This window comes from Methylobacterium sp. 88A, from assembly GCF_000376345.1.
In the GTDB taxonomy this organism is placed as follows: domain Bacteria; phylum Pseudomonadota; class Alphaproteobacteria; order Rhizobiales; family Beijerinckiaceae; genus Methylobacterium; species Methylobacterium bullatum.
The window spans coordinates 2,746,602-2,857,571 of the sequence record NZ_AQVT01000001.1 but is presented as its reverse complement, the minus strand read 5'-3'; the positions used below and the strand labels follow the sequence as shown (position 1 = coordinate 2,857,571).

General features: G+C 66.7%; 114 protein-coding genes and 3 tRNA genes (1 of these 117 cut by a window edge). 67 read left to right on the top strand and 50 right to left on the bottom strand.

Translation table 11 applies throughout. The features are described 5' to 3' along the window. Positions 1–38 precede the first annotated feature (38 nt). The 11 genes from A3OM_RS0113800 (at position 39) to A3OM_RS0113750 (ending at position 8,387) form a co-directional block, all read left to right on the top strand. Entirely contained in the window at positions 39–263 is a 225-nt protein-coding gene (locus A3OM_RS0113800; RefSeq protein WP_018044347.1) for a hypothetical protein, read from the top strand. Beyond that, entirely contained in the window at positions 260–646 is a 387-nt protein-coding gene (locus tag A3OM_RS0113795) for a type II toxin-antitoxin system death-on-curing family toxin (protein ID WP_018044346.1), read from the top strand. The genes A3OM_RS0113800 and A3OM_RS0113795 overlap by 4 nt, the downstream gene beginning before the upstream one ends. A gap of 93 nt (positions 647–739) precedes the next feature. After that, positions 740–2,104: an AarF/ABC1/UbiB kinase family protein gene (locus A3OM_RS0113790; RefSeq protein WP_026176014.1), complete on the top strand. Its 1,365-nt coding sequence runs from the start codon at positions 740–742 to the stop codon at positions 2,102–2,104. A 170-nt stretch (positions 2,105–2,274) separates the two neighbouring features. Then, positions 2,275–2,568: an aa3-type cytochrome c oxidase subunit IV gene (locus tag A3OM_RS0113785; RefSeq protein ID WP_018044344.1), complete on the top strand. Its 294-nt coding sequence runs from the start codon at positions 2,275–2,277 to the stop codon at positions 2,566–2,568. Positions 2,569–2,662: 94 nt separating this feature from the next. Next, positions 2,663–3,805 (top strand): Re/Si-specific NAD(P)(+) transhydrogenase subunit alpha, encoded by a 1,143-nt coding sequence (locus tag A3OM_RS0113780; RefSeq protein WP_018044343.1) that lies wholly within the window; start codon positions 2,663–2,665, stop codon positions 3,803–3,805. 17 nt (positions 3,806–3,822) lie between these two features. Further along, a complete protein-coding gene (locus A3OM_RS0113775; RefSeq protein WP_018044342.1) occupies positions 3,823–4,263 on the top strand; it encodes a proton-translocating transhydrogenase family protein in 441 nt (146 codons plus the stop codon). 4 nt (positions 4,264–4,267) lie between these two features. Then, positions 4,268–5,668, top strand: coding sequence for an NAD(P)(+) transhydrogenase (Re/Si-specific) subunit beta (locus A3OM_RS0113770; RefSeq protein ID WP_018044341.1), 1,401 nt, complete (start codon positions 4,268–4,270; stop codon positions 5,666–5,668). 229 nt (positions 5,669–5,897) lie between these two features. Next, entirely contained in the window at positions 5,898–7,637 is a 1,740-nt protein-coding gene (gene recJ, locus A3OM_RS0113765) for a single-stranded-DNA-specific exonuclease RecJ (RefSeq protein WP_018044340.1), read from the top strand. Between the two features lie 88 nt (positions 7,638–7,725). Then, positions 7,726–7,809 (top strand) — tRNA-Tyr (locus tag A3OM_RS0113760). 82 nt (positions 7,810–7,891) lie between these two features. Continuing rightward, positions 7,892–7,965, top strand: a tRNA-Gly gene (locus tag A3OM_RS0113755). A gap of 182 nt (positions 7,966–8,147) precedes the next feature. Beyond that, complete coding sequence (locus A3OM_RS0113750) at positions 8,148–8,387, top strand: hypothetical protein (protein ID WP_018044339.1); 240 nt, start codon at positions 8,148–8,150, stop codon at positions 8,385–8,387. A gap of 99 nt (positions 8,388–8,486) precedes the next feature. On the opposite strand, the gene A3OM_RS0113745 is transcribed toward A3OM_RS0113750, so the two are convergent. The 5 genes from A3OM_RS0113745 to A3OM_RS0113720 form a co-directional block, all read right to left on the bottom strand. Next, entirely contained in the window at positions 8,487–8,681 is a 195-nt protein-coding gene (locus tag A3OM_RS0113745; protein ID WP_018044338.1) for a hypothetical protein, read from the bottom strand. Further along, complete coding sequence (locus A3OM_RS0113740; RefSeq protein WP_018044337.1) at positions 8,678–8,968, bottom strand: hypothetical protein; 291 nt, start codon at positions 8,966–8,968, stop codon at positions 8,678–8,680. The genes A3OM_RS0113745 and A3OM_RS0113740 overlap by 4 nt, the downstream gene beginning before the upstream one ends. After that, positions 8,965–9,483, bottom strand: a complete 519-nt coding sequence (locus A3OM_RS0113735; RefSeq protein ID WP_238206015.1) for a hypothetical protein — start codon at positions 9,481–9,483, stop codon at positions 8,965–8,967. The genes A3OM_RS0113740 and A3OM_RS0113735 overlap by 4 nt, the downstream gene beginning before the upstream one ends. Continuing rightward, positions 9,480–9,734, bottom strand: a complete 255-nt coding sequence (locus tag A3OM_RS0113730) for a hypothetical protein (RefSeq protein WP_018044335.1) — start codon at positions 9,732–9,734, stop codon at positions 9,480–9,482. The genes A3OM_RS0113735 and A3OM_RS0113730 overlap by 4 nt, the downstream gene beginning before the upstream one ends. A gap of 187 nt (positions 9,735–9,921) precedes the next feature. Beyond that, on the bottom strand, positions 9,922–10,389 hold the full coding sequence (locus A3OM_RS0113720; RefSeq protein WP_018044333.1) for a hypothetical protein: 468 nt from the start codon (positions 10,387–10,389) through the stop codon (positions 9,922–9,924). Between the two features lie 269 nt (positions 10,390–10,658). Here A3OM_RS0113720 and A3OM_RS0113715 point away from each other — a divergent pair, with 269 nt between their 5' ends. From A3OM_RS0113715 to A3OM_RS25885, 7 genes are all read left to right on the top strand, one after another. Then, positions 10,659–11,198: a hypothetical protein gene (locus A3OM_RS0113715; RefSeq protein WP_018044332.1), complete on the top strand. Its 540-nt coding sequence runs from the start codon at positions 10,659–10,661 to the stop codon at positions 11,196–11,198. Next, on the top strand, positions 11,195–11,719 hold the full coding sequence (locus A3OM_RS0113710; RefSeq protein WP_018044331.1) for a hypothetical protein: 525 nt from the start codon (positions 11,195–11,197) through the stop codon (positions 11,717–11,719). The genes A3OM_RS0113715 and A3OM_RS0113710 overlap by 4 nt, the downstream gene beginning before the upstream one ends. Before the next feature lie 98 nt (positions 11,720–11,817). Beyond that, positions 11,818–12,216: a hypothetical protein gene (locus A3OM_RS0113705; protein WP_018044330.1), complete on the top strand. Its 399-nt coding sequence runs from the start codon at positions 11,818–11,820 to the stop codon at positions 12,214–12,216. Between the two features lie 250 nt (positions 12,217–12,466). After that, positions 12,467–12,946 carry a hypothetical protein gene (locus tag A3OM_RS0113695; protein WP_238206017.1) on the top strand — a complete coding sequence of 160 codons (480 nt, stop codon included), beginning with the start codon at positions 12,467–12,469 and terminating at the stop codon, positions 12,944–12,946. A gap of 66 nt (positions 12,947–13,012) precedes the next feature. Continuing rightward, positions 13,013–14,575 carry an AAA family ATPase gene (locus A3OM_RS0113690; RefSeq protein WP_018044327.1) on the top strand — a complete coding sequence of 521 codons (1,563 nt, stop codon included), beginning with the start codon at positions 13,013–13,015 and terminating at the stop codon, positions 14,573–14,575. An 11-nt stretch (positions 14,576–14,586) separates the two neighbouring features. Beyond that, a complete protein-coding gene (locus tag A3OM_RS0113685) occupies positions 14,587–14,823 on the top strand; it encodes a hypothetical protein (RefSeq protein ID WP_238206018.1) in 237 nt (78 codons plus the stop codon). After that, positions 14,820–15,179, top strand: coding sequence for a hypothetical protein (locus A3OM_RS25885; RefSeq protein WP_051439878.1), 360 nt, complete (start codon positions 14,820–14,822; stop codon positions 15,177–15,179). The genes A3OM_RS0113685 and A3OM_RS25885 overlap by 4 nt, the downstream gene beginning before the upstream one ends. Before the next feature lie 567 nt (positions 15,180–15,746). Here A3OM_RS25885 and A3OM_RS0113670 read toward each other — a convergent pair. The 8 genes from A3OM_RS0113670 to arsH (A3OM_RS0113630) all read right to left on the bottom strand — a co-directional run bounded on the left by A3OM_RS0113670 (position 15,747) and on the right by arsH (A3OM_RS0113630) (position 25,047). Beyond that, on the bottom strand, positions 15,747–16,565 hold the full coding sequence (locus tag A3OM_RS0113670; protein ID WP_018044324.1) for a metallophosphoesterase: 819 nt from the start codon (positions 16,563–16,565) through the stop codon (positions 15,747–15,749). After that, positions 16,562–17,104 carry a metallophosphoesterase gene (locus A3OM_RS0113665; RefSeq protein WP_018044323.1) on the bottom strand — a complete coding sequence of 181 codons (543 nt, stop codon included), beginning with the start codon at positions 17,102–17,104 and terminating at the stop codon, positions 16,562–16,564. Before A3OM_RS0113665 ends, A3OM_RS0113670 begins: the two co-directional genes overlap by 4 nt. Positions 17,105–17,258: 154 nt before the next feature. Then, positions 17,259–18,548, bottom strand: coding sequence for a Y-family DNA polymerase (locus A3OM_RS0113660; RefSeq protein ID WP_018044322.1), 1,290 nt, complete (start codon positions 18,546–18,548; stop codon positions 17,259–17,261). Further along, positions 18,545–18,973 (bottom strand): S24 family peptidase, encoded by a 429-nt coding sequence (locus A3OM_RS0113655; protein WP_018044321.1) that lies wholly within the window; start codon positions 18,971–18,973, stop codon positions 18,545–18,547. The genes A3OM_RS0113660 and A3OM_RS0113655 overlap by 4 nt, the downstream gene beginning before the upstream one ends. Positions 18,974–19,166: 193 nt before the next feature. Beyond that, positions 19,167–21,170 carry an AAA family ATPase gene (locus A3OM_RS0113650; protein WP_018044320.1) on the bottom strand — a complete coding sequence of 668 codons (2,004 nt, stop codon included), beginning with the start codon at positions 21,168–21,170 and terminating at the stop codon, positions 19,167–19,169. Between the two features lie 57 nt (positions 21,171–21,227). Beyond that, positions 21,228–22,832, bottom strand: coding sequence for a DUF2235 domain-containing protein (locus tag A3OM_RS0113645; RefSeq protein ID WP_026176012.1), 1,605 nt, complete (start codon positions 22,830–22,832; stop codon positions 21,228–21,230). A gap of 41 nt (positions 22,833–22,873) precedes the next feature. Then, a complete protein-coding gene (locus A3OM_RS0113640) occupies positions 22,874–23,452 on the bottom strand; it encodes a toll/interleukin-1 receptor domain-containing protein (protein ID WP_018044318.1) in 579 nt (192 codons plus the stop codon). Between the two features lie 848 nt (positions 23,453–24,300). Continuing rightward, positions 24,301–25,047 (bottom strand): arsenical resistance protein ArsH, encoded by a 747-nt coding sequence (gene arsH, locus A3OM_RS0113630; protein ID WP_018044316.1) that lies wholly within the window; start codon positions 25,045–25,047, stop codon positions 24,301–24,303. 50 nt (positions 25,048–25,097) lie between these two features. On the opposite strand from arsH (A3OM_RS0113630), the gene A3OM_RS0113625 reads away from it, so the two are divergent. From A3OM_RS0113625 to A3OM_RS0113585, 9 genes are all read left to right on the top strand, one after another. Further along, positions 25,098–25,457 (top strand): metalloregulator ArsR/SmtB family transcription factor, encoded by a 360-nt coding sequence (locus tag A3OM_RS0113625; protein ID WP_026176011.1) that lies wholly within the window; start codon positions 25,098–25,100, stop codon positions 25,455–25,457. Continuing rightward, a complete protein-coding gene (locus tag A3OM_RS0113620) occupies positions 25,450–25,977 on the top strand; it encodes an arsenate reductase ArsC (protein ID WP_018044314.1) in 528 nt (175 codons plus the stop codon). Before A3OM_RS0113625 ends, A3OM_RS0113620 begins: the two co-directional genes overlap by 8 nt. Continuing rightward, on the top strand, positions 25,977–26,402 hold the full coding sequence (arsC, locus tag A3OM_RS0113615) for an arsenate reductase (glutaredoxin) (protein ID WP_018044313.1): 426 nt from the start codon (positions 25,977–25,979) through the stop codon (positions 26,400–26,402). The genes A3OM_RS0113620 and arsC (A3OM_RS0113615) overlap by 1 nt, the downstream gene beginning before the upstream one ends. 36 nt (positions 26,403–26,438) lie before the next feature. After that, positions 26,439–27,734 (top strand): arsenic transporter, encoded by a 1,296-nt coding sequence (locus A3OM_RS0113610; RefSeq protein ID WP_018044312.1) that lies wholly within the window; start codon positions 26,439–26,441, stop codon positions 27,732–27,734. Positions 27,735–27,741: 7 nt separating this feature from the next. After that, on the top strand, positions 27,742–28,905 hold the full coding sequence (locus tag A3OM_RS0113605; protein WP_018044311.1) for an MFS transporter: 1,164 nt from the start codon (positions 27,742–27,744) through the stop codon (positions 28,903–28,905). 44 nt (positions 28,906–28,949) lie between these two features. Further along, positions 28,950–29,345, top strand: a complete 396-nt coding sequence (locus A3OM_RS0113600) for a hypothetical protein (RefSeq protein ID WP_018044310.1) — start codon at positions 28,950–28,952, stop codon at positions 29,343–29,345. Between the two features lie 82 nt (positions 29,346–29,427). Further along, positions 29,428–29,823 (top strand): FixH family protein, encoded by a 396-nt coding sequence (locus A3OM_RS0113595; protein ID WP_018044309.1) that lies wholly within the window; start codon positions 29,428–29,430, stop codon positions 29,821–29,823. Then, entirely contained in the window at positions 29,820–31,322 is a 1,503-nt protein-coding gene (locus A3OM_RS0113590) for an efflux RND transporter periplasmic adaptor subunit (protein WP_018044308.1), read from the top strand. The genes A3OM_RS0113595 and A3OM_RS0113590 overlap by 4 nt, the downstream gene beginning before the upstream one ends. Further along, a complete protein-coding gene (locus tag A3OM_RS0113585; RefSeq protein WP_018044307.1) occupies positions 31,319–34,486 on the top strand; it encodes a CusA/CzcA family heavy metal efflux RND transporter in 3,168 nt (1,055 codons plus the stop codon). The genes A3OM_RS0113590 and A3OM_RS0113585 overlap by 4 nt, the downstream gene beginning before the upstream one ends. Positions 34,487–34,657: 171 nt before the next feature. Here the strand turns inward: A3OM_RS0113585 and A3OM_RS0113580 are convergent, their stop codons facing one another. Beyond that, on the bottom strand, positions 34,658–35,068 hold the full coding sequence (locus A3OM_RS0113580; protein WP_051074325.1) for a response regulator: 411 nt from the start codon (positions 35,066–35,068) through the stop codon (positions 34,658–34,660). Positions 35,069–35,407: 339 nt separating this feature from the next. On the opposite strand from A3OM_RS0113580, the gene A3OM_RS0113575 reads away from it, so the two are divergent. Both A3OM_RS0113575 and A3OM_RS0113570 read left to right on the top strand, forming a co-directional pair. Beyond that, complete coding sequence (locus A3OM_RS0113575) at positions 35,408–36,046, top strand: 2,3-bisphosphoglycerate-dependent phosphoglycerate mutase (protein WP_018044305.1); 639 nt, start codon at positions 35,408–35,410, stop codon at positions 36,044–36,046. A gap of 183 nt (positions 36,047–36,229) precedes the next feature. Next, positions 36,230–37,291, top strand: coding sequence for a putative sulfate exporter family transporter (locus A3OM_RS0113570; protein WP_018044304.1), 1,062 nt, complete (start codon positions 36,230–36,232; stop codon positions 37,289–37,291). A 26-nt stretch (positions 37,292–37,317) separates the two neighbouring features. Here A3OM_RS0113570 and A3OM_RS0113565 read toward each other — a convergent pair whose 3' ends face one another. Further along, positions 37,318–38,469, bottom strand: coding sequence for a TDT family transporter (locus A3OM_RS0113565; protein ID WP_018044303.1), 1,152 nt, complete (start codon positions 38,467–38,469; stop codon positions 37,318–37,320). Between the two features lie 214 nt (positions 38,470–38,683). On the opposite strand from A3OM_RS0113565, the gene A3OM_RS0113560 reads away from it, so the two are divergent. The 6 genes from A3OM_RS0113560 to A3OM_RS0113535 all read left to right on the top strand — a co-directional run bounded on the left by A3OM_RS0113560 (position 38,684) and on the right by A3OM_RS0113535 (position 43,316). Further along, the gene (locus A3OM_RS0113560; RefSeq protein ID WP_018044302.1) at positions 38,684–38,917 is read left to right on the top strand and encodes a hypothetical protein; all 234 of its coding nucleotides are present in this window, start codon (positions 38,684–38,686) and stop codon (positions 38,915–38,917) included. A gap of 78 nt (positions 38,918–38,995) precedes the next feature. Continuing rightward, a complete protein-coding gene (locus A3OM_RS26595; protein ID WP_018044301.1) occupies positions 38,996–39,130 on the top strand; it encodes a hypothetical protein in 135 nt (44 codons plus the stop codon). 278 nt (positions 39,131–39,408) lie between these two features. Further along, complete coding sequence (locus tag A3OM_RS0113550; RefSeq protein WP_018044300.1) at positions 39,409–40,632, top strand: molybdopterin-dependent oxidoreductase; 1,224 nt, start codon at positions 39,409–39,411, stop codon at positions 40,630–40,632. Positions 40,633–40,643: 11 nt separating this feature from the next. Then, positions 40,644–40,982 carry a cytochrome c gene (locus tag A3OM_RS0113545; protein WP_018044299.1) on the top strand — a complete coding sequence of 113 codons (339 nt, stop codon included), beginning with the start codon at positions 40,644–40,646 and terminating at the stop codon, positions 40,980–40,982. A gap of 185 nt (positions 40,983–41,167) precedes the next feature. Beyond that, on the top strand, positions 41,168–42,151 hold the full coding sequence (locus A3OM_RS0113540; protein WP_018044298.1) for a beta-propeller fold lactonase family protein: 984 nt from the start codon (positions 41,168–41,170) through the stop codon (positions 42,149–42,151). A 79-nt stretch (positions 42,152–42,230) separates the two neighbouring features. Further along, on the top strand, positions 42,231–43,316 hold the full coding sequence (locus A3OM_RS0113535; RefSeq protein WP_018044297.1) for a sulfite oxidase: 1,086 nt from the start codon (positions 42,231–42,233) through the stop codon (positions 43,314–43,316). Between the two features lie 3 nt (positions 43,317–43,319). Here the strand turns inward: A3OM_RS0113535 and A3OM_RS0113530 are convergent, their stop codons facing one another. The 5 genes from A3OM_RS0113530 to A3OM_RS0113510 are packed head-to-tail and all read right to left on the bottom strand — an operon-like array spanning position 43,320 to position 46,287. Continuing rightward, positions 43,320–43,691 (bottom strand): DUF202 domain-containing protein, encoded by a 372-nt coding sequence (locus tag A3OM_RS0113530; protein WP_018044296.1) that lies wholly within the window; start codon positions 43,689–43,691, stop codon positions 43,320–43,322. Continuing rightward, positions 43,688–44,578 (bottom strand): LysR family transcriptional regulator, encoded by an 891-nt coding sequence (locus tag A3OM_RS0113525; protein WP_018044295.1) that lies wholly within the window; start codon positions 44,576–44,578, stop codon positions 43,688–43,690. Before A3OM_RS0113525 ends, A3OM_RS0113530 begins: the two co-directional genes overlap by 4 nt. Next, positions 44,575–45,384: an anti-sigma factor gene (locus tag A3OM_RS0113520; protein ID WP_018044294.1), complete on the bottom strand. Its 810-nt coding sequence runs from the start codon at positions 45,382–45,384 to the stop codon at positions 44,575–44,577. The genes A3OM_RS0113525 and A3OM_RS0113520 overlap by 4 nt, the downstream gene beginning before the upstream one ends. After that, the gene (locus A3OM_RS0113515; protein WP_018044293.1) at positions 45,381–45,890 is read right to left on the bottom strand and encodes an RNA polymerase sigma factor; all 510 of its coding nucleotides are present in this window, start codon (positions 45,888–45,890) and stop codon (positions 45,381–45,383) included. Before A3OM_RS0113515 ends, A3OM_RS0113520 begins: the two co-directional genes overlap by 4 nt. Before the next feature lie 13 nt (positions 45,891–45,903). Beyond that, the gene (locus A3OM_RS0113510; protein WP_018044292.1) at positions 45,904–46,287 is read right to left on the bottom strand and encodes a hypothetical protein; all 384 of its coding nucleotides are present in this window, start codon (positions 46,285–46,287) and stop codon (positions 45,904–45,906) included. Between the two features lie 538 nt (positions 46,288–46,825). Here A3OM_RS0113510 and A3OM_RS0113505 point away from each other — a divergent pair. After that, positions 46,826–47,572, top strand: a complete 747-nt coding sequence (locus A3OM_RS0113505) for a phosphatase PAP2 family protein (RefSeq protein WP_018044291.1) — start codon at positions 46,826–46,828, stop codon at positions 47,570–47,572. A gap of 147 nt (positions 47,573–47,719) precedes the next feature. Here A3OM_RS0113505 and lspA read toward each other — a convergent pair whose 3' ends face one another. Together lspA and A3OM_RS0113495 are read right to left on the bottom strand one after the other, a co-directional pair. Then, positions 47,720–48,247, bottom strand: a complete 528-nt coding sequence (gene lspA / locus A3OM_RS0113500) for a signal peptidase II (protein ID WP_018044290.1) — start codon at positions 48,245–48,247, stop codon at positions 47,720–47,722. 4 nt (positions 48,248–48,251) lie between these two features. Continuing rightward, positions 48,252–50,417, bottom strand: a complete 2,166-nt coding sequence (locus tag A3OM_RS0113495) for a heavy metal translocating P-type ATPase (protein WP_018044289.1) — start codon at positions 50,415–50,417, stop codon at positions 48,252–48,254. A 117-nt stretch (positions 50,418–50,534) separates the two neighbouring features. Between A3OM_RS0113495 and A3OM_RS0113490 the strand changes: the two genes are divergently transcribed. Further along, a complete protein-coding gene (locus A3OM_RS0113490) occupies positions 50,535–50,936 on the top strand; it encodes a helix-turn-helix domain-containing protein (RefSeq protein WP_026176009.1) in 402 nt (133 codons plus the stop codon). Positions 50,937–51,157: 221 nt separating this feature from the next. On the opposite strand, the gene A3OM_RS0113485 is transcribed toward A3OM_RS0113490, so the two are convergent. From A3OM_RS0113485 to A3OM_RS26140, 10 genes are all read right to left on the bottom strand, one after another. Next, on the bottom strand, positions 51,158–54,400 hold the full coding sequence (locus A3OM_RS0113485; RefSeq protein WP_018044287.1) for a CusA/CzcA family heavy metal efflux RND transporter: 3,243 nt from the start codon (positions 54,398–54,400) through the stop codon (positions 51,158–51,160). Between the two features lie 11 nt (positions 54,401–54,411). Next, complete coding sequence (locus A3OM_RS0113480) at positions 54,412–55,815, bottom strand: efflux RND transporter periplasmic adaptor subunit (protein ID WP_018044286.1); 1,404 nt, start codon at positions 55,813–55,815, stop codon at positions 54,412–54,414. A gap of 144 nt (positions 55,816–55,959) precedes the next feature. Further along, positions 55,960–56,322, bottom strand: a complete 363-nt coding sequence (locus A3OM_RS0113475; RefSeq protein ID WP_238254234.1) for a hypothetical protein — start codon at positions 56,320–56,322, stop codon at positions 55,960–55,962. A 65-nt stretch (positions 56,323–56,387) separates the two neighbouring features. Continuing rightward, entirely contained in the window at positions 56,388–56,639 is a 252-nt protein-coding gene (locus A3OM_RS26145; RefSeq protein WP_192216543.1) for a hypothetical protein, read from the bottom strand. 138 nt (positions 56,640–56,777) lie between these two features. After that, positions 56,778–57,035, bottom strand: coding sequence for a hypothetical protein (locus A3OM_RS0113465; protein WP_018044283.1), 258 nt, complete (start codon positions 57,033–57,035; stop codon positions 56,778–56,780). 429 nt (positions 57,036–57,464) lie between these two features. Beyond that, positions 57,465–57,722 (bottom strand): hypothetical protein, encoded by a 258-nt coding sequence (locus tag A3OM_RS0113460; RefSeq protein ID WP_018044282.1) that lies wholly within the window; start codon positions 57,720–57,722, stop codon positions 57,465–57,467. A gap of 99 nt (positions 57,723–57,821) precedes the next feature. Beyond that, positions 57,822–59,150 carry an ATP-binding protein gene (locus tag A3OM_RS0113455; protein ID WP_026176008.1) on the bottom strand — a complete coding sequence of 443 codons (1,329 nt, stop codon included), beginning with the start codon at positions 59,148–59,150 and terminating at the stop codon, positions 57,822–57,824. Next, the gene (locus A3OM_RS0113450; protein WP_018044280.1) at positions 59,147–59,896 is read right to left on the bottom strand and encodes a response regulator transcription factor; all 750 of its coding nucleotides are present in this window, start codon (positions 59,894–59,896) and stop codon (positions 59,147–59,149) included. Before A3OM_RS0113450 ends, A3OM_RS0113455 begins: the two co-directional genes overlap by 4 nt. Before the next feature lie 67 nt (positions 59,897–59,963). Beyond that, entirely contained in the window at positions 59,964–60,932 is a 969-nt protein-coding gene (locus A3OM_RS0113445) for a cation diffusion facilitator family transporter (RefSeq protein WP_018044279.1), read from the bottom strand. A 46-nt stretch (positions 60,933–60,978) separates the two neighbouring features. Beyond that, positions 60,979–61,152 (bottom strand): hypothetical protein, encoded by a 174-nt coding sequence (locus A3OM_RS26140; RefSeq protein ID WP_018044278.1) that lies wholly within the window; start codon positions 61,150–61,152, stop codon positions 60,979–60,981. Positions 61,153–62,294: 1,142 nt separating this feature from the next. Between A3OM_RS26140 and A3OM_RS0113435 the strand changes: the two genes are divergently transcribed. The 3 genes from A3OM_RS0113435 to A3OM_RS0113420 all read left to right on the top strand — a co-directional run bounded on the left by A3OM_RS0113435 (position 62,295) and on the right by A3OM_RS0113420 (position 66,330). Continuing rightward, on the top strand, positions 62,295–62,516 hold the full coding sequence (locus A3OM_RS0113435) for a hypothetical protein (RefSeq protein WP_018044277.1): 222 nt from the start codon (positions 62,295–62,297) through the stop codon (positions 62,514–62,516). A 591-nt stretch (positions 62,517–63,107) separates the two neighbouring features. Then, entirely contained in the window at positions 63,108–64,766 is a 1,659-nt protein-coding gene (locus A3OM_RS0113430) for a hypothetical protein (protein ID WP_245257791.1), read from the top strand. Positions 64,767–66,117: 1,351 nt separating this feature from the next. Then, positions 66,118–66,330 (top strand): hypothetical protein, encoded by a 213-nt coding sequence (locus A3OM_RS0113420; protein WP_018042956.1) that lies wholly within the window; start codon positions 66,118–66,120, stop codon positions 66,328–66,330. 567 nt (positions 66,331–66,897) lie between these two features. Here A3OM_RS0113420 and A3OM_RS0113400 read toward each other — a convergent pair. Continuing rightward, the gene (locus tag A3OM_RS0113400; protein WP_018042960.1) at positions 66,898–67,179 is read right to left on the bottom strand and encodes a hypothetical protein; all 282 of its coding nucleotides are present in this window, start codon (positions 67,177–67,179) and stop codon (positions 66,898–66,900) included. Between the two features lie 247 nt (positions 67,180–67,426). Here A3OM_RS0113400 and A3OM_RS0113395 point away from each other — a divergent pair, with 247 nt between their 5' ends. Then, the gene (locus A3OM_RS0113395) at positions 67,427–67,681 is read left to right on the top strand and encodes a hypothetical protein (RefSeq protein WP_245257766.1); all 255 of its coding nucleotides are present in this window, start codon (positions 67,427–67,429) and stop codon (positions 67,679–67,681) included. 134 nt (positions 67,682–67,815) lie between these two features. On the opposite strand, the gene A3OM_RS0113390 is transcribed toward A3OM_RS0113395, so the two are convergent. Together A3OM_RS0113390 and A3OM_RS0113385 are read right to left on the bottom strand one after the other, a co-directional pair. Further along, a complete protein-coding gene (locus A3OM_RS0113390; protein ID WP_018042962.1) occupies positions 67,816–68,412 on the bottom strand; it encodes a hypothetical protein in 597 nt (198 codons plus the stop codon). Positions 68,413–68,476: 64 nt separating this feature from the next. Beyond that, on the bottom strand, positions 68,477–69,316 hold the full coding sequence (locus A3OM_RS0113385; RefSeq protein ID WP_018042963.1) for a hypothetical protein: 840 nt from the start codon (positions 69,314–69,316) through the stop codon (positions 68,477–68,479). Positions 69,317–70,112: 796 nt separating this feature from the next. On the opposite strand from A3OM_RS0113385, the gene A3OM_RS26135 reads away from it, so the two are divergent. The 4 genes from A3OM_RS26135 to A3OM_RS0113365 all read left to right on the top strand — a co-directional run bounded on the left by A3OM_RS26135 (position 70,113) and on the right by A3OM_RS0113365 (position 72,414). Beyond that, positions 70,113–70,268, top strand: coding sequence for a hypothetical protein (locus tag A3OM_RS26135; RefSeq protein WP_192216327.1), 156 nt, complete (start codon positions 70,113–70,115; stop codon positions 70,266–70,268). After that, the gene (locus A3OM_RS0113375) at positions 70,268–70,681 is read left to right on the top strand and encodes a hypothetical protein (RefSeq protein WP_018044274.1); all 414 of its coding nucleotides are present in this window, start codon (positions 70,268–70,270) and stop codon (positions 70,679–70,681) included. Before A3OM_RS26135 ends, A3OM_RS0113375 begins: the two co-directional genes overlap by 1 nt. A 76-nt stretch (positions 70,682–70,757) precedes the next feature. Continuing rightward, a complete protein-coding gene (locus A3OM_RS0113370; protein WP_018044273.1) occupies positions 70,758–71,387 on the top strand; it encodes a hypothetical protein in 630 nt (209 codons plus the stop codon). A gap of 562 nt (positions 71,388–71,949) precedes the next feature. Further along, entirely contained in the window at positions 71,950–72,414 is a 465-nt protein-coding gene (locus A3OM_RS0113365) for a hypothetical protein (RefSeq protein WP_018044272.1), read from the top strand. A 3-nt stretch (positions 72,415–72,417) separates the two neighbouring features. Here A3OM_RS0113365 and A3OM_RS0113360 read toward each other — a convergent pair whose 3' ends face one another. After that, entirely contained in the window at positions 72,418–72,960 is a 543-nt protein-coding gene (locus A3OM_RS0113360) for a metallophosphoesterase family protein (protein WP_018044271.1), read from the bottom strand. 234 nt (positions 72,961–73,194) lie between these two features. On the opposite strand from A3OM_RS0113360, the gene A3OM_RS0113355 reads away from it, so the two are divergent. Further along, entirely contained in the window at positions 73,195–73,416 is a 222-nt protein-coding gene (locus A3OM_RS0113355) for a hypothetical protein (RefSeq protein ID WP_238206022.1), read from the top strand. Here the strand turns inward: A3OM_RS0113355 and A3OM_RS0113350 are convergent. From A3OM_RS0113350 to A3OM_RS0113335, 4 genes are all read right to left on the bottom strand, one after another. Continuing rightward, positions 73,398–74,966 (bottom strand): integrase arm-type DNA-binding domain-containing protein, encoded by a 1,569-nt coding sequence (locus tag A3OM_RS0113350; RefSeq protein ID WP_018044269.1) that lies wholly within the window; start codon positions 74,964–74,966, stop codon positions 73,398–73,400. The two genes, A3OM_RS0113355 and A3OM_RS0113350, sit on opposite strands and share 19 nt — an antisense overlap. Positions 74,967–75,534: 568 nt before the next feature. Further along, positions 75,535–76,830 (bottom strand): arsenic transporter, encoded by a 1,296-nt coding sequence (locus tag A3OM_RS0113345; RefSeq protein ID WP_018044268.1) that lies wholly within the window; start codon positions 76,828–76,830, stop codon positions 75,535–75,537. Positions 76,831–76,868: 38 nt separating this feature from the next. Next, positions 76,869–77,300: an arsenate reductase (glutaredoxin) gene (gene arsC / locus A3OM_RS0113340; RefSeq protein WP_018044267.1), complete on the bottom strand. Its 432-nt coding sequence runs from the start codon at positions 77,298–77,300 to the stop codon at positions 76,869–76,871. Next, positions 77,288–77,647: a metalloregulator ArsR/SmtB family transcription factor gene (locus tag A3OM_RS0113335; RefSeq protein WP_018044266.1), complete on the bottom strand. Its 360-nt coding sequence runs from the start codon at positions 77,645–77,647 to the stop codon at positions 77,288–77,290. The genes arsC (A3OM_RS0113340) and A3OM_RS0113335 overlap by 13 nt, the downstream gene beginning before the upstream one ends. A gap of 47 nt (positions 77,648–77,694) precedes the next feature. Here A3OM_RS0113335 and arsH (A3OM_RS0113330) point away from each other — a divergent pair, with 47 nt between their 5' ends. Next, positions 77,695–78,441, top strand: coding sequence for an arsenical resistance protein ArsH (gene arsH / locus A3OM_RS0113330; RefSeq protein WP_018044265.1), 747 nt, complete (start codon positions 77,695–77,697; stop codon positions 78,439–78,441). A 55-nt stretch (positions 78,442–78,496) separates the two neighbouring features. Continuing rightward, entirely contained in the window at positions 78,497–78,745 is a 249-nt protein-coding gene (locus tag A3OM_RS23990; RefSeq protein WP_348625459.1) for a transposase, read from the top strand. On the opposite strand, the gene A3OM_RS0113320 is transcribed toward A3OM_RS23990, so the two are convergent. Beyond that, complete coding sequence (locus tag A3OM_RS0113320; RefSeq protein ID WP_147832069.1) at positions 78,742–79,083, bottom strand: hypothetical protein; 342 nt, start codon at positions 79,081–79,083, stop codon at positions 78,742–78,744. The genes A3OM_RS23990 and A3OM_RS0113320 overlap by 4 nt on opposite strands. Positions 79,084–79,384: 301 nt before the next feature. On the opposite strand from A3OM_RS0113320, the gene A3OM_RS23985 reads away from it, so the two are divergent. After that, positions 79,385–80,362, top strand: a complete 978-nt coding sequence (locus A3OM_RS23985; RefSeq protein ID WP_157196487.1) for an Ig-like domain-containing protein — start codon at positions 79,385–79,387, stop codon at positions 80,360–80,362. Here the strand turns inward: A3OM_RS23985 and A3OM_RS25280 are convergent. Continuing rightward, a protein-coding gene (locus A3OM_RS25280) for an IS5 family transposase (protein WP_085984269.1) occupies positions 80,314–81,071 on the bottom strand; the annotation gives its coding sequence in 2 pieces (ribosomal slippage) (positions 80,314–80,735 and positions 80,735–81,071; 759 coding nt in all). The two genes, A3OM_RS23985 and A3OM_RS25280, sit on opposite strands and share 49 nt — an antisense overlap. 101 nt (positions 81,072–81,172) lie before the next feature. On the opposite strand from A3OM_RS25280, the gene A3OM_RS0113300 reads away from it, so the two are divergent. Then, the gene (locus A3OM_RS0113300) at positions 81,173–88,816 is read left to right on the top strand and encodes an Ig-like domain-containing protein (RefSeq protein ID WP_018044259.1); all 7,644 of its coding nucleotides are present in this window, start codon (positions 81,173–81,175) and stop codon (positions 88,814–88,816) included. A gap of 259 nt (positions 88,817–89,075) precedes the next feature. Here A3OM_RS0113300 and A3OM_RS23980 read toward each other — a convergent pair whose 3' ends face one another. Beyond that, the gene (locus A3OM_RS23980) at positions 89,076–90,485 is read right to left on the bottom strand and encodes a TAXI family TRAP transporter solute-binding subunit (protein ID WP_018044258.1); all 1,410 of its coding nucleotides are present in this window, start codon (positions 90,483–90,485) and stop codon (positions 89,076–89,078) included. Between the two features lie 63 nt (positions 90,486–90,548). On the opposite strand from A3OM_RS23980, the gene A3OM_RS26590 reads away from it, so the two are divergent. After that, positions 90,549–90,674: a hypothetical protein gene (locus A3OM_RS26590; RefSeq protein ID WP_018044257.1), complete on the top strand. Its 126-nt coding sequence runs from the start codon at positions 90,549–90,551 to the stop codon at positions 90,672–90,674. A gap of 87 nt (positions 90,675–90,761) precedes the next feature. On the opposite strand, the gene A3OM_RS0113285 is transcribed toward A3OM_RS26590, so the two are convergent. The 5 genes from A3OM_RS0113285 to A3OM_RS0113265 all read right to left on the bottom strand — a co-directional run bounded on the left by A3OM_RS0113285 (position 90,762) and on the right by A3OM_RS0113265 (position 94,796). Continuing rightward, positions 90,762–91,145, bottom strand: a complete 384-nt coding sequence (locus A3OM_RS0113285; RefSeq protein WP_018044256.1) for a CsbD family protein — start codon at positions 91,143–91,145, stop codon at positions 90,762–90,764. Between the two features lie 58 nt (positions 91,146–91,203). After that, positions 91,204–91,407, bottom strand: a complete 204-nt coding sequence (locus A3OM_RS0113280; protein WP_018043750.1) for a CsbD family protein — start codon at positions 91,405–91,407, stop codon at positions 91,204–91,206. Between the two features lie 77 nt (positions 91,408–91,484). Continuing rightward, positions 91,485–92,402: a hypothetical protein gene (locus A3OM_RS0113275; RefSeq protein ID WP_018044255.1), complete on the bottom strand. Its 918-nt coding sequence runs from the start codon at positions 92,400–92,402 to the stop codon at positions 91,485–91,487. Positions 92,403–92,491: 89 nt separating this feature from the next. Then, the gene (locus tag A3OM_RS0113270) at positions 92,492–93,001 is read right to left on the bottom strand and encodes a CsbD family protein (RefSeq protein ID WP_026176005.1); all 510 of its coding nucleotides are present in this window, start codon (positions 92,999–93,001) and stop codon (positions 92,492–92,494) included. 337 nt (positions 93,002–93,338) lie between these two features. Continuing rightward, positions 93,339–94,796, bottom strand: a complete 1,458-nt coding sequence (locus tag A3OM_RS0113265; RefSeq protein WP_018044253.1) for a helix-turn-helix transcriptional regulator — start codon at positions 94,794–94,796, stop codon at positions 93,339–93,341. 636 nt (positions 94,797–95,432) lie between these two features. Here A3OM_RS0113265 and A3OM_RS0113260 point away from each other — a divergent pair. The 11 genes from A3OM_RS0113260 (at position 95,433) to rplA (ending at position 103,210) form a co-directional block, all read left to right on the top strand. Then, positions 95,433–96,023 carry a sigma-70 family RNA polymerase sigma factor gene (locus A3OM_RS0113260; RefSeq protein ID WP_081612743.1) on the top strand — a complete coding sequence of 197 codons (591 nt, stop codon included), beginning with the start codon at positions 95,433–95,435 and terminating at the stop codon, positions 96,021–96,023. Then, positions 96,016–96,708, top strand: coding sequence for an NrsF family protein (locus A3OM_RS0113255; RefSeq protein WP_018044251.1), 693 nt, complete (start codon positions 96,016–96,018; stop codon positions 96,706–96,708). The genes A3OM_RS0113260 and A3OM_RS0113255 overlap by 8 nt, the downstream gene beginning before the upstream one ends. Positions 96,709–96,805: 97 nt before the next feature. Further along, positions 96,806–97,804, top strand: coding sequence for a glycosyltransferase family 2 protein (locus A3OM_RS0113250; protein WP_018044250.1), 999 nt, complete (start codon positions 96,806–96,808; stop codon positions 97,802–97,804). Then, positions 97,801–98,484, top strand: a complete 684-nt coding sequence (locus tag A3OM_RS0113245; protein ID WP_018044249.1) for a class I SAM-dependent methyltransferase — start codon at positions 97,801–97,803, stop codon at positions 98,482–98,484. The genes A3OM_RS0113250 and A3OM_RS0113245 overlap by 4 nt, the downstream gene beginning before the upstream one ends. Positions 98,485–98,674: 190 nt before the next feature. Beyond that, positions 98,675–99,865: an elongation factor Tu gene (gene tuf, locus A3OM_RS0113240; protein WP_018044231.1), complete on the top strand. Its 1,191-nt coding sequence runs from the start codon at positions 98,675–98,677 to the stop codon at positions 99,863–99,865. Between the two features lie 122 nt (positions 99,866–99,987). Beyond that, entirely contained in the window at positions 99,988–100,530 is a 543-nt protein-coding gene (locus A3OM_RS0113235) for an RNA 2'-phosphotransferase (RefSeq protein WP_018044248.1), read from the top strand. 82 nt (positions 100,531–100,612) lie between these two features. Next, a tRNA-Trp gene (locus tag A3OM_RS0113230) sits at positions 100,613–100,689 on the top strand. Between the two features lie 227 nt (positions 100,690–100,916). Next, positions 100,917–101,219, top strand: coding sequence for a preprotein translocase subunit SecE (gene secE / locus A3OM_RS0113225; RefSeq protein WP_018044247.1), 303 nt, complete (start codon positions 100,917–100,919; stop codon positions 101,217–101,219). Positions 101,220–101,286: 67 nt separating this feature from the next. Then, a complete protein-coding gene (gene nusG / locus A3OM_RS0113220; RefSeq protein ID WP_018044246.1) occupies positions 101,287–101,820 on the top strand; it encodes a transcription termination/antitermination protein NusG in 534 nt (177 codons plus the stop codon). A gap of 229 nt (positions 101,821–102,049) precedes the next feature. Continuing rightward, a complete protein-coding gene (rplK, locus tag A3OM_RS0113215) occupies positions 102,050–102,499 on the top strand; it encodes a 50S ribosomal protein L11 (protein WP_018044245.1) in 450 nt (149 codons plus the stop codon). Positions 102,500–102,511: 12 nt separating this feature from the next. Then, positions 102,512–103,210 (top strand): 50S ribosomal protein L1, encoded by a 699-nt coding sequence (rplA, locus tag A3OM_RS0113210; protein ID WP_018044244.1) that lies wholly within the window; start codon positions 102,512–102,514, stop codon positions 103,208–103,210. A gap of 80 nt (positions 103,211–103,290) precedes the next feature. Here rplA and A3OM_RS25880 read toward each other — a convergent pair whose 3' ends face one another. Together A3OM_RS25880 and A3OM_RS0113200 are read right to left on the bottom strand one after the other, a co-directional pair. Further along, positions 103,291–103,434, bottom strand: coding sequence for a hypothetical protein (locus A3OM_RS25880; protein ID WP_018044243.1), 144 nt, complete (start codon positions 103,432–103,434; stop codon positions 103,291–103,293). A 270-nt stretch (positions 103,435–103,704) separates the two neighbouring features. Further along, the gene (locus tag A3OM_RS0113200; protein ID WP_245257790.1) at positions 103,705–103,956 is read right to left on the bottom strand and encodes a rhodanese-like domain-containing protein; all 252 of its coding nucleotides are present in this window, start codon (positions 103,954–103,956) and stop codon (positions 103,705–103,707) included. Between the two features lie 465 nt (positions 103,957–104,421). On the opposite strand from A3OM_RS0113200, the gene A3OM_RS0113195 reads away from it, so the two are divergent. From A3OM_RS0113195 to rpoB, 5 genes are all read left to right on the top strand, one after another. Next, positions 104,422–105,750, top strand: coding sequence for a PLP-dependent aminotransferase family protein (locus tag A3OM_RS0113195; RefSeq protein ID WP_018044241.1), 1,329 nt, complete (start codon positions 104,422–104,424; stop codon positions 105,748–105,750). Positions 105,751–105,914: 164 nt separating this feature from the next. Further along, complete coding sequence (locus A3OM_RS0113190; protein WP_018044240.1) at positions 105,915–107,543, top strand: B12-binding domain-containing radical SAM protein; 1,629 nt, start codon at positions 105,915–105,917, stop codon at positions 107,541–107,543. Positions 107,544–108,102: 559 nt separating this feature from the next. Continuing rightward, positions 108,103–108,633: a 50S ribosomal protein L10 gene (gene rplJ / locus A3OM_RS0113185; protein ID WP_018044239.1), complete on the top strand. Its 531-nt coding sequence runs from the start codon at positions 108,103–108,105 to the stop codon at positions 108,631–108,633. A 57-nt stretch (positions 108,634–108,690) separates the two neighbouring features. Beyond that, entirely contained in the window at positions 108,691–109,062 is a 372-nt protein-coding gene (gene rplL, locus A3OM_RS0113180) for a 50S ribosomal protein L7/L12 (protein WP_018044238.1), read from the top strand. A gap of 248 nt (positions 109,063–109,310) precedes the next feature. Next, positions 109,311–110,970: the start of a DNA-directed RNA polymerase subunit beta gene (gene rpoB, locus A3OM_RS0113175; protein WP_018044237.1), read on the top strand. The gene runs 2,465 nt beyond the window's last position; only the first 1,660 of its 4,125 coding nucleotides appear in the window; its start codon is at positions 109,311–109,313; its stop codon lies off the right edge, out of view.

The window sequence follows — 110,970 nt, the reverse complement described above, 5'->3', positions numbered from 1 at the left end:
TTCGTTGTACATAACGTACAACGAAAGGCGCTACCGTCATGAAGCTCGAAGTCAAGAAGATCGGCAATTCCACCGGGCTTATCCTGCCGCGGGAACTCATCACCAAACTGAATCTGGAACAGGGTCAGTGGCTTCACGTCACCGAAATGCCCGACGGCGGAGTGCGCCTGACCCCCTACGATCCTGATTTCGACAAGGCGATGGCGCTCGTCGACGACATCATGGACGAATACAAGGATACTTTGCGGGCGCTCGCGCAATGACCGAGCCCCGTTGGCTGACGGCCGAAGAGATCAAGGTCGCCCATGAACGCCAACTCGTCCGGTTTGGGGGCCCACCTGGACTTCGAGACGAGAATGCCCTCGAGTCGGCTCTGGGAAGGCCTGTGAACCGCTGGCGATATGAGGACGGCGACCTCGCTTCACTGGCGGCGGCGTATGCCTTCGGTCTTGCGCGGAATCATGCATTCATCGACGGCAACAAGCGGATCGCCTTCGTGGCGATGACGCTGTTCCTACGTCTCAACAACATTGCTTTTCGACCGGATCAGGCCGAGGCGACCCGGATGATCCTCGGCCTCGCCGCGAGCGAGATCGACGAGGATGGCCTCACGCGCTGGATCCGCGACAACTGGCCGGCGGCGTGACCCCTTCCGCGACCCAAGGGCTCATGGCCCTGGCACCCTCGGGGGAGGAGCCTATCTCGTAGTGACACCCCTTCGTCGCGCAGAATGGACCCGATGGCCGATCACGACAACGAAGCCAACCGCTTCTCGGCGCGCGCCAGCCGCTATGCCCGTGTCGGCGCCAATGTCGGGGGTGTCGCCGCGCGGATGGCCGGCGCCAAGCTGTTCGGAAAGGGAGAGCCCCCCACCAACGCGGCAGCTCTGGCCCAGGCGCTCGGGGGGCTGAAGGGCCCGATCATGAAGGTGGCGCAGCTCCTCGCCACCGTGCCGGATCTGCTGCCGCCGGAATACGCCACCGAGCTTCAGAAACTCCAGGCCGACGCACCGCCGATGGGTGCGGCCTTCGTCAAGCGCCGGATGATGGCCGAGCTCGGCCCCGACTGGCAGAAGCGGTTCGCCTCCTTCGACCTCAAGCCCGCCGCCGCCGCCTCCCTCGGCCAGGTTCACCGGGCCACCGGCCTCGACGGGACGCCCTTCGCCTGCAAGCTCCAATATCCCGACATGCAATCGGCCGTGGAGGCCGACCTGAAGCAGCTCGAAATCGCTTTCGCCCTGCACCGTCGCCTCAGTTCCTGGCTCGACACCCGCGAGATCGCCAAGGAGATCGGCGCCCGCGTGCGCGAGGAGCTGGACTACGAGCGCGAGGCCAAGCACGCCGCCCTCTACGGGGCCGTTCTGCAGGACATCGCCGAGGTGAGGGTGCCCGCCATCCACACCGACCTCTCCACCAAGCGCCTCCTCACCCTTGGCTGGCTCGAAGGCGACAGGATCCTCAGCTTTTCCGATCAGCCCCTCGAGATCCGCAATCGTCTGGCGCGGGCGATGTTCAAGGCCTGGTGGCACCCGTTCAGTCGAGCGGCCGTGATCCACGGCGATCCGCACCTCGGCAACTACACGGTCTTCTCCGAGGACGGCGAGGCGCGCGGGATCAACCTGCTCGATTACGGCTGCGTCCGCATCTTCCACCCCCGCTTCGTCGGCGGCGTGGTCGATCTCTATCGCGGCCTGTTGGAGAACGACCACGCCCGGATCGTCCACGCCTACGAGGTGTGGGGATTCAAGAACCTCAACAAGGAGCTGATCGAGATTCTCAACATCTGGGCCCGGTTCATCTACGGCCCGATCTTGGAGGATCGCACGAGAACGGTGGCGGATGGCGTCAAGCCCGGCGAATATGGCCGGCGTCAGGCCTTCGAGGTGCATCAGGCCCTCAAGCAGCGCGGACCTGTGACCGTGCCGCAGGAATTCGTCTTCATGGACCGCGCCGCCGTGGGACTCGGCGCGGTGTTCCTGCATCTGCGCTCGGAGCTGAACTACCACCGCCTGTTCGAGGCCGAAATCGAGCGCTTCTCCCTCGAGACCCTGACCGAACGGCAGGGCGCGGCTCTGGCAGCGGCGGGACTTCCATCTCCCGAATAATCGCCAAGATTAACTGCCCGCGCATGACAAGCGGGGATCGACTGTCATTCTCCGGGATAAAACCGGCTTTCCATATTTTCGCGAGTCGGTATCTCGATTGCGGGTGACAGAGGCATGCGCTAAATCCGCTTGGAACCAATCAAGATGATACCCAAGGGGACGACGACAAGATGGCCGATGCGAAGACCGTGACCGGCGTACGTTACAGCCCGGCGATGGACGAAAAGACCCATGAACAGACCTACCGTGGGTTTGTCCGGTTCGTGGAAATCGGCACCTTCGTGGTGATCTGCTGGGTGCTCGCGTTGGCCGTGGGTGGCATTCGCGAGGCTTGGCTCACGGCGATCTTCGGCGTCCTGCTGTCGGGCGTGGCGGGCACGGTGGGCGCGCTGTCGCCTGTCGTCGGTTGGAAAGCTCCCGCTGCGGTCGCCGTTCTTCTGCTTCTGTACCTCTTCTTCGCGTGACGTAGCCACGGACCGCTGGCATACCAGAGGTCCGGGCTCTATATTCCTGCTAAGCTACGGCGATCGAGAACGATCGCCGAGGGGGATCTCCTGAATGCGCATCGCTGTATTGACAGAGTCGGACCCCGCCGAGCCGCGGGTCGCGGCGGTGCCCGAGACGATCAAGAAATTCAAAGGCCTCGGGGCCGACGTGACGATCCAGTCCGGGGCGGGCCTGAAGGCCGGTGTTCCCGATGCGGATTACGAGGCGGCGGGCGCCACCATCGCCGCCACGGCGGCGGAGGCCGCAACGGATGCCGACCTCGTCCTCAAGGTTCGCCGTCCCAACGAGGACGAACTGAAGCTCTTGAAGACCGGCGCGACCGTCGTCGCCATCATGGATCCCTACGGTAACGAGACCGCGCTGAAGGCCATGGCCGATGCGGGGATCAGCGCCTTCTCCATGGAGCTGATGCCTCGCATCACCCGCGCTCAGGTCATGGACGTGCTCTCCTCGCAGGCCAACCTCGCCGGCTATCGCGCCGTGATCGACGGCGCTGCCGAGTATGGCCGCGCCATGCCGATGATGATGACGGCCGCCGGCACCGTGCCCGCCGCCCGCGTCTTCGTGATGGGCGTCGGCGTCGCCGGCCTCCAGGCCATCGCCACCGCCCGCCGCATGGGCGCGGTTGTGACCGCCACCGACGTGCGGCCCGCCACCAAGGAACAGGTCGAATCCCTCGGCGCCAAGTTCGTGGCGGTAGAGGACGACGAGTTCAAGCAGGCCGAGACGTCCGGCGGCTATGCCAAGGAAATGTCGGCGGAATACCAGAAGAAACAGGCCGATCTGGTGGCGACGCATATCGCCAAGCAGGACATCGTCATCACCACGGCGCTCATCCCCGGCCGCCCCGCTCCGAAGCTCGTCTCGGAGACGATGGTCGCCTCGATGAAGCCCGGCTCGGTGCTCATCGACCTCGCCGTCGAGCGCGGCGGCAACGTCGCCGGTGCCAAGGCCGGCGAGATCGTCACCACCGAGAACGGGGTCAAGATCGTCGGCCACGTCAATGTCGCCGGCCGCCTCGCGGCAACCGCGTCGAGCCTCTACGCCCGCAACCTGTTCGCCTTCGTCGAGACCCTGATCGACAAGGAGTCCAAGGCCCTCGCCGTCAAGTGGGACGACGAGCTGGTGAAGGCGACGAACCTCACGCGGGACGGACAGGTGGTCCACCCGTCCTTCCAGTCCACAGCAGCCTGATCGCGACGGAGAGACAGATGGCAACCCTTCCTCCCGAACAGGCCGCCGAACAGGCGCGCGCCGCCGCCGCTACCGCCCGTACCGCCGCCGAACAGGCCCAGAGCCTCGCCGACAGCCTCGGTCAGGGCATCAGCCACGGGATCGCCGCCGCCACCCACGGCGCGGTCGACCCCACCGTGTTCCAGCTCGCGATCTTCGTGCTTGCGATCTTCGTCGGTTACTACGTGGTGTGGTCGGTGACCCCGGCGCTCCACACCCCCCTGATGTCCGTCACCAACGCGATCTCCTCCGTCATCATCGTCGGCGCCCTCCTCGCCGCCGGCGTCCCGCTGATCGAGAAGGGCACCGGCTGGGCGCGCTTCTTCGGCTTCGTCGGCATCGTGCTCGCCAGCGTCAACATCTTCGGCGGCTTCCTCGTTACCCAGCGCATGCTCGGCATGTACAAGAAGAAGGCCTGAGACGATGTCCCAGAACGTCTCCGCCCTCCTCTATATCGTCTCCGGCGTCCTGTTCATCATGGCGCTGCGGGGGCTCTCGCACCCGACCACGTCGCGGCAGGGCAACCTGTACGGCATGATCGGCATGGGACTCGCCGTCCTCACCACCCTGGTCGGCCATCCTCCGGCCGGGTTCGGCGCCTGGATCATCGTCCTCCTCGGCCTCGGCATCGGCGGTGGCGCGGGTGCGGTCATCGCCAAGCGGGTGCCGATGACGGCCATGCCGCAGCTCGTGGCCGCCTTCCACTCCCTTGTCGGCCTCGCTGCCGTGGCGGGTGCGGCGGGTACGCTCTACGCCCCGCAGGCGGTGGGCATCCTCGAGAACGGCCATATCCATAAGGAATCGCTGTTCGAGATGGCGCTCGGCGTCGCCATCGGCGCCATCACCTTCACCGGCTCGGTCATTGCCTTCGCCAAGCTCGACGGACGCATGTCCGGCAAGCCGATCATGCTGCCGCAGCGGCACGCGATCAACATCGCTCTCGGCATCGCCCTCATTGGTCTGATCGCCGTGTTCATCGGCACCGAGAGCAAGGCCATCTTCTGGCTGATCGTGGTGCTGTCCTTCGTGCTCGGCGGGCTGCTGATCATCCCGATCGGCGGCGCGGACATGCCCGTCGTCGTGTCGATGCTCAACTCCTATTCGGGTTGGGCGGCGGCCGGCATCGGCTTCACCCTGGGCAATCTCGCGCTCATCATGACCGGCGCCCTCGTCGGCTCCTCGGGCGCGATCCTGTCATACATCATGTGCAAGGCGATGAACCGCTCGTTCATCTCCGTGATCCTCGGTGGCTTCGGCGGCGACGCAGCCGCGGCCGGTGCGGGTGGCGCTGTCGAGACGCGCCCCGTGAAGCAGGGATCGGCCGACGACGCGGCCTACATCCTGAAGAATGCCGAGCGCGTCATCATCGTCCCCGGCTACGGCATGGCGGTGGCGCAGGCCCAGCACTCGCTCCGCGAGATGGTGGACATGCTCAAGAAGGAAGGCGTCGACGTGAAATACGCCATCCATCCCGTCGCCGGCCGCATGCCGGGGCACATGAACGTGCTGCTCGCCGAGGCCAACGTACCCTACGACGAGGTGCACGAGCTCGAAGACATCAACGGCGACTTCCCGCAGGCGGACGTGGCCTTCGTGATCGGCGCCAACGACGTCACCAACCCGGCCGCCAAGATCGACAAGACCTCGCCGATCTACGGCATGCCGATCCTCGACGTGGAGAAGGCCAAGACGGTCCTCTTCATCAAGCGCGGCATGGGCTCCGGCTATGCCGGTGTCGAGAACGAGGTGTTCTTCCGCGACAACACGATGATGCTGTTCGGCGACGCCAAGAAGGTCGTGGACTCGATCGTCAAGAACCTCTGAGCGGCGCGGGGCGGCACACCGCCCCGTCAGTCTCGATTGCAAAGGGTCGGCGCCATGCGCCGGCCCTTTTCTCGTCTTGGTAGGAGCTGGTTCCGGTATCGCCTCACGCGTCACCTCGAAGCGAGCAGCGCAGTAGCGCCGGATAGCCCCAGGCGAGTAGACTGACGGCGTGTCAGCCGCGTCAGCCCTTGCCCCATCCCGTGCCTTCCTCGGCGTCACCCGTTCCGTCATGGGGCGGCCCTGGCGTGACCGCTGCGGCGACCCCGCCTGCCAGGCCTATGCCGCGACGATGGTGCAGGCCCATGGCCTGCCCGACCTTCTCGCCCGCGTCCTGGCCTCGCGCGGCATCCGGCCCGACGAGGCGGCGGCCTATCTCGAACCGCGCCTGCGCGACCTGATACCGGATCCGTCCCGCCTCGTGGACATGGAGGCGGCGGCCGAACGGCTCGCCCATGCCGTCGAGGCCGGCGAGCGCGTCGCCGTGTTCGGCGATTACGATGTCGACGGCGCCGCGAGCGCGGCGTTGATGGCCGGCTACCTGCGCGCGCTCGGCCTGACGGTGGACATCCACATCCCGGACCGGATCACGGAAGGCTACGGCCCCAACGTGGCGGCGGTCACGGCACTGGCGGAGGGCGGCGCGACGCTTCTCGTCTGCGTCGATTGCGGCACGAGCGGCCATGAGCCCCTGGCGGCTGCGGCCGAACGCGGGCTCGCCGTGATCGTCCTCGACCATCACGGCGCGCCGGAAATCCTGCCTCCGGTTGCGGCCCTGGTGAACCCGAACCGGCTCGACGACATTTCGGGCTTCGGTCATCTCTGCGCGGCGGGTGTCGTCTTCCTCACCCTCGTGGCCCTCAACCGCCGCCTGAGGCGGGGAGGGCGGGAGGATCTGCCGGATCTCGCCGACGCCCTCGATCTGGTGGCCCTGGCGACGGTCGCCGACGTGGTGCCGTTGACCGGCCTCAACCGCGCCTTCGTCGTGCAGGGATTGAAGGTGATGCGGGGCCGGGGCCGGATCGGTCTCGCCGCCCTGTTCGATGCGGCATCCCTGAGCGAGCCGCCGGAATCCTGGCATCTCGGCTATCTGCTCGGTCCGCGCATCAATGCCGGCGGGCGCATCGGTCATGCGGGACTCGGCGCGGCCCTTCTCACCAGCGGGGATCCTGCGGAGGCGACCCGCATCGCCACCGAACTCGATCTTCTCAACCGGGAGCGGCAGGGCATCGAGGCACAGGCGGTGCTGGAAGCCGAGGCCGAGATGGATCGCGCGCTGACACTGGCCCCCGACACGCCGATCCTGGTGACGGCCTCCGCCTCCTGGCATCCGGGAGTGGTCGGCCTCGTGGCGGCGCGGCTGAAAGAGCGCTTCGGTCGGCCGGCTTTCGCCTTCGCCCTGCGCCCGGACGGGACCGCCACGGGGTCAGGCCGATCGGTCGCGGGGGTGGATCTCGGCCATGCGGTGCGTGAGGCCGTGGATGCCGGCCTCCTCGTCAAGGGCGGCGGGCATGCCATGGCGGCCGGCGCCACGCTCCCGAGCCACGATCCCACACCTCTGCGCGACTTCCTGGCGGCCGCCCTCGCCGCGGCGGTGTCGGAGGCAAGGGCGGTGGAGGCACTGCTCGTCGACGGCACCGTGAACGCGGGCGGCGCCACGGCGGAGGTGGTTCGCCTCGTCCGGCGCGCCGGGCCGTTCGGCGCGGGAGCACCGGAACCGGTCTTCGCCCTGCCGTATCACCGGCTGGTCGATGCGGGAATCGTCGGCAACGGCCACGTCCGCGCGCGCTTCAGGAGCCGGGACGGCCAAGCCATCGGCGCCATCGCCTTCCGCTCCGCCCAGGGACCGTTGGGGCAGGCGCTGCTGGGCGGGATCGGGCAGGAATTCCACGTGGCCGGAACCCTCGCCATCGATACCTGGCGCGGCGGCGAGCGGGTGCAGTTGCGCGTCGGCGATCTCGCCACACCCTGAACTTTGCGTCGGTGCCCGCGCGGGACGTGTTGACACCCGCGCAAGCCCTCACCATAAGGACCCGCGCGCTGCCGAAAGGCGGTGGTTTGGGGGAATGTCCCGAGCGGCAAAGGGGGCGGACTGTAAATCCGCTGCGTAAGCTTCGTAGGTTCGAGTCCTACTTCCCCCACCAATCCATACCGACACGCTGGCACCACGGCCGATGAAGGGATCACCTTCTCAAAACCGCGTCGCCATGCTATCGGGCGCCACATGCGGGTGTAGCTCAATGGTAGAGCAGCAGCCTTCCAAGCTGAATACCCGGGTTCGATTCCCGGTACCCGCTCCACTCCCCCCTTCCCGAAAAGACTAGCAACCTCAGCCCGATAGGGCAGGGGCGCGGTATCCAGTGGCTGTTTGCCTGGGCGGTGGATACCGCATGGATACCGCAGACGAATCGGTATCGGGCGCAAGTTTCCTTGTCGAACTCGGACCCGCTCGCACGAATGATGGTGATCGAAAGAGATCGCCATGCCCCGCTGCACCCACACCCCGGCCCGCCTCTACGACCGCCACCCTGATCCGGTTCACGACCTCATCGCCGTTGGCAGCCTTTCCCGGTTCGTGCGCTGCACGGATTGTGGTGCCAGGGGCATCGTCCGGCGCGGCCGCGTGGGATGGACGCCCCGTAGCGCCGGTGATCCGGTCCGCCCGGAGGTCGAGCGGTGGAACGCCCTGGTGGCCGAGGCTCGTGCAGCGCTCCTGCCTTGATCGAAGAACCCGGGCCCTTTCGCTTTGGGCCGCCCCGAACGTGTAAAACGATTCCACAAACGCGATTTGGGAATCGTTTTACACGTTCGGGGCGGGCCATCAGTTCAGGGTCCCGATCTCGCCGTCGTACCCATCGAGCACCCGGACCTCGCCCCCGGCCGGGTGGAGCGAGACGGCATCGCATCGCGGGCAGTGCAGGCCGCCCGCCGCCATCCGGACCTCCCCCCACCGGAACTTCGCGGAGCACGTGAGGCAGCACCAGGTCTGCTGCATGACTTCGTCAGACTCGGTCATCCCAGCCTCCGCGAATAGCTGCCATCGGGATGGAAGGTGACCTCCTCGGTGTAGGTGGTCACCTCCACGTCATGGCTGCCAGAGATGGAAACTTTCGCGACTGGCTCGCCAAGGTTCACGCCCCAGTCGTCATCGAGGTCCATCTCCTCGCCCAGGGTGAGGTGAACCCTGATGCCGCCGGCGAGCGTGAAGGTGCCTCCCTCGCGGATGGCGCGCTGCCAGTCCTCCTCGGTCGCGAAGTGCTTGCGGGTGAGGGTGATGGTCGGGTTCATCATGCGCTCGATCATGCCCTGTCTCCTTCCGGCGGCCGCCCGTGCCGAGTGGTGCCGTCCGGCCAGTCCCAGCGATGTTCGCAATCAGGTTCGAACTCGATACCGACGATGGTGGCCTTGAGGCGGTAGAGTTTGTCCCGGAGTTCGTTGACGCCGTTCCGTTCCAGACCGATGCACCCGGCCAGGTGGCCGGTGATGGCGTAGATCTGGCGCGCCGCCTCCTTCAGACGGTCGGCCTCGGACATGGTCGTCGGGTCCGGCTCGGGCGAGTGGACCTCCTCAAGCTTCGCCAGCCGGACTATCAGGGCGCTCATGGCGAACCCGACCGATCCCTCCTTGCCCGTGACCTTCCAGTGCCCGGCGGTCTCCCGACCGGCATCTTCCCCAACGCCCTCGGTATAGATCGTGATGACGTCGCCGACGGCGTGGCGGTCGAAAGGTGCCCTGATCAGGACGACGGTCCCCTGTCCGGGCATGCGGCGCCAGTCGGTTGCCTTGACCCGGTAGCTCTGCATGCCCCGACCGTTCACTGCGGCCTCCTCAGGCAATCGGGGCGCCCGTCCGGTCCCACGAGCGGCTGCATGCCAGTCTCGGCTTGGGTGTACCGGCACCCGGTCGCCGGGTCCGTCCAGACCCGGACGCCGCCTTGGTTGGACCACGCGGGATCCGCTGCCTGCGAGAGGGCCTGCAGGATCGTGAGCAGGACGGCCGCGGCGATGGCGATGCCGATGAACAGGAACCAGAGGTCGAACCCGTCGCGAGGCGAGGAGGTCCTGATCATGAGGACCTCCTCGAAACACGGCGCCGGTCATTCCTGACCTCGCGGAGGACGGCGTGCCTGATCCAGTCCGCGAACATGACCTGCACCTTGGCCTGCCGCTGGGGGGCCCCGCCGGGGTGCTCCTCTGCGATGATCCGCTCGACCCCACGAGCAGCCCCGAGGGCGATCTCGTCGATTGTGGACCGCCTCATGACTGGGCCCCCCGAAATGGAGCGGGGTTCGGGGTGCAGCCCGAGTGGTCCTCGCCGGTCAGGAAATCGAGGACCCGATACAGGTCATGGCGGATCCCGGGGACGCCGTAGAGATGATGCCCTGCGGTCGCGAGATCGAACTCCTTGATGACGGTCTTCACACGCGAGACGGCCTCGTGGAGATCTCGCCGGCGGATGAACCCGGCATACTGCAGGACCTGCAGGGCGGGCGCCGGGTCGAAGTCGGCGTCGCTGTAAGCGTTGACGGTCTGCTCGACGACGTCGGCATCGCTCATTGCCCGGAGGGCGTCACGGCGCTCCTGTGCCGCGACCGCTCGCTGCGCAATCTCCTCGGCCATCTCCAGCCGGTACTTGGCGACCCACGTTTCATGGGCCGCCACTTGCTCGGGTGTCATGCCGGCATACAGCCGGGCAAACTCTCGGATCTCGATCTCTGTGGGCATGCTGGTCCGGGTCCCTGTCTCGCGTTCGCGAGATCGCTTCAGAGACGATCGAAGCAGCTCCCGCAGATTCGCCTAGAGGGAAACCGGACGGGCCGTCCGGATGGCCCATCGAGAACGCCATCGCGGTTTACGACGCGCGACACGGCCTCATCGGGCGTAAAGAATTCTCTCGTGGAGGCCTTGCGACTACCGCAAATTGCGGTACATTTAGATCACCGGCGCAAGCCGAGGCCTCCCGGGGCGATCCGGGCCGATGATGGAGCCACCCGATGACCACCACCAAAATCGACCGTTCCGCCCTCCTGAGGAATGCTTGGCGGATCGCCCGCGAAGCCGCGGCCTCCGCCGGCACCGCCGTCCGTGCCGCGCTCGGCGCCGCGTTCCGGCAGGCTTGGGCCGAGGCCCGCATGGTCGCCCAGCCCGTCCAGCAGCAGCAGGCCCAGGCCGTCGCGCCGGCCGACCTCACCACCACCGAGGGCCTCGCCAAGGCCCTCGTCGGCAAGACCGCCTCCCTTGCGCTTGCGGGTGGTGAGGCCCTCTACACCATCGTCTCCGTCGAGCGCTGGACCTCGCCCGACGGCGCGCAGGTCCGCGACTACATCAAGATGGAGACGAGCGGCATGTGGTCTGACGACCGCAAGGGTCCAATCAAACTCTTCATCCTGCGCAAGGGAACCGGACACGGCACGTACACCGAGACGGATGCCGGCGAGGCCTTCTGGGCGTACGGCGGGTTCTGCAACAGCGGCAACAAGCGCTGCAACGCCAACGACATGGTCAAAGACATCCTGGAGAGTATCCGCTCATGACCTGGATGGTCCGACTACGCGCACACGATGGCGGCGAGCTTCTGGAGAGGGCGAGCTACGGCTCGCCCGACGCAGCCATTGACGCCTATCGCCTCCTGCTCGGGCGCGAGGACCTCATCGGGCAACCGGTCGCCGCGGTGTTCAAGCCTCCCCGGGATGCGACCGGCGACGGGAACGCCGCGACGTGGTTCTCGCGGTTCGACAAGCCTCTCGGGGCGGGCCGCATCGGTCCCGACGACCCCCGGCTTGACCCTTGGGCTAACGCATACGATGCGAAAAGCGCAGTGTACTCCCCCGCGCCGGCGTCCAAGCCCAAGGCCGCACCGGACTGGGAAAAGGACGCCCGCCCCCTGTCGGAGTGTCTAAAGGCATGGGCCAAGACACGCGGCGGGCGCGACGCCGCGGCCGACGCCCTGCAGGTCTCACGGTCTACCTTCGACGGCTGGTGCGACGGCCGTGGCGCGGCCCAGGACAGGATGATCCGCAGACTCATGACGCTCACCGACACTACTAGCCGTTGACGACGCGCTACCCTTGAAGAGTAATGATTGTCAGTATAGATAGGACAATACCAGAAGCGGCTTGCCCACAAGCTGCCCGGTACAGCAGGGAACCCCACATGTTGATTATCGACCGAATGGTGGCGATGGTGCGCGCCGGCCCCGGCCCCTCGCCGGAGGAACGGGCTGCGGCCGCTGCCCAGTACCAGGCTGAGGAGAAAGCCAGGCAGGTCCGCCAGGCCGAGGAGCGCCAGGCATTCCTCACGGCCGCCCCCCGGTATGTCCTCCCCGACGGCTCCGCGTGGCGCTCGGCACAGATGCTCGGACGCCTGAGCAACGGCGGTGAGCGCGACCGCGGCCGCCTGTACCATATCGTCTCCGAGGACGGCTGCGGCCCGATGGGCGGGGCCGGGAGCGCGCTGTGCGGTGCCACGCCGGGCCGGCGTTCCGTCGGATGGGGCGACGTCGAAGGCGTCCCTGCGACCTGCCCGCGTTGCCTGAAGCGGGTGGCGTCATGAGGGGCACCACCATCATCATCAGGGGGTACACATGGGGGCAGCGCCTTGGCATGTGGCCCGTCGCGAATGACCATCCCGGCCGGTTCTGCGTTGACGTGATCTACCTGGCCGGCCCCACCCAGGACCTTCTCCCGTGCGCATAACGCTCTACCCCGTCCCGGCTGGGACCCCCGCCGTTGGGCACGCCGTCGGGTACGTCTCGGGCTCGCCGCTCTCCAACCTCGCGGGGGCCGCCCCCCCGGCGGGGCCTTTGCTGTCCTACGATGGCCGGCAGGCCCTGATCGATGGCCAGCCGGTGGATCATGCGGAGATCTCGGAGGCCCTCCACGCCGAGATCGAGCGAGTGGCCAAAAGGGTCTTCGGACCTGATTTCGTGGGGCCCCTGAGCCTGGCCTCGGGCCTAAACGTGCGCTCCCTGGCACGCGGCCGCCTCATCTCCCATGGTCTCCCGGCGCCCCTCCTGGACATGCTCGGCCGGGCGGCCGCAACCGCACACCCGAGGGCCACCGGGTATATGCTCCAAGCAGTTGCGTACCTTTGGGACGAGCACGTCATCTCCCATGGAATGGGCGAGACCGGCCCAGGGCCGCTCTCCGCCCAGGGTCGCGAGGCCCTCGGGCAGCGCTGTGAGGAGATCCTCGACCGTGCGCTCGGGATGGTCGCCACGATGCAGGGGGAGACGGCCGCGGCCCGGGCCCGGACGGCCGCGCTCAAGGCAACGCTCCGTTAACGATTCGTGTGTATGGCTGGCACCCTGAAGCCCTGTCTCTGACAGGGCGTCTGGAGAAACCCGGCCATGACGAAGCCCCCCCCTCGGGGTGCGCGCCCCCGTGCGCCTGCCAGCGATCCGTTCGCACCCAATCATCCCCCGTCCGTAGACTGGCTCGATCAGGGCCTGGATTTCCTCGACTGCGACCCGCTCGCGGATACGATCCACTGGTCGACCGGCATCCTGCTCGACCTGCCGGACCTGCCCCCCCCCGTGCGTGCCGCGCTTGAGAAGCTGTCGTCGTGCCGCGTGTCGCTCTCGTCGCTCTCGCATGCTGAGAGCGTGTGCGACGATGCCTCGGAGGACCTCAAGCTGGGGCAGAACGACCGCGACACGTATGCCGATTGGTCGACGAGGTGCGTCTATTACCAAGCTTTTTTGGGCGACCACGTCTGTGCCCTGCGGTGTGCCGTCAGGGTCTGGCAGATCGCCATGGCGGGCGGGCATACCGACCTACGACTGGGAAATCTCCTCCGAACGCATGCCGAGATGATGAGCATCGCCGCGTACTGCGATGGAGAGCAGTGGGCACCCAGGCGCGAGCCCCGGTCGGCCCGCCGCCAGGGGGACGGTTTGACCGCCTTACAGATCATTGCCCGGTCGGTCGTGAAGGTAGAGTGGCCCAACAACGTCAAGCGCGGCCCCGTCCGGGACGACACCGGCTTCGATCCCCGCGATCAAGACGAGGACGATCTGCCGGAGGCAGCGGGCGCCGGGCTCCTCGTCGTGCGCAGCGTCGAGCACCTGCCGGGGTCCGCGAAGGACGGCGCACGTAGCAGCGGCGGGACCACGCCCCGCGCGGAGTGGGCGCCTATCGCGGGGGTGACTCTCCCGCGCCGGCCGGTGCCCGATCTCGCGGCCGCGCGTCGGGATCTCGTCGATCAGTACCCGCACGCGGCATCGCTCATCGAGCGCATCCTGAACCAACTCGTCGGTAGGTCATTCGCCCGGCTTCCACCCATCCTGCTCGTCGGGCCCCCGGGCTCCGGCAAGACGCGACTGGCCACCAGCCTGGCCACCGCGCTGGGCCTCCCAAGCACGGTCTACTCGTGCTCGGGTGTGGCGGACGCCTCGTTCATCGGGACCTCCCGGCAGTGGTCATCCGGCAGGGCCTCGGTGCCGCTTCAGACGATCCGGCAAGAGAGCCTCGCGACGGTGGCGGTGGTCCTCGACGAGATCGAGAAGGCCGGCACCAGCATGACGAACGGCAATCTCCTCGACGGGCTCCTGCCCATGCTGGATCATGCCGAGGACTACAGGGACCCCTACCTGGAGTGCGCGACCGATCTCTCGGGCATCACGTTCCTGGCGACGGCTAACGGGACTAGGGGCATGCCCCGGCCCCTGCTGGACCGCTTCCGAGTTTTCCAGATGCCCGAGCCCACGCTTGCCGACCTACCTGCCCTCGCACGGGGGATCGTGGGGGACGCCCGGCGCGAGAGGGGGACGGATGCGTCGTGGCTCCCGGACCTCGACGGCGACGAGCTCGGGCTCATCGCGGAGCACTGGAGTGGGGGTAGCGTCCGACGTCTCCAGCGTCTCGTCGACACCGTCCTCGCCGGTCGCGAGACCCTCGCGGCCCGGCATTGAAGAGGGTGACGATGACCACGCACGCCCCCGTCTGGGACTACCTCCGCTCGTCCATCCGAGCCCATCGCCTCGCCGGCACGGTCGATCACCGCGTCGGGGTCGTGCTTGATGAGTACGTCGGACATATGGCCCGCTGTGTCGCGACACGCCAGGTCACCTTGTCTGAGGGCCTCGCCGCCGCCAACGCGGCCGTCGTGGCATGCGGCCGCCTCATCCCGATCCCTGAGGATCGCCTTGAAGCGCGATGACAGACGTCTACCGGAATCTGACCCGCGGCTGCTGGTCCGTCCGTGAACGCGGCCGCGTCGTCGCCCACGCCCAAACCGTAACCCTGGCCGACGCCGTGATGGTCGTCCGGCCAGGGTCGCGGGCCCGGGTTATCCCCACCGGCAATCGCGAGGTTCACGCGTGGATCAAGGGCACCCTCGTCCCGCATGCAGGCGTCCCCGCGAGGGCCGTCAGATTCTATTACCGGCCGTTCCTTGCCGGTCATTTCACTGACGAATGCGGTCGGCCCGTCGTGGCAGCCGCCTCAATTTTCTTCGACGAGGACGGCAGGGCATGGCACAGCGAAACCGGTACCCAGGCAGCCGCTTCGACCTGACTGAGCTCGGCGACCGTCCCCTGTTTCACGACTGGATCATACAGCCCGACAACCGGTCCGCGGATGGCACCGTGCTCACCGGGACGGTCTACGGGCATGACAAGTTCCCCGACGGGACGGGCCTAACGACGTCGACCGTCCAGGCTTTCGATGCGGCGGCGGGATGGGCGTACTGCTACTCGACTGGGCTGGTCCGCCTCGGCCGGTGCCAGGACCCGGAGGGATGCGCGAACGTGGACCTTATGTAGCCCAAGCGTTAACGGCCCGGCCGGGGCGGTGGTGGCAAAACGCCTGTCGGGAGGCGGGCGGGCGGGCGGCAAAACGCCTGGGCGGACGGCAAATTACCTATTCCGAGGGTCGCTGGCGGCAAAATGCCTGGGCGCCCCCGGGTCGACAGGCCGTTTGGGTCACCTTGATACAGCCCCCCCCGCGCCTCCCGGTTAACGCAAGGCCCGTATCCCGTTCGGGAATTTTTTAGGTCCGGAATGCCGTGACCTGACCGTTATTTTGGACCGAGCCGACTGAGAGGCTACTGTGGCCTGTCCTGGGATCCGTCGAGGGGGCTGGTCAAGGAATGTAATGGGCGACCTCAACAACGAGCCCATGTCTGAACCTGGTTCGCTCATCTGAATGCCCCCTTGCGTTGCAGACCACCCGCGTCCGGCCCACCCGGTAATCGGAGGCATAATGGACATGACCGTGGACCCAGACGTCCGGTCCTTGGTCCAGGATGACGTCAGTCAGGTCGGAAGCATCGCACCACCGTAGGTCCGCGTCGCTCCGTGGAAGGCTCGCCGGGTGCGGGGCGTGATGGGTCACCACCACCGTGGGACCGGGGTGGCTGACGGCCAGGGTGTTCTCGATAAAGCCACGGGTGACCCGGTGCATCGCAAGCACCTCCTCGGGCTTGATGCGATTGCGCGACCTCGGACCCGTGCGGATCCGGCGGTAATCGACCATCCCACCACGCCCCTGGGCGGTCCGGATACCGTGGTTCAGGTTGAACGACCCCAGGCGGAAGTCCGTCCATAGGGTACCGCCGGCGAACCGAACGCCGTCGATGATGACCGCGTCGTCGAGCAGGAGATGGATGCCGAGCGCGTCCGCCCGCTCACGCCCCCGGGTCAACTGGTCGTGAATCGTGTAGCGTTCCTCACCCCGGTCCCACCAAAAATCGTGATTGCCTGGCACGTAGACCACCGGCACGCCGGACAAGTGGTCGCCGAGCCAGTCCAGCGCCCGAACCAGGGGCATGTGCACGTCACCGGCCACGACGGCCACGTCGAAACCACCCGCCGGCGCATGCGCGGCAGGGTCCCAAGCATTCTCCTTCCAGTCCTGATGCAGGTCCGAGAACACCCATAGGCGAAGGCCAGGGGCAGTCATGACCCCGCTCCGTTCGTCGCCAAGCGCGCCAGGATCCGGTCCAACGTCACCGGGGCCCAGTCCCAGCAATCCACGCCGACATCGGCACGCGTCGCCGTGCCCGGGACCGAACCATGGGAATGCCCATGCAGGTGAAGGCCACCCCGGTGGGAGCGAGGGTAGCTCACATGAGGGTAATGGCTCAGCCATATGGAGCGCATCACGCCCGCCGGGTCCGGCAGGGCGATCATCGCCACGTCCCGGACGGGCTCGGCCCAGGGGAGGCGTTCACCGATCCGCTCGTGGTTGCCACGGATCAGGAGCTTGCGACCGTTAAGGCGTAGGAAAATCGCGAGCGCATAAGTCTCGGTGCACCGGTATGCGAAGTCGCCCAGGTGCCAGACCGTGTCATCCGGGTGGACGACGGCGTTCCAACGTTCGACCAGGGTCTCGTCGTGCTCGTGAAGCGAAGCGAACGGTCGCTGGGTCTGCATCCTCGGGCTGAGGATGAGAGCTTGATGGCCAACGTGGCTGTCGGCCGTAAAATGTACCTTTGGCATTTTAGCCTCTCGCAATTGCGGAGGCTTCGCGCGCGGCATCGCTCTCCGGGATTAGTCGGTCGGGGGCGGCGCCATGCGTTTCATCGTTACTATCCTTGAAGCTTCCGCGTGATCGCCTGGCCGGTCCCCGAACGCAAGGGGCGTGAGAAGCTTGTCAGGCCGCGGCGACTATCGGAATCTCGTCGAGGCGGGTCGTGTAACGGGGCGACCGCATCTTGAACTTGGTCGACCATTCGCGGTTCGGGGCGAACCCGGCGGCGCCCGGGACGACGGCGCCTCGTCCGAAGCGGCGATTGCAGGCGTCGAGCGCCTCCATCAGGGCGGCTCCCATCTCGCGGTCGAGTTGGCCCAAGCCCGGCATCGCACGCTGCGATGCGGCCAGCGGCATCAGGTCGGTGGTGACCACCCCGGCCTTGGAATAGCGGAACCCGTCCCGCCTGGTCTTCCGGACGCCGTGGGTGGCGGCCTTCACCAGGGCGAGAGTGTCGCTGGTCGCCTCGGGGAGCGTCACGACGGTCGAGACCGAGCGTTGAGGCCGGTCGCGGTCATGCTCCGAGGTGTGGAAGAAGACCGTCACGTGGTTGGTCGCCAACCCCTCGCGGCGGAGCTTCTCGCCGAGTCTGGAGGCATGGGTGGCGACGGCCTGCTCCATGGTGGCGCGATCCTCGACGCGCTCGGAGAACGACCGGGTGACGGCGCATCCCTTACGGGTGGCGGCTACCGTCTCCAGGTCTAGGCAGGCCATACCCCGCAGCTCGTGGACGAGGCGCTCGCCCACGACTGTCATGGCCTTGCGGGCGACGCGTGGGTCGAAGTCGCGGACATCGGCGGCGCTGTCGCATCCCAGGGCTTCCAGGCGCCGGGCGTTTGCCGGCCCCACACCCCAGATGTCGCCCACCGGGATGCGGATGATCCAGTGGTCGTACTGCTCCGGGTCGGTCAGGTCGCAGACCCCTTCGAGCTCGGGTACCTTCTTGGCGATGTGGTTGGCGAGCTTGGCCAACGTCTTGGTCGACCCGATGCCGACGCAGGTGGGGATGCCCGTCCAGGCCCGTACGGTCGCCCGCATGTCCCTGCATAAGGACGCCCGGTCCTGGTTGCGCACGTCGGAGATGTCGAGAAAACTCTCGTCGATGGAGTAAATCTCGATGCGGGGCGAGAAGTCCCGGTAGACCGCGTTCACCCGGGCCGACATGTCTCCATAAAGGGCGTAGTTCGAGGAGTAGACTTGGACACCCTGCTGCCGGCACATGTCCCGGATCTTGAACCAGGGCTCGCCCATCCGGATGCCGAGCGCCTTGGCCTCGTTGGTCCGGGCAATCGCGCAGCCATCGTTGTTGGACAGCACGATCACCGGCACCTTCGCCAGCCGAGCATCGAAGACCCGCTCGCACGAGCAGTAGAACGAGTTGCCGTCGGAGAGCGCGTAGGCCCGGGCGCTCATTCGCAGCGGCGCTTCGCACAGACGGACCCGGAGACGACGCCCCAGACCTCAATGACAGCGTCGGGGGAGAGTTGGAACTCGGGGAAGCGAGGGTTGGCGAAGTGCAGCGAGATGCGCGGCCCTTGGCGCTTCCAGACCTTGAAGGATCGCTCGCCGTCGATGTCGACAACGACGATGTCGCCGTTGCGCGGGGTGAGCGAGCGGTCGACGACGGCGAGGTCGCCGTCGAACAGGCGGGCTAGGATCATGCTGTCGCCGGCGACCCGGACCAGGAAGGTGGCCGGGCGGTTGACGATCAGTAGGCGCTGGAGGTCGATCTCTTCCTCGATGAAGTCGTCGGCCGGACTCGGGAAGCCGGCCTGGACAGGCTTGGCGAGAAGGGACACCGGCATGGAAAAGCCGATGTTTATGCCAGTGATCTGCATGGTGCTCCTCCAAGAGTCCAGGAACAAAAGCAGAACACGTTTGGCCGGTTCCGTATAGCGGCTACGCTTGGGTGCGAAGCCACAATTCGATGAGGTCCCGCCGATGGTGGAGTGGGGAAAACCCGTCTCCCGCGATAGAGGCGGTTCATGCACCCGCCGTCCGCGAAGGGATGCCACGGACGGTAGGGGTGGACTACGTAGGCAGGGCGCCGTTGATCGCCCGGATCACCTTCTCCGCATTGTCCAGGGTGGCCTCGATGGCGGGGGTCTTTTCGTCCAGAACGGCGGGATTGCGAATAAGCCAGTCCGCCGGCGTGAAGTGATCGAACTCTGGCGTGTCGGGAGGCAGCAGCTTGAAGGCCGCCTCCACCCGCTTGACCAGTCGCACAATACCCCCCGCCTCCTTGTCGAGCTTGGCGGTCGTCAGCACACCGCGGCCCTTCAGGCCGTAGGCTCCGTTGACAATGGCGAGGTAGACTTCCGGGTCGAAGATGTCCTCGACATCCCCCTCTGGCAGGCCGAGCACGTCGGGGTAGTTCATGATGCGGTTCTCGGGGATCGCACCTGCGGCCCGGAGTTGCTCCAGCTTGCGCTTGTCGCCCTGAGCCCTGTCGGACATCACCGCGATGTGCAGCTTCGCGCCCTTGAACAGCGAGACGAACGACTGGATCTTGTCGAGGCCGCCGGCCGGGCAGATCGTCCAGCGCGGATCGAGCGCGATACGCTTGCGGCGCTTCAACTGGGCCGAGAGCGCATTGAGGAAGACGAGGTCGCCGGGCCCCTCGACCAGCAAGGTGTGCTTGCCGATAAACAGGGCCTGGGTCACGTCGTAGCCCAGCGCCGCCTGGAGCGGGAACAGCGTGTCCGGATCGGTCGCCAGGACGTCATCGCGCACCTTGGTGCCCTTCGTCGTCGGGAAGCCGTTCGGCCGCTGTTCGATCTGGTCCTCGACGATGCGCGAGAGCGTCAGGTCGTCGGGTGGAACCATGAACGGCGAATGGGTCGAGAACACCACCTGGTGGTGGGGCACCAGCTTGTCGCCGAAGTACCTCAACAGGTCGGCCTGGGCCTTTCCGTGAAGGGTCAGCCCTGGCTCGTCGAGCAGGAGCACCAGGCTGCCGCCCTGCTTGCTGACCTGGGCGAACTTCACCAGGAACGAGAAGAACCAGATGAAACCGGCGCTCCGCTCCGAGAAGGGGACCGAGACGCGATGCAGGATGTTTTTGACGCGGGCGCGCGCGATCACGCCCTCGTCAAACGGCGCGGGGTCGTTCGGCTCCGCCTTTGTGACCCTGACCTCGATCTCCAGGAACGGGTTCTGGGTCCAGTATTCCCGCAGTTGGTCGGTGATCGCGTTCGACGCGGATTCGCATTTCGCGTTCAGCGACTCGTAGGTCTTCGACTCGCGGATCTCCTCGACCGAGGTCCCGGCGAACTCCAGGAAATCGAGGAAAACCAGCTCGGGGACTTCGAGAGGCTCGCTCGACCTATGCGGGCGGCGACCAAATCGATGGACGCCGCCATCCTCGTCCCTCTCGATGTCGTCGACGCGGATCTGGCCGGCCATGCGGTCGTAGTGCGAGAAGTACATGAAGCTTGGGCAGGCCGAGCGAACGTGGCTCGCAATAGCGTTGAGCACCGATTTGCCTGGCAAGGCTTCCAGGGCATCCAGTAGCGCCTGTTGGGCTGCGGATATTTCCTCCAGGCCCTCCAGGGCCTTCCGGACCGCTGCCGCCGAACCGGAGGCCGCAAAGGCGCGTCGCTCATCCTCGGTTAGCCCATGCCTGTCGGTGAGGAAGGCCATGCAGGCGGCCTCGTCGAGGTGCACGGTCACTCCGATCCCGCCACCGTAGCGCCGGCTGAGGGTCACCTGGGACGACGCGAGGCAGCCGGGCCCGAAAGATGCGGCGAGGTCGTTCATCTCGGCGTCGGACAAGGTCCACCGGGTCGCGATGACCATGGCGTCGTCGTCCGCGTGACGCCTCTCGTATTCGTTCAGGTAACGCCGCGGGTAGTCCCGCTCACGGTCGAACGTGATAGGCGTCGACGCATGAGGTTTCAGGCCGGCGAGCGCGTGAAGCAGTGCCGTCTTGCCTGCCTCGTTCTTGCCGACGAGGCAGGCCATGTCGCCGAGGGTGATCTCGCCGGAATCCTCGACGCTGCGAAAATTCGTGACCCTGAAACTGTCGAGCTTCATCCGAGACCTCGTTGTCCGGTCGGCCTCGGCGGAGGCCTGCATGTGAAAGGATGATGGTTAGGGCGTGCCCGGAGCCGAAGCCTGCGCGGGTGCAGGGGCGGCCGGAGATCCGTCGTTGAAATCCCCGTGGGTGGCCAGCGCCTCCGGTCGGTAGGGGCCCCTGCCGGTGCATTGCGTCACCTCGGCCAACCGGAAGCGCCGGTAGACGGTCTCATGGACAGGCGCCCCGGGCGGCACGTAGCGTGGCTTCACCGCCCAGCCCAGCCTGCCGGCCAATGGCAGGAGCCAGCCGGGGACGATGCCCGCGATGGTGTCGCGCATCCCGGCGACCTCGCAGTGCTGCATGCCGTCGAAGGCCGGGTGCAGGTGCAATCGCCCGGTACCCGTCTTGCCCGGTTCCATCCCGTCGACCAGGAGCGGATACGGAATGGTCGTGGCCTCCTCGACCATCCAGTCCAGCGCGATGTCGGAGAGCCGGCTTTCGACCTCGGGATAACTCCCGCCCACGTCGGAATGGTTGCCTGCGAACCACATCTGGATCAGCGGATCGGGCTCGTCGCCGACCCTTTGGCGAATGGCGTCCTTCTTCGCCCATTCGACACGGGGGAAGTCGGCGCGGGTCTCGTCGATTGCCAGGGCGTGCCGACCGTAGCCGACGTGGCCGCTGAGGAACCTGTCGTAGTTCCCGGACCGCCATTGCGCGAGGTTGAAGCGCGTCTTGCCGTTGACGGGGGAGTTCACGATGAACTTGATGGTGGTAGGAAGCCAGCGCCACAGGACGAAAGCCGCGCCGAGGATCGCGACGACCGCGAACGGCTTCCAGAACCCCGTATGGAATGCAAGGTCGAGCACGACCGACGGCCCGGCGGCGAGCACGGCGGCCAGCGCGAACAGCCCTGCCGCGAGGCCCCAACGCCGTACGCCGACCGATCCGAGGGATGCGACGGTGTCGAACACGCCTACGAAATGAGGAGCCACGTTCGACCTCAGGTCGTCGCCTGACCCGTATCGGTGCCGGAACCGACGCGCCAGCTCCTGGCGCTCCCGGTCGTAGTCGCCCCGAGGGGACCCGGCGCCATACTCGTAGACTCCCATCACCGCCTCGTTGGCGATGTCGCGGGTCGTCTTCCGAAACCGTGGAAGGTAACTGCCGGGGGGTAGTGCCTCGGCCGGCGGCGGGAGCGCGTGCTTCCGGCCTGGAAGCTTCTCCTTCATCCATTGGCCAACCGCCGCCCAAAGGCTTGGGGCCTTGCACTCGCCCCCGGGCGCAATCGTCGGGACGCCACACAGGAAGAGCACGTTTGCCACGCAACGGGCCGTGTAGGCTCCTCGGCTGAAGCCCACGAGGAAGATACGGTCGCCCGGCTCGTAGTGGTCGATGATGAAGGCGTAGCAGTCGGCGATGTTCTTCGTGATGCCGAGGCCCGTCACCGAGGACAGGAGCTTCTGCAGCCTTCGGTAGGCGCTCAGCAACCCGGTGGCTGAGCCGTCGGTCCCCAACCCGGGGTCGTAGAACGCCACCTGATCCTTCGGGTCGATGCCGCTGTCCGGGCCAACCCGGCAGACGCGATAGAGTTTGTAGACGTTGCTGAGGCGCTGCTCCTCGCGCAGCCCGCCCTCCTGGCCGGTCCCGTCCGAAAAGACGACAATGTTCTTCGGCATGCCCATTCCGACCCCACGGGCCGCCCCCCGAATTATATGGTTCAACCGGAAACCCGACTTCGCGTCGGCGGACCGTCCTTGGTCCGCTTCGGGCCCGTGGCCCCCTTCATCCGTCGAGCGCCGGCGGTCTTGGCGTTCCCTGTGGATGCCTTGCTCCTGGCCGCCCTGGCAGGCCTCGCTTTGGCATCCTCGGCCAGCGAGGCGCGCACCGTCCTGACCGCCCCGCGGATGCCCTGGGTCACGTCGTGAAAAGCCTCGTCCGCGGTTCGCCAGTTGCTCACCACCCGGCCGTCTCGCGGCAACACCTTTAGCGCCGAAGCGCCGGTATCCTTCCAGTCGCAATGGCGGAGCACGACGACCACCACACGCATTGCGCCCCTGGCCCGGCGGCCCATCGCACGGCGGTACTCCAGTTGGCACCAGTGGCTGTGGATGTACTCGGGGCTCATCAACGCCACGAAGACGTGGGCCTCCCGAAGCTTACGGGAGATCTTGCTGTTCAGTGCGTCACCGGCTTCCATGTCGCCATCGAACCAGGTCTCGACCTCGTCGCGCTTCAGTTGCGCCAGGTGGACCTGCAGCTTTGCCTGCTGTGCTGAGTTCGCGTGGCTGTAGGACACGAAGATCCGAACCGTTGGCTTCTTCGTCTTCGCCTTTGGTGCGCTCGGCTTTGGCGGACTGGAGGCGCACGCGACCGCCGCCCCTTTCGTCTTGGGTGGTGTAGCCTTCCTGGCCCCTGGCCCGGATTTCGTGCGCAATGAGCCCCCCAGGCGGCGGCCAAGTTCAGGAATAATGTCGTCTGAACACGTTTTGTTCCAGTCGTCCTGCGCTCATCCTGCGCTGTGGATCTCTCCCGCTCCGAGCTTGCGGGATTTGGGCCCGCGATGCGATCACCGCCGCCTCAAGAAGCGCTCACACGATGAAAATCAGGGACCGCCACCCTCGACTCTGACCCCTGGAGCGCCGCGAAAAGCGATATCGAACGCATACTCGTCGAAACCCACCAGGAGTTCGGTACCCGCCAACTCGAAGCTAACGTGGGCTACATAGACCGGGCGATTGGCATGGTCGCCGACGCATCAGATACACCTTCGTCGAAAGCCAGGCCCAACCTCGGTCCCGAAACGCGTTCCCTCCACGTTGCACTCGCGACCGGACGGAAGGGAGGGCCGTCCCATGTCCTGTACTATCGGGTGCAGGGGGACGGGCATGGGCACGCTGAGGTCGTCATCCTCCGAGTGCTGCCCGACAGAATGGAGCCGCGTCTCAGGCTGGCCGTCGATCTCGACCTGACCGATGATGAGGACGACACACCCCAACCGGGGATGTGACGGCCGGAGGCAGCGAGATCATCCGCCGATCTTGCCTTCGGATGCCATCCTGAACCGAATATCGCTGTGACGTCGAAGGGCTGTCTAACGCAACTCGCGGCCACTCGGCTTTGATCCAACACCCCACGGGCAGTGGTTCAGCGCTTGACGAACCCGATGTCGACGGCGACGGCCTTGAGGCGCTCAGGCTCTCGCTCTTTCCGTTCGGAGTAGCGGTCAACGAGATAGGAGGAGCGCTCGCGGGTCAGGAGCGTGAACCTGACCAATTCCTCGCAGACGTCGACCACCCGATCGTAGAGCGGCCCAGGCCTCATCCGGCCGGCCTCGTCAAATTCCTTATAGGCCATCGGGACCGAAGACTGGTTCGGGATGGTGATCATCCGCATCCAGCGCCCGAGCACACGCAGGCCGTTGACCGCGTTGAAGGACTGCGAGCCGCCCGAGACCTGCATCACGGCCAGGGTCCGGCCCTGCGTCGGGCGCACCGACCCTTCCGACAGGGGGAGCCAGTCGATCTGGCTCTTGATCACCCCGGTCATGGCGCCGTGGCGCTCGGGGCTGACCCAGACGTGGCCCTCGGACCAGATCGAGAGGTTCCGGAGTTCCTCGACCTTGGGGTGATCGGCCGTGGCGTCGTCGGGCAGCGGCAGGCCGTGCGCGTCGTAGATCCGCACCTCGCCTCCCATCGCCTCCAGGAGACGCGCGGCCTCGTAGGCCAGGAAGCGGCTGAAGGAACGCTCCCGGAGCGAGCCGTACAGGATCAGGAAGCGTGGGGCGTGGGTGAACGGTGCCTGCACCTGAAGGTCGGTCGCCGCCGGGACCACGAAGTGCTCCTCGCTGAGGTTGGGCAATCCATCGGCGAAAGGCTGTTGGGGCTTGTCCAAGACGCTTCGTTCCTTTACGTTTCAACGATGGTTGAGATATTGACATCATGATGGACGAACGGCAAGCCGTCGCCGCCTTCGCGGCCCTTGGGCAGGAGCATCGCCTACGCATCGTGCGCCAGCTCGTCACCGCCGGCCCTGAAGGCATGGCGGCCGGCATGCTGGCCGAGGCGGTCGGCGTCTCGGGCACCAACCTGTCATTTCACCTGAAGGAGCTCAGCCATGCCGGGCTGGTCACCTCGCGGCGCGAGGGACGCTCGATCATCTACAGCGCCGCCTACCCGGACCTGTCCGAGCTCATCCAATTTCTGATGCGCGATTGCTGCCAAGGGCGACCCGAGGTCTGCGCCCCCGCCGTCGCCGCGCTCGCCGCCTGCTGCCTGCCCACCGGAGACACCGCTCATGCCTGACCGCGTCTACAACGTCCTGTTCCTCTGCACCGGTAACTCCGCTCGCTCGATCCTGGCGGAGGCCATGCTCAACAAGGAGGGCCAGGGTCGTTTCCGGGCCTTTTCCGCCGGCAGCCAGCCGAAGGCGGACGTGAACCCGCTCGCCGTTCAGGTTCTGCGCGAGACGGAGTACCCGACCGAGGGGCTGCGCTCGAAGTCGTGGGACGCGTTCGCCGGCCCCGACGCGCCGGTCATGGATTTCGTCTTCACGGTCTGTGACAACGCCGCCGGCGAGGCTTGCCCCTACTGGCCCGGCCAGCCGGTGACGGCGCACTGGGGCATCGAGGACCCTGCAGCCGTCGAAGGCAGCGACATGCAGCGCAAGGCGGCGTTCATCACCGCCCAACGCTACCTGAAGAACCGGATCGGAGCCTTCGTCGCTCTGCCGCTCGACAGCCTTAGTGGCGTGGCGCTCTCGTCCAAGGTGCGCGAGATCGGCCAGCGGGCCGGCGCCACCTCGCCCCGCCCGGAGGTCGCGTGATGGACGTCGTCATCTACCACAACCCGGATTGCGGCACGTCCCGCAACACCCTGGCCCTGATCCGCAACGCCGGCATCGAGCCGCATGTGGTCGAGTACCTCAAGACGCCACCGAACCGGATCCTGGTGCGCCAACTCGCCGACAGGGCTGGCGTCACCGTCCGCGCTCTGCTCCGCGAGAAGGTCACGCCCTACGCCGAACTCGGGCTCTCGGACCCGAGCCTGACGGACGACCAGCTTCTCGACGCCATCGCCGAGCACCCGATCCTGCTGAACCGCCCCCTGGTGGTGAGCCCGAAGGGCGTTGCCCTGTGCCGGCCCTCCGAGGCGGTCCTCGACCTCCTCCCGGCCCAGCAGGGCGAGTTCGTGAAGGAAGACGGCGAGCGCGTCGTCGACGAGCACGGGCGCCGCGTCGCCACCGCCTGATCCGCTCCACGTACACAAGAACAAGAAACGGTCCCGATGCTCGCCCTTGCCATCTTCGTGGTCACCCTCGTCTTCGTCATCTGGCAGCCGAAGGGGCTCGGCATCGGGTGGAGCGCCCTCATCGGGGCCGCCGTGGCGCTGGCCACCGGGGTCATCAGCCCCGGCGACATCCCGGTGGTCTGGCACATCGTCTGGGACGCGACCTTCACCTTCGTGGCGCTGATCATCATCTCGCTGCTCCTCGACGAAGCCGGCTTCTTCCATTGGGCGGCGCTCCACATCGCCCGCTGGGGCGGCGGCCGGGGACGCCTGCTCTTCCCGCTGCTCATCCTCCTGGGTGCAGCCATCGCGGCGGTGTTCGCCAATGACGGGGCGGCCCTCCTGCTCACCCCCATTGTGCTCGCCATCCTGCTCCGGCTGAACTTCAAGCCGGCGGCCGCGCTGGCCTTCATTGTTGCCTGCGGGTTCGTGGCAGACTCGACGAGCCTGCCGCTGGTGATCTCGAACCTCGTCAACATCGTCTCGGCGAACTTCTTCGACATCTCCTTTAGCCGCTACGCGGCCGTGATGGTGCCGGTGAACCTGGTCTCGTTGGCAGCGACCCTGGTGGTGCTGTGGCTGTTCTACCGGCGCGACCTTCCGGCCACGTACCCGGTAGCCGAGCTCGAAGCGCCGCGCCACGCGATCAAGGACCCGCTGGTCTTCCGGGCGGCCTTCCCGCTCCTCGGTCTGCTTCTGGTCGCCTACTTTGTGACCGCACCGTTCGGCGTGCCGGTCTCGGTGGTCACCTGTGCCGGCGCACTGATCCTCCTGGCGCTGGCCAACCGCAGCCGCGTCATCCCCATTCGCAAGGTCCTGACCGGCGCCCCCTGGCAGATCGTGCTGTTCAGCCTCGGCATGTACCTCGTGGTCTACGGCCTGAAGAATGCCGGGCTGACCGGCTACCTGGCGCAGGGGCTCGTATGGCTCTCGGGCTTTGGCCCGTTCGTCGCCACCATCGGGACCGGGTTCGCCGCCGCCATCCTGTCCTCGGTCATGAACAACATGCCGAGCGTGCTGGTGGGTGCACTCTCAATCCAGCAGGCCCCAAATCTCTCACCCCTGACGCGCGAGCTCATGATCTACGCCAACGTCATCGGCTGCGACCTCGGCCCGAAATTCACCCCCATCGGGAGCCTGGCGACCCTGCTCTGGCTCCACGTCCTCGACACCAAGGGCCAGCACATCACGTGGGGCCAGTACATGCGGGTGGGTCTGGTCATCACGCCGCCGGTGCTCCTCGTCACCCTGGCGGCCCTTACAGTGTGGCTACCCGTTCTTGGGGCGCGGTAGCGAACCGATGACCCCGGCGCGCCGCTGGCCCGTGATCTCGGCCCTGGGCGTGATCCAGATCCTGACCTGGGGCTCCTCGTTTTATCTCCTGTCGGTTCTGGCCGCGCCGATGTCGAAGGATACGGGATGGCCCCTCGGCTGGGTCATCGGAGGGCTGTCCCTCGGCCTCCTCGTCGCGGGCTTGGTCTCGCCACGGGTCGGAGCGTTCATCGGGGAGCACGGCGGTAGGCCCGTTCTGGCCTTCGCGGCCGTGGTCCTTGCCTTGGGCCTCGGCGTCCTCGGCCTCGCGCCGAACCTGCCGACCTACCTGGTGGGCTGGCTCCTCGTCGGGCTCGGCATGGGCACCGGCCTGTACGATCCGGCCTTTGCCACGCTTGGTCGGCTCTACGGCGCCGAGGCAAGACCCGCCATCACGACCCTGACCCTGTGGGGCGGCTTCGCCAGCACGGTGTGCTGGCCGCTCTCGGCCTTCCTGATCGAACGGGTAGGCTGGCGCGGCACCTGCCTCGCCTATGCCGGGCTGCACCTGGCGGTCACGCTTCCCCTCGTCCTGCTCGTCATCCCGCACCCCCCTGCCCACGGGCCAGCACGTTCCGAGGGCCCGGTCTCGGCCGTCCGGCTCGATGCACGCGAGCGGCGTGCCTTCCTCCTCATGGCGGGGGTCCTGACCCTCGGCGGCACCGTAATGGCCATGGTCTCGGTGCACCTCATTACCCTTCTCCAGGCCCGTGGCGTGGCGCTGACCTCGGCCGTCGCATACGGCGCGCTGATCGGCCCGTCACAGGTGGGGGCGCGCATCGTCGAGATGGCCGGGAAGGGCCGGCATCACCCTCTATGGACCCTCACCGCGGCGATGGTCCTCGTCGCCATCGGGGTCGCGATGCTGGCGGCTGGTCTGCCCGTGGTGGGGCTGTCGCTGGTCCTCTACGGCGCCGGCAACGGGATCTATTCCATCGCCCGCGGGACGGTGCCCCTCGCGCTGTTCGGTCCCGAGCGCTACGCCCCGCTCGTTGGCCGGCTCGCCCGTCCGGGGCTGGTGGCGCAGGCGCTTGCGCCCTCCCTCGGGGCGGTCGTGCTGACGCAGGCGGGCGCCGATGCGACCTACGCCCTCTTGACCGTGCTCGCCCTCGCGAACGTCGCGCTCGCCGTATCCCTCTGGCGCGTCCGGTAGTCACCTCCCTTCCTCACCGCTCCGCGATGTGGCATCGTCCGTCCGTGACCTTCTGGCTCGCCCTTCGGCGGCTGCTTCCGCTCCTTGCGGTCCTCAGCCTCGCCCTTGCGCCGGTGACCGCATCCGCGGCCGCCGCGGGCATGCATGCGCCGATGGCCGCTCAGGGCCACGCCATGGCGATGCCCGACGAGGCCATGGACGACATGGCCGGGATGGCCATGGACGAGATGCCGTGCTGCCCCAAGGAGCGGCCGGACATGCCCGACTGCTCGAAGGGCTGCCCCCTGATGGCACTCTGCCTGGCGAAGGTCGCCACCGGCCTGCCCGGCGCCTTAGGGTTGCCGGGACGCGTCGCCGTCGTCGAGGGGACTGCGTGGGCCGTCACCGCCTCCTTCGACAGCGTCTCGCAAGGGCCACCCTCCGAGCCTCCCCGAGCCTGAACCCGATGCCGTCGGCGCCTGCGCCGGCACGGTGACGCGCGTCCGCGCGTGGCCATCCATCGCGTTCAGGAGACCCCACATCGTGACCAAGACATCGTTTTCGCGCGCCCTCACGGTTGCGCTGCTCGGCCTCGCCCTCACCGCCGCGGCCCGGGCCGACACCAAGGACTACGAGTTCCAGCTGGTGAAGGACGAAGCCAAGCAGGGCGAGGCCATCCTCGACGTCCGCCTCGTCGACAAGCGCACGTCCAAGCCCGTGCCGAACGCCGTCATCTTCGCCAAGCGCATCGATATGGCGCCCGACAGCATGGAGGAGATGACCTCCAAGATCGAGCAACTGCCCTCGCCGGAGCCGGGCCTCTACCGGTTCAAGGCGAAGCTGACGATGGCCGGCGGCTGGCGCCTCTCGCTCGGGGCCAAGGTCCAAGGCGAGACCGGCACCGTCGAGAACAAGCTGGTGTTCAAGGCCACCAAGTGAGCCGGACGGCATGGCTGGCCGGGACCCTCGCCGCGCTCGCGGCGGGGGGGCTGGGCTATGGCGCGGGGCATGAGGGCAGCCCCGTGCCGGCGCTCGTCCAGCAGGCGCGGACCGGGTTCGCCCATTGGCTGCCGGGTGCACGGCCGGCCTCCCCGATGCCCGCGCAGGCTCCGATCAAGGCGACGGGTTCGGTGGTCTACTACCGAGACCCGGACGGGAAGCCGGACTACGCCTCCGAACCCAAACAGACGGCGGACGGTCGCGACTACCGCGCCGTCCACGCCAGCGAGGACGTGCGCTTCGACGAACCCGAAGAGGCGGAAGCCATGCCTGACGCCGGCCACGGCGACATGGCCATGGCTCAGGCCAAGACGCCCGCGAGCGCCCGCAAGGTGCGCTTCTACCGCAACCCGATGGGCCTTCCGGACACTTCGCCGATTCCGAAAAAGGACTCGATGGGGATGGACTACCTCCCCGTCTACGAGGGCGAGGACACCGACGACGGCACCGTGACCCTCTCGCCCGGCAAGGTCCAGCGAACCGGCGTCCGGACGGAGGTCGCTGCACGGCGCGTCCTATCCATGCCGGTGCGGGCTCCTGGAACCATCGAGGAGGACGAGCGCCGGATCTCGGTCATCGCGATGCGCACCGACGCCTTCATTGAGAAGGTCGAGGCCGTCACCACCGGCGACCACGTCCACAAGGGCCAGCCGCTCATGCGCCTGTTCTCGCCCGAGATGAACGCGGCCGCCGCGCAGTACCTCACCGGCATCGGCTACGAGGGCGCCCGGCGCCGACTGGAGAACCTCGGCATCCCGCCCGAGGCCATCGACGAGATCGAGCGATCCCGAAAAGTGCCGGCGACCATCACGTGGTCGGCGCCACGCGACGGCGTCGTGGTCGAGCGCAACGTCTCCGACGGCATGCGCGCCAAGTCCGGCGACACCCTGTTCAAGCTCGTCGACCATACCCGGGTATGGGTGCTCGTCGACGTGACCGAACGCGACCTGGCGTCCGTGGCGGAGGGCCAAACGGCGACCGTGCGTGCCCGGACGTTTCCCGACCGGACCTTCACTGGCACGGTGACGCGGATCTATCCGCACCTCGCCATGGGGACCCGGACGGCCCGCCTGCGCATCGAGTTGCCGAACCTCAACGGCGACCTGCGGCCCGGGATGTACGGCGACGTCGAGATCGCGACCGGGAACGCCAAGCCCGTGGTCGCCGTCCCCGACGACGCCGTCATCGACACCGGAACCAGGCAGGTCGTCCTGCTCGACAAGGGCGAGGGCCGCTTCGAGCCGCGCCCGGTCAAGCTCGGTGCCCGCGGCGACGGCTACGTCGAAGTCCGGGAGGGCATCGCGGCAGGCGACCGGGTGGTGACCGCCGCCAACTTCCTCATCGACGCCGAGAGCAACCTCAAGGCGGCGCTGCAGGGTCTCTCCGAGCCGAAGGTAGAACCAGGTCCGCAGGCGGCGGCCGATGGGAGGGCGCCATGATCGCCCGGCTCATCGGCTGGTCGGCCCGGAATCTGGTTCTGGTGTTGATCGGGACGGTGTTCGCGGTGGGGGCCGGGCTCTACGCCCTGAGGACCCTGCCGCTCGACGCGATCCCGGACCTCTCGGACGTCCAGACCATCGTCTACACCGAGTACCCCGGGCAGGCGCCACAGGTCATCGAGGACCAGGTCACCTACCCGCTGACTACCGCCATGCTGACGGTGCCCCGGTCGAAGGTCGTGCGCGGCTTCTCGTTCTTCGGGGTCTCGTTCGTCTACGTCATCTTCGAGGACGGCACCGACCCATACTGGGCCCGGAGCCGGGTGCTCGAATACCTAAACACCGTGGCCAAGCGCCTGCCGGCGGGGGTGACCCCGACGCTGGGACCGGACGCGACCGGGGTCGGCTGGGTCTACCAGTACGTCGTGGTCGCCAAAGAGCGCACGCTGGCCGAGCTCCGCTCGCTCCAGGACTGGGTCGTGCGCTTCGGGGCCTCTCGTGCCGAAGGCGTGGCCGAGGTCGCAGGCGTCGGCGGCTTCGTCAAACAGTACAACGTGGTCGTCGACCCGAGCCGGTTGCGGGCGCAGGGCATCACCCTGGCGAAGCTCCGGGACGCGATCCGGGCGAGCAACGCCGACGTAGGCGGCCGCACCGTCGAGCTCTCCGAGTTCGAGTTCGTCGTCCGTGGCCGCGGGTACCTCAAGAGCATCGCCGACATCGAGAGCATCGTCCTGAAGACAGAGGCGGGCACGCCCCTGCGGGTGAAGGACGTCGCCCGGGTCGAGCTCGGTCCCGACGAGCGCCGCGGCATCACCGAGATGAACGGGGAGGGCGAGGTCGCCGGCGGCATCATCCTCCAGCGCTTCGGGGCCAACGCCCTCGACGTTATCGCGAGTGCCAAGGCGCGCCTCGCCGAGGTCGCCGCGAGCCTGCCCAAGGGCACCGAGATCCTGCCTGTCTACGACCGGTCGCACCTCATCGAGGCGGCCATCGAGACGCTCAAGGGGACCCTGATCGAGGAGAGCGCCATCGTCGCCCTCGTCTGCGTCGTGTTCCTGCTCCACGTCCGCAGTGCGCTGGTCGCGATCCTGATGCTGCCGGTCGGCATCCTAATGGCGTTCGCGGGCATGAAGGCGCTGGGCTTGGGCGCCAACATCATGAGCCTGGGCGGCATCGCCATCGCGGTCGGCGCCATGATCGACGCCGCCATCGTCATGATCGAGAACGCCCACAAGCACCTGGAGCGGGCGGACCCTGGCAAGCCCCGGGTCCAGGTCCTGATAGAGGCCGCCTCCGAGGTCGGTCCCTCGCTGTTCTTCTCGCTCCTCATCATCACGGTCAGCTTCCTGCCCATCTTCACCCTGGAAAGCCAGGAAGGGCGTCTGTTCGGGCCGCTGGCCTTCACCAAGACGTTCGCGATGGCGGCGGCGGCGGTGCTGTCGGTGACGCTGGTTCCGGCGCTGATGGTGCTGTTCGTGCGCGGCCGCATCGTGCCCGAGCACCGCAACCCGGTGAACCGGCTCCTGATCTGGTTCTACCGTCCCATCATCGCAGGGGTCCTGCGGGCGCGGGTGCTGACCATCCTGATCGCGCTGGGCGTTCTCGGCGCCTCGGTCTGGCCGGCCCTGCAACTCGGGTCCGAGTTCATGCCCGATCTCGACGAGGGCACCCTGATGTACATGCCGACCACCCTGCCGGGCATCTCGGTGACCAAGGCCGGCGAGCTTTTAGGGAGACAGGACACCATCCTGAAGAGCTTCCCGGAAGTCCTGTCCGTCTACGGCAAGGCCGGACGGGCCGCGACCGCGACGGACCCGGCGCCCTCCGAGATGTTCGAGACCATCGTCAACCTGAAGCCGAAGGCGGAGTGGCGCCCGGGCGTGACGCTGGCGAGCCTCAAAGCCGAGATGGATGCCGCGCTCCAGTTCCCCGGTGTCTCCAATGCCTGGACCCAGCCGATCCGCGCCCGCATCGACATGCTCGCCACCGGCATCCGGACCCCCGTCGGCATCAAGGTGCTCGGAACCGACCTCGCCGAGATGGAGAAGGTCGCCCGCCGGGTCGAGGCGGTGGTGAAGGCGGTGCCGGGCACGTCGAGCGCCTATGCCGAGCGCGTCCAGGGCGGGTACTTCCTCGACATCACGCCCGACCGGGAGGTTCTGGGCCGCTACGGCCTATCGGTCGGGGACGTGCAGGACGTGATCGCCATGGCGCTCGGCGGCGAGAGCGTCACCAACACGGTCGAGGGCCGCGAGCGCTACACCGTCAACGTGCGCTACCCGCGCGCCTTCCGGTCGAGCCCACAATCCATCGCGACCGAGGTGCAGGTGCCCATCGCGGGCGGAGGCACGGTCCCCTTGGGCGAAGTCGCCAAGGTGGCACTGACCCGGGGGCCGACCCAGATCCGGACCGAGAACGGGCAACTCGCGGTCTTCATCTACGTCGATGTCTCGGGACGGGACCTTGGCGGCTACGTGGCCGATGCACGGGCGGCTGTTACCGGCGAGGTGAGCCTGCCACCCGGGACCACCCTCCAGTGGAGCGGGCAGGTCGAGTACCTCGACCGCGCCACGGCCCGGCTCAAGATCGTGGTGCCCCTGACCCTCCTGACCGTGTTCCTGCTGCTCTACCTCAACTTTCGCCGGCTGACTGAAACCCTCATCGTGATGCTGTCGCTGCCCTTCGCACTGGTGGGCGGCGTCTGGCTGATGTGGTGGTTGGGCTTCAACCTATCGGTCGCCGTGGCCGTGGGCTTCATCGCGCTCGCCGGGGTCGCCGCCGAGACCGGGGTGATCATGCTGGTCTACCTCGACCATGCGCTGGCCGAGATCCGGACGGAGTGCGAGCGGGATGGGCGCGCCCTATCGCGAAATGACCTGAGGCGGGCGATCATGGTCGGCGCGGTCGAGCGGGTGCGGCCCAAGATGATGACCGTGGTCGCCATCATAGCCGGGCTGTTGCCCATCCTGTGGAGCACCGGCTCGGGCTCCGAGGTCATGCAGCGCATCGCGGTGCCGATGATCGGCGGCATGGTGTCGTCGACCGTCCTGACCCTCGTCGTGATCCCGGCGGTATACGGGCTGGTGAAGGGATGGGGACTGCCGAGATCCGACATGCAGCCGGAACCCGTCGAGGGGCACACGATGCCCTTGGCCGCGGAATGACAACGAGGACGAGACCATGCTGGTGGTCGACGACGAGCCGACGGTTAGGCATGTTGGTCTCCGACATTCTCGAAGACCTCGCCTAACCCGACATCGAGGGTCGCTCGCATCCGGTCGATGATCGAGGAGAGCCGGTAGGAGGCATGGGGCTCCGGCCAACCGATCCCGGGCTTACCTCCGAAGGGGCCCGGGGTGCTTCTCCGACGGCATCGTCTCGCGCACGTGGTGCCGGACCAAGGAGGGGCTGAACGGCTTCCCGATGAACGTCGCCCCATCGGGCAGGTCCCCGGGTTCAGGTCGCACATTGCCGGAGGCGACCACGATGGCGATGTGGGGCCACGTCACGGCCGTCCGCCGCGCCAGGTCGAAGCCGTTGTCCGGCCCGGGCATCTGCACGTCCGTGAACAGCAGCTGCACCTTGCCATGGTGCTCGTCGAGCACCCGCGTCGCCTGGGCGACGTCCATCGCCTCAAGAACCACGAAACCGGCATCCTCCAGGATGTCGGACACATCCATCAGGATGAGGGCGTCGTCGTCGACCACGAGGACATGGGGGGCATCGGCGGGGTCAGGCAGGGGCATGGATACCAAAGGCCGGCCTGGCCGGTAGGTTGCCGCATAACATAGGTTTCTTTTGCGCCATCGGAGCATGGTTGCCTAGCGCCGTTTCCGTAGGTCCCGTGGATGCGGGCCCCTAGTGGTTGAAATCTGACGCTTGGTACCCATTCGCGAGGTCAGCTTGGGGTGGGAAGCAGCTTGGCTGCTTTCAGTCGCGAGACGTTCTTAAGCGGACCTAGGATGACCCGCCGACTCCGGATGAACGGTCCAACCCATCGCATGGTCGAAGTTCGTTGAAGTCGGATGCCGACATCATCAGAGGCGATGCGACCGGCACGAAAGTGCTCTGCCTCGGGAGACAGCGTGATTCACGATTGCAAAGCCCCGGTCACGCGACATCTCGTGCTGGTCCGGCATGGCCAGAGCGTAGCCAACCGATCCGGCCTGTTCACGGGATTGCTGGACTCGCCCTTGACCGAGCAGGGCCGGATGGAAGCCGAGGCAGCCGGGCGGCGTTTGGCCGAGCGCAGCTGGCGCTTTTCCGCAGCCTTCACCTCGACGCTGACGCGGGCGATCGTGAGCGGCCGGCTTATTCTCGATGCGCTCGGGCAACCCGGATTGGTCCCCCAACGCTTCGCCGCGCTCGACGAGCGAGACTACGGCGACCTCAGCGGGCTCGACAAGATCGCCGCCGATGCGCGCTGGGGGGCGGAGCGGATCGAGACCTGGCGCCGCTCCTACGCCGAGGCGCCGCCGAACGGTGAGAGCCTGCGCGATACCGTCGCCCGCATCGTCCCATGCTACCTCCGAACCATCCAGCCGGCGGTTATGGGCGGAGACGTGCTCGTCGTCGCCCACGGCAATTGCCTGCGGGCGCTTGTCATGGCGCTTGAAGACCTGAGCCCCGCGGAGGTCGAGCACCTTGAACTCGCGACGGGCTCCGTCAGGATCTATGAGCTTGCTGCGGACACGACGATCAAGGCCCGCTGGATCGACGGGTGAATCCGCCTGTCGGCCCTCCACAATGGGTCTCCGCAAACTCTGAAGGGGTCCTGCTTTCATCTATTTCAGTGATGGCAAGCATCTAATCATTCCGTTGGAGTGAATGAACGGGCCCTGGGATCCTCCGGCATCACATCGGAGCCATCCATGTCCGCGCCCAGACTTTTCTCCCACCCTCGATCGATGCACGCCTTGGCCGGCACGAGAGCCATCCTTCCGGGACTGGGCCTCTGCGTGGCGGTCACCGCCGCAGCGGTCGGCTTCGAGGCCGTCGAGGCGCATCTGTTCGGTCGCGCTTGGCTCGAAGCCCTGGTACTGGCGATCCTGCTCGGGAGCGCGATTCGCACCGCCTGGACCCCGTCGCAGCGTTTCTTTCCCGGCATCGCCTTCGGGGCCAAGACCGTGCTGGAGATCGCGGTCGTCCTGCTCGGGGCGTCGCTCAGCCTCGCGACGATCCTCGCCGCCGGACCGGGCCTGCTCTTCGGCATTGCGGGCGTCGTCGCGGTGGCGATCCTGTCGAGTTACGGCATCGGCCGAGCGCTCGGGCTGCATCCGCGCATGGCGATCCTCGTGGCCTGCGGGAACTCGATCTGCGGCAACTCGGCGATCGCGGCCACGGCACCGGTGATCGGCGCCGACGGCGAGGACGTCGCCGCCTCCATCGCCTTCACCGCGGTGCTGGGCGTGCTGGTGGTGCTCGGCCTACCGCTGCTGGTGCCGCTGCTCGGTCTGTCGCCGATGCAGTACGGCGTGCTCGCCGGCCTCACCGTCTACGCTGTTCCGCAAGTCCTCGCCGCCACCGCGCCGGTCGCGGCGCTCAGCGTCCAGGTCGGAACCCTGGTGAAGCTCGTCCGGGTGCTGATGCTAGGCCCGGTCGTCCTGATGCTCTCGCTCGGCGCAAGCCGGCTGCGCGAGGAGACCGACGAGGCCGCCCCCGGCGTCACCGCTGGCGACCGCCCTGCTCGCGCCGGCCTCGCGATCCACCGCTTGGTGCCGTGGTTCATCCTCGCCTTCCTGGCGCTCGCGGGCCTTCGCTCGGCCGGGCTGGTTCCGCAGGTCGCGCTCGCGCCGATGTCGGAGACCGCCAATCTGCTCACCGTGGTCTCGATGGCGGCGCTCGGCCTCGGGGTCGATGTGCGCAGCGTCGCCAAGGCCGGGGCGCGGGTGACCCTGGCGGTGGTCGCCTCGCTCGTCGCACTCGGCGCCGTCAGCCTCGGTCTGATCCGCGTGCTGGGCCTCGCTTGAACCGATCGGATGCGCCCGAGGCCCGGTCAGGCCCCGGCGAGGCAGGGCGAGACGAAGAGCTCCCCGCGATAGGCCCCGCGCAACGTGCGCACGGACACGATCAGCCAGAGTAGGGTCAGCAGGCCGACGAGGCCCGCTCCGAGCCAGGCGAACCCGCTGAGTGCCGTCACTTCGCCGATCCGCAGGGTGGCCAGGGCATAGACGCCGAGCGGGAAGATGTAGCCCCACCAGCCGAGGTTGAACGGAACGCCGGCGCGTAGGTAGCGCACGGTGACGGCGAGCGAGAGCAGAAACCACCAGGCGCCGTAGCCCCAGAGGATCAGCGCGCCGATCAGGCCCGTGATCCTGAGGATCTCGGGCGCGCCGGCAAAACCGCCTGCCGCGAGGATCGGGCCACCGGCCTGCCCCAGCACGAGCAGGCCGAGCGCCCCGGTTCCGAGCGGACCGAGGGAGAGCCAGCTCGATGCGGCCATCTCACGCGGTGGCAAGTTGTGCAGCGCCATGCGCAGCACCAGGATCGCCAGGATGCTCAGCGCCAGCGGGACCGAGACGCCCCAGAGCACGAAGCTCGTGACGATGACGGCGAGTTGTTGGCTCTCGCCGCTCAAGGCTGGAGCGAGCAGGCCACCGGAGACGGCGACGACCTCGGCTGTCACCACTGGCAGCAGCCATACGGCCGTCATCTGGTCGATGCGGTGCTCCTGACGGGTGAACATCAGGTAGGGGATCGCGACAGCACAGATCAGAGCGAGCGCCACGTCGAACCACCACAGTGGCAGTGCGATTCGGACGGTCTCTGCGCCGAGATAGGGCGGACCGAATATCAGCAGCCCGTTCAGCAGCGTCGCCAGTGCCATCGGGATCGCCCCGAAGAACATCGACACCGTCGAGTGTCCGAAGATCCGTCGGGCGCCATCGAAGTAGAAGATCCAGCGCGCGCCGTAGACTAGGCAGAAGGTGGCGAAAAGCACGACGGAGGCGAGCCAGAGCCCGAGCGGCACAGGGGCCAGCAGGGCATGCGTCTCCGGCAGACGGTCGAGGGCCAAGGCGACCACGCCAGTGCCCATCACCACGGTGAACCAGTTCGGCGTGAATTGTCGGATCACGTCCCGCGGATGCTGGAGGCGCGAGAGCGGCTTTAGGCCTGTGCTGATCGCCAGCAGACTGGATTCGGACACGGGGCGCTCTTGGGCTTCGGAGGGTCAACGCACCGGCTCTAGCACGACCCCGCATCGCGCGCCGCCGCGATAAACATCAACTCGCAAGCGGCGCTTAATCATCAAAACAATCGATTAAAACTAGCTAATCAAACCATTAGTATGAATGGTTGTCGGCCGCTACCTTCTTGTCATCACGAACCGACGTGACGACCCGACCAGAAGGATATCGACCATGACCCGTACGATCGCTGCCGTCGCCCTCGCCGCCTCCGCCCTCGTCGGCATGACGGGCCTCTCGCAGGCCCAGGGCCTCCGCGCTCCGCAGGTCCGCTTCATCACCAGCCCATCCGCACCGATCTACGGCGACGCCGATGGCGCCAACGCCAAGAACCCGGCACTCCCGGCCTACGCCCGTGGCCGCGGCCAGGAGACCGGCGGCCCGGCGCGGGAACTGATCGGTCGCTGACAGCGCCCCCTTGGCCGCCGGGCATCCGTCCGGCGGCACGTGAAGCCTTCGAACACCCGAATGACAGGGAGATCCATCATGACCCGACCCACCTTCGAGACCACTGACGAGGCCCGGCAGGGCGAGACCAGCGGTCATATGCGCTGGGTCCTGTTCTGGACGGTCGCCCTGACTGTCGCCGCCGTCGGCACCGCCTGGCTGACGATCATCTGATCCGGCCGCCCGCCATTGATCGGAGATCGGAAATCTTCGGATGATCGCAATCGGAGATCGTTCAGATCTCTAACGATCATTGGGTGGAATAATCATCTCGCTGTAGCATCTCGTTCACGGAGAGGACGCCTCTTTGCCGGGATGACATGGATCGACGACCCGAGTTTCCGGCGGCGAGACCGAACCGTCCCGACCGACGCCAATGCCGTCCGCCGACGGCGACACCGAGATCCAGCGACCGGCCGACGCGGCCCAACAAACGATTCCAGGGAGACATCATGCGCCATCTGCACGAACCGTTGAACCGCCGCCTCGTCCTGGGTGGCCTAGGGGTCGGCAGCCTCGCCGCCGCCATGCCGGCCTGGGCCGCGGGCTCGGTGAAGCTTCCGCTGCCCGGCGGCCCGGACGAGCGGGCGCTGACCACCGCCTTTCCGGGCAAGGCCGAGATGATCCTTCAACGCACCCATCCGCCGCTGCTGGAGACGCCGTTCTCGGTGTTCGACGAGGGCGTGTTCACCCCTAACGACCGCTTCTACGTCCGTTGGCACTGGGCCTCGATCCCGACCGAAGTCGATGCCGGCACCTTCCGTCTTAAGGTCCACGGCCACGTCGATAAGGAACTCTCGCTCTCGCTCGACGCCATCGCCGGCCTGCCGCGCTTCGAGATCGCCGCGGTGAACCAGTGCTCGGGCAATTCACGCGGGCTGTTCGAGCCGCGGGTGCCCGGCGCGCAATGGGCCAACGGCTCGATGGGCAACGCCCGCTGGACCGGGGTACGCCTCAAGGACGTGCTCGAACGCGCTGGGGTGAAGTCCGGCGCCGTGCAGGTGCGCTTCAACGGCCTCGACGAGCCCGTGGTCGACGACGCGCCGGACTTCAAGAAGTCGCTCGATCTCGACCACGCCAACAATGGTGAGGTGATGATCGCCTACGCGATGAACGGCGAGCAGCTCCCGCTGCTCAACGGTTTCCCGCTCCGCCTCGTGGTGCCGGGCTGGTATTCGACCTACTGGGTCAAGATGCTGTCCGACATCGAGGTGCTGGACAAGCCCGACGACGGGTACTGGATGAAGACCGCCTACCGCATCCCGGACGTGCCGGGCGCCAACATCAAGCCCGGCCAGACCGGCTTCAAGACGGTGCCGATCAACAGGATGGTGCCGCGCTCCTTCGTCACCAACCTGACCGACGGCGCCAAGGTGGCGGCCGGAACGCCGGTGGCCCTTCGCGGCATCGCTTTCGGCGGCGATTGCGGGGTAAAGGCGGTCGACTTCTCCGGAGACGGCGGGGCGACGTGGTTTCCGGCGCAACTCGGCGCGGACGAGGGCCCCTACAGCTTCCGCCGCTTCGACGGCAGCCTGCCGGCGCTGGCCGCCGGCACCCATGCGGTTAAGGTCCGCTGCACCAATACCAACGGCGTCGCCCAGGGCATGGACCAGGTCTGGAACGCCAACGGCTTCATGCAGAACGGCATAGAGACCGTGTCCTTCCAGGCCGCTTGAGGAGACCAGCCATGAACCCGATCCGCCCTGCGGCCCTCATCGCCGCGCTCGCCTTGTCTCCTCTGGTGGCGCTCGCCGCCCCGGCCCCCGAGCCGATGCGCTTCACCTCGCAATCCATTGCGATGCCGACCTCCGACCGGATCTTCCCCGACGGGCCGGGGGCCGAGGCCGTCAACAACAACTGCCTTGCCTGCCACTCGGCCGGGATGGTGCTGACCCAGCCCAAGCTCACCAAGGCGCAGTGGACCGAGACCGTGAACAAGATGGTTCACGTCTACAAGGCACCGGTCGATCAGGCCGACGTGCAGACCATCATCGATTACCTCACGGCGTTGAAGCCGACGCCCTGAACCCCCGATTCCCGAGGCCGCCGCGCTTTTTTCGCCGGCCTCGGGGAATAGACCGCGCCTTCCGGCGTCTCCTCAGGGCGATGCACGGCCGGCCCGGCCTTGCACGACGGATTTCCGATTTCGAACCAGCCCTCACGGCAGGCCCCGGCCGCCGAACGAGCGCGCATGCCCGAGAGACACGCTTCATGACCCATATCCGCACCAGCCTGCGCGCCCTCGTCGCCGGAGCCGCCTTGCTCCTCGCCCAGGGCCAGCCCGGGTTCGCCGCCGGTTTCGACGGGGCGATCAAGAACAACGCGCTGGCGCTGAACGCCGCCGGTACGGTCGCCGCTGTGTCGAACAGCGAAGAGAGCGCCGTCATCGTCTACGACGTCGCCAAGGGCACGGTGCTGCGCCGCCTCGACGGCTTCGTGACCCCGCGCAACATCGTGTTCGCGCCGGACGGCGCCCGCTTCTACGTCTCCGACAGCGGCACCGGCCGGATCACGGTCTACGAGACCGCCACCGGCAAGGAAGCCGGCGTTCTCGCCGCGGGCCCCGGCGCGTTCGGCACGGTGCTCTCGGCCGACGGGACCAAGCTCTACGTCAATAACGAGGCCGCGAGCACGCTGACCGTGTTCGACACCAGGACCATGCTCGCCGAGGCTGTGATCCCCGGCTTCGCGCAGCCGCGCCAGGGCGTGAAGTTGTCGCCGGACGGCAAGACCGTGTTCGTGACGAACTTCCTCGGCGACAAGATCACGTTGGTCGATACCGCCACCAACAAGATCACCGGCGAGATCGCCGGGTTCGACAAGCTGCGCGCCATCTCGATCACCAAGGACGGTAAGACGCTGTTTGCCGCCAACAGCGGCCGCAACACGATCGGCGTGGTCGATGTCGCCGCCCGTAAGGTCACGTCCGAGGTGGCGGTGGGCAAGGACCCCTACGGCGCCGCGCTGACCCCGGACGGGCGCTTCGTCTATTCGGGCAATCTCAAGGACAACTCCTTGTCGGTGATCGACACCGGCACCCTCAAGGTCGTCGCCACGGTGACCGGCCTGAACGAGCCGCGCCAGGCGATCGCGTTCTCGGCCGACAACGCCCACGCCTACGTCCTCAACCGCGACCTTAGCGTCGCCGTGGTGGACCGGGCGAAGAACGCGGTCATCTCGACCATGAAGCCCTGAGGCGTCGCGCGCCGGGTGCCTTCTCGGCTCCCGGCGCGTTCCCGATGTCGACACGTCACGAACGCAGGACAAAGACCCCATGCTCGGCCTGTTCCAGCGCAAGGACCGCCTCATCGTCCACGGAAAGGCGCCCTACAACGCCGAGCCGCCGCTCGATCGCCTGCGCGCGGCCTTCCTGACTGATCAGGCCGACTTCTACGTCCGCAGCCACGGTGACATCCCGGACCTCGACGCCGACAGCTACCGCCTGATTATCGACGGGATGGTCGCGACGTCGCTCGACCTCTCGCTCGCCGATCTCAAGGAACGCTTCGCGCCCGTCACCGTCACGGCGGTGATGCAATGCGCCGGCAACCGCCGGGCCGACATGCTGGCGGTGGCGCCGGTCTCCGGCGACCCGTGGGCGCCCGGCGCCATCGGCAACGCGGAATGGACCGGCGTGCGCCTCGCCGAGGTGCTGCGCGCGGCCGGCCTCGACGCGGGGGGCGCACGTCACGTCGCCTTCGAGAGCCACGACCGGATCGCCCATACGGACACGCGCTTCGGCGCCTCGATCCCGCTCGCCAAGGCTCTCGCCCCCGAGACGCTGCTCGCCTTCGCGATGAACGGCGAGCTTCTCGCCCCCGAGCACGGTCACCCGCTGCGTGTTGTGGTGCCGGGCTTTGCCGGCATCCGCAGCCCGAAATGGCTCGCCCGCATCACGGTGCAGGATCACCCCTCCAACAACCCGATGCAGGCCGACGACTACAAGCTGTTTCCGCCCGACGTGACCGCCGAGACCGCGGACCCCGCCCACGGCATCACCATCGAGGCGATGCCGCTCAACAGCGCGATCTGCGAGCCCGCCCGCGGCGCGGCGTTGAAGGCCGGCCGGCACGCGATCCGCGGCTACGCCATCGCCAGTGACCGCGCGGTCGCCCGCGTCGATGTCTCGACGGATGGCGGTCGCAGCTGGGCGCAGGCCCGGATCGACCGCGACGCCGACGCACCCTACGCCTGGACGTTCTGGGAGATCGAGCGCGAGCTGACGACCGGCGAGCACGAACTCGCGGTACGGGCCTGGGATTCCGCCGGCCAGACCCAGCCTGCGGCGCCGGACGACACCTGGAACTACAAGGGCTACCTCAGCGCCGCCTGGCACCGGGTGCGGGTAACGGTGGCCTGACCGTCACGCCCAGAGCAGGGCGGTGGCAGCGAGGCCCGAGATCGCGATGAGCAGGGCCGCAACCCCGACGGTGAGGATGCGCGGCATCATCGGGATCTCGGCATGAGCGAGTCGCGCCCGGATCGCTCGGTCCCGCCATGCGGCGCCGGCGAACGAGGCGAGCGCACAGGCGATCAGCGTGAGCGACAGCACCTTCAGTGGCCAGACCGCCAGCACCTCTCGCAGGAAGCGCTGCGCGGCCAGGCCGACGCCGAGGAAGGCGAGCCCGGTGCGAAGCCACGCCACGAAGGTGCGCTCGGCTGCCAGCACCGTGCGGTCCTCGGCGAGCCTGACCCGCGGGTCGTCGGGGGGAACGGGTTTCGCGGGCTCGCTCATTCGGCATCCGCCGTTGCGATCAAATCGAGCAGCGCGTCGGCGGCCCGGCTGCGGTAGCGCTCCTTGTGGCGCAGTACCCGGAACGGCCGGCTCGGCAGGGCGAACGCCGCCCGTACCAGGGTCCCGGCTCGAAGCGCTGCGGCGACCACGGTCTCGGACAGCACGGCGGCCCCGCCCCCGGCCTCGACGGCGGCGCGGACCGCCTCGTTCGAGGGCAATTCGAGTGTGACTTGGAGTTGAGCCGCAGCGAGGCCGGCCGCACCCAGCGCCGCCTCAAAGGCCGAGCGGGTTCCCGATCCCCCCTCGCGCAGCACCCAGTCGGCCCCGGCGAGGTCCTTGGGTTCAAGGGCGGTCGCTCCGGCGAAGGGATGGCCTGGGGCGACCACGAGGACGAGCTGGTCATGAGCAATGGTGGTGCTCGCGAGCGTCGGGTCGTCCAGCGCCCCCTCGACGAAGCCGAGTTCGGCCTGCCCGGCGCGGACCGCATCGGCAGCGTCGGTGGTGTTGCCCACCGCCAGCCGGATGGCGATCTCAGGGTAGGCCCGGCGGAAGGCGACAAGGTGGCGCGGCAGCCAGTCGCTGGCGATGGTCTGGCTGGCGTAGAGGGCCAGCGTCCCGCGTCGCATGCCGCTGAGGTCGGCGAGCACCAGCTCGGCGGCCTCGGCCCGGGCGAGCACCGCGCGGGCCTCGACGAGGAACACGCGTCCCGCCTCGGTCAGCTCGATCCCGCGGCCGACCCGATGGAACAGCTTGGTCGCGTGTCGTCCCTCGATATTGGCGATCGCCGTGCTGACCGCCGACTGCACGAGGTTCAGCGCCTCGGCAGCCCGGGTTACGTGCTGCCGCTCGGCCACCGCCACGAAGATGCGGAGTTGGTCGAGGGTCATGGTTGCCGCGGCGGAACCGGCAATCCACGGACCTGCGCGTCAACCGCCTGCGCGACGGTCAAAAGCCGCGCTTCGTCGGTGCGACCGGTGACGACGTAGGACATGCCGCCATCGACCCAGGAGAAGGCGGCGACGTCGCCCTCGCGGGCGAAGCGGAACACCGTGCGGCCATCCGCATCGCCTACGCGGCTGTAGAGCGTCAGCCGGGTGCCGTGATCGTCATCGTACATCAGCATCGCGGCGGATTCGGAACCCGCCGGCAGCAGCCGGCCCCCCATCAGGCGGAAGCCGTAGGCCGTGAGGTCGGGGGTGGTCACCGCCCGGCCGAGGCGCTTCGAGAGCCACGTCACGAGGTGTGGCTTCTCATCGGCGCGCACCTCCACTGGATGCACCGCCTCGACCACGTAGGTGCGGAAGGCCGCCACCGCGTCGTCGGTCGCCGGCTCGGTTCGCGCGAGCGTGACCGTGGGTACCTGCCGCGCGGCATGGCCGAACCAGCCGGCGGCACCGCCAACCGCGAGGCAGAGCACGGCCGCAGCCGCGACCGGAAGCCAGCGCCCGGTTATCGGGCGATGTCGCGAGCGGATGTTGGCCACCCGGAGCCGCGCCGGGATCGCCTCCTCGGCGATCGGCGCGAGGCGGGCACGCAAGCGCTCGCGCAGGGCGCGATCCGCCGAGACCTCGGCCGCCCGCGCGGGGTTTCCCCTGAGCCATGCCTCGACCAGTGCCTGCCGCTCCGGTTCGAGACGACCGTCGATCAGGCCGTGCAGGTCGTCCTCGCCGACCGGGCGTGGATCCCCGCTCATTTCACCCTCCTCAACAAGCCGGTTCGGCCCGTTTCCAGAAAACTTCGCATCCGCTCCCGGGCTCGGCTTAACCGCGACATCACCGTGCCCAGCGGTACTCCGAGCACCTGCGCCGCTTCCGCATAAGACAGATCCTCGACCGCGACGAGCAGTAGCACTGAGCGCTGCTCCTCGGGCAGGGCGTCGAGTCCGGTGAGCACGTCGCGTGCCCCCATAACGGCCTCGGGGTCGGCACCCGGATCGGGCACCTGCTCCAAAGCCTCAGCGCCGACATCGATGCCGCGCCGGCCCCGGCGTCGAACAGTGCCGAGGAACAGGTTGCGCTCGATCGTGAACAGCCAGGCTCGCAGGTCGCCGTCGCGGCGACGTCCGGACCAGCCGGACAACGCCCGCTCCAACGTGTCCTGGACGAGGTCATCCGCCGCTTCGCGGTCCCGCAACAGTGCGACTGCGTAGCGCCGCAACGCTGGGATCTGCGGTTCGATGAGGGCGGCGATCTCGTCCACGAGGCTTTACCGATCAGGGCTTGGCGATGTGCCATGCACCGTTGAGGAATCCGTCGCCGGTGATGTCGCCGGGCTTCGTATCCTTGGCGAAGGTGTAGAGCGGCTTGCCCTTGTAGGCCCACTGCATCGTGCCGTCGTCCCGCGTCACCATCGTCCAGTCGCCACTAGCAGCCGAGCCGGAGGCGGCCATCAGGGCCGGCCAGTTGGCGGCGCAGGGGCCGTTGCACATCGACTTGCCGCCCATGTCCTTGTCGAAGGTGTAGAGGGTCATGCTCTTGGCATCGACGAGCGCCGGCCCCTTGGCAGTCTCGGCCGTCATCGCAGGCGCAGCGGCCTGGGCGGCGGCGGCGGAGAAGGCGAAGGCCGCAAAGGCAGCGCGGATCAGCATGGTGTGCATGAGTGAGGTCTCCCGCGGTCGACCATGACCGCATCGGGAGAGATGCCGAACGGGCGCGTCTATTCCACTGACACACGAAAAAGATTGGTGACGTCAGCGTGACCGCCGACTCGTCCTCAACCACGGCATACGGCCGTCACCCAGGAGCAGTCAGAGGAATGATGCGGCGGCGTCACCACTCTGAAAGGCGGAGATCCGAGATCATGCCCTCGCACGGCGAGATCGACTGCAACGTCTGCTTTCGAGAGATACGTTGGCTTGCTCTTACGGCGTAGTTGGGTCGGAAGCGGACGGTATCAAGCGTCAGGTTTCGACCACTAGGCCTCGGGGTCGATATCCGACGTTTCAGGCCCTCCTCCACAGGGATCTCGGCGTGGATGCGACCATTGCGGGCAACAAAGGTGCGGGTTCTCCTTGGCTCGCCGCTCACCGCGGGGGAACGGGCGAGGATCCGAACGGGTTCTTCGGCTCTGCCGCATGAGGCGGTGAGTGTCCCGAGCCAGCAACCGTCAAGGGACCGATCCAGGAGTTCGGGCGCATGAACCAGTCCTCTCCGTCCGCCCGTGCCGGTATCATGGCGCGCCTCGGCAAGCGGGAGATCGGTCTGCCCGTGACGCTGTTTTGCGTCGCCGCCCTCATCCTCGGGTTTGGTCTCCTGGCCGACAAGGTCATGGAGGGCGGCACGATGGGGTTCGACACCCGCGTCGCCCACTTCTTCCGTCCACCCGGCGCGGCTGGTCCGATTGGACCGGATTGGCTGCACGAGATGGCCCGGGACGTGACCTCCCTGGGCAGCATGGTGGTCCTCTGCTTCCTCATCGCGGCTGTGGCAGGGTACCTGCTCCTGATCCGCAAGCAGGGGGCCGCGGTCCTGGTGGTGGGATCGATCCTGGGCGGGACGGTCATCAGCTTCGGGCTGAAACTCCTCTTCAACCGGCCCCGACCCGAGATCCCCGGCGGCATCCAGGTGTTCACCGCCAGCTTCCCTAGCAGCCACGCCATGCTCTCCGCCGTGACTTACCTGACACTCGGCGCCCTCATGACGCGCGTGGCGGCGGGCGCTCGCCTGAAGGCGTACTTCATGGGGCTGGCCGTCTTCCTCACGGTCGTCGTCGGGCTGAGCCGGGTCTATGTCGGGGTCCACTACGCGACCGACGTGCTGGCAGGCTGGTGCGTGGGGTCGGCCTGGGCGGTCCTGTGCTGGGTCGTGGCCCTCCAGCTTCAGCGACGCGGTCAAGTCGAGAAGCCCGACCATGTCGCGGGCGAGGCCGGCATCGAGGCATAGGACCCCATGCGCCGTTCTTCCTAAACGCATCCTCCGCCTGACTGAAGGGACGGACGCATCCCAGCATTCGTTCAATTAGCAGGACCGCATCGTCCATGCCTGCGGCCAGGCCGTTCGACCATTACGGGCACGACCGAAATGACGCCGTTAAGGGACCCGTAGGGCGGCCCGATCAAGCGGCGCTGGTGGTCTCGGCCCGCCCGGCTTGCCGACTGCCTCCCAAGCTATCAAGGCGGCCCCGAGGCTGATCCAGATATCGGCCATGTTGAAGGTGAACCAATGCACCTCCGCCGGGTGCAGGTCGAGGAAGTCCGTGACGCGGCCGTCCACCCATCGGTCGATGAGGTTTCCCAGTGCACCGCCGGTCATGATGGCGAAACCAACTCCTTCCGACGCTCCGGTCGCGCGGAATGCCAACCGGGCAACGTAGGCCGTCAGCATTCCCTGAAGCGCAAGAAGGACGACCAAGGACGTCGCGTCATGCGCCGGAAGCAGGCTGAAGCTGATGCCATGATTGAACGCGAGCCTGAGGTCGAGCATCGGCAGTACCGCGTGCACGGTTTCGTCGGAAAGCCTGTCGACCGCCAGCGCCTTGGTCCACAGGTCGGTGCCCGCCGCGGTCACAGCGATTACGACGAGGGCGCCGAACCCGGCCCTTTCCCGTATGAGACGCATCGGCTCAAGCCCGGAGCAGGCGAAGGGCGTTGGCCGTCACCAGGACGGTCGCCCCGGTATCCGCCAGGATGGCCGGCCATAGCCCAGTGATGCCTGCGAGCGTCGTCACCAGGAACACGGCCTTGAGCCCCAGCGAGATGGCCACGTTTTGGTGGATGTTGCCGAGCGTCGCCCGGGACAGCGCCACGAGGGCGGCCACGTCCGATACCCGGTCGTTGAGGATGGCCGCGTCAGCCGTCTCCAGTGCCGCGTCTGTGCCGCCGCCCATGGCAATGCCGACGCTGGCGGAGGCGAGCGCGGGGGCGTCGTTGATGCCGTCGCCGACCATAGCGACCGGGCCGACCTCCTTCAACGCGCCGATCTCGGCGAGCTTGTCGGCCGGCAGCAGGTCGGCCCGGACCGATAGTCCCAGGCCCTTGGCGATGGCCTCGCCGGTGCGCCGGTTGTCGCCGGTCAGCATCACGCATTCGACCCCAAGCCGGCGCAGGGCCGCGACGCCGGCGGCCGCATCCTGTCTGGGCTCGTCCCGGACCGCCACGACGCCGAGCGCCTCTCCGTCCCGAACCACGACGACGGCGGTCTTGCCGGCTTCCTCAAGGGCCTGCACCGTCGCTTCCGCTTCCGGCGAGAGGCTGGCCAGCGTCGCGGCGTGGCGCGGGGATGCCACCGCGACCGTGCGACCGGCGACCGTGGCCTGGACGGCCTTGCCGGGAACCGCACGGGCATCGCGTACGGGGCGCAGGGGGATGGCGTCGGCCTCCGTACGTTCGAGGATCGCACGAGCGATGGGGTGGCTCGATCCGGCCTCCACCGTCGCCGCGAGCCCGAGCAGGGTGCGATCCGTCATGTCCGGGGCAAATGGGAGGACGTCGGTGACCCTTGGACGCCCTGCCGTGAGCGTCCCCGTCTTGTCGAACGCGACGGTACGCACCCGTCCGATGGTCTCCAGGGCGGCGCCGCCCTTCACCAGCAGTCCCCGCCGCGCTCCGGCGGCAAGACCCGAGGCGATGGCGGCCGGGGTCGAGAGCACGAGGGCGCAGGGGCAGGCGATGAGGAGCAACGCCAGTCCGCGATAGATCCAGGTGCCCCAGTCGGCGCCGAGCAGCAGCGGCGGGCCAAGCGCCGCCAGCGCGGCGACCGCGAAGGCGACCGGGGTGTAGACGGCGCTGAAGCGGTCGATGAACCGGGCGGTCGGCGACTTCGAAGCCTGCGCCTCCTCCACCATGTGCAGAATGCGGGCGACGGTGTTGTCCGACGGCATCCGGGTGACCCTGACCTGCAGGGCCCCGTCCGCATTGACGCTGCCGGCATAGACGGCGTCCCCGACCTCCTTTGGCCGGGGCACCGATTCCCCCGTGATCGGGGACTCGTCAAGGCTCGACGTGCCGTCCGTGACCTCGCCGTCCGCAGGGACGCGGTCACCCGGGCGCACCAGCACGGTTTGGCCGATCACCAGGGAGGCGGCCGGCACCTCGCGCACGACGCCGTCCTCCTCGATCAAACGCGCCGTCTTCGGCACCAGGCCCACGAGCGCCTTGATGCCGGCGCGGGATCGGCCGGCCGCGAAGCCTTCGAGCATCTCGCCGACGGTGAACAGCAGGACCACGACCGCGGCTTCCTCGGCGGCATGGATGGCCAGAGCTCCGACGGTCGCGACCGACATCAGCATCTCGATGGAGAACGGCGAGCCGTTGCGCGCGGCGGCGATGGCCCGGCGTCCGTAGAAGGCGAGCCCAAGGAGCGCGCCGGGCCAGTAGGCGTACTCACCGGCTAGGCCCGGTTGGACCTGATCGAGGAGGAAGCCGGCAGCGAACAGGCCGGCGATGGCCAGAGCCAGCAGGCCCTTGCGACTGCGCCAGACGGACGGCTCCGCCTCCTCGTCCTCAATGGCGGGGATGTCCGCTCCGGTGACGTGCGCACGGGCGAGGTCGGCGGCCGTGGGCAGGGTGGCGACGCCGTAGCCGAGACCAGTGATCCGCTCCTCCAGGTCCGCTCGGGGTGTGGCAGCCTCGTCGAGCACAAGGTCGAGGACCTGGGCCGTGTAGTTAACCCGCACGCCCCCGACGCCGGGCAGGCGCGTCACGGCCGTCTCGATCTTGGTCGCGCAGCTCGGGCAGTCCATGCCCTTAACGCGGTAGCGCAGTGCGGTACCGGCGGGGACCGCACCCATGGTTCCTGGCCCTGACATGGCAAGCTCCGTCGACCTGGGCCTCGTGCCGACGGGTCGGAGAACCTACATGCGCCCTGTAGCAACTACAGGGTCAAGGCCATGGCGCACACATCCTCCATGACCATCGGCGATTTGGCGGCGGCGACGAACACCAGCGTTGAGACAATCCGCTGGTACGAGAAGGTCAACCTTTTGCCGGCGCCGGCGCGGTCGGCGGGCAATTACCGCCTCTACGGTACCGAGCACCTGCGTCGTCTGGGCTTCATCAGACGTGGACGGGACCTTGGCTTCACGCTGGACCAGGTCAGGGAGCTTCTCGCTTTAGCCGACGACCGCAAGCGTTCCTGCACCGAAGTCGATACCATCGCCCGCGCGCACCTGGCGGAGGTCGAGCGCAAACTCTCCGACCTAACCCGGCTTGCCCACGAACTGCGCGACGTTATTGGTCAATGCGGATGCGGGTCGGTCGCCGACTGCCGCATCATCGAGGCGTTGTCCCCCCACGGGGAGCTGTCCTAAGGATGCCTGAGGTTCGTTGGGGTCAGGTGGAAATGCGGCTCCCCACCGATGTGGCAGAGGCAGTAAAGAAGGTACACGCAGGCCGGGACGCCCAGCATCACGAGCCAGAACGTATGCCGGGCCGCTTTACGGACATGCGTCCTGACGTGGCGTCTGCGACGCCCACCCTTAGCGCCCCAGTGAGCCGTGGCTCGACCTAACTTCTTACTCATCCGGCCCTCCTACTCGGCGGCCCGGAGGTGCGGTTGGACCGGCATGGGCCGATCCTTCCTTACGACGATCTTCCCTGCGAACTTGGCGTAGAGGGCCGGCAGGACGACGAGGGTCAGCAGGGTCGCCGAGATAAGGCCGCCGATGACGACGGTCGCCAGCGGACGCTGGATCTCGGCACCGGTCTCGGTCGCCAGCGCCATCGGCACGAACCCGAGGGACGCCACTAGGGCGGTCATTGCCACCGGACGAAGCCGGGTCATGGCGCCCTCCAGGATAGCCTCACGCTGCGGACGCCCATCGGCGATGAGCTGCTTGATGTAGGTCAGCATCACGAGGCCGTTGAGCACCGCCACCCCGGACAGGGCGATAAAGCCAACGGCCGCGGGCACCGAGAACGGCATGCCCCGCAGCCATAGGGCCGCGATGCCACCGGTGAGCGCCAGGGGCACGGCGCTGAACACCAGGAGAGCGTCCCGGGCCGAGTTCAGGGCCGAGAACAGCAGCAGGAAGATCAGGAAGAAGCAGACCGGCACCACCACCATCAGGCGCTGGCGCGCCGAGGCCAGGTTCTCAAACTGGCCACCCCAAGTGACGTAGTAGCCGGCCGGGAGCGAGACCCCAGACGCCACCTTGGCCTGGGCCTCGGCCACGAGCGAGCCGATGTCGCGGCCGCGCACGTTGGCAGTGACTACGACTCGGCGCCGGCCGTTCTCGCGCGAGATCTGGTTGGGGCCCTCTGTTACCGAGAAGCTGGCGACCTGCTTCAGCAGTACGGAGGATGCTCGACCGTTGAGCCCGGGAAGCAGCGGGATCGGGATGTTCTCTAGGGCCTCACGATCCTCTCGCACCTTGTCGTTCAGGCGCACCACGATGGGGAAGCGCCGGTCGCCCTCGAACACCATTCCGGCCTCGCGGCCGCCAATAGCCGCGCCGACGACCTCCTGGATGGCCGATGTGCTCAGGCCGAGGCGTGCGGCCTCGGTCTTGTTGATCTTGATTTCTAGGAACGGCAAGCCAGCAGTCTGCTCGACCTTGACGTCGTCGGCGCCCTCGGTCCCGCGCAGGATCGTAGCGACCTGGTTTGCGGCCTTGAGCATCGGCTCGAACTCCTCGCCGAACACCTTAACCGCAAGGTCGCCGCGGGTGCCGGCCAGCAGCTCATTGAAGCGAAGCTGGATCGGCTGGGAGAACTCGTAGACGTTGCCAGCGAGCGCCCCGAGGGCCTTTTCGATCTGCTCCTGCAACTCGGCCTTGGACAGGTCCGGGTCGGGCCATTCCTCCTGCGGCTTCAGGATGACGAAGGTGTCGGACGAGCTCGGCGGCATCGGGTCAGAGGCGACCTCCGCGGTGCCGGTCTTCGAGAAGACGTAGGCGACCTGGGGGAATCGGCTGATGGCCTGCTCCACCTTCAACTGCATCGCCTGCGACTGCGTCAGGGAGGTCGACGGGATGCGTTGGGCGTTTAGCGCGATGCTCTTCTCGTCAAGTTGCGGAATGAACTCCTGCCCCAGCCCCTTGAACAGGAAGCCGGCGCCGACAAGGAGTACGAGCGCGGCCGCGACGAACAGCATGGGCACGCGTAGGGCGGCCCCGAGGACCGGACGGTAGGCAGCCTTGATCGCCCGGACGAAGAGGTTGTCGGTCTCGGTGACCCGGCCAGTGATGACGATGGCGATCATCGCCGGCACGAAGGTGAGCGACAGGACGAAGGCCGCGACCAGAGCGATGATGACGGTGAGCGCCATCGGCTCGAACATCTTGCCCTCGACCCCGGTGAAAGTCAGGAGCGGCACGTAGACGAGGATGATGATGGCCTGCCCGTAGAGGCTCGGCTTGATCATCTCCTCGGCCGAGGCCCGTACGGTAGCGAGGCGCTCCTCCAGTTCGAGCTTGCGCCCGAGCTCCGCCTGTCTCTCGGCGAGGTGGCGCAGGGCGTTCTCGGTGATGATGACGGCCCCATCGACGATGAGGCCGAAGTCGAGGGCACCGAGGCTCATCAGGTTAGCGCTGATGCGGCCCTGGACCATGCCGGTCATGGTCATCAGCATCGCCACCGGGATGACCAGCGCCGTGACGATGGCTGCGCGGATGTTGCCCAGCAATAGGAACAGGACGACGACGACGAGGGCGGCGCCCTCGGCTAGGTTCTTCGCCACCGTCCGGATGGTGGCCTCGACGAGGACGGTGCGATTGAGGACCGTCTGGACCTCGATACCCGGCGGGAGCGTGCGCCGGATCTCGGTCATGCGTGCATCGACGGCGGCGGCCACGGTGCGGCTGTTCTCGCCGATGAGCATCAGTGCGGTGCCGATGACAACTTCCTGCCCGTCCTCGCTGCCCGAGCCGGTGCGCAGGTCGCGCCCGATACGGACCTCAGCGATGTCGGAGATACGCACCGGCACGCCGCCGCGCGTGGTCACGACGACCGAACCGATGTCCTCCATGGTCTCCAGGCGGCCAGCGGCGCGCACGACGTAGCCCTCGCCGTTGTCCTCCAGGTAGCGCGCACCCTGGTTGGCGTTGTTGGCTTCCAGCGCACGGCCGATGTCGGCGAATGACAGGTCGAGGGCGGTCAGCCTCATTGGATCGGGCTGGACATGGTACTGCTTCTCGAAGCCGCCGATGCCGTCGACGCCGGCCACGCCCCGCACGGTCTTCACCTGGGGACGGATGATCCAGTCCTGGACCGTGCGCAGATAGGCTGTGCGTTCGAGCTCTGTCCTCAGCCTCTGGCCCTCGGGGGTAAGATAGCTTTCGTCCGACTGCCAGCCGGGCTTACCGACGGGCGAGACCTTGCGCTCCCCGGGCTTCGCGTAGTGCACCGACCACATGTAGATCTCGCCGAGCCCGGTCGAGATTGGCCCCATGCGCGGCTCAACCCCGGACGGCATCGCCGCCTCAGCCTCCTGAAGGCGCTCAGCAACCTGTTGGCGGGCGAAGTAGATGTCCGTCGTCTCGGAGAAGACGGCAGTGACCTGGGAGAACCCGTTTCGTGAGAGCGAGCGGGTGTATTCCAGCCCCTTGATGCCCGCGAGTGCCGTCTCGACCTGATACGTGATGATTTTTTCGATATCGACCGGCGACAACGAGGGCGCCGTGGTGTTGATCTGGACTTGGTTGTTGGTGATGTCTGGCACCGCGTCGATGGGGAGCTTGGTCAGCGAGAACACACCGAACCCTGCCGCCAGCAGCGACAGAAGCACCACGAGCCAGCGCTGGTGGACAGAGAAGTCGAGGATCTTCGAGATCATGATGGCCGCCCTCAGTGCGCGTGGTCGGCTTCGGCCTTGCCGAGCTCGGCCTTCAGGACAAAGGAGTTGGCCACAGCGACCTCTTCCCCGGGATTGAGGCCGGTAAGGATCTCGAAGGCGTCATCGTCGGCCCTGCCGAGAGTCACGTCCCGGCGCTCGAAGCCCTCCGGGGTCCGCACGAAGGCGACCTTCTCGCCGCCGATGGTCTGGATGGCGGACTTGGGCAGCCGCACCTTGACCTTGTCCTGGGCGATCTCGACCTCGGTGGTGACGAAGGTGCCGGGCCGCCAGGCCATGTCCTTGTTCGGCAGGGCGACGATGACCCGAGCCGAGCGCGTCTCCGGGTTGAGGATGGGACTGACGAACACCACCTTGCCCTCGCCGCGGGCGGCGGCGTCGCCGACGATGGTCACCTTGGCACCCTCGCGGACCTTCGAGAGTTCGGTGGTCGGAACCGCGAGCTCGATCCACACCGAGGACAGGTCGGCGACCGTGTAGACGTCGGCCGGGTCGCCTTCCTTGCCCACGGCGGTGCCGACGTCGACCTTGCGCTCGACCACCCGCCCGGCGAGGGGTGACTTCAATTCGTAGCGGCGTAGGCTCGACAGGTTCGGCGTGGTCTCGTCCTTCCTGGCGGACGTCGCCACCTCGGCGGCGTTCAGGCCAAGGGCCGACAGCTTCTGGCGCGCGAGATCGACCCTGAGCGTCGCCTCCGAGTAGGCGGCCTTCGCGTTCAGGAATGCCGATTCCGCGGAGATCCGCTTGTCCCAGAGGGCCTGCTGGCGGTCGAAGTTCGTCTTCTCCAGGTCAGCCTTGACCGTCGCGGTGAGGAAGTCGCTCTTGGCCTCGGCGACCTCGCGGCTGTCGAGTACGGCCACGACCTCGCCCTTGGCGACCTCCTCGCCGAGGCGCTTGCGCATTTCGGACACGGTGCCGACGACCCGCACGGGAACGCGTGCGATCCGGTCGGCGTCCTGCGCGATGGTGCCGGGCACCAGCAAATGGCGCGAGAGAATCCCGCCCTCGACCATCGCCAGCTCGATGTCCTGCTCGGCGGCCTGCTCGGCCGTCATCTTGATCTTGCCCTCGCCCTCCTCGTCGTGGCCGTTCGCCTCGCCCTCGGCGTGCTTGTGGCCACCGGCTTCGGGCTTGGCCTCTCCCTCGGAGTGCTTGTGCTCGCCGGAAGGCTTGGGCTCGCCGTCGGCATGCTCGTGGCCATGGTCGCCGTGACCGTGCCCATCGTCGGCTGCGGGTGTCACCGGCCTGGTAACGGCCGCATTGGTTGGGGGCGTCGCCCGGGCGTTCGTGAGGCCGGCGGCCGCGAGGGCGCCCTGCACGACCTCGGACACACGGGGGAAGGCACCGCCGATGACGATGCCGATGGCCAGGAAAGCCACGGAAAGGAATGCACGCATGGGAATGGGCCGGGTTCCGACCGGGACGTCGCACGGCCGCTTAGGCGGCGGGAAACGGTCCCGTACTGGGTATTTCGCGAATTAGAGGCAGCCGTGACCCGTGTGGGGCCGGCCGGGACGCGCCACGGACGTGGCGGCGTCGCCTCAGGCGCGAGGCGGCCTGGGTTGGCGGTCGGGCGAGACCGATCCGATGGGTGTGGTCACGGTCGCGTAGGAGGCACGCCCCGTCCCGCGGGGCGGTAGGGCCGGCGTCCCGTCGACGCTGAGTGCCTGATGGCAGCCGCAGGTGGCATGGCAGGCGGGGCAGGCATCGGAGTGATCGACGGCGGCTGCCAGGGTTGGTGCGGACACGGACAGTTCGTGACCAACGGACCGGTGGGCCTCGGCGGAATGGATCGCGCCCGGGACGACGAGCGCCAGGACCAAGACGAGCGAGAGCACTCGCACGGTGGTCGCCCACCAGCCGCGCATCGTCTCGTAGGCCCTGATCCGAGGTCCCGTGGTCATGGTCGCCTTATGAACGATTCAGGGCCACCCGTACATGCCGGATGGCCCTTTGGCAGGGTCGAACCTTAATAGTCGTCGTGGTGATGGTGGTGGTGCCGGCGCTCGCCGTAGTACCGACGTTCCCCATAGAACGCCCGGTCGCCGTAATCCCGATGCGGACGGTGGATGACGACATCATCGTGGTCGCCATGATGGTAGCGGTCGACGTGGACGTCCCCGCCGCGCCGGTCGAAGTCGCCGCCATAGTATTGGGCGGACGCGGCGGCCGGGGCCAGGATCAGGCCGACGGCGACCAAGGCTGGAATGCGAACTCGCATGGCTCGTTCCTCAAAGGGGTATGCCTCAAGATGGGCGCGCCGAGTTGAACGAAGCCTGAAACAGCCGTTCATGGAAGCGTGGATGAAGATATCCGGGACGCCGTGAAACAGGTTCACGAGATCCCGGATCGGCAGAACTCAGTGACGCTCGATGATCGTCGTGCGACGCTCGCCGCCGTGATGGTCATCGTGGTGGTCGTCATGGTGGTGATGCTCGCGCACGACCTCGCGGTGTTCATGGCGGTCCCCGTGATGCCCCTCGCCGTGGCGCTCACCATGACCGTCGCCATGGACCCTGACGCCGCCCGGGCCGACATCGATGTGCTGCGCAAGGGCCGCGACCGGCGAAAAGGCCAGGGTCACGATGGCGGCGATGGCTCCGAACTTGGTCTTCATGTTGAGGCTCCCTCTCTCGAATACTGCGCAGGAACGTACGGATCGAGTAAACCGATCCGAATGCTCCCGGTGAAATTCGGGAATATTTGGCAAGGGAGTTCGTGCGACGCGGGATCGTGTGCGCGAAACGACGATCCTGCAGGGCGGCACCCACGCGGGTTACGGCATGGAAGCGCAACAGCTCTTCGTGGTCGGGCGGAGACTGGAAGGACCACGGGAGGGGTGCCCGCCCCGGCACGAGGCCGAGGCGGGCGGTTCACGGTACCGAGGAGGGCACTACCGTACCGTGAAGCCGTCGGGCGGGAGCGGACCGGTCATCCCCCGCCAAGGGCGTAGCCTATGCCGACGGCAAGGAAGGCGAAGACGACCAGGAGGGGAAGCGTACGCATCGGTGCATCCTCCCGGCCTTCCGAGGTCAGCGTCGTCCGCTCACTTCTTGCCGTGGGAGTGACCGTGGGCGTGCCCATCCTTGTCGGAATGGACGGGCTTGCCGTCCTTGCCGACCTCGCGGGCCTCGCTCTCGCGCGGGTCGTCGCGATGGGCCGGGCCACCGGCCACGCCGCCGGTGTTCGGCACGGAGCGCTCGGGATTGTTCGCGTTCCCATGCCCGTCCTCGGCGGCGTAGGCGGGAGCCGAGAGGCCTGCTAGTAGGCCGAGGGTGAGAAGGGCGGCGATGGTACGCTTCATAATTCTGATCCCTGGGGTTCGGCAGCCGGTGCGGCCGCTTCGAGACCTGAGATAGCGACCCTGTTTTACACCCGGACGCCTGGTTCGTGACGAAGTGTGTCAGCGACCGGCGCGCGGCAGGGAGATCCGGACCCGAAGGCCGCCTCCCGACCGATTGGATAGGGCGATGCCGCCTCCCTCCGCCTCGACGATCCGGCGCGCGATGGTCAGGCCGAGGCCGGTGCCGCCGGTGTTGCGGTTCCGCGACGCTTCGAGGCGGGTGAACGGCTCGAAGGCGCGGGCGACCTCTTCAGGCGGGATGCCTGGACCATCGTCCTCGACGGTGAGCACCAGCTCTTCCGGCTCCACGTCGAGCGAAATAAAGGCGCGGGTCCCGTAACGCACGGCGTTGTCGACGACGTTGTCGAGCGCGCGTCGCAGCGCAACTGGGCGCACCGTCGCGAGTGCGCGGCCAGGGCCCGCATAGGCGACCTCGCGGCCAGCGTCCGAGGACGTGTCGGCGATGCTCATGAGGACGCTCGCGACGTTGGCAACCTGGCGCGGCTCCGGGTCCGCGTCGCCCCGAAGGTACGCCAGGGTCGAATCGACCATCGCCTGCATGTCGTCGAGGTCCGAGCCCATCGCCCGGATCTCGCCGCCCTCGGGCAGCCCGTCGAGGCGGAGGCGAAGCCGCGCGATGGGGGTGCGCAGGTCGTGGGAGACGGCCGCCAGGGCCTGGGTCCGTTCCGTCACCAGCCGATGGATGCGGTCCTGCATCGCGTTGAGGGCCCGGGCGATATCGCGGGTCTCGTCGGGGCCGGCTTCCCTCACGGGGACCACCTTTCCGTGCCCGATTTCGGCCGTAGCGCGGGTGAGGTCGCGCAACGGTCCCGCGATCCGGTGCATCAGAACGACGGCGGCGACACCGACGAGGATGGCCATCGCCGTCGCGAGGTAGGCCCACGATCCGAGCCGTGCGAGGCCGGGTGCATGGGCCGAGCGGAAGGTCAAAAAACTCCCGTCCGCCAGGGCGAGCGCACCGCCCAGGTCCTCCTGATGAAGGGCCTCGTGGCCACTGTCCATCGCGAGTGCGAGACCGGGTTCGAGGCTCGGCTCCGACGCGATCATCCGGGACCTGAGCGACCACATCGCCGGGTCGCCGGCCCTGTCAGGGAGCAGGGTCGAGGTCGGCGACCATCCCAGCTCGAAATGCGCGGACGACAGGGCCTTCGCCTCGGCGTCGCGTTCGGTCTGTGGGCGGCGGAGCACCGCCTCGCGCGCCAGGGTAAGCTGGTTGGCGACCTGCCGCGCGAACGCATCGTCCGCCGCGGCGGTCGCGGATTGCCGATAGAGAAGCAGTGCCCCGCCGTGGACGGCGAGGATGGCCAGGAGCAGGACTGCGACCGTTCGGGCTTCCAGGCTGCGGGCCAAGGGTGCCAGGCGTCTCAAGCGCGCTCAACCTTCGAGGCGAGCATGTAGCCGGCCCCGCGCACGGTCTTGATGACCGGAGGCAGGCCCTCGGGCGGTTCGAGCTTGCGCCGCAGGCGGCTCACCAGGGTGTCGACGCTGCGATCCGTGGGGGACCCGAGCCTGGCACGGGACAGTTCGAGGATCATCTCCCGGCCCAGCACGCGCCCCGGGTGTTCGAGGAAGACGAGGAGGAGGTCGTACTCGGCGCCGGAGAGGTCGACGGCCGCCCCCTCGGGATCGACGAGCGAGCGGCTGCGCATGTCGAGCCTCCAGCCTGAGAAGGAGAGCACCTCGGATACCGGGGACGAGGGCGACGAGGGTGCCATGGAGGCGCGGCGCAAGACGGCACGGACACGGGCCAGGAGCTCGGGCCGGCCGAAGGGCTTGGCCACGTAGTCGTCGGCCCCAAGTTCCAACCCAAGCACCCGGTCGGCCTCCTCGTTGCGGGCGCTGACCATGATCACCGGCACCGTGCTCCTCGCGCGCAACGCCCGGAGCAGGTCAAGGCCCGAGGCCCCGGGCAGCATCACGTCAAGCAGGACGAGGTCGACGCCACCGGCAGGCAGGAGGCGCCAGAATTCAATGGCGCTTCTGCAACCGGTGACACGATAGCCCGCCTCGCGGAGAAGGCGGGTGACCAGCAGACGCAGGCCGTCGTCATCCTCGACGAGGAGGACGTGTTCCGAACCATCGGAACCCGCGTTGCCCCCGTTTTCGTGGATCAACGATTCCTCCGTCCTGCAATGGGCGTCACCGTTCCGTCCGCGGGGGCATTCATACACCCGATGCCGGTCAAACGACGTGGGCGGGTGCGAGGATGCAGGCGGTGTCGCTGCTGGTCTCCACCTGCAGGGTGGTGTGGCCGATGCCGAACCGTTCCTTGATGCCGACGGCCGTTTTCATGAGGAACTCGTCGTCGGGCCGGCCGCCAGGCATTAGGAGATGGGCGGTAAGGCATGTCTCCGTGGTGCTCATCGCCCAGATATGCAGGTCGTGGAGTGACGCGACCCCCGGAAGTCCTTCGAGGTGGCTGCGGACGGCGTCGGGGTCGATGCCCGGCGGGACGGCGGCGAGGGATAGCGTGAGGCTGTCGCGCAGGAGGCCCCAGGTGCTCCAGACGATAATGAAGACGATGGCGAGGCTGACGACGGGATCGAGCCAGGTCCATCCGGTGTAGAGGATCACGAGGCCGGCAATGACCACCCCGGCCGAGACGGCGGCGTCGGCGACCATGTGCAGGAACGCGCCCTTGATGTTGATGTCCCCCTTGGCACCAGAGGCGAACAGCCAGGCGGTGATGCCGTTCACCAGGATGCCGACCGCCGCGACGATCATCACGGTCTTGCCGGCGACCGGGGCGGGCTCGCCGAAGCGCTGGATCGCCTCCCAGGCGATGGCGCCAACGGCCACCAGCAGGAACACCGCGTTGAACAGGGCCGCCAGGATCGAGGAGCCCTTCATCCCGTAGGTGTACCGCGCGCTCGGGGCGCGCTTGGCCAGCACCGTCGCGATCCACGCCACGACGAGACCGAGCACGTCCGAGAGGTTGTGTCCGGCATCGGCCAGCAGGGCCATCGAGTTCGCCAGCACCCCATAAGTGGCCTCGATGGCGACGAAGCCCACATTGAGGGCGATGCCAATTGCGAACGCCTTCCCGAAGCTCGCCGGGGCGTGGGAATGCCCGGGATGGTCATGGGTCGCATGGGCCTCATGGTCATGCGACCCGTGGTCGTGACCGGCGTGTGCGTCGTTCGTCGTCATGGTCGTCCTGTAGCGGTCTTCGACATTCAACGGGTTTGACCGGGGCTCACTTGGCCGGTGCGGGGAGCGTCGCGACGGCGTCTCTCTGGTGCTCGGTCCAGGCCTGCTGAAGAATTTGGATTGAGGAAGTCACGAAGATCTCGGCCATCACCGCCGCCACGATCAGGTCGGGCCACGCCATGACGGCACCCTTTAACCTTAGAGCCGCGACGACGATCATGAGTAAAGGTCCGCCCTCCGCTAGGTAGGCTTGCACTCGATTTGCGCGCCGTGAATTTTGGGGAGGCTCCTACGTGGCGGGCAGGAGGCTCGTTTTTGGAACGTCGGTCGCATCGCCGCAGCCGGCAGTTGGTGATGATGGTGAAGGGGGACGGCGACCGAGGTCTGTAAGTCGTCTGGATGTGCCCGCACGAATGGCGGAAGGGTATGGTGCTGCATCCTCGGCGGGGGCGGTTAAGGGCCAGTTTCAAAGAGCCGTGTGCCCACACTATGGAATCGTCAGAACCGCCTGTCGACGCCAACATACACCCTTTATTGACGTCGGCGGCTGACCTGGGCGCATACTGATGTAGCCAGGGTCATCGATCTCAGCCGCTTGTTCTGCCAGATCGTCCCGAGCCACTGTTTCTAGCAGCCGTCGATAAAATCAGATGTCACAGGGTTCGATCACTGGCTGGATGAAGCGCAAACCTGCGGTGTCTGCATGGCGGAGAGCGTCGCTGCCGGCATCACTTAGCACGGAGACGCCATTCTGTCCGCGCTGATACCGCTTTGGAGCAGCAGGCAGGTTGAAGGCACATCACCTTTCTCACCTGAAGGGATTCGAGATCAACCGCCCTACCGAGCAAGCCAACCGACACCGCCTATATCGAGTTGTTCAACGGCCGCCCACGGGGAGAATGTCTGAACGCCTAGTGGTTCCTGTCGTTGACGGATTAGCGCGAAAGCATCGACGAATGGTGGCGCCAATATAACAAAAATCAACCTCACACGACCTCAGATAGCTTAACGCCAAATAATTCGGTGTCAATCATTTACATCTCGATTAATTTTATCCAGATCAGAAGAGGAACAGAGCTAATCTAAAGTTATGTCGGTCTATAGTTGCACTTTTTCCACCATATTGAGACAAGCCGTTCTAACCCTTGTTTGCCAACCTAACTACGTGCCCCCACCAGGGCGCCGCCGCCTGCGACTAGATGACAAGGTTAGCACCTCATAAAGAAAACAATAGATTTTTACACGTTACCTGACATAAGCTCTTTAGATGCATCTGATACATAGGGCGAAGTTTCATCCAGGTCATGGAGGCGCCGGAAAAGCATAACTAGGCCCAAATTCGGGCCAGGAGGACCCCTGGGCATGGGAAGTGAGCCCGCAGTGCAACGGCCGCGCGACCGCTTTACCGACGACCTGTTCAACCCCGACGGGCTAAGTTACGCCAATGTCGAAGAACAGATCAAAGCCGAGAAAGAGGCAGCCCGGCAGGCCGCAAAGGCTAGGAAGCTTGAGCGTGCACGCGAAGTCTACGCGCGCAATCGTCTGATCCGCCTCGCGGCGGCGGCGGCGGCGGCGGCCGACTGAAAAGAGCAAGCCCGGCAAGCTGTAAAGCTCGCCGGGCTTTTTCCATGCCTGCAGGGCGGCGGCATCGCCTGTCTTGTCACGACTTAGCGACCATCGAACGCTTCAACGGCCGGTTTATGAGCTGTCGAAATCACCCCCCCCTTGGGGTCCCTTCCTTGGGCGGCTTGCTCGATTCGTATTTCCCCGATGGTGTTCATGGGTAAGCCGTGGAGATTGATGGACCTCCCATGGGAGCCCTCAAGGATCATGGCATCATCCCATATTTATTTGCATACCCCGCCAAGGCTCCTGGATGACCGCCAGGGCATACCCGAACACCCTGGGTCTCAGAGTGAAGGCAGACTGAAACTCATGGGCGTGTCATGGGAGAAAACGGACTTCGTATGGGCAAGACATGGGAGGAGGTAGGGTAAGTCTCGCGTTAACCTCAGGCGTTAAGGCTAGGCCCCTGTGAACACTGGTTAAATGCCTAAGCTGGGGGCACGTTTCGAATGTGCGGGCTCGCAGAGGTGCCGGGCCGCGCACGGTCGACACCATGCGGATAAAATGCCCCCCCGAACCAATCGCCCCCCCCAGGGGCATGACTTCCCCTTGGACTTCCATTGGAGGACCAAGCCTGCCTTCATCGCCGCCGCCGGCGTCAGCCTGATAGGCCACCCCCGGGCCCTTGAGGCCCGGAACTCTATAATGACGAGCCTCGTCCGCGCCGCCCTCGCGGGCCAGGGCGGCTGGGTCTCATACTCGCGGTCAAAAAGGTTCTACGAGCCCCTGTCCCGGTACGAAGGGACCGCGTACACGTACGACCGGGTCAAGGCGGCGGTGCAGGAGCTCCTGGACCTCGGCTTGATCGAAGAAGAGCGTGCGCTCCCCGGGCCCGCCTCGCACGGCTGGCAGTCACGCATGCGGGCTACCGACCGGCTCATCGCCGCCTTCAACGACTGCCCTTTCGAGCATGTCGGGCCAAGGGAGGTCATCGAGCTCCGGGACGTCGACGGCGAGCGCATGGCGTACACTGACACGGACAACACCCGGCGCCTGCGCAAGGTCATGGAAGCCCGCAACGAGGCCGCCAGCGCCGTCCGCATCGACATGCCCGAGGGCGACGGCTGGCTCCACACGCCCGGGTACGTCAGTGCCCGGTCCGATAAGACCGGTGGCTGGGTTGGCCTCCGCCCGACGCCGGCCCCACGCATGGTCCGGATCTACGGTCGGGGCCGGTGGGACATGCACGGGCGTTTGTATGGCTGGTGGCAGCAGCTCCCCCAGGCCCGACGCCTGGAGCTTCTCATCAATGGCGAGGTGGCGTTCGAGGAGGACTGGAGCGCCTGTCACCCTAGGCTCCTCTACGCCATGGCCGGTAAGTTGCCGGTCGGCGAGATCTATGACGTGGACGGGTACAACCCGAGCCACGTAAAGGCGGCGCTCCTCACCGTCATGAACACCAGGTCGACCTACGGCGGTGTCCAGAGCCTGATGAAGCGGGAGAAGGACAAGCCGGGCAAATGGCTCCACTCCCTCGATTACACGAAAGGCCTCATGAAGGCGGTCATGCACCGCCACGAGCCCATCGCCCATTTCCTCGGGGCGGACATGGGGATCACCCTCATGCACATCGAGAGCCAGATGTGCGTCGACGTCCTGAAGCGCTGCGAGCGAGAGAATGTCCCGGCACTGCCGGTGCACGATTCCTTCGTGACGCAGGCCTCGAAGGGCGCCACGGTGACCGCCATTATGGCCGAAGTCATGGATGCGACGCGCGCCGCGATAAACCCCTGTCAGTCCTCAAGAAAGAGGGGATTCACCCCACAGATGGGAGCGCCGGTTGGTTCCGGTGGTTGCGTGGGTGCTTCCGCCTCCGCGTCTCCTGTGGTCGTCCCATCTAAGACGGTCTTCGTTCCTGTCCCGCCCGTGTCTCCTCCTGCCCCGCGGCCCTTGCGCTGGGACCCGGCGGAGAGGCTTGAGGCGATGATCGCTTACCAAATCAAGATCGAGAGGATCTTGATGTCTGAGGAGCGGCGAGAGGGGATTTTCGAGGTTTGGGAGCGACGAGAGGCTAATGCTCGTGCAATCGCGAAATCGGTATGTTTGCACGAGAACGAGACCGGGATGCGTGCCTTCCCGACGCACATCGTTCCTGACCGTATTGGGCCTACGGCAGCCTCCATCAAACGGGGGCGTAGCCCAAGGAAATCCGGTTCCGTAGGAAAGGGCCGGAGGCCTCGGGTCACCCTCCACGAGGTCAGGGCGTAGCCTTCGGGTCTCCCTATCCCTGAAAGGGGCCGGAGGCCTTAGGAGAGCCTCCTATAGCGTCAGGGGCGTAGCCAACCGAGACAACTTTTTCCTTCCGGGACCGTAGGTTAGGTCGCTTCTCCCCTTGTAGAATTCGAGGGAATTCGCTACCTTTTTGATTGTCTCCGCATGGGACCGGGCGTTGCACCTCAACCTCGAAACCCCGTCTCTGGTAATCCCGGAGGCGGGGTTTCTTCGTTTGTCCCTTGCCAGGCTCGGGCGCACCATTTTGCCATGCACGCCGGCATCCCCCCGTTCCCCACCCCACCTGCCTCGAAGGCGTCCCGTCGCGATGCCGACAGGCAACGCAAACGCGCCGCTCGTCAGGCCCTCAGGGAAGCCGGTGCGCCTGATCCGCGTCAACTTGATGCTGCGCTAGTCGACGCGCTCCGGGACGCACTCCTCGCCTCCGCGGCTTCGGCTGGGACCCGGCCCGGGGAGCGTCTTGTTGCAAGCGCAGTGGACGTCAAGGAGGTCCTCCGCCTTGCCCTGCGTGGTCTCTGGGGACGGGAGAGCGGAGGCGTCCCCCTTCAGACGGAGGCGATACGTGCGGCCCTGGTGGCCCGTCTCGCGCCCCCCTCTGACCCGTCAGGGGCGTAGCCTACGGGCATCCCTATCCCTGCGGGGGTGATGCGTACCCCGGCCCTCACCCCTGCATCATTTGATGCAGGGGCATCCCCGGTGGCGGTCCCGATGCCTTGCGTCCCCTGAGGCCCCCGAGGGCCTGGGATGGTCCGTTACACGGGCAGGGGGCAGGATCCCGATCGTGCGCTGGTCCGCACTGCCTCGCCCTCCCTGACCCCTCCAAAGGGGGGCGACGGGAGGGCATCCCCTTCGCGGAAAGCCGGTGACAAAGGGCAAGATAGGGGGGGATGGGTCCCCCCTGGGGGGCCGAAAGCAGAAGTCGCGAAGGTGCAACATCCGCCCGGGTACAGTGGAAATTTTTGGGTACGCGGCGTGCGTACCGCCTGACGGATCAAAGGGTTACCGTGCGTACCGACGACCCTCTCGCGTACTCCGCACCGCCCTCGTCGCGGTGCGCACCCTGCGTGCGTACTCCCGGAATTCGCGTACGCACGACGAGGCCCAGATTGGACAGATCCAGGCCCTAATCACCGAGTTCGGTTTCCTCGTTCCACTCATCGTAAACGAGCACGACACCATATCGCGGGGCACAGCCGCCTTGAGGCCACGAAGCGCCTTGGCATGGAGCAGGTCTCCGTCATCCGGCGTCCCGGCCTGAGCGTTGCGCAGCGCGGCCCTCGTCCTCGCGGACAACCGTGTCGCCCTCAACTCGTCGTGAGACGAGTCCATGCTAGCCAAGGAGGTCGCCTTCATCCAGGAGGCCATCGACGCCGGCGAGTTCGATTTCGACCTGGGGGATGCGGGCTTCGAAGAGGCCGAGCTCAAGAATCTCGCGGAGGTCCGGGCGCCCGAGCCCGAGGAGGAGCCGCCACGGGAGTTGACCGTCACCAAGGAGCCCGCGGTGTGCAGGGCCAGTGACCGGTGGATGCTCGGGCCCTAACCTTCACCGTGGCTGGTGCCTGCCTGAACGACCTCAGAGCGGCCGACATCCTCATCATCGCGTGGGAGCGTCAGAACAAGGGAGAGGCCCCTATGGCCGGCGGGGGCATGACCTTCCGTGCCAAGGCCTAGAGCCTCGGGATCGAGTTCAAGCGGCAGGACACCAAGGCCAGGCACAAGGCTGACTGATGGCCGGGGTCTCGGGACGTGCGCTGGCCAAGCTCCTCGGTATTTCCGAGGGGGCGGTCCGGAAGATTAGGGACACCCGCCTCGCTGAGGCCAAGCTGCCTGGGGGACTGTTCGACCCCGAGCGGGCGAGGGCCCACTACCCCGCCAATGTCGATAAGGCCATGCAACAGGAGCGGCCCTCGACCCATGCGGCCACGTCAAGCCCTGCACCTGCCGCAGGACCCGCGGTTGTCATGGGACGACCCGAGGCCGCCGGTCCCGACGTCAACAAGGCCCGCGCCGCGTAGACCATGGAGAAAGCCTGCGGCGAACAGATCAAGCGGAAGGTCGATGAGAAGTCGGTGATCGAGCGAGCCCCGGCCTTCACCCTGGTGCAGGGCTAGGCCCGGGAGTTCCGTGCGGGCCTGTTCCGGTTCCCGGACAAGCACGCGGCCAAGATGGCGGCCCCGAGCTCGGGGTGGACGAGAATGCCCTCTACGATTGCCTCCAGAAGCATTTCCGGGCGTACCTGGAGAAGGACATTGCGCGCATGAAGGCCGAGGTCCTCGGGTGCCCGCCCCATATCCGCGAGGTCGTTGTCGGCATCGACGAGGTGGGTGTCGAGCTCGACGGGCGCGAGTTCGAGTTGCGAGGTGTCTACCGTGATGTCGATCCTGGCCATGACGTCATCGTCGGACCCCGCCGTGAAACCGACGAGCCCGCCGCGAAACCGGGTGCCCGCGTCCCCTTGGATTTTCGATGCTGTTTATAGGAGTAACGGGTGGGTGCGCCCCCTTTGCTCTGAGCAATCACCGGACGCATCCTCGGCAATCATAGCCCAGGGAAACGGTAACCCTGGGGCCAGGATCGTCTTGCCAGGGCAATCTGGAGCTGAATCTATGAAGGCCTGGGCGACGGGGGATACGACAATGAGCAGGCAGACCGACAACTTCCACAACGGCATGCATGGCGGCATGATGGCGGTCGGCGTCGCTCTCGTGGCAGGCCAACGTGCGCGTCGTGAGGCTCAGGCTTGGGCGCAGGCAGATGCCGATGCCGAGAGCGCCGTCCACCGCCTCGGGCAGGCGCTCCTGGCATCGCGTCGCCGGGAGGCCGAGCTTGCCCGAGACTTGGCGGCCGCTCAGGCGGAAATCCGCGCACTGCGTCTCGCCCGCCGTCAGTGAGAATTATACGCCTGGGGGTTGTGCCTTTCCCCTGCGGACCGAATCCGGACCGCAAATGGGCCATTTGCGGACCATGGAAAAAAGGGCCCGCCGGTCATCCGGCGGGCCCTTTCGCATCAAGGGGAGGGGGGTGCTCAGGCCACCTTGCGACGTCGACGCTCCATGGCGAGGTTGACCAGATTGGCGATCTCCACGTCCTCGGGATCGGCCGAAAGCGGACGCGTCCACGTCCATTCTGCGGACGCATCCGCATCTTTTGCGGACACGTCCACAACGGGGGCCGGGATCGTCTCGCGGGGTGCGGCCGGGGTGAGCGACGGCAGGCCCTCGATCAGGATGCCGCCGACGTGTGCCTCAGCCTCATGCGGGAGTGCCGCCGCGAGCGTCACGAGCTCGCCGTGCGACAGGCCCCGGACCCACGTCATGACGGGCTTGGGTAGGGCGGACACATCCGCCGCGGGCCCCCCTGCAACGAGGTGCCGAGCGTACGACACAAGCGGGACGCCGACCTGGTGGCGAGGGGCCGGGCCCCATGCCGGGGACGGGGCAACCGCCGGGGCAGGGGCATCGAGGTACGCCGCGGCCGCATCGGTAGCGGGGAGGGCCGGGGTTGTGATCCCCGTTGCGGACCGGACCGCGCGGAGGACCCAGCGGCCGCTCTCCCAGACGAGGGCGAAGAGGGTGGCGACGGCGACCGCGGCGAGGAGGGCAATACGGGCGAGGAAGCTCATGGGCGGTGGTCCTGTGCTGGGGGGTGACGATCTCGATTGTCCGGGGCGCCTCGCAATCGACAAATTAGGCCGCGGCGAAGATGCGCTCGACGACCGCCCTAGGCAGTTGTTTTTGGTGAACGCGGAGCAGCCTGAGCGCGTGACTCGCCTGGGCGACGTCGAGGGAGGGCAGGGCGGCGAGGACGTGCCCATCGATTGTCGTCGATTTTGACCAGCCGATATTGTTTTGGACCATGGCCCGGTCTTGATCGTCCGCGGTGATCAGCCGGACTGCAGCCAGGGCCGCATTCCGAACCACGGGTAGGGCGGCCAGATTCTGTTCGGGTGGATGCAGCAGGGCAACCTTGTCCTCGGACCTCTGCACGTTTGCCGCAGCGCGCTTGACCATCGTCAGAAGCCGCTTCGCGTCCACGGCGTCGAAATCCGATTTGTCCAGGAGCCCCTGTGCTTCGTCGACGTCGACACGGCGGGCCCATGACCAGCGCCGCTTTTTCAGGGAATGCTCAGCCTCGGCCCGCGCATGGGCGATGAACGCGGCCTCCTTTTCCCTTAGCGCGGCCGCCTCCGCTTCTTCGCGAGCCCGTCGCTCCGCGGCCGCTGCCGCCCGCTCCGCCTCCCTGGCGGCGACCTGGGCGGGGATGCTGTCGATTGCTGCCTGAACGGCGGCCAGGTCGTGGTCGGGCGCCTGCCAAAAAAGGACTTCCCGGCCCTCTCGGGTGAGGCCTAGGTCCCAAAAGCAAATCACCTCTTGGTCAATAGCTTCATCGAACTCGGGCGTCCTCGGGGCGCGGCTCAGGTACCGCGGGCCGCGCCGCGTATGGAGCAGCTCGCCAGGCTGCCACTGCAGGCCGAGCCACGCGGGAGGGTGGACGTAGGGTGGCAACAGCGGCGTCGTGTGGGGCATTTTCGAATCCTCATATCGGCGGATCTGAGTAATTTAGCAATCGTATTACGGATCACAATAGAAACCCGACAGGCAATTTCGACAACGCAACACCGAAATTTCGACAACGATTTAAACAACACGGTGTTGTCGAAACTGTTGTTCAAATGGCATAAAGCATGAATCTATCGCAATGGTTGTATGAAACCAAAGGCATAATTTGGGATACTCTAGAAATTCTATTCCGGGTTGCGATATAATGTCCTCGGCAGATTCGCGGAGGGCTCAGATGGATGGTGGAATTGACGGAGAGGGACGTCCGGACGCTGCTCCGAGGGGCATGCCGCAAAGCCGGATCTCAGGACGCATGGGCGCGTCAGGCAGGCCTCTCGCCACAGCACGTTTCGGACGTCCTCTTGGGCAGGAGGGAGCCGGCCGGTCAGGTCCTGAGAGCGCTGGGGCTCTCGCGCAGGGTCCGGTACGTCGAGACGGCCGCCGGGGACCCAAGCGCTACTGCAGGATCCCCCGAGCCCGGTGCGAGGAGTACCTCAACGACGGTCTGACCTATCGCGAGATCGCCCGCGTCGAGGGGTGGGACGAGAAGACGATTGCGGTGCACTGCAGGGGGCTCGGGCTCACATCCCAGCCACGCCAGCCAGTTGTCACGCTCTTAGACGTCGAGAGCGCGCGTGAGGGACGGGAGACTGTCCGAGAAGTCGCGGACCGCCTGGGCGTCACGATCCAGGCCGTGCACATCTGCGCGTACCGGAACGGCACCAGGATCCCGCGGCGTCCCTCACGTCTCGACTACGAGACAATGAGAAGGGTAATCCTCGCGCACGCCCCGCTCTCGCAAGCCGCCCTGGAATTGGGCGTCACTCCCGAGACGCTCTACCGGCGCGCCGGCCAACTTGGTCTGCCCGGCGACCGCCGCGGCCGGACGCTGCTCCGCCGCCGGGAGGGGGGGGTCTGATGTGCGATCTCATCGAGAACCTGCAGAACCTCGGGATCGCCCAGGTCCGGGCCCGCCTGACCCAGGCACGGGCCGCCGCGCAGGCCCTGATCGACGACCCGGCGCTCCCGGAGATCCGGCGCGAGCATCTCGCGGTTGCGCTGGATGACGCAGATGCCCGCCTGCTCGACATGGCCCGCAACATCCTGTTCCACCTCGCCGGCGAGATCGAGGCCGCGGGCGAGCCCGTCGAGGAACGCGTTGACCTGGACGCAAACAGGTCACCCGAGGAGCGTGCGGTGGTCGTGGGGATCCTCGACGATCTCCTTGCCGAGGATGGCCCGTCCCCCGATCCGGTCGCGTCCGGGATGCCTCGGCCTCTGCCGCCGCCGCCGCTTCCGCCGGGAGCCCGGGGCGCACCCACCAGAATCTAGACGCCGCATTTCGAGGCCTGGGCGCCCGGCTAGGGGCGCATTTCCCGCAGCCCTTTCACCGACAGGACCACGCATCATGCGTATCAAGACCTTCGACCACCGGCCCGTGCAGGCCATCATTCGCGGCTCGCTCGACCGCTGCTTCGACAACCGCTCGAACGAGTACCGGGCCGCCGTCATCATGGAAGGCTTGTTTGAAGCCGGCTTCGAGATCGTCCCGAAAGCCAGGCCTGCGGCCGCTGCGTTCAATTCTCTTGGGGCGATGCCCGTGAAGGTGGTCGTATTCGAGGAGCCCGACGACGTTTCTGAGGCCCCAACCCTTGCCCCCAGGGATGTCCACACCCTGCCGGGCGGCCGCAAGGCCTCTGTCATGACGCTCAACGAGAAGCGCATCCTCCAGGCTATTGCCCAGGAGAGCTGGGCAAGGCTCTCGACCCGCGAGTTCGAGACGTACAAGCAGTGCCTCAGTGATTGGTCGGAGGGCGAAGCATCGGGTCCCCGCAGCGGCTACCACGAGGCGCTCGCTCTCATCCGTGCCGGTGAGACGTCCGCGGTCGCCATCGCTGCGGCCCTGGGGGGTGACGGGCGGACGGGTGAGGAGGGGGACGTTTGGGCACTCTACGATGCCCGTCACCGCACCCGGGCACGCTACGATTACAAGGCCGACCCCGACCTGCAGCGGCCCATCAACGCCGCCCAGGGTTAGTCATCTATGACCCTGGGCGCTCGCATTTGAGCGCCCAGGGAGCCGCCTTGGTTCAGAGCTTGATCGTAAAACTGGCATGCTCTGAAGCGGAACGCAAACGCACATGCCCAAGACTAATATGTATCCGTATGTTTACGACCCGAGTTACACAAAATACATTTCCAGATATTGGACGCCACCAAGGGTTCAGAAGAAAGCGGAGTGGCAAAACGCTTGCCGAAACGCGTTCTCGGGCCTCGATATCGCGGACCGCGAGTTCGTCCGTGCATCTGCTTTTATATTATCTGATAAAGACGATTCTTGGACCAAGGGTCGCCTGAGACATCGATTCAATCGTCTGCGAGTACGTATAACTACATTGAGAAGTGAATTTGTACGTTTGTATCCTATGACATTCTACCATGGTATACAGAACTGTCCATGGCGGGAGCGGCATTCACTGACACGCCCGCTGGAAGGGCCGGAGCGGCGCCTGAATTTAATTTGCAGGCTCGCACTCCCCGGTTTGTCGAGATGGCTCGGCCGGCCTCTGCGGTACGTCATTGAAAGCGGCAGGCATCACATGCCCGGCGACGCGTGTGTGTGGCCCGACATCATTTGCATCGTCCCCGGCCCGGGGTTCCTTACCGTCATTGTCCGCCGGGGCCTGCATCACCCCCCGCCGTCGAGCACGATCTATCCGATGTCGGCCGTCGGTCCCCAGGAGGGCAGTGACGGCGTATGGCTCGCAAGGGGTTCCTGGATCTCGAAACGACATCGCGACCGGCCGCCGACGGAGGGCTGGTTTGCCTGGTCATACGTGCCCGGTCCGAGCGGTGAAATCGAATTTCTCGTGCAGGGCGGCAGTGCGAAAGTGGCGCTCCGTCGATTTTGGGCGATCTACGATGCGACTGTGGTCGTGCCCACCTGGCATGGCAAGACGCCAGCGGACAGGCACCTGGCCTGGCTCCCTCCCGAGCCAGCCCCCCTCGACCTGACCGCCGAGGACGAGGAGGCCCTGGAGGGGCTAGAGGGCATCTGTGTGTAGCTGTCACCGTGTGAGGACGCGTTCCTCCGGCTGCGTGTCACTCGCGGCCATGCGTTCGAGGATCTGGCTGAGGGTCACCGGGCGGTACGACCACACGTCGACCCCGACATCCTGTGACTGGGTCGTGCCGGGCAAGAGCCCATGCGTGTGCCCGAAGAGGTGGAGCGACCCCCGATAGGCACGCGGCCACGAACGCATGGGGTAGTGGCAGAGCACGACGTGGCGGTCCTCGACGGAGATCTCCCTGATCCCGTCGTGCTGCTCCGCCCAACCGAGCTTGCGATTCTTGCGGTCATGATTCCCGGCGATGAGGATCTTGCGGCCGTTCAATCTCCGGAAAATCTTGCCGGCATACTCGGGCGTCGAGAGCGCGAAATCGCCGAGATGGTAGACCGTGTCCCCGGGCTGGACGGTCGAGTTCCAGGCCTCGATGAGCATCGCATCGTGCTCCTCTATACTGGCGAACCCAGGGCGCAGACCATGAAGAATTGAGGCATGCCCGAAATGGGTGTCCGCAGTGATGAAGTTGGCCATGACGGCCTCCATAAAATGGAGGCCGGCGCGCGCGCTCAGGTCCTCCTCAGGTGACGGGAAGGGGAGCGAATGCCCGGGTTTTTCGCGACATGGGGGAGGCCTCGGGGGCGGGGTGAATCTGGACGATCGCAGCTCGCCGAGAGGTGGGCAAGCGCGACGTTTGCGCAGGGTAAAGAAATCCCTGGCCTCAATTTGGGATCGACTCCCGGCCTCGTTTGTTCTTCATTCGTTCTCATGAGCGAATCGATGGAGACAGTCGTGGACGAGATGGAACGCGCCTATCTGGATGCCTGCGACGGTGACGCGCGGGATGCCCTGCGCCGGGCCCTGGGCGATGCCCTCCAGGAGCTCGCGGCCGTGGACCGACAGGTCAGCCGGGGTTTCGTGCGGGCGGGCAAGCCAGCGGATCTCGCCCGCAAGCTGGGACCTGAACGACGCGCCCGGCAGGGTCAGGGGGCGGTTGGCTGAGCCCTCCCGGGGCCTCGCTTCGTGCGTTCCCTCGTGACCGGTGCCGGCAGCGCGGCCAGCGCGGCCCGCTCGTTCTCGTAGGCCTCCAGCACCGCATCGACCCACAGGGCCATGCCCTCCGACTTGAGGGGTATCCGTTGGCTCCGGTCGTAGTGAAGGCGCGTGACGGCGGAGCGGCGGTCGCGCTCGTCCTCGGTCACTCCGGCCTCGTGGTCCAGGATCGCGGACGCGGCCCCGCCCAGGCGATGGTCCGAGAGGAACGTCGTGATCGCCCGGCGGACGTCATGCAGCGTCCAAGGCCGGATGCCGTGGATCCCGAAATAATCGACCAGCGGCCGCGCGGTGACCGTCGACCCCGTCACCTTCTTCCCCCGCAGCCGGTAGAGGAGCGCGTTCAGGGCACCCTGGCCGACATGGCCGTCCCCCCGGATCGACGGGAAAAGCCAGCGATTCGTCTCACGGTCGGGATCCTCGGCAAGCACCCGGTCGATCACGTACCAGGCGCCCGGGGGGAGGGGGAGCACAAACGGGCGATCTTCCTTCATGACCCCGGCGCTCCATGTCACGGCGCGCCAACCCGGTCCCGGCACGCCGGCGTCCTCGGGGATGGGGGCAACGTCCAACCGTGCGGTCTCCGCGACGGCGCCCGTGCGCTGGCCCGTGAGGACAGTGAACCACAGCATCGCTAGAGTGCCCGGCGCGGTCGCGTGTTCCGTCTGACCGAGTGTCCGGTATCTCTCCGCGACGGCCAGGGTCCGGGCGAGCTCGTCGATCTCGGGCGCGTGCCTGCGCTTGCTCGGCTTGTATCGGATCGTCCACTGGTCTCGCCAGAGCGGCCACTTCTCAGTCGCCTTCGCCATGCCGGACACGCCGCTATGGTTCGACCAGGCCCAGTCGAGCATCTCCCGTCCCTGGCGTACGGCCCGGGCGGCCGCGCTGCGCGAGTTCGCGGCGATGATCTCGTTCCGGATACCCTGCAGGTCGGTGGCCGTGACCTCACGGACGGGGCGGCGGGCGATCCGGTCGAATGCCTTGTGGCGCAGGTACGAAGCGTATGCGGGGAAGTACCCAGGGTCGAGGTCCGGCCGCTTCTCCTCAAGGAACAGATCGACGAGGTCCCGCCATTCCCACGGGCCGTGCCGCCGCCGGTCCTCGTCGCTCTGCCGTTCTACCTCCACCGGCCAAGCCGCGTCCGCCGAGGTCTCGTGGTCGCCGCCGGTCGTGACCATGGCATGCGCGTAGACGGCGACGTCCTGCCGGGGGTCCCGCCCATCCTTCACGTCCAGCCGGGCCCGGGCGGCCGCCTCACGCGCCGCGGCGACCGAGACGGAAGCCATGTCCCCGAGGCGGAGGGTCGACATGCGGAGCTTGAGGATCCAGTTGCCGGCCGCCGGCGTCACGCGGAGCACGAGCCCCGGGAAGGCGTCGTCGCAGAAGTCGATCCCGCGGCCGGGGACGGTCCCGCTATCGATCATCCGGCGCGCCTTCTTCAGGTGCTCCGCCGTCAGCCGCGCCCGCTCCCGTGCGTATGTCCCCCGCGATGCCGCCATGTCCGTCTCCGTGGATACCGCATGGATACCGCACGTCCGAAACGCGGCCGCAAGAGTCCCCGGGAACGGTCCACCGGGAAAAGCCATGCAGGATTAACGGTTTGCGCGGGAAGCGCCGGGGAGGTGGCGAGGCGGAAAGCCCGGGGGATCGTCCTTCCAAGCTGAATACCCGGGTTCGATTCCCGGTACCCGCTCCATTCTCCTACCTCAAAAATTTGCAGCAGATCGAACGGGATAGGCTCCTTTAGGAGGTCTCCTCGGCGTTTGATCCAAGCGATGGATACCACCCGAATGGGCTGATTGGCGGCCCCCAGGGACGGTTACGGACAGGCCGACATCATCCTCGAAGGTCCGGCTGGGGCTCGCGGGCATCATGGCATCCACGACGAGGTGCCCGGCCCTGAGGGCCCCCCGGTCCCATCCTGGCTGTCGAGCGCCAGGCGGGCGTGGAGATGCGGACAGGTCCGAGAACGGAATCGTCGAGGCGCATGAATTCCGGCTCTCCCGCTCCGGCAGAGTGGGGAGGAGCGAACCTACCGACCGGCGCATGCCCTGGCCCATTTGGCCGCTACGGAGCGCCCAGCAACGGCAGCCACAGCGCCAAGGCCGAAAGCGTCACCAGAAGCACGGGTGGGGTGATGATCAGCCCGACCTTCATGTACTGCGCCCACGTGATGTGCTGCCCCCGGCCGGCGAGCACGTGGAGCCAAAGCAAGGTCGCGAGGCTGCCGATCGGTGTAAACTTCGGACCGAGGTCGCACCCGATGACGTTGGCGTAGATCATCGACTGGCGCATCAGGGGCGACAGGTCGGGGGTCTGCTGGATCGAAAGCGCTCCCACCAGCACGCCCGGCATGTTGTTCATGACGGAAGACAGGATGGCGGCGGCGAAGCCCGTCCCGATGGTGGCGACGACCGCTCCCTGGCCCGAGAGCCAGACCAACCCCTGCGCCAGGTAGTCCGTCAGGCCGGCGTTCTTCAGGCCGTAGACGACGAGGTACATGCCGAGGCTGAACAGCACGATCTGCCACGGTGCCCCCGCGAGGATCTTGCGGATGGGGATCACGCGGCTTCGGCTGGCGAGAGCCAGAAGGATCAGGGCGCCGGCACAGGTGACCACCGATACCGGTATGCCGAAGGGCGCGGAGACGAAGTAGGCGGCGAGAAGGAGGGTGAGCAGCGGGAAGGCCGCCTTGAACACCGAGGGATCGCGGATGGCACTCTGAGGCGGCTCCAACTGGCCCACCGGATAGGTCGCCGGCAGGTCGCGGCGGTAGAACATCCACAGGACCAGCAGGGTCGCGGCGAGCGAGACGAGGTTCACCGGTACCATCACGGCGGCGTAGCGGCTGAAGGTGATGTCGAAGAAGTTCGCCGAGACGATGTTGACGAGGTTCGAGATCACCAGCGGCAGGCTGGTGCTGTCGGCCACGAACCCGCAGGCCACGATGAAGGCGAGGGCCGCCACCGGCTCGAAGTCGAGCCGCAGCAGGATGGCGAGCACGATGGGGGTGAGGAGAAGCGCAGCCCCGTCGTTGGCGAACACCGCCGCGATGGCCGACCCGAGAAGGATGACCAGGGGAAACAGGCGTCGGCCACGACCGCCACCCCACCGGGCGATGTGTAGGGCGGCCCAATGGAAGAACCCGGCCTCGTCGAGGAGAAGCGATATGATGATGAGCGCCACGAACGTGAAGGTGGCGTCCCAGACGATATGCCAGACCACGGGGATGTCGCCCGGATGGATGACCCCGCTGGCGAGGGCCACGGCGGCCCCCGTGAGGGCGCTCCATCCGATCCCGAGGCCCCTGGGTTGCCAGATGACGAAGACGAGGGTGACCACGAAAATGGCGAGCGCGAGCATCGGCAGCGTTTCTTATTCTCGATGAAGCGGGAGGCGGGTCAGGCGCTGGCGACGCGGCGCCCGTGCTCGTGCTCGTCGACGACGCGCTCGCCGTCTTCCTTCACGAACTCGCCCTGCTGGACCGGCAACAGGTCGAGTACCGCCTCGGAGGGGCGGCACAGGGCGACGCCCTTCGGGCTCACCACCAAAGGGCGATTGAGCAGGATCGGGTGCGCCTCGATGGCATCCAGAAGCTGGTCGTCCGTGAGGGCCGGGTCGGCGAGGCCGAGTTCCACGAAAGGTGTCCCCTTCTCACGCAGGAAGTCCCGGATCGTGGCGCCGGCCCGCTCGGCAAGCTGACGCACCAAGGTGCGGCTAGGCGGCGTTTTCAGGTACTCGACCACGTGTGGCTCGATGCCGGCGTTGCGAATGAGCGCCAGGGTGTTGCGGGACGTTCCGCAATCCGGGTTGTGGTAGATCACGACGTCCATCGAGCGGTCTCCTTGCAGCAGGCGGAGAGGGCTGCGACGGCCGGGGCGCAGACCTCGGGGCGCCCCTGGCAGCAATCGCGCATCAGGAACTGGATCAGTTCCGACAGGTCCGGGTAGGCGGCGCTGTAGATGATCGAGCGTCCCTCGCGGCGGGAGGTGACGAGCCCGGCATGGGTGAGCTCCTTCAAGTGGAAGGACAGGTTGGTGCCTGACACGCCGACCGCCTCGGCCAGCATGCCGGCTGCCATCCCGTCCGGCCCGGCGGTGACGAGCCGGCGCACGATGCGCAGGCGATGCTCCTGGCCGAGGGCCGCAAAGGCGGCGACGGCTTGCCGTTCGCCCATCATGATGTCAATATCTCAATCATCATTGAAATGTAGAGGATACTAACGTCGTGGACAAGCCTCAACACCCCTTCGCCGATGGCATGCCGAACCTGAGCGAGGGGCACTTCGAGGTTCCGACGCGCACCGGCCTCCAGGTGACGACGCCGTTCACCCACGCTCCGCGGTTCCTGATCCTGTACGGATCGCTCCGGGAGCGTTCGTTCAGCCGCTTCCTCGCCTACGAGGCCGCGCGCCTGCTTCAGGCAATGGGCGGCGAGGTGCGGATCTACGATGCGCGCGGCCTGCCGTTGCCCGACGACGCCTCCCCTGACCACCCCAAGGTCCGTGAACTGCGCGCCCTCTCGATCTGGTCGGAGGGACACGTCTGGGTCAGCCCCGAACGACACGGCAACATGACCGGCGTCATCAAGAGCCAGATCGACTGGCTGCCCCTGTCGGAAGGGTCGGTGCGCCCGACGCAGGGCCGGACCCTGGCCGTGATGCAGGTCTCGGGCGGCTCGCAATCGTTCAACGCCGTCAACGCCCTGCGCATCCTCGGGCGCTGGATGCGGATGATCACCATCCCGAACCAGTCCTCGGTGCCCATGGCCTACAAGGAGTTCGATGAGGCCGGCCGGATGAAGCCCGGCCCCCTCTACGACCGGGTGGTCGACGTCTGCGAGGAACTGTTCAAGTTCACCCTCCTGACCCGTGAGCGGGCCGACTACCTCGTCGACAGGTATTCCGAGCGCAAAGAGCGCGCCCCCGAACGGCTCGAGGCGGTGGCGGCCGATATCGGGTTCGTAAGGCGATAGGCTGCTTGGAGCGCCTGCACGCCACGGGGGATCGGCTGGAACCGGGCTTGCCTGGATAGCGCGTCCGTCCCGGCTAAATCGGCACGAATGCCGGGCGCGGGGGAGCGTGCCGCGCATCGCGCGGAAGGGCATCGAGAGAAGCAACAAGCCCGGTCGGCATCGTTGGGTCATGGAGCGCACCCACGCCTGGCTCAACCGCTTCCGCCGCCTTCCCGTCCGCTATGAGCGACGCGGCGCCATCCACGAGGCCTTCACCAGCCTCATCACCCTCAACCAGATCAAACGGTTGTGTTGGACGCTCTAAATAAAGGCGATTCCGCCATACATGTAATTGATGGACAGTTGAGTCGTGATCCAGCTTTTTGCTGCGTCCAATGAAGGAAACATCAAGCCCTGCTGGTCACACGACCCGAACCCTTTATCGAGATACCACTGCGTCTGCTCGGCGTGATTTTCAAATTCGGACGAGCGCACCAGGATCGCGACGATCCGTCCGTCGGATATGCCGAGACATGCACTCTCCTCCGATTCCGAATCTCCAAGAAGAATGTGCTCGAAGTGCACGCAGGAAGACATGAAAATTAACCCGCGCCGATGAATGATTAAGTTTTCATGAATTGCCACGTGCCGGTTGCCTGACATCGATCCGAATCGTCTAGCATAGACCTTCGAATCGGCACCATCCCTCAAACGAGGGAGGTGCGAAAATCAAATAAACACCCCCGTCCTCACTCATATGAGGGATGTGCCACCGGATTCTTTGTTCTATCCAGCTGTCGCAATTCCCGCTCATGCGATGCGGATGAAGCCTTCGATTTGGTCTGATGGGGCATAAACCGCCTAAGGCTGGATGATACTTCATGGTGCCGCGTTTTTAGCTGGCTATGACCGAGCTCGATCGCTCGAAATCCGTCGTCGATTCAAATCTCTGGAGTGAAACGCCATGGCCATTTTAGGCCCCACCGTAGTGTCGATCACTGCAGCTGCCGATGTTCTCAACGGAACCGCCAACACCACGGAGGTGACCTTCACCTTCTCCGAGGCGGTGAACGGCTTCGACATGGACGACGTCGTCATCCCCGGCAATGCCGGTTATGTGAGCGACTTCGCCTCCGACGACGGTGTTGTCTGGACGGCCGTCTTCCATGCGGCTCCGGGTTTCGATGGTGCTGTCACGCTGTCCGTCACCGATGGTTACAAAAATTCCAACTTTGAGGATGGTCACGCTGGTGGCTCGCTCGATCTGACCATCGACCAGACGGCGCCGACGGTGATCGTCGAGCTCGACTCGTCGGCCTTCAGCAACAACAACCCGACCTCGCAGGTGACCGTCACCCTCAGCGAGGCCTCGCCCGACTTCGATGCGTCCTTCATCGTAGTCACCGGCGGTACCATCGACGGTCTGACCGCCAGCGACGACGGCCTGACCTATATCGGCACCGTCACGGCCAATGCGAACTCCACCACGCCGGTCTCGGTCTCCGTGGCCGCCGGACGCTTCACCGATGCGGCGGGCAACGCCAACGCCGCCACCATCAGCGCCAGCGACACCGCCACCGTCGACACCATCAACCCGACGGTGTCCTCCATCAGTGCAGAACTCTCCGACCTCAACGCGACCTTCAACACCACGGAGGTGACCTTCACCTTCTCCGAGGCGGTGACCGGCTTCACCGCCAGTGATGTCAGCATCCTCAACAATCGCGGCACGATGGGCGACGTAACGAGCAGCGACGGTGGCACGACCTGGAAGGGCACCTTCACGGCGAATGCGGGCGTCGTGGGCGGGGCCATGCTGTCCGTCACCGGCGCCTATACCGATAGCGCCCTCAACCCGGGCTCGGATGGCGCTATGCTAGGGTCTGGACTCAATCAGCACCAGAAGGCGATGACAGCGGCGAGTGCGACGGCAGAGGCATAGTTGCGGGCCAGCTTGTCGTATCGGGTGGCGATACGACGGAAGTCTTTGAGGCGGCAGAAGGTGGCCTCGACGCGCCAGCGCTCGCGATAGCGGCGCTTGTCGTGGCGGATCTTGCGTTTGCGGCTGCGTTTGCCTGGAATGACGGGGGTGATGCCCTTCTCCCGCAGATCGGCGCGCAGCCAGTCTGCGTCGTAGCCCTTGTCGGCGGTCAGGCGGCGGATACGGCCTGGGGCTTCGGCCAGCACGTCCGCGGCTGTACGGACGTCGCTGGCGTTGCCGGATGTCAGCAGGAGGACGCCGGGGCGTCCGAGGACATCGGTGAGGGCGTGGATCTTGGTTGTCCGGCCCCCACGCGACGGGCCGATGGCCTGCGCTTTGCCCCCCCTTTACCGCCGTGGGCGGAGCGATGCGCTTTGACGTAAGTGCTGTCGATGGCCGCCGCTTCGCCCGACCACCCGGCCTTGGCCAAGGCGGCCAGCATCGCCCGCCAGAACCCGCGCCGAGACCACCGGTTGAAGCGATTGTAGACCGTGGTGCGTGGACCGTACTCCGCCGGGCAATCCTGCCAGCGGCAGCCTGAGGTGAACACATGCAGCATGCCCGAGATGATCTTCCGGTCGTCCTTGCGCTCGGGGCCGGGTTGGTTGACCGGCATGAACGGCCCGATCACCGCCCACTGATCATCCGAGAGCCAGAACAGGTCCGCCATCATCGCCTCCATGCTGAAAACCGCGAATGTGAATCACAAAACTGCAGCTGCAGCAATATCTTGGTTCGGTTCAGACCCTAGCCCTGGCCATCGACACGATTGTGCCGACGGTGACCGTCGACATGGTCTCGAAGGTCTTCAGCAATACCCACCCGACCTCGGAGGTGACCTTCACCCTGAGCGAGCCCTCGCCAAACTTCGATAAGTCCGACGTCACGGTCACCGGCGGGAGCATCGGCAAGTTGACCGCCAGCGCCGACGGCCTGACCTATACCGGCACCGTCACGGCCGAGGAGAGCTTCACCGGGGAGCTCTCGGTCTCGGTGGCCGCCGGAACCTTCGTCGATTACTCTGGCAACGCCAATGCCGCCTCCACCCCCGACACGGCGACGGTCGACACGGTGGCGTCGACGGTGAGCGTCTTTATGCCGGCGTCCACGTTCAATATCATCAGCCCGACCTCTGAGGTGACCTTTACCCTGGGCGAGGCCTCGGACAACTTCGACAAGAGCGACGTCACGGTCACCGGCGGGAGCATCGGCGATCTGACCGCCAGCGACGACGGCCTGACCTATACCGGCACATTCACGGCCGAGGAGGACTCCACCACGCCGGTCTCGATCTCCGTGGGCGCCGGTGTCTTCACCGATGCGGCGGGCAACGGCAACATCGCCTCCAATACCGACGGCGCCACGGTCGACACGGTGGCGCCGTCGGTGGAAATCAATATCTTGGCGGCCACGCTCAACGTCAACGTTCCGGACGTGACGGTAACCTTCACCCTGAGTGAGGCCTCGACCAATTTCGATCGAACCGACGTCACGGTCACCGGCGGTAGCATCGGCGATCTGACCGCCAGCGCCGACGGCCTGACCTACACCGGCACCGTCACGGCCGATGAGGGCTTCACCGGGGAGCTCTCGGTCTCGGTGGCCGCCGACCGCTTCAACGACGCGGCGGCCAACGGCAACGCCGCCTCCCTCGTCGACACAGCGACGGTCGACATGGTGGCGCCGACGGTGACCGTCGCCCTGGCGGCGGATTCGTTCAACATCGCCAACCGGAGCTCTGAGGTGACCTTCACCCTGAGCGAGGCCTCGACCGACTTCCCTGGCTCCGACTTCGATGCCTCCGACGTCACGGTCGTCGGCGGTAGCATCGGCGAGCTGATCAACAACGGCGACGGGACCTATACCGGCACTGTCTCGGCCTACGAAGATTCCACCACGCAGCTCTCGATCTCCGTGGCCGCCGGAGCCTTCGGCGATACGGCGGGTAATTCCAACACCGTCTCCAACTCCGACACGGCCACGGTCGACACGGTGGCGCCGACGGTTGTCTCCATCGTGGCGGCCGACACCGAGCTCAACTCGGCCTCCAACTCCACGCTGGTGACCTTCACCTTCTCCGAGGCGGTGACCGGCTTCGCCAAGGACGATGTCCTCGTCACCGGTCCCGGATTGCTGGGCGACTTGGAGACCGCCAACGGTGGCCTCACCTGGACGGGCACCTTCACGGCGAGCGCGGGCCAGACCGGCTCGGCCACGCTGGCCGTCAGCGGTGCCTATCTCGACGCTGCCTCCAACCCGGGCGCGGCTGGCGGCTTGGAGACCCTGACCATCGACACGCAGGCGCCGATGGTGACCGTCAACCTGGCATCGACGGCCTTCAGCAACACCAACCCGACCTCGCAGGTCACCTTCACCCTGACAGAGGCGGCGACCGACTTCGATAAGTCCGATGTCACGATCACCGGCGGGAGCATCGGCGATCTGACCGCCAGCGACGGCGGCATGACCTATACCGGTACCGTCACGGCCAATCCGAACTCCACCACGCCGGTCTCGGTCTCCGTGGGCCTAGGACGCTTCACCGATGCGGCGGGCAACGCCAACCTCGGCTCCGTTCCCGATACCGCAACGGTCGACACCCAGGCACCGACGGTGACCTCCATCGTGGCGGTCGACGCCGATCTCAACCTGAACGACACGACCGAGGTCGTGACCTTCACCTTCTCCGAAGCGGTGACCGGCTTCACCGCGAGCGACGTCTTCATTCCCGAGGTCTCCGGACTTCCTGCCGGCACCTTGGGCACCTTGATTAGCAGCAACGGTGGCACGACCTGGACGGGAACCTTCACGGCGCAGGATGGCTTCGTCGGCTCGGCCAACCTGTCCGTCATCGGGGAGTATGCCGATCTTGCCTCCAACGTGGGCTCGACCGGCGGTTCGAAGACCCTGAACATCGACACGGTGGCACCGACGGTGACCGTCGACCTGGCCTCGACGGCCTTCAGCGCCACCAATCCGACCTCGGCCGTGACCATCACCCTGAGCGAGATCTCGGCCGGCTTCGACAAGACCGCGGTCACGGTCAACGGCGGTACTCTCAGTGATCTGACCGCCAGCCTCGACGGCCTGACCTATACCGGCTTCGTCACGGCCGATCAGAATTCCACCGAGCCGGTCTCGATCTACGTGTCCGCCGGAGCCTTCACCGATGTCGCGGGCAACGCCAACGCCCCCTCCATGTCAGACAACGCAACGGTCGACACCGTCAACCCGACGGTCGCGCTGCTGACGATCTCGCAGGATACCGGCGCGAGCGATTCGGACCACATCACCCGTGATCGAACCCTGTCGGTCAGCGGCACGGTCGAGGCAGGCTCCACCGTGACCGTCGCCGTGCTCGATCTGGCCGGCAACCCCGTGCTCGTCAACGGGACCGCCGTGACGCTGGTCGCCACAGTCACCGGCGGCATATTCACGACCGCGCCCACCGCCTCATTGCCGGACGGCAGCTACATCTTCCGCGCCACCGCGACGGACAGTGCCGGCAACACCACCATCAGCGATCTCAAGCCGGTACGGGTGGACAACAGCACGGCCCTTCCGACCTTTGGCCTCGCGGCGGCCTCCGATACCGGAGCCAGCGCCACCGATCGGCTCACCAACGACACCACCCCCGACTTCACCGGAACGGCCGAGGCCGGCGCCACGGTCCAGATCTTCCTGGACGGATCCGAGATCGGCACCGCCGTCGCCGACCAGAACGGTGCCTACACCCTGGCCTTCGCGGACTCGGACCTGAACGGCACCCCCCTGACGAACGGCAGCTACACCCTCTCGGCGATCGCCACCGACCTCGCCGGCAACACGAAGCTGAACACGACGGTCAAGACGTTCACGGTCGATACGACCTCGCCGACGGCGACGGTCGTGATCGCGGATGACAGCTTCAGCGACGGCAACCTGACCTCGACGGTGACCTTCACCTTCTCGGAAGCCGTCGATCCCAACTATCTCTTCCCGAGCGCCTCCGGCGGCGGCATCGTGCCGGGCTCGCTCGTCGTCGCCGAAGACGGGCTCTCCGCCACCGCCACGTTCGCCGCCAACGATGACAGCACGATCGACGCCGCGGTCACCGTCGCGGCGTTCAAGGACCTCGCAGGCAATTCCGGTACCTCCACCCCGTCCGCTCCGGTCACGGTCGACACCCGCAACCCGACGGCGATGGTCGTGATCGGTGATGCCAGCTTCAGCGACGGCAACCTCACTTCGACGGTGACCCTCACCTTCTCGGAAGCCTTCGATCCTGCCTCCCTCAAAATGAGCGCCACCGGCGGCAGCATCGAGCCGGGCTCGCTCTTCGTCGCTGACGACGGGCGCTCCGCCACGGTCACCTTCACCGCCGACGATGACAGCACGACCGCCGCCACGGTCACCCTCACGGCGTTCAAGGACCTCGTCGGCAATGCCGGTACGTCCACGGCGTCCGCTCCGGTCACGGTCGATACCGTCAACCCGACGGCAACGGTCGTGATCGAGGATGCCAGCTTCAGCGACGGCAACCCAACCTCGACGGTCACCTTCACCTTCACGGAAGCCGTCGATCCCGCCTCTCTCGAACTGAGCGCCACCGGCGGCACCGTCGATCCAGACTCGATCGTCATTGCCGTCGACGGGCTCTCCGCAACCGCCACGTTCATCGCCAGCAACAGCAGCACGACCGACGCCACGGTCACCCTCACGGCGTTCAAGGACCTCGCCGGCAATGCCGGCACCCCCGCCGCGTCCGATCCGGTCCCGGTCGATACCGTCAAGCCGACGGTTCAGATCGCGTTCTCCGAGACCAGCCTCAGCGACGGTATCCCGACTTCGACGGTGACCTTCACTTTCTCGGAGGCCGTCGATCCTGACTCCCTCGACGTGAGAGCCAGCGGCGGCATCATCGAACCGGGCTCGCTGGTTCTCGCCGAGGACGGGCTCTCCGCCACGGCCACATTCACCGCCACCGACAACAGCGCGGCCGACGCTTCGGTCACTCTCCTGGCGTTCACGGATCTCGCAGGCAATTCCGGTACCTCCACCCCGTCCGCTCCGGTCACGGTCGATACCGCCAACCCGACGGCGACGGTCGTGATCGCGGATGACAGCTTCAGCAACGGCAACCTGACCTCGACGGTGACCTTCAGCTTCTCGGAAGCCGTCGATCAGGACTCTCTCGTCGTGGCCACCACCGGCGGCACCATCGATCCGACCTCGATCGTTTTCGCCGATGATGGGCTCTCCGCCACCGCCATCTTCACCGCCACCGACGACAGCACAGCCAACGCCACGGTCACCCTCACGGCGTTCAAGGACCTCGCCGGCAATGCCGGCATCTCCCCCGCGCCCGATTCGGTCCCGGTCGACACCCGCACCCCGACAGCGACGGTCGTGATCGCGGATGACAGCTTCAGCGATGGCAACCCAACCTCGACGGTCACCTTCACCTTCACGGAAGCCGTCGATCCCACCTCTCTCGAACTGAGCGCCACCGGCGGCACCGTCGATCCAGACTCGATCGTCATTGCCGTCGACGGGCTCTCCGCCACCGCCACGTTCACCGCCAGCAACAGCAGCACGACCGACGCCACGGTCACCCTCACGGCGTTCAAGGATCTGGCCGGCAATGCCGGCACCTCCACCCCGTCCGCTCCGGTCACGGTCGATACCGTCAACCCGACGATGGTCTCGATCACCGCGGCTGACCAAAGCCTCAACGTCGCCGGCAATACCTCGACGGTGACCTTCACCTTCTCGGAAGCCGTCGAAGGCTTCAGTGCCAGCGATGTCGCCTACGACACCTCCACCGGAACGCTGGGAGTCCTGACGAGCGACGACAACATCACCTGGACGGGTGAGTTCACGGCGAAACCGGGCATCACCGGCACGGCGGTTCTGTCGATCGGTGGAAACGGGGCCGCCTATACCGATCTGGCCGGCAATGCGGGGGTGCAAGGCGGTGAGCTGAGCCTGACCATCGATACGGTGGCACCCACCATCAGCGGTCTCACGATCTCGACGGACAATGGACAAAGCGCCACCGACAAGATCACGCGCGACAATACCCTCACGGTCAGCGGATCGGTGACCGGTGTTGCCGAGAATGCGACCGTAGAGGTCGCCGTGATCTACGATGGCGAAACCGTCACCACCCTGACCGGTACGGTCATCGACGGCACCTTCACCACGAACGTCAGCCCCATCCTTGCTTCGCCCGGTGCTACGGGACGGGAATATACGTTCTCGGCTTCGGTGAAGGATGCGAGCGGCAACGTCACCACCGAGAGCTTCAACGTCACGATCGATCGCGCGACGACGGTGGCTACCATCGGGCTGGCGTCGGGCTCGGATCTGGGCGTGCCTGGCGACGGGATCACCAGCACCGCGACGCCGGACTTCTTCGGTATCGCCGAGGCCGGTGCGACGGTCGACGTGTTCCTGAATGACGAACTCATCGGCACGACGCTCGCAAATGAGAGCGGCCAATTCACCATGTCCTTCCTGGAAACGGGTCTCCAACCGCTCACCAACGGGACCTACACGCTGACCACCAGCAGCACCGGTATCGCAGGAAACACCAAGCAGAGCACACTGGGGACATCCTTCACCGTCGATCGGACGGCTCCGACCGCCACGATCACACTGAGCGATACGTCCCTGGTGGCCGGCGAGACCGCGACCGTGACGATCACCTTCTCGGAGGCCGTCACGGGCTTAGGTCGCGGAGACTTTGTCGTCGGCAATGGCGAGCTGAGCGAACTGAGCGGCCCCACCGCCGGCCCGAACGGGTCGGTCGTCTACACCGCGACGCTGACCCCGGCCGCCAACTCCGAGGACAGCACCAACGTCATCACCCTCTCCACCACGTACACGGACGTGGCCGGCAACACCGGAACCACGGCCAGCACAGGCAACTACGCCGTCGACACCCGGGCACCGACGGTGCTCAGCGTGGCGGCCTCCGGTCCCGGCATTACGGATGGTTCGGGAACGCTGGTCACGGGTCAGACCGTGTCCTTCACCTTCACCATGTCCGAAGCCATGGCCATCGCGAATGGCGGCGCGCTGGCGATCACCCTGAGCAATGGCGCGACCGCACTCTACAACCCGGAGGAATCGACCTCGACGAAACTCGTCTTCGACTACACGGTGCTGGTCGACCAGATTGCCAGCGACCTCGCAATCACGGGCGTGTCCTTGAATGGAGCCTCCATCGCCGACCTGAGTAGGAACCCCTTCGACGCCAGCCAGTTGACGGTCGATCCTGCCGGGACACTGAAAATCGATGGTTACACCGGCACGGATGGCAGTGAGACGTTCCGCGGCACCACCGGAGCCGAAACCTTCACCGGATTGGGCGGTGCCGACACCTACATCGTCGACAATATCGGTGACCGGGTCATCGAGGCACCGGGCGGTGACCTCGATACGGTGCGGACCAGTGTGAACTTTACCCTCGGGGACGGCCAGGGCATCGAGGTGCTCCGCGGTTCCGGAACCGTCGGTCTCATCCTGAACGGGAACGAGTTCGACAACAGGATCGTCGGAACGTCCGGTGACGACATCATCGATGGCAACGCCGGCGTGGATGCGATGTTCGGAAACCTCGGCGACGACATCTACTATGTCGACAATGCCGGCGATCTGGTGACCGAGGGGGCTTCAGCCGGTAACGATACGGTCCGTGCGTCCGTCAGCTACACGCTGAAAGCAGGCCAGGAAATCGAGACGCTCGAAGGCCTGGGGTCGACGGGCCTGACGCTGACCGGGAACAACTTCGCCAACACGATCGTCGGAACCGCGGGCAACGACATCCTCGACGGCAAGACAGGAGCGGACACGCTGTCCGGTGGCGCCGGCAACGATACCTACTACGTCGACAACGTGAACGATCGTGTGATCGAGACGACCGGTACCGACACGGTCTACGCCAGCGTCAGTTACGCGCTGGAGTCGGGCGTCTCGATCGAGGCTCTCCGTGCTTTCGGTTCCAAGGCTCTGACGCTCACGGGCAACGAGTTTGCCAATACGATCGTGGGTGGAGCAGGCAAGGACGTGATCGTCGGTGGACTGGGTCAGGACACCCTGACGGGGGGAGCAGGAAACGATACGTTCGTCTTCAAGACGGTGAGCGATAGCGGCAACGGTGCCGCGAACCGCGATGTGATCCTCGACTTCAAGGTGGGTGCCGATCACATCGATCTGTCCGGCATTCAAGCCGTGAGTGGAGCTCCGACCGACCAGTCGTTCTCCTTCATCGAGGGGGCGTTCACCAAGCACAAGGGAGAGCTCCACGCCGTCGTCTCCGGGGTCTCGACGATCATCGAGGGTGACGTCGATGGAAACGGCAAGGCGGATTTCCAGCTCGTCCTGAGAGGCACGATCGAAGCCCTGCATGCGACCGACTTCGTGCTCTGAGCGGGTTTCGCGTCCTGAAACCTGCGTGACGTCAAAGTCCTGAGCGAGGTGAAGCGATGGCTTGCCGCCGCGACCCTGCTCAGGATTCGAGGCCGAGTGTCAGTTCAATGCGAGCCCCGTGCGCCAATGATCCGGCGCGCGGGGCTTTCTTGCCTTGGGCATCGTGGCCTTGGAAATCAATGCCTTGGGGATCGTGCTGTCGGAACACGCCGGCGCTTTCTCATGCCCCCACCGATCGATGCGGATTGCCGGCCAATCCTCACTCCGCCGCGCCGGACTCCGACGATGACGTGCGCCCCGCCAAGCCAGGAGCGTCGGCGGCGTATTGCCCGGCCGCGATCGTGCGTTTGACCGTCGACCGGGCGGCATCGATGGCGATGGCGGCGGCCGACATGGTCCTGGCCTCCGTCGGCCGCTCCAGGGCGTGCTTGGCGATCTCGCCGGCGAGGTCGTCGATCTCGCGGGCGAGGTGTTCCAGGCGCGGAGGATCGGCGCTGCTTTGCGCTTCCTGGCGAATCTGCAGGAGGCGGTCGGTGGCCTCCTCGATCCGTTCCCGGCGCAGCCGCGACAGACGCTGCCCGATCCAGGCGACGCCAGACCCTATGCCGCCGCCGAGGAAGGCGACGAGATAGATCCAGGTCTCGTAGCGCTCGATGAAGCCCTGCTGCTCGCGCTCGAAGAAATCGACGGCGCCGGGGTGGATCGGCAACCGCGCGCTCGTCGCGCCGGCCGTGCTGTCGTAGCTCGGCGCCTGCACGTAATCGGCGGCGGCGGTCACGTTGGCCATGCCGCTGCGCAATTCGAACAGATGCTGGGTCACGTCCGCCGCGACGGGACGGGACAGGCTGGCCCGCGCCATCAGGCGGTAGGACGCGCCGACCGTGTGAACGTCCTCGGCCGGGACCTTGGGACTGCCGCCGAAGGTCTCCGCCGGCATGGTGACGGATTGCAGGCGCGGCATCCGGGCGACGATAGCATCCGCGTTCTCGACCGTGACGAAGGCGACCTTTCGCGTCTTGCTGGCCGCTTGGACAATGCCGACGATGCGTTGCGCCGTGGGTGCGGTCGGTGAAATGACCGAGACCACGGCATCGACCCGCTTCCTGGCCAGGGCCGTGGGGAGGTCGGCTTCGGCCATTTCCACGAGGGCCACGTGGCGCGGTGGCAGCGGCCCTTCCGGGTCCTTGTCGAGAAGGGTGAGGCCGTAATGGCCGACCGTCGCCTTGATCAGCGCCTGGTCGGCATCGCGATGCGCGAGGATCGCGAGGCGCTTCCGATCGAGATCGGGAAAGCTCGTCAGCCCCGACGGCTCGGGAGAGGCGATGATCATCGCCTGGTCGCGAAGGATCGCCAGGGTCAGTCCATTGTCGGGCAGGTCGACATCGGGACGGACCACGGCGAGATCGGCGCGGCCTTCCTGGAGCGCGGCGGCACTGTCCCGCACATCGTCGAAGGCGATGACCTTGAGGCGGATCTCCTTGTGCCGCCGGGCCAGGGCATCGGCATAGGCCTGGATCAGCGCCGGCTCGGTCCCGTCCTTCGGGGCGACGGCGATCGTCAGGACGGTCGCCCGAGAGATCCAGTATGCCGTGGCGGCCCCGAGGCCGAGGAACACGGCGAGCAGAAGGAAGACGAACTCGCGGCGGACGAGGAGGCCGGCGAACTTCATGGATCGAACGACCGCTCCCCGCCAAGCCCGACACCGACCCTATCGGCGGCGACAGGGCGTATCATGCCCTCGCCGCGAGCCGGCATGGCGGGCGCCGTCTCCGTCGACAAGGGACGGCTCCACCGCGACGGGGCCGGATGGGCGGTCGTCAGCGGGGCCGACGCGGTGGGGCTGCGGCCCGGCCGCTGAGGCGACGTCCGACATAGGCGACGATTTTGGGAAGCACGAACAAGGTCAGGAGTTTGCGGATCATCGAAGGTCTCCGGATGACGGGGATCAGCGCTTGGGACGGGCGAGCCAGCCCACCGCGAAGGCCACGGCCGCGAGGCCGAGCAGGGCGGATGCGCGATTGTCGTCGGCATAGCGGACCGCCTGGCGGCCATAGGTCGTGCCGCGCTTGGCTGCATAACGGGCGAAGCCGCGTCCGTCCTCGATCAGGTTACCGGCGCGGTCCCGGACTTCGCCGACGAGATAGCGGCCATCCTGGGCCAAATCCTCGGCACGATCGCGGGCACGGCCGTAGGCATATTGCGCGCCGCCGGCCACTTGGTTGACGGCGCCGCGCACCTGACGGGCCGGATCGCCGGTGACACCGCCGAGGGTGGATTGGGCACGTCCCTTCAGATGCCGGGATGCGCCGCGAAACTGATCGCGATTCATGGAAGTCTCCTACAGGTTGAGGCGGAGGGAGAGCCTGAGCCCTCCCTCGGGGACGGGATCACCGCTTGCCGGTGACCTTGTCGACGACCGAGGCCACACCGTCCTTGGCCTCGCCGACGGTGCGCTGGGCCTCGCCCTTGAGTTCCTGGGCCTTGCCCTCGGCGACGAGCTTGTCGTTGCCGGTGACCTTGCCGACACCTTCCTTGAGGTTGCCGACGGCTTCGTTGGCGAGACCCTTCAGCTTGTCCGTGGTGCTGCTCATGGGATGGCTCCTTGGGTTCGGGGTGATCGTCGAAAGGGAAGGTCCGGCCGGTCGCGGTGACCGGCCGGCGATCCGGCTCAGACGCGGCGGGCGTCGTAGCGATCGGTGAGGGTGGCGAGGGTCGGAGCGCCGAGACGGCCGCCGAAGAAGCCGGCGAGGGCGCCGAGGATCAGGGCGAGCGCGCCGTAGAAAGCGCCCTGAGTGGCGGCGGACTTGGCGGCCACCGCCGCGGCCTCGGCCTTCTGCTTGGCGCTGGCGACGGTCTCTTCGTACTGCTTCCTGTAGTCCTGGATCTGGGTCTTGGCCTGATCGACCGGGATGCCCTGGGCCTTGGCCAGCGCGTCGGCGGCGCGGTTCTCGGCCTGGGCCTTCTGGGCGGGATCACCCGTGAACAGGGCGCGGATGGCGGCGACGGCGGCATCCTTGGCGGCCTGCGGGTCCTGGCCGGCCGCCTGCTGGCGGACGCTCTGCTCGATGCCGTCCAGCGGGTTGGTGATCTTGGACAGCGACGGGGCTGCGGCCTGCGCGGCGGTCTGCACGGTACCGCCGACGAGGGAGCCGGCGCCGCCCAGCGTGCTGGTCACGCCCGAGAAGGCGCCGCCGATGAGGCCGCCGGCCGCGGAGGTGAGAAGATACAGGACGACGAGGGTGGTCACCGCCCAGGAGACCAGGCCGTGCAGGCCGGCCGCGCCCGTCACGGGCTTGCCCGACAGGCGTCCGGCGATGAAGCCGCCCGCGAGAGCGGCGACGATGCCCGAGACAATGAACCAGACACCGGCGCCGAGCGACAGGGTCGAGGCGGCCGGGTTGTCGGCGGCGTTCGCTCCGACGCTGGACAGGCCGATGCCGACGCCGACCATGTTGAGGACGACCTGGGTCACCAGGGCGGTGACCGCGCCGGCGAAGATCGCGCCCCACGAAACCTGGTTCAGCAGGACGGTGCGGGTATCACCGGCGACGATCGGCGACGTCGGGATGCTGGAGGAAGAAGACACGTGGCAGAGCTCCGGGGTCGTCGGTAGTCCGAAGAATTCGGTAGTCCGAGCGGGGGAAGATGAAGGGGGAGGGGTGGCGCGGCGGACGTTCAGTCGCGGCCGTGGATGAGAAGACCGATGCCGTAGCCGAGGAGGCCAGCCACGAGCAGGGCGGCCACCGGGTGCTCGGCGACCTGATGGGTCACCTCGCGGCCACCCTGGCGCAGATACCGGCCACCGTTCTCGTAGGCGTCATCGGCGTAGTCGTAAGCCTCGCGGCCGGCATTGCGGACGGATCGCTCCGCGCGCTCATAGGTGTCGCCCGCCGCGTCCTGCGCCTGGCGTGCGCGGGCCTTGATCTCGCGTCCGTCGGACCCGGCGACATCGTCGACGGTGTCGCGGATGCGTCCGCCGACATCGCGGGCAGCGTCGGCGGCGTAGTCTGCGGCGTTGCCGACCGCGTCCTTCGCCTGACCATAGAGGTTCTCGGCCGTGCCCTGGACTTCGCGAGCCCGGCCCTCGACCGAGTTGCGGTTCGAACCGGTCAGGTCGCCGACCGCGCCCTGGATCTTGCCGCCGAGTTCTTTCGCGGCCCCGGTGATCCGATTGGTATCGACCATGATGTTCACTCCTGTATCTGTAAAATCTCGACCGGACGATGTCCGGCGCCGTCAGCCTCACCCTAAGTCTCGGAAACGCTCTTGGGTTTCACTGTGGACTTCGGTAGTTTTTGCTGAGATCGTCCTTCGCTCACCGCGTTTTGATCACCGATCAGCTTGCCGACGGCTTCTTATACCGAGCCCTTGAGCGCTTCAGCCGCGATTGCGGACTTGGAAACGCTCATGAATCGCTTCGAATACCTGATCGGCCTGACACCATGTCTTGCGGCTCAGCACCTCAGTTGGCGCCTGCCAACCACCGATCAATGATGCATTCGTACTGGTAGAGCGATTTTATTTAACCGGCAGAGCCCGCAGGGAAGCCATTGTTGCGCCCCCAGACGATGGCCTCGGATCGCTTGTGCACGCCCAGTTTCCGGTAGAGGGCGGCGGCATGATTCCGGACCGTGTTGCGCGACAGGGTCAGGCGCTTGGCGATGGCATCGTCACCGAGCCCCGAACAGATGAGATCGAGAATCTGCCGCTCGCGGACCGTCATGTTCGGCGAGACGGAATCCTTGTGCTCGCCGCCCGGCCGACGCAGGTTGGCGAGCTTGTCGATGAGCCCCCGGCTGAACCAGGAGGTATCGGCCATGACGGTCTCGATGGCCTCAAACAGGTCACGCTCCCCGCGCTTGCGCTCGGTGATGTCCTGCAGGACGAGGAGTGCGTAGATGTCGTCCCCGATCTCGACCCGCTCGGCGGAGACGAGACAATCGAGGCTGGTCCCATCCTCGTGCTGCAGGCAGACTTCGAGCCCGAGGACGTAGCCGGTCATGGCCACGGCACTCTCGAACTTCTCGCGGGCCGCATCGTGGACCCAGAGCCCGAGTTCCGCCGGTGAGCGCCCGGCGACAGTCTCGGCGGAATGGCCGAAGACCCGGGTGAAGGCCTCGTTCACCCCGGTGATGGCGAAAGAGTTCGCCCGCGCGAGCACCGTCGGCACGGGGGTGAGGCTGAAGGCCTTCGCGAAGCGCTCCTCACTCTGTCGCAAGGCCATCTCGGCCTTTCGACGCAATTCGAGATCGGCGAAGGTGAAGAGCATGCACGGCTCTTCGCCGAACTCCATCGGCTGGCCGGCGACGATGACGTGGCGCACGCCGCCATCGGGCAGGTCGAGACAGGCTTCCATCTGCGGGATGGTGCCGCCTTCGTTCAGGCGCGAGATGGCCAGATCCCGGCTCCGGGCGCCCGCCAGGACATCGACCTCGTAGACGCTGCGGCCGATGACGGCATCGCGGGTGTACCCCGTCATCTCGAGGAAGCCGAGATTCACCTTGACGTGTCGCAGGTCCGCGAGCCGGCAGATCACCGCCGGGGCCGGATTCGCGTTGAACGTCTTCTCGAAGCGGTCCTCGGCCTCGAACTGATCCGAGACGTCCTTGAGAATCAGTGCGAGGCAACTGGGATTGCCGTCGCGATCGGTGGCCACGAGGCTGCGCAAGGAATGGACGAAGGTGACGTCCGGCTCGTCGGTGCGCGTGACCTCCACGACCACGTCGTGGAACGTCTCACCGGCAACGACGCGCTCGATCGGGTATTGATTGGGCGTGCGGTTGTTGCGGTAGCGCAGGGAGAAGCGCTCGCGATAGATGTCGACGGTCTCTCCGAGCTCGCTCACGGACTCCGCCCCATGCATCGTCAGGGCCGCCTCGTTGGCATAGGCGATGGTCTGGTCCGGCTCGACCAGGATCACGCCCTCGCTGAGGCCGGCGATGATCTGCCGGAGTTCGTACCTGTCGACGCCGAGTGTCACTGTGGCTCCAATAGCTTCATGGACCGGGCCACGGCCCAGCCTTCAACCAATGCGTGGGCGGTCAGTTCCAGGTTCACTCGGGAAGAGCCTGGTATATTTGAATGGTCCACAGGACTGTCGGGGAGCGGACAGGGAAGTACCCATTCAAGGGGCACCCTTGGTGCGCCGGAGGCCTGTCTACTCTTGCAAAGATCGACATTTGTATTTTCGCATCGGAGCAGTCTCGTCGAACAGACGCATCGGCGGACAGGCATCGAAGAACCGGTCGTCCCCTCGTCTTTCCTCGACCTGACAAACCCATCGCTCCCGTCGGATTTCGGAGGTGCGTCGGCCAAATGATCGGATTCCGGTCCGGGACGCGTAACCGGGGGAGGGCGATCAGCGAAATCCTTCTCATGGCCGCCGCAGAACCCGGTGCCACGACGAAGGACCGCGTCCCATGAGCTTTCTCGCCCACACCGTGTCCGTCGTCCCTTGCCGCCGATGCCACGGGCGCGGACTGGCGGGCGAAGGGCGGTGTGGCCAAGCCCGCGGCGACGACTTAGGGTCTCGTCCGTGAGCCTGGCGCAGGCGGCGCATTCGGGCCGCCTGTCCGTCCTGCAGGCTCGGCCTGCGGATTCCGGAAGCATCGCGACCATGCCCGCACGATCGATGGCATCGTCCGGCGAGGCCTCGCTGTCGGCCGCGATGCAGGCGGCTCAGAACGGCGATGCCGCAGCCTACCGTGCGCTCCTGCGCGACTGCGTTCCCGTGGTTTCCGCGATGGCGAGGTCCAAGGGTGTCCGGGGCACGGGCGTCGACGACGTGGTTCAGGAGACCCTGCTGACGATCCACCGGGCGCGGGCGAGCTACGACCCCGCCCGGCCCTTCCTGCCCTGGCTCCGTGCCATCGCCCACCGGCGCGCCATCGATGCCCTGCGCCAGGGCAGCCGCCGGCCGCGAGAGGTCGACGACCCGATCGCCTACGAGACACGCGCCGACGATGCCCCCCTGCCGGGGCACGATCTGGAGGACCGCGACCGTCGCCGGGCCGTGGTCCAGGCCGTCGCCCATCTTCCCCCGGGGCAGCGCGAAGCGATCGAGCACATCGCCCTGCGCGAGCTCTCGCTCGACGAGGCCTCCCTCCTCACCGGGAGGACCAAGACGGCGCTGAAGGTCAACTTCCATCGAGCCCTCAAGGCGCTGCGTGCCTCTCTCTCATCCAGCAAGGAGGGTTCGGATGTCTGATCCCGCCAGACACGAACGTCTCGTCGAGGAGCTGGCCCGGTCGCTCACGCCGATCCGCCCGCTGCCCGGGCCGGGATGGCGGGCCTTCGCCTGGATCTCCGCCGTGCTCGGCCTGGGTATTGTCCTTCTGCCCCTGTCGGATGCCGCCGCCATGCAAGCGCGTCTCGGCGTTCCGGACCTTCGCTATGCCGCGCTCGGCGCGATCCTGACGAGCGTGGCTGCGGCCTTCGCCGCCTTCCAGAGCAGCGTGCCGGGCCGCAGCCGGGCCTGGGCCCTGCTGCCGATCCCGCCCCTCGTCCTGTGGCTCGGCGTCAGCGGGCTCGGCTGCCTGCGGGCCTGGCTCGCTCCGGCTTCGAATCTCGCCGAAGCCGGGGAGATGCGCGGCTGCTTCGTCTTTCTGATGGGCGTCTCGCTGCCGCTCTCGGTCCTGCTGGTCACGATGCTGCGCCGGGCCTGCCCGTTGAACCCCGGACTCACGGCGGCCTTGGGGGGGCTCGCGGTCGCGGCGGCCGCGGCGGCGCTTCTGGTGCCGTTCCATCCTCACGACGCCACCGCGACGGATCTCGCCGTGCATCTCGTGGCCGTCCTCATCGTGGTCGGCCTCAACGGGCTCTTCGGCGGCCGCTTCCTCGAGGGAACGACCGACCGACGCTCCGCCGCCACGGCCGTGGATACCGATCCGTAGGCGGGCAGGCGGCGTCTCGCGCCGCCCGGTTAGAATGGCCTTAATCATGCGGCGCTAGACTTCCGCCGACCGGACCTTCCGTCCGCCGGCGACACGCATGACCGTGACATCTCCCTCGGCGCAGATCGGCACGCCGACCTACAGCCTCGTCGTTCCCGTCTTCAACGAGGAGGTCGTGCTGCCGGTGCTGCTGCACCGCCTCGACCAGCTCCTCGCCAAGCTCGACGGGCCGGCGGAGGTGATCATCGTCGATGACGGCAGCACCGACATGACGGGCATCGTCGCCGCCGGCCGCGCCAAGGACGATCCGCGCTATCGCTATCTCGCCCTGTCGCGGAACTTCGGTCATCAGGTCGCCATCACCGCCGGGATGGAGCGCGCCGCGGGCGCCGCCGTCGTGGTGATGGATGCCGACCTTCAGGACCCGCCGGAGGTCGTCCTCGAGCTCGCCGCCAAATGGCGCGAGGGCTACGAGATCGTCTATGCGAGGCGCCTGAGCCGGGAGGGCGAGAGCCGCTTCAAGCGCTGGACCGCCGGCCTGTTCTACCGCCTCATCCGGGCGCTCACCGCCATCGACATCCCGGCCGATGTGGGCGATTTCCGCCTCGTCGACCGCAAGGCCCTCGACGCCTTCCTCGCCATGCCCGAACGCGACCGGTTCGTGCGCGGCATGTTCAGCTGGATGGGCTTCCGCCAGACCGCCGTGCCGTTCCACCGTCTCTCGCGGACCCTGGGCCAGACCAAATACGGCTGGTCGAAGATGCTGCGGCTCGCCTTCGACGGCATCGTCGGCTTCTCCGACATCCCTCTCCGCTTCGCCCTCTGGGCCGGCACGGGGGTGTCCCTCTTCGCGCTGGCTTATGGATTCTACATCGCCGTGCGCGCCCTCTACGACCCGGCCCTGGTCAGTGGATGGGCCTCCATCGTCGTCCTCGTCTCGTTCCTGGCCGGCATGAACCTGCTGATGACCGGCATCGTCGGCCTCTATGTCGGACGCATCCATACCGAGGTGAAGAAGCGCCCCCTCTACGTGGTCGGCCGGGCGGTGGGGTTCCCGGAGGACGAGCAGGCCGCGACATCGAGGATTGCGGCATGACCAGCGCCTTCGACGCGTACCGCACGAGCTACGACGCGGTCGTCCAGGATTCCATCGCCTTTTCCGGGCTCGAACACGGCTTCTTCCTGGATGCGAAAGCCGATCTGCTCGCGGACGTATTCGGCCGGCATTTCGGGACCTCCCGCCCGTCGCTCCTCGATGTCGGCTGCGGCGTCGGCCTCCTCCATCGCCGCCTTGCCGGCATCGTCTCGGGGATGGCCGGCACCGATCCCTCGCCCGAATCCGTGGCCCGTGCGGAGAGCGAGAACCCCGGCAACCTGTACCGCCTCCAGCAGGACGGCAGAGTGCCGTTCGAAGATCGGGCATTCGACGCGACGCTGGCCGTCTGCGTCTTCCATCACGTCCCCGTCGCGGAGCGTTCCGGCCTGCTGGCCGACATGCGGCGCGTCACCCGCCCGGGCGGCCTGGTGGCGATCATCGAGCACAACCCGTGGAACCCGCTGACGCGCCTCGCGGTGTCGCGCTGTCCCTTCGATCACGACGCCGTGCTGCTCGGTGCCCGCGAGACCCGGGCGCTCCTCGCGGAACGAGGGCTGCGGGACATTCGCAGCCGACACTTCCTGGCCTTCCCGTTCCGGCGGGGATGGGTGCCCGGTGTCGAGAAGGCCATCGGCCGGATGCCGCTCGGCGCGCAGTTCCTGGCCTGCGGGACGGTTTGACCCCGCATCGAAGACGGGAGCCGGACCTTGGCCGGACGACCACGCCGCAGGCTCGATTCGGCCTCCACAATCATCATCCCTTGATCATCTGACGCCGAGCCTCTATCCGGGCGGCGTCTTTCGCCCGGCTCGACACCTCGAGCGCCGCCCTGGGCGACCGCTCATGTGACTTTGTTTTAGGAATGTGACGATGGCCAAAGAGAAGTTTGCCCGCACCAAGCCGCACTGCAACATCGGCACGATCGGTCACGTCGACCACGGCAAGACGTCGCTGACGGCGGCGATCACGAAGGTCCTGGCGGAGTCGGGTGGCGCGACGTTCACGGCCTACGACCAGATCGACAAGGCTCCCGAGGAGAAGGCGCGCGGCATCACGATCTCGACGGCCCACGTCGAGTACGAGACGGCCAACCGTCACTACGCCCACGTCGATTGCCCCGGCCACGCCGATTACGTGAAGAACATGATCACCGGTGCCGCCCAGATGGACGGCGCGATCCTGGTCGTGTCGGCCGCCGACGGCCCGATGCCCCAGACCCGCGAGCACATCCTGCTCGCCCGCCAGGTCGGCGTGCCGGCCCTGGTGGTGTTCCTCAACAAGGTCGACCTCGTCGACGACGAGGAGCTCCTCGAGCTCGTCGAGATGGAGGTGCGCGAGCTCCTCTCCAAGTACGACTTCCCCGGCGACGACATCCCGATCACCAAGGGCTCGGCCAAGGTCGCCCTCGACAACGGCGACAAGGCCGTCGGCCACGACGCCGTGCTGAAGCTGATGGAGTCGGTGGACGCCTACATCCCGCAGCCGGAGCGTCCGATCGACAAGCCGTTCCTGATGCCGATCGAGGACGTGTTCTCGATCTCGGGCCGCGGCACCGTGGTGACGGGTCGCGTCGAGCGCGGCATCGTCAAGGTCGGCGAGACCGTGGAGATCGTCGGCATCCGCGACACCCAGACCACCACGGTCACGGGCGTCGAGATGTTCCGCAAGCTGCTCGACCAGGGCCAGGCCGGCGACAATGTCGGCGTGCTCCTGCGCGGCACCAAGCGCGAGGACGTCGAGCGCGGCCAGGTCGTGTGCAAGCCCGGCTCGGTCAAGCCCCACACCAAGTTCAAGGCCGAAGCCTACATCCTCACCAAGGAGGAGGGCGGTCGCCACACCCCGTTCTTCACCAACTACCGGCCCCAGTTCTACTTCCGCACCACCGACGTGACCGGTGTCTGCGAACTGCCCGAGGGCACCGAGATGGTAATGCCCGGTGACAGCGTCACCATGGACGTCACCCTCATCGTCCCCGTCGCCATGGAAGAGAAGCTCCGCTTCGCCATCCGTGAAGGCGGTCGCACCGTCGGCGCAGGCGTCGTCGCAGCCATCAACGACTGAGAGCGCGGAGGGCCGCGCTGTTTCGGCGACACGGCTCACCCCACCTGACATGCCCGAAGGAGCCGGCTTCGCGCCGGCTCTTTCGTTTTGAGCGGAACGCCACCGGGAAACAGGAGCCCGCCGTGAGCAAGGAAACCAGCAAGTTTCTCAGCTACGTGCTGCGGCATGCACCGGATGCGATCGGGATCACCCTGGATCGTCAGGGGTGGGTCGACATCGACACCCTGCTCGCGGCCGCCCTCCGGTCCGGGACAGCCATCAATCGCGCCACCCTCCACGAGATCGTCGCCACGAGTGACAAGAAGCGCTTCACCCTGTCGCCGGACGGTTCGCGGATCAGGGCGGCCCAGGGGCATTCCGTCGAGATCGCCCTGGATCTCGCTCCCTGCGAACCGCCGCCCATCCTGTTCCACGGCACCGCGATCCATGCGGTTCCGGCCATCCTGGCCGACGGCCTCAGGCCCGGCGCGAGGAACCATGTCCATCTCTCCGCCGAGGCGGAAACCGCCCGCCGCGTCGGCCAGCGGCACGGGAAACCGGCCGTCCTCACCGTCGCCGCGCAGAACATGTGGCGGGCCGGCACGCACTTCTACCGTGCGGACAACGGTGTCTGGCTCGTCGGGCATGTGCCGCCGGCCCATCTCGGCCGTTTCGAGGAACCGTGAGGCTGCACCACCGCAATTTCCGCGGCGGCACGACTTGGGCTCTTGCGCCGGCGGAAATGATCGGGCATTGAGCGTCCCGCGTAGGAGTGTAGCTCAACTGGTCAGAGCGCCGGTCTCCAAAACCGGAGGTTGCGGGTTCGAGTCCCTCCACTCCTGCCAGTGTTTTCCTTGAGCGCAATGCCGGAACGGCCTCCCGTCGGGAGTGTCGAACCGGAGCGTGTTTCCCGCTCTCTGTCGATATGTCCGCGACGGTCGACAAGACCCGGGACTTGCGCTAGAGCGTTCGCACTCCGAGATCGGTAACTGTGTTCGGTGCGGGCTTCGACCAGAGCCTCCGCACCGGCCCGCTTTCCGGTCAGAGCCGATTTTCCCTGTTGTTGGCATCAATGGCATCGAACGAAGCAACGAAGAAGGCGGACCTGGCGCGCACCCCGCAGCGCGGCTCCGCCACGCCGACGCCGCCTCGGGCGACCCCGCCCGTGCGGCCCGCGCCCAAGCGCGTCGGCCCGGCCGAGTTCCTGTCCCAGGTGCGCGACGAGGGCCGCAAGGTCACGTGGCCGTCCCGCAGGGAGACCACCGTCACGACGATCATGGTGTTCATCATGGTCGTGGTGGCGAGCATCTTCTTCACGGTCGTGGACCAGGCCCTGCGCTACATCGTGACCCTGATCCTCGGGGTCGGCGCCTAGAACAACTGAGTCTCCCTGGGCGCGTCGTCGCGACCGGGCAGACCGACGTCAGGATTTGGTGAGAACCGTGTCGAAACGCTGGTACATCGTCCACGCCTACTCGAATTTCGAGAACAAGGTCGCCCAGTCCATCAAGGATCAGGCGGCTCAGCGCGGGCTGATGGAGCTGTTCGACGAGGTCATGGTCCCGACCGAAAAGGTCGTCGAAGTCCGCCGTGGCCGCAAGGTCGACGCCGAGCGGAAGTTCTTCCCCGGTTACGTGCTGGTGAAGTGCGATCTGACCGACGAGGTCTACCACCTCATCAAGAACACCCCCAAGGTCACCGGCTTTCTCGGCGCCGACAAGTCAAAGCCGGTGCCGATTCCCGATTCCGAAGCCGAGCGCATCAAGGGTCAGGTCGCCGAGGGCGTCGATCGTCCCAAGCCCTCGATCTCCTTCGAGATCGGCGAGACCGTCCGCGTCGCCGACGGTCCCTTCGCCTCCTTCAACGGCACCGTCGAGGAAATCGACGAGAGCCGTTCGCGCCTCAAGGTCGCCGTGTCGATCTTCGGTCGCGCCACCCCGGTGGAGCTCGAATACGCCCAGGTCGAGAAGATCTGATTTTTTCGAATTTCGAGGTCGGTCGCGACTGACCGGTCTTCAGCTTTTCCGCGCGGTGCCAAGCCGAGCGTGAAAATGGCCGTCGGGTCCAGTCCCCCGATGGCGTCACACGCGGGAGGTCCGCCCGGTTTGCCGCCGGGATCTACGGACCGCACCGCGACCTGCAACCGCTCGCCCCGTCCGTGCTCCAGGCAGCCGGGCGGCGAGCCTACATTTGGGAGCAGTCCCTATGGCAAAGAAGATCACGGGCTACGTGAAGCTTCAGGTTCCGGCCGGCGCCGCGAACCCGTCGCCGCCCATCGGCCCCGCCCTCGGTCAGCGTGGCCTCAACATCATGGAATTCTGCAAGGCCTTCAACGCGAAGACCTCTCAGATCGAGAAGGGCACCCCGATCCCGGTCGTCATCACGGCGTACCAGGACCGCTCCTTCACCTTCGAGATGAAGCAGCCGCCGGTCACCTTCTTCCTCAAGAAGGCCGCCGGCCTGAAGATCGGCAAGAAGCCGGCTTCCGGCTCCAAGACCCCGGGCAAGGGCCCGACGGTGGGCAAGGTCACCGAAGCTCAGCTTCGCGAGATCGCCGAGAAGAAGATGCCCGACCTGAACTGCGACTCGGTTGACGCCGCCGTCGCCATGATCCGTGGCTCCGCGCGGGCCATGGGCCTCGACGTCGTCGCTTAAGGGGAGGGCACAATGGCACACGAAGGCAAGCGCATCCGCGCCGCCCGCGAGGGCATCGACGCGCTCAAGCTCTACACCATCGACGAGGCGATCGCCTTGGTGAAGCAGAAGGCCAGCGCCAAGTTCGACGAGACCGTCGAGGTCTCGATGAATCTCGGCGTCGATCCGCGCCACGCCGACCAGATGGTGCGTGGCGTCTGCAACCTGCCCAACGGCTCCGGCCGGACGGTGCGGGTGGCGGTGTTCGCCCGCGGCGCCAAGGCCGACGAGGCCCGGGCCGCCGGTGCCGACATCGTCGGCGCCGAGGACCTGCTCGAGATCGTCCAGAGCGGCAAGATCGAGTTCGACCGCTGCATCGCGACCCCGGACCTGATGCCCCTCGTCGGCCGTCTCGGCAAGGTGCTCGGCCCCCGCGGCCTGATGCCGAACCCGAAGGTCGGCACCGTCACCATGGACGTGAAGTCCGCGGTCGCCGGCGCCAAGGGCGGTTCGGTGGAGTTCCGCGTCGAGAAGGCAGGCATCGTCCATGCCGGCATCGGCAAGGTCTCGTTCGACGAAGCCAAGCTCGTCGAGAACATCAAGGCGTTCGCCGACGCGGTGGCCAAGGCCAAGCCCGCCGGCGCCAAGGGCACCTACATCCAGCGCGTCGCCGTGACGTCCTCGATGGGCCCGGGCGTGCGGGTCGAGCCCTCGACCGTGCTGACCGCCTGATCGGCACGTCTCACGCAAGGATATGACAACGCCCGGCTCTCAAGGCCGGGCGTTTTCTTTTGGCCGGGCGCCGTGCTTGACTATGGCAGGAGCGACAGGCGCCGGCCCGCCAGCAGCGTCGCGGTGAGCCCGGCGAACCTCGCCGCGCCCAAGAGCCAGCCCGATGCGGCACCCGCCATGATCCCGGACAGCAGCGTGCCGACGCTGCAGCCGAGACCGGTCATCGCGCTCCAGCCGCACGCCGCTCCGACCAGGCACCCACGCTCCTAGCCCCACGCTGTGGCCGACCGCCCCGGCGGCCAGGGCGGCGAGGATGCCGAGGGCCCCGCGCGGGTCACGCCGATCGATGAGGTCGCGCCACAGGCAGAAGCAGAAGAAGCGCAGGCGTTGCGGCACGAAGCCGAACAAAGCTCCGAATGTCAGGGACAGCGCGAGCCGTTTACCGCCGGGATCGCCCGACATCTGCAGGGCCGCGACCAGGAATGCAGTCCCGATCAGAGGTCCGTATGCCAGAGGACGTTCTGTGCGCGGGGCACATGCCCGCGCTCGTAGACGCCCGGCTCGACGCTGACGTCGACGATCCGGAGCTTCGGCGAGGCGAGGTTGGCCTCAAGCCATTCGGTGGAGACGAGGGGGCCGGTCTGGCTCTGTTTCTGCTCGGTGGCATGAGCCGCCACAGGCCCGACCATCGGCAGGGCCAGGGCGGCCAGAGCCATACGTGCGGCAAGAAGGGTTCTTGAGGACACGGGCGCGCTCCGGCGAGGAAGAGTCGTCGCATCGCGGCTGAGCTTGCACATCGGCAGGTCATGCCCCGAAACTTGACCACACCCCTTCGGACTCTGCGGGCGAATGCCCGGCTTTCCGCCCGGGCATTCGCGTCCGTGCTCATGCACGCCAGAACGGCTTGGAAGCCTCAGCACGCAGGGCGACGGGATCGAGATCGAGCGCCTTCATTTGTTCCGAGGTCAATTCACGAATTGTACGCCGCCCGGCCGCCCTGCTGTACCAGATCGACAGGAGAGCGATTGCTCTCGCGGGAAAGCGCTGGTTAGGGTGGCCGAGAGAGTCGAACGGCCTCGCGAGAGGTCGCACGCTAGCGGATAGATTGTCGGATATCGGCATGATCGGGTCACCTCCATCGGGTCGCCCACTCCTATTGATCCGAAATTGAATCGAATCAATCAAATCATTGTACTCGGAGCAATGCGCGCGTGGCAGACTATCGGACGATTTCGGAGGGGATCGCCGCGGACATCGCCCAGGGGCGCCTGGCGCCGGGGAGCCGGATGCCGACGCAACGGCAGTTCGCCTTCGAACGCGGGATCGCCGTCTCCACCGCGAGCCGTGTCTATGCGGAACTGTCGCGGCGCGGACTGATCACCGGAGAGGTCGGACGCGGCACCTTCATCCGCGCCTCGGCCTCCGCCGCGGCAGCATTGCCGGACTCCGAGACCGGACTCATCAATCTCGAGCACGTCTTCTCGATTCTGCCCCATCAGGCGGCGGAGCTGAGCGCCAGCCTCGGCGCCCTACTCGAACCGGCCAGGCTCCGAGCCGCGTTCTCGCCGGTCCGGCCGGGCGCGAAGGAGCCGGCGCGCGCCGGGGCGGCGGCCTTCTTCACGCGGGGAGGGTGGTCGGCCGACCCCGAGACCGTCCTGTTCACCGGGGCCGGACGCCAGGGCATCGCCGCGGCGATCTCGGCCCTGGCGCAGCCCGGCGATCGGATCGGCGTCGAGGCCATGACCTATCCCATCGTCAAGGGCCTCGCGGCCCGGCTCGGCGTCGAACTGGTTCCCCTCGCGATGGATGCGGAGGGGGCGATCCCGGACGCCATCGAGCGGGCTCATCGCGAGGCCCCCCTCCGCGCCCTCTACCTCCAGCCCGTCCTGCAAAGCCCCCTCGGCCAAACCATGAGCGCGGATCGCCGGCGCGCCATAGCATCGCTCCTCGGCAGACAAGACCTCGTCTGCATCGAGGACGCCGTGTACGGGTTCCTCTGTGACGAGGAGCCCCTGGCCGCCCTGGCACCCGAGAGGGTGATCGTCGTCGACAGCCTGTCGAAGCGCCTCGCTCCGGGCCTCGGCCTCGGTTTCGTCGCCGGGCCGCCCCATCTCACGCAACGGCTCGCGGGCTCGATCCGCACGGGAGGCTGGACCGCGAGCGGACTCCCCCTGGCGGTGGCCCTTCATCTCATGAACGACGGAACGGCGAGCCGGATCGGCAAGGCGAAGCGGACGGACGCGGCAGCGCGCCAGAGCGCGGCCCGGGAAGCGCTGAGCGGCCTCGACGTTCGGGGCGACCCGAGGGCGTTCCACCTCTGGCTATCCCTCCCTCCCCATTGGACGGCGGAACGCTATGCGGGCGCCGCGGCGCGCAATGGCGTGGCGGTGTCGCCGGCCAGCGCTTTCGCCGTCGATCCGGCAGTGCCGGAGAACGGGGTACGCCTCGCGCTCGGCTCGCCGCCTTTCGAGCGGCTCGAGACCGCACTTCAGACGCTGCGGCGCCTGGCTCTCGACGAGGACGATTCCGTGGTGGAGTGAGATCCACACGGTCGGCGGACCCGAGGCGCATCTCGCGCCTGCGTCAAACGCGCGCGAAGGCTTCTCCCCGGCTACGCGGCAGGGCGAGATCCATCCCAGAAAGGGTCAAGAAATCAACACGCGAGGGTGACGCCTCCGCACCTGTCTGTGCTAGGAATGCCGCCATGCGATGCACCCTCTCCGTCACCTCCAATCGACGCATCCTGTGCGTCTTTCCCGCCTACACGCCGTCCTTCGGGACGTTCGCCCATGCCTACCCGTTAATGGGCGGGGTGAAGGCCTTCATGCCACCGCAGGGCCTTCTCCTCATCGCGGCCTATATGCCGGAGGAATGGGAATACCGGTTCATCGACGAGAACATCAAACGGGCCGGGCCGGACGATTTCGCCTGGGCCGATGCGGTGTTCGTGTCGGGCATGCACATCCAGGCCCCCCAGATCCGGGACATCTACGCCAGGGCGCATGCGGCCGGTAAGGTGACGGCGCTGGGCGGCCCTTCGGTCTCCGGATCGCCCGAGCAATATCCGGAATTCGACTATCTCCATATCGGCGAGATCGGCGACGCCACCGACGAGCTCGTGTCGATCCTCGACCGCGACGTGTCGATCCCGGCGAGCCAGGTTCGCCTGGAGACCAAGGAACGCCTTCCGCTCTCGGACTTTCCGGCGCCGGCCTACGAGGCCGCCCCCCTCAAGCGCTACCTCATCGGCTCCCTGCAATTCTCGTCCGGCTGCCCCTATCGCTGCGAGTTCTGCGACATCCCGCAGCTCTATGGCCGGCAGCCGCGCCTGAAGACTCCGGAGCAGATGCTCGGCGAGCTCGACGCGATCATCTCGCAGCCGGGCCATCCGGCCGTCGTGTACTTCGTCGACGACAACTTCATCGGCAACCGCAAGGCCACGAAGGACATGCTGCCCCACCTCGTGGAGTGGCAGAAGAAGAACCATTACCCGCTTCAGTTCGCCTGCGAGGCGACCCTGAACATGGCCAAGCAGCCCGACATCCTGGAGCTGATGCGCCAGGCGAACTTCATGACCGTCTTCGTCGGCATCGAAACGCCGGAAGAGGACGCGCTGGCGGGCATCGACAAGAAGCACAACGCCGCCGTGCCGATGTACGAGGCGATCGAGACGCTCAACAGCTTCGGCCTCGAAGTCACCTCGGGCATCATCCTGGGCCTCGACACCGAGACGGACGGCTCGGAGCAGAAGCTCATCGACTTCGTCGACAAGTCGGCGGTGCCGGTGCTGACGATGAACCTGCTTCAGGCCCTGCCGAAGACGCCGCTCTGGGACCGTCTGACCCGCGAGGGGCGCCTCACGCACGACGCGGCACTGGAATCCAACGTACTGTTCAAGCGCCCGCACGACGACGTGGTGGCGAGTTGGCGCCGGGCCATCGCCCACGCCTACGAGCCGGAGAACCTGTTCGCGCGCTTCCGCTATCAGGTGGAGCGGACCTATCCGCACCGGATCAAGACGCCCACCAGGGGCAAGCTCACGCGGACGAACCTGCGGCGCGGCCTCGTACTCGGTTTCAACATCGCCCTGCGCGTGGGAATCCTGTCGGATTACCGGGGCGTGTTCTGGCGCGCGGCGGGCCATGCCCTGAAGCGCGGGCAGATCGAGGCGGTCTTCAACATGGGCTTCGTCGCCCACCACCTGATCCGCTTCACCCGCGAGGCCCTACGCGGCGAACACAACGCCTCCTTCTACGCGGCCAAGGCCGATCAGAAGCTGGAGAATGCCCGCACGCCCTGGTGGCAGGCCGCGCGTAAGTTCCTGCCGACGTAGGGACTTACCTCAGCGCCTGAAGATCCTCCCGCCGCAGAGGCGGGAGGAAATCCCGTCAACCAAAATCGTACAGGCACGGCGGATTTCTTCGCCTGGGGCACTTGGCAGGGCGCTTGCTAGGGCCTATAGACCCCGCTCAACGTTTTTCACACTTTGAAAGGATTCGACCAATCGGTCGATATCCGACATCCGAATTCGTCTGGGCGACCAGACGATAATGGCCGGAAGGCTTTGAGGGGCGAACAGCCCCTTTAAGCCTTGTCCGGCCATGTCCTGTCCGAGACTGCAGGCGCCGGGCAACCGGCTTAATTCCCCAGCCTGCACAGACGGGGAAGACCGAATTCAAGACCCTCTCGGCACCGCGATTCGCGGCGCAGGCAGGTATCGGTTTGAACCATCTCGCCCGTGCCGTCCACCGTTCCGGAGGATGTCAGGGGACAGGGCCGTGAAGCGTCGTCCAGGACGTTCCGGCTTCTCGCTGAGCCGAGTTCCGTTCCGGGCGGCATGTGCAACCGGCGGCCCCTCCCCGAGAGGGACCCGCCAACCGGAGAGAGCCCCAGTGGACAGGACAGCCAAAGCTGATCTCGTCTCGACGCTCAACGGCGTGTTTGCGAACACGTCCGTCGTCGTCGTGGCCCACTACAAAGGCCTCACGGTCGCCGAGATGCAGAAGCTGCGCGCGCAGATGAAGCTGGCCGGTGCCACCGTGAAGGTCACCAAGAACCGCATCGCCAACATCGCTCTCGATGGCACGGACGTCGCCTCCATCAAGCCCCTCCTGAAGGGTCCGACCCTGCTCGCCTATTCGAGCGATCCGGTCGCGGCTGCGAAGGTTGCGGTGGATTTCGCCAAGGGTAACGACAAGCTCGTGATCCTCGGCGGCGCCATGGGAACGACCGCTCTGAACCCGGACGGTGTGAAGGCGCTCGCGTCGCTCCCGTCCCTCGACGAACTGCGCGGCAAGATCGTGGGCCTCATCCAGGCTCCCGCGACCAAGATCGCTCAGGTCGTCAACGCTCCGGCTGCCAAGCTGGCTCGCGTGTTCGGAGCCTATGCCACCAAGGACGCGGCTCAGGACGAAGCGGCCTGACGCCGCCTCGTCCTTCACAAACCATCCGTTCAAACCGATATCCAAAGGAAGAATACAATGGCTGATCTTGCCAAGCTCGTCGACGACCTGTCCTCGCTGACCGTTCTCGAAGCCGCCGACCTCGCCAAGCTCCTCGAAGAGAAGTGGGGCGTCTCCGCCGCTGCTGCCGTCGCCGTCGCCGGCCCGGCCGCTGGCCCGGCCGCCGTCGTCGAGGAGCAGACCGAGTTCACGGTTCTCCTGACCGCCGCTGGCGACAAGAAGATCGAGGTCATCAAGGAGGTCCGCGCGATCACCGGCCTCGGCCTCAAGGAAGCCAAGGACCTCGTCGAGGGCGCTCCGAAGGCTGTCAAGGAGTCCGTCAACAAGGAAGAGGCCGAGAAGCTCAAGGCCCAGCTCGAGAAGGCCGGCGCCAAGGTCGAGCTCAAGTAAGTTGCCGATGGGCCAAATCAGGCCCGTCACTTCCGGTCGGTCCCATCGGGGCCGGCCGGCACCGACGCCCGCGGGTCTCCGACCCGTGGGCTAAGGTCGCTTCAAGCGACCGGGCGGTCCTGGAACGGACCGGCGGCATTTCATTTCGGGTGGGCTTGGTCCGGCGGGACGGGTTCATCGCCTGGTCGCGGGAGGCATAAAGCCTTCCCCGGGCACCCGGTACGCGGGACGTAGGAGCGAGGTCACCCATGGCCAACACGCTGGTCGGTCGCAAGCGCATTCGCAAATTCTTCGGCAAGATCAAGGAAGTCGCCGAGATGCCGAACCTCATCGAGGTTCAGAAGGCATCCTACGACCAATTCCTGATGATGGACGAGCCGGAAGGCGGACGGGGCGACGAAGGCCTGCAGACCGTGTTCAAATCGGTCTTCCCGATCTCCGATTTCTCGGCGACCGCGCTCCTCGAATTCGTCAAGTACACGTTCGAACAGCCGAAATACGACGTCGACGAGTGTCGCCAGCGCGGCATCACCTTCGCGGCTCCCCTCAAGGTGACGCTGCGCCTCATCGTGTTCGATGTCGACCCCGATACCGGGGCGAAGTCCGTCAAGGACATCAAGGAGCAGGACGTCTACATGGGCGACATGCCCCTGATGACGGAGAACGGCACCTTCATCGTCAACGGCACCGAACGCGTCATCGTCTCGCAGATGCACCGTTCGCCGGGCGTGTTCTTCGATCACGACAAGGGCAAGACCCACTCGTCGGGCAAGCTCCTGTTCGCCGCCCGCATCATCCCGTATCGCGGCTCCTGGCTCGACGTCGAGTTCGACGCCAAGGACATCGTGCACGTGCGTATCGACCGGAAGCGCAAGCTGCCGGCGACCTCGCTGCTGTTCGCGCTCGGCCTCGACGGTGAAGAGATCCTCTCCACCTTCTACAACCGCGTCATCTACGACCGCGACGGCGCCGAATGGCGGGTTCCGTTCGATGCCGACCGTCTCAAGGGCTTCAAGGCGTCCGTCGACCTGGTCGACGCCGATTCCGGCGAGGTCGTGCTCGAGGCCGGCAAGAAGCTCAACGCCCGCAACGCCCGCCAGATCAGCGAGCGCGGCGTTCAGTTCCTGAAGGCCACCGACGAGGACCTGATCGGCCAGTACATCGCCGAGGATCTCGTCAACCCGAAGACCGGTGAGATCTGGGCCGAGGCCGGCGACGAGATTTCCGACAAGCTCCTCAAGAGCCTGGAGGAGGTCGGCGTATCCGAGCTCCCCGTGCTCGACATCGACCACGTCAATGTCGGTCCCTACATCCGCAATACCCTCGCCGTGGACAAGAACTCGTCCCGCGAAGGCGCGCTGTTCGATATCTACCGCGTCATGCGTCCCGGCGAGCCGCCGACGCTCGACACCGCCGAGGCGATGTTCCACTCGCTGTTCTTCGATTCCGAGCGCTACGATCTCTCGGCGGTCGGCCGCGTGAAGATGAACATGCGTCTCGACCTCGACGCCGAGGACACCGTACGCACCCTGCGCCGCGAGGACATGCTCGCGGTCGTCAAGGCGCTGGTGGACCTGCGCGACGGCAAGGGCGAGATCGACGACATCGATCACCTCGGCAACCGCCGTGTGCGTTCGGTGGGCGAGCTCATGGAGAACCAGTACCGCCTGGGTCTCCTGCGCATGGAGCGTGCCATCAAGGAACGCATGTCCTCGGTCGATATCGACACGGTCATGCCGCAGGACCTCATCAACGCGAAGCCCGCCGCGGCCGCGGTGCGTGAGTTCTTCGGCTCGTCGCAGCTGTCGCAGTTCATGGATCAGACCAATCCGCTCTCGGAAGTGACGCATAAGCGTCGCCTCTCGGCGCTTGGCCCTGGCGGTCTCACCCGTGAGCGCGCCGGCTTCG

Excerpts from the sequence above, each read along its gene's own strand:
- A3OM_RS0113800 (WP_018044347.1), top strand. The coding sequence starts at position 39 with ATGAAGCTCGAAGTCAAGAAGATCGGCAATTCCACCGGGCTTATCCTG.
- A3OM_RS0113795 (WP_018044346.1), top strand. The coding sequence starts at position 260 with ATGACCGAGCCCCGTTGGCTGACGGCCGAAGAGATCAAGGTCGCCCAT.
- A3OM_RS0113790 (WP_026176014.1), top strand. The coding sequence starts at position 740 with ATGGCCGATCACGACAACGAAGCCAACCGCTTCTCGGCGCGCGCCAGC.
- A3OM_RS0113785 (WP_018044344.1), top strand. The coding sequence starts at position 2,275 with ATGGCCGATGCGAAGACCGTGACCGGCGTACGTTACAGCCCGGCGATG.
- A3OM_RS0113780 (WP_018044343.1), top strand. The coding sequence starts at position 2,663 with ATGCGCATCGCTGTATTGACAGAGTCGGACCCCGCCGAGCCGCGGGTC.
- A3OM_RS0113775 (WP_018044342.1), top strand. The coding sequence starts at position 3,823 with ATGGCAACCCTTCCTCCCGAACAGGCCGCCGAACAGGCGCGCGCCGCC.
- A3OM_RS0113770 (WP_018044341.1), top strand. The coding sequence starts at position 4,268 with ATGTCCCAGAACGTCTCCGCCCTCCTCTATATCGTCTCCGGCGTCCTG.
- recJ (WP_018044340.1), top strand. The coding sequence starts at position 5,898 with ATGGGGCGGCCCTGGCGTGACCGCTGCGGCGACCCCGCCTGCCAGGCC.
- A3OM_RS0113750 (WP_018044339.1), top strand. The coding sequence starts at position 8,148 with ATGCCCCGCTGCACCCACACCCCGGCCCGCCTCTACGACCGCCACCCT.
- A3OM_RS0113745 (WP_018044338.1), bottom strand. The coding sequence starts at position 8,681 with ATGACCGAGTCTGACGAAGTCATGCAGCAGACCTGGTGCTGCCTCACG.
- A3OM_RS0113740 (WP_018044337.1), bottom strand. The coding sequence starts at position 8,968 with ATGATCGAGCGCATGATGAACCCGACCATCACCCTCACCCGCAAGCAC.
- A3OM_RS0113730 (WP_018044335.1), bottom strand. The coding sequence starts at position 9,734 with ATGATCAGGACCTCCTCGCCTCGCGACGGGTTCGACCTCTGGTTCCTG.
- A3OM_RS0113720 (WP_018044333.1), bottom strand. The coding sequence starts at position 10,389 with ATGCCCACAGAGATCGAGATCCGAGAGTTTGCCCGGCTGTATGCCGGC.
- A3OM_RS0113715 (WP_018044332.1), top strand. The coding sequence starts at position 10,659 with ATGACCACCACCAAAATCGACCGTTCCGCCCTCCTGAGGAATGCTTGG.
- A3OM_RS0113710 (WP_018044331.1), top strand. The coding sequence starts at position 11,195 with ATGACCTGGATGGTCCGACTACGCGCACACGATGGCGGCGAGCTTCTG.
- A3OM_RS0113705 (WP_018044330.1), top strand. The coding sequence starts at position 11,818 with ATGTTGATTATCGACCGAATGGTGGCGATGGTGCGCGCCGGCCCCGGC.
- A3OM_RS0113690 (WP_018044327.1), top strand. The coding sequence starts at position 13,013 with ATGACGAAGCCCCCCCCTCGGGGTGCGCGCCCCCGTGCGCCTGCCAGC.
- A3OM_RS0113685 (WP_238206018.1), top strand. The coding sequence starts at position 14,587 with ATGACCACGCACGCCCCCGTCTGGGACTACCTCCGCTCGTCCATCCGA.
- A3OM_RS25885 (WP_051439878.1), top strand. The coding sequence starts at position 14,820 with ATGACAGACGTCTACCGGAATCTGACCCGCGGCTGCTGGTCCGTCCGT.
- A3OM_RS0113670 (WP_018044324.1), bottom strand. The coding sequence starts at position 16,565 with ATGACTGCCCCTGGCCTTCGCCTATGGGTGTTCTCGGACCTGCATCAG.
- A3OM_RS0113665 (WP_018044323.1), bottom strand. The coding sequence starts at position 17,104 with ATGCCAAAGGTACATTTTACGGCCGACAGCCACGTTGGCCATCAAGCT.
- A3OM_RS0113660 (WP_018044322.1), bottom strand. The coding sequence starts at position 18,548 with ATGAGCGCCCGGGCCTACGCGCTCTCCGACGGCAACTCGTTCTACTGC.
- A3OM_RS0113655 (WP_018044321.1), bottom strand. The coding sequence starts at position 18,973 with ATGCAGATCACTGGCATAAACATCGGCTTTTCCATGCCGGTGTCCCTT.
- A3OM_RS0113650 (WP_018044320.1), bottom strand. The coding sequence starts at position 21,170 with ATGAAGCTCGACAGTTTCAGGGTCACGAATTTTCGCAGCGTCGAGGAT.
- A3OM_RS0113645 (WP_026176012.1), bottom strand. The coding sequence starts at position 22,832 with ATGCCGAAGAACATTGTCGTCTTTTCGGACGGGACCGGCCAGGAGGGC.
- A3OM_RS0113625 (WP_026176011.1), top strand. The coding sequence starts at position 25,098 with ATGGACGAACGGCAAGCCGTCGCCGCCTTCGCGGCCCTTGGGCAGGAG.
- A3OM_RS0113620 (WP_018044314.1), top strand. The coding sequence starts at position 25,450 with ATGCCTGACCGCGTCTACAACGTCCTGTTCCTCTGCACCGGTAACTCC.
- arsC (WP_018044313.1), top strand. The coding sequence starts at position 25,977 with ATGGACGTCGTCATCTACCACAACCCGGATTGCGGCACGTCCCGCAAC.
- A3OM_RS0113610 (WP_018044312.1), top strand. The coding sequence starts at position 26,439 with ATGCTCGCCCTTGCCATCTTCGTGGTCACCCTCGTCTTCGTCATCTGG.
- A3OM_RS0113605 (WP_018044311.1), top strand. The coding sequence starts at position 27,742 with ATGACCCCGGCGCGCCGCTGGCCCGTGATCTCGGCCCTGGGCGTGATC.
- A3OM_RS0113585 (WP_018044307.1), top strand. The coding sequence starts at position 31,319 with ATGATCGCCCGGCTCATCGGCTGGTCGGCCCGGAATCTGGTTCTGGTG.
- A3OM_RS0113580 (WP_051074325.1), bottom strand. The coding sequence starts at position 35,068 with ATGCCCCTGCCTGACCCCGCCGATGCCCCCCATGTCCTCGTGGTCGAC.
- A3OM_RS0113570 (WP_018044304.1), top strand. The coding sequence starts at position 36,230 with ATGCACGCCTTGGCCGGCACGAGAGCCATCCTTCCGGGACTGGGCCTC.
- A3OM_RS0113560 (WP_018044302.1), top strand. The coding sequence starts at position 38,684 with ATGACCCGTACGATCGCTGCCGTCGCCCTCGCCGCCTCCGCCCTCGTC.
- A3OM_RS26595 (WP_018044301.1), top strand. The coding sequence starts at position 38,996 with ATGACCCGACCCACCTTCGAGACCACTGACGAGGCCCGGCAGGGCGAG.
- A3OM_RS0113550 (WP_018044300.1), top strand. The coding sequence starts at position 39,409 with ATGCGCCATCTGCACGAACCGTTGAACCGCCGCCTCGTCCTGGGTGGC.
- A3OM_RS0113545 (WP_018044299.1), top strand. The coding sequence starts at position 40,644 with ATGAACCCGATCCGCCCTGCGGCCCTCATCGCCGCGCTCGCCTTGTCT.
- A3OM_RS0113540 (WP_018044298.1), top strand. The coding sequence starts at position 41,168 with ATGACCCATATCCGCACCAGCCTGCGCGCCCTCGTCGCCGGAGCCGCC.
- A3OM_RS0113535 (WP_018044297.1), top strand. The coding sequence starts at position 42,231 with ATGCTCGGCCTGTTCCAGCGCAAGGACCGCCTCATCGTCCACGGAAAG.
- A3OM_RS0113530 (WP_018044296.1), bottom strand. The coding sequence starts at position 43,691 with ATGAGCGAGCCCGCGAAACCCGTTCCCCCCGACGACCCGCGGGTCAGG.
- A3OM_RS0113525 (WP_018044295.1), bottom strand. The coding sequence starts at position 44,578 with ATGACCCTCGACCAACTCCGCATCTTCGTGGCGGTGGCCGAGCGGCAG.
- A3OM_RS0113520 (WP_018044294.1), bottom strand. The coding sequence starts at position 45,384 with ATGAGCGGGGATCCACGCCCGGTCGGCGAGGACGACCTGCACGGCCTG.
- A3OM_RS0113510 (WP_018044292.1), bottom strand. The coding sequence starts at position 46,287 with ATGCACACCATGCTGATCCGCGCTGCCTTTGCGGCCTTCGCCTTCTCC.
- A3OM_RS0113505 (WP_018044291.1), top strand. The coding sequence starts at position 46,826 with ATGAACCAGTCCTCTCCGTCCGCCCGTGCCGGTATCATGGCGCGCCTC.
- lspA (WP_018044290.1), bottom strand. The coding sequence starts at position 48,247 with ATGCGTCTCATACGGGAAAGGGCCGGGTTCGGCGCCCTCGTCGTAATC.
- A3OM_RS0113495 (WP_018044289.1), bottom strand. The coding sequence starts at position 50,417 with ATGGGTGCGGTCCCCGCCGGTACCGCACTGCGCTACCGCGTTAAGGGC.
- A3OM_RS0113490 (WP_026176009.1), top strand. The coding sequence starts at position 50,535 with ATGACCATCGGCGATTTGGCGGCGGCGACGAACACCAGCGTTGAGACA.
- A3OM_RS0113485 (WP_018044287.1), bottom strand. The coding sequence starts at position 54,400 with ATGATCTCGAAGATCCTCGACTTCTCTGTCCACCAGCGCTGGCTCGTG.
- A3OM_RS0113480 (WP_018044286.1), bottom strand. The coding sequence starts at position 55,815 with ATGCGTGCATTCCTTTCCGTGGCTTTCCTGGCCATCGGCATCGTCATC.
- A3OM_RS0113475 (WP_238254234.1), bottom strand. The coding sequence starts at position 56,322 with ATGACCACGGGACCTCGGATCAGGGCCTACGAGACGATGCGCGGCTGG.
- A3OM_RS26145 (WP_192216543.1), bottom strand. The coding sequence starts at position 56,639 with ATGCGAGTTCGCATTCCAGCCTTGGTCGCCGTCGGCCTGATCCTGGCC.
- A3OM_RS0113465 (WP_018044283.1), bottom strand. The coding sequence starts at position 57,035 with ATGAAGACCAAGTTCGGAGCCATCGCCGCCATCGTGACCCTGGCCTTT.
- A3OM_RS0113460 (WP_018044282.1), bottom strand. The coding sequence starts at position 57,722 with ATGAAGCGTACCATCGCCGCCCTTCTCACCCTCGGCCTACTAGCAGGC.
- A3OM_RS0113445 (WP_018044279.1), bottom strand. The coding sequence starts at position 60,932 with ATGACGACGAACGACGCACACGCCGGTCACGACCACGGGTCGCATGAC.
- A3OM_RS26140 (WP_018044278.1), bottom strand. The coding sequence starts at position 61,152 with ATGATCGTCGTCGCGGCTCTAAGGTTAAAGGGTGCCGTCATGGCGTGG.
- A3OM_RS0113435 (WP_018044277.1), top strand. The coding sequence starts at position 62,295 with ATGGGAAGTGAGCCCGCAGTGCAACGGCCGCGCGACCGCTTTACCGAC.
- A3OM_RS0113420 (WP_018042956.1), top strand. The coding sequence starts at position 66,118 with ATGCTAGCCAAGGAGGTCGCCTTCATCCAGGAGGCCATCGACGCCGGC.
- A3OM_RS0113400 (WP_018042960.1), bottom strand. The coding sequence starts at position 67,179 with ATGGCCAGGATCGACATCACGGTAGACACCTCGCAACTCGAACTCGCG.
- A3OM_RS0113395 (WP_245257766.1), top strand. The coding sequence starts at position 67,427 with ATGAGCAGGCAGACCGACAACTTCCACAACGGCATGCATGGCGGCATG.
- A3OM_RS0113390 (WP_018042962.1), bottom strand. The coding sequence starts at position 68,412 with ATGAGCTTCCTCGCCCGTATTGCCCTCCTCGCCGCGGTCGCCGTCGCC.
- A3OM_RS0113385 (WP_018042963.1), bottom strand. The coding sequence starts at position 69,316 with ATGCCCCACACGACGCCGCTGTTGCCACCCTACGTCCACCCTCCCGCG.
- A3OM_RS26135 (WP_192216327.1), top strand. The coding sequence starts at position 70,113 with ATGAGAAGGGTAATCCTCGCGCACGCCCCGCTCTCGCAAGCCGCCCTG.
- A3OM_RS0113375 (WP_018044274.1), top strand. The coding sequence starts at position 70,268 with ATGTGCGATCTCATCGAGAACCTGCAGAACCTCGGGATCGCCCAGGTC.
- A3OM_RS0113370 (WP_018044273.1), top strand. The coding sequence starts at position 70,758 with ATGCGTATCAAGACCTTCGACCACCGGCCCGTGCAGGCCATCATTCGC.
- A3OM_RS0113365 (WP_018044272.1), top strand. The coding sequence starts at position 71,950 with ATGCCCGGCGACGCGTGTGTGTGGCCCGACATCATTTGCATCGTCCCC.
- A3OM_RS0113360 (WP_018044271.1), bottom strand. The coding sequence starts at position 72,960 with ATGGAGGCCGTCATGGCCAACTTCATCACTGCGGACACCCATTTCGGG.
- A3OM_RS0113355 (WP_238206022.1), top strand. The coding sequence starts at position 73,195 with ATGGAGACAGTCGTGGACGAGATGGAACGCGCCTATCTGGATGCCTGC.
- A3OM_RS0113350 (WP_018044269.1), bottom strand. The coding sequence starts at position 74,966 with ATGGCGGCATCGCGGGGGACATACGCACGGGAGCGGGCGCGGCTGACG.
- A3OM_RS0113345 (WP_018044268.1), bottom strand. The coding sequence starts at position 76,830 with ATGCTCGCGCTCGCCATTTTCGTGGTCACCCTCGTCTTCGTCATCTGG.
- arsC (WP_018044267.1), bottom strand. The coding sequence starts at position 77,300 with ATGGACGTCGTGATCTACCACAACCCGGATTGCGGAACGTCCCGCAAC.
- A3OM_RS0113335 (WP_018044266.1), bottom strand. The coding sequence starts at position 77,647 with ATGATGGGCGAACGGCAAGCCGTCGCCGCCTTTGCGGCCCTCGGCCAG.
- A3OM_RS0113320 (WP_147832069.1), bottom strand. The coding sequence starts at position 79,083 with ATGTCAGGCAACCGGCACGTGGCAATTCATGAAAACTTAATCATTCAT.
- A3OM_RS23985 (WP_157196487.1), top strand. The coding sequence starts at position 79,385 with ATGGCCATTTTAGGCCCCACCGTAGTGTCGATCACTGCAGCTGCCGAT.
- A3OM_RS23980 (WP_018044258.1), bottom strand. The coding sequence starts at position 90,485 with ATGAAGTTCGCCGGCCTCCTCGTCCGCCGCGAGTTCGTCTTCCTTCTG.
- A3OM_RS26590 (WP_018044257.1), top strand. The coding sequence starts at position 90,549 with ATGCCCTCGCCGCGAGCCGGCATGGCGGGCGCCGTCTCCGTCGACAAG.
- A3OM_RS0113285 (WP_018044256.1), bottom strand. The coding sequence starts at position 91,145 with ATGAATCGCGATCAGTTTCGCGGCGCATCCCGGCATCTGAAGGGACGT.
- A3OM_RS0113280 (WP_018043750.1), bottom strand. The coding sequence starts at position 91,407 with ATGAGCAGCACCACGGACAAGCTGAAGGGTCTCGCCAACGAAGCCGTC.
- A3OM_RS0113270 (WP_026176005.1), bottom strand. The coding sequence starts at position 93,001 with ATGGTCGATACCAATCGGATCACCGGGGCCGCGAAAGAACTCGGCGGC.
- A3OM_RS0113260 (WP_081612743.1), top strand. The coding sequence starts at position 95,433 with ATGCCCGCACGATCGATGGCATCGTCCGGCGAGGCCTCGCTGTCGGCC.
- A3OM_RS0113255 (WP_018044251.1), top strand. The coding sequence starts at position 96,016 with ATGTCTGATCCCGCCAGACACGAACGTCTCGTCGAGGAGCTGGCCCGG.
- A3OM_RS0113250 (WP_018044250.1), top strand. The coding sequence starts at position 96,806 with ATGACCGTGACATCTCCCTCGGCGCAGATCGGCACGCCGACCTACAGC.
- A3OM_RS0113245 (WP_018044249.1), top strand. The coding sequence starts at position 97,801 with ATGACCAGCGCCTTCGACGCGTACCGCACGAGCTACGACGCGGTCGTC.
- tuf (WP_018044231.1), top strand. The coding sequence starts at position 98,675 with ATGGCCAAAGAGAAGTTTGCCCGCACCAAGCCGCACTGCAACATCGGC.
- secE (WP_018044247.1), top strand. The coding sequence starts at position 100,917 with ATGGCATCGAACGAAGCAACGAAGAAGGCGGACCTGGCGCGCACCCCG.
- rplK (WP_018044245.1), top strand. The coding sequence starts at position 102,050 with ATGGCAAAGAAGATCACGGGCTACGTGAAGCTTCAGGTTCCGGCCGGC.
- rplA (WP_018044244.1), top strand. The coding sequence starts at position 102,512 with ATGGCACACGAAGGCAAGCGCATCCGCGCCGCCCGCGAGGGCATCGAC.
- A3OM_RS25880 (WP_018044243.1), bottom strand. The coding sequence starts at position 103,434 with ATGACCGGTCTCGGCTGCAGCGTCGGCACGCTGCTGTCCGGGATCATG.
- A3OM_RS0113190 (WP_018044240.1), top strand. The coding sequence starts at position 105,915 with ATGCGATGCACCCTCTCCGTCACCTCCAATCGACGCATCCTGTGCGTC.
- rplL (WP_018044238.1), top strand. The coding sequence starts at position 108,691 with ATGGCTGATCTTGCCAAGCTCGTCGACGACCTGTCCTCGCTGACCGTT.